This is a genomic window from Vibrio nitrifigilis (genome assembly GCF_015686695.1).
Classification (GTDB): Bacteria; Pseudomonadota; Gammaproteobacteria; order Enterobacterales; family Vibrionaceae; genus Vibrio; species Vibrio nitrifigilis.
The window spans coordinates 1,557,128-1,672,470 of sequence record NZ_JADPMR010000004.1 but is presented as its reverse complement, the minus strand read 5'-3'; the positions used below and the strand labels follow the sequence as shown (position 1 = coordinate 1,672,470).

Sequence of the window (115,343 nt, the reverse complement as noted above, 5' to 3'; positions counted from 1 at the left end):
TCTAAAATCCCTGTTAGGTGATTTACTCATACCAATGATTACGATCATCGTGAGTTTTATGGCCGGGGCTTCACTTTTAGTTAAACTTGTCCAACCTCAAAGTATTGTTAATCGACCTTTCCTTAATGGCCTATTTAACCCATCGTGGATTTGGCTAGTAGTGCGCTTATTTGGCGGCGCTGCTGTCATTATGACGTTTTACCATGTGGGGCCGGAAATGGTATGGGAAGAAAACACCGGTGGGCTGGTTCTTTCCGACCTACTACCGACTCTCTTTTCCGTGTTCATTTTTGCCGGTCTTTTACTTCCATTACTGCTTAATTTTGGTCTTCTTGAACTTTTTGGCAGCTTACTAAGCAAAATCATGCGTCCAGTATTCAACCTACCAGGCCGCAGTGCTATTGACTGTATGGCATCGTGGTTAGGCGATGGCAGTGTGGGCATTTTGCTGACCAGTAAACAGTATGAAGAGAAGTTTTACACCCAACGTGAAGCAGCGGTTGTTGCCACCACCTTCTCTGCTGTTTCTATCACATTCAGCCTAGTGGTGATTGCTCAAGTTGGCTTGGAACAGATGTTCTTGCCTTTCTATGGTTCCATTTGCCTTGCTGGGGTTGTGGCTGCGGTTATCATTCCACGTTTACCTCCTTTACGTTGGAAAAAAGATACCTACATTGATGGCACTCAACCACATCCAGATGCAGATGCCATACCTGTCGGTGAAACCGCGTTTTCTTGGGGTCTAAAACTGGCGTTAAATAAGGCATCGAAAGCCAATTCGCCAAGCAAAATATTTGCAGAAGGTATCCAGAACGCAATTGATATGGTATTTGGCGTTTTGCCCGTGGTGATGGGGCTAGGAACAGCTGCATTGATGATTGCAGAGCACACCTCTGTGTTCTCTATTCTTGGCCAGCCATTTATCCCATATCTTAAACTACTGGGCGTGCCAGAAGCGGTCGAAGCCTCGCGTACGATTGTGGTTGGCTTTGCCGATATGTTTATTCCGGCTATCTTAGCCACATCAATCCATAGTGAAATGACGCGCTTTATTGTGGCTGCAATGTCCGTCACTCAGCTCATTTATATGTCGGAAGTTGGCGCTCTGATGCTCGGAAGTAAGATCCCAGTCAACATCTTCGAGCTGTTCTTTATCTTTATTGTACGCACATTGATTACACTGCCAGTGATTGTGTTAATGGCGCACTTCTTGTTCTAACTGGACATATATACCCAAGTAACCTCAAGATGCTGTTTCAGCGAGAATGTATTCGCTTTTAGGCAAGGCACTGATTTGAAGACATAGTCATTCTACGTTGAAAATCAGTAACACAGCCTAGGAGCGAATAAAACTCGCCCTTTGGGAGCTCATCAACAAACCTATTTCTGCGCTCAATCACGTTGAAAAGGAATGACCATTCCTACCGAGATTGAGCTTGACCTAGGCTCGTTGATGAAGCTCTGAATCCTGCATCTTGAGGTCATTTGGGTATAGTCAGATAAAAACAAAAACCGCCAAATCTATATGATTTGGCGGTTTTTTAATGCTTGTGACCATCTACTAATTCGATGACAACGACATCGATAAAATATGCGATTGGCTAGAAAACCCGAGTTGCTGATAAAACCGTTGCGCGGTTTGATTAAACGCCATCACTTCTAATCTGATTTCACTGGCTCCCTGTTGTTCACACCATTGTTGGCACGCTGCAAATAACGCCTGTCCAATACCACAATGTTGAAATTCATCATCTACGACTATGGTATCGATGCGAGCAACCAAATGTGTAGTTAGAAATGGCACACTTTCGTTACGAGTGAGGCGTGCAATCACATAACCTGCTGCTTGGTTACCTAGTTTTGCTATCCAGATTTCACTATCACTATGATCCAATATATTTTGCATATATTGGGTTATCTGCTCCGAACTAGGTATCACAAATACATTTGGTGCATGTTGAGCATGCTGCTGACAAATTTGCTTATTGAGCAAGCATAACGCCGACAGATCGCCTTGCTGAGCTTTTTCAACCTGAATGTTCATGCTGCGTTGATTCACTTAATCATCCCTATTTTTTGCCACTATGGCACCCAAAAATAAAAGGCCAGCCCGAGGGATGACCTTGTATTCGATTTGCGATTTAGTTTTGCGACGCCTGCTCTAACTCCAAATCATCAAGCTCTTGATGCTTGATAGTCGCTTCAAACGCTTTCAAACGTTTATGAATGGATAACAACTCAACAATCGTCGTCCAAGAATTCACTAAGTATTGGAAAGAGTTTTCAACTTGATGGAACGCATTGAGGATACGCTGCATGATCCCCAAAGAGAATGCGCCAGCAACAATCGAAGGTGCCAATGCAATCAAAGGAATAAACTGGCCGATTTGTAGGTAGCCATAACGAACCACATTAAAGTAAACGTAATGAAGATACAGTTTAAAATAATTGTGGCGAACATTACTAAATAGCTCACCTAACTTAACAGGTTCGGCGCGATTTTCATCATCTTCACCAAAAACCAGCTCTTTACGATAAGCTGCTTCTACACGCTGGTTTTTAAATTCTAATCCCGGCAGTTTGACCCCTGCCACTGCGAGCAGCAAAGTCCCGAAGATCGACCAAATAATGGCTACAAAGACTAACCCTTGCGACACTTCACCAATCAAAGGTAACGTTTTAACGTAACTTGAGAGATTCCATAAAATCGGTAAGAACGCGATTAAGGTCATGATGGAGTTTAAGAAACTCACACCTAAGTTTTCCATAATTGAAGCAAAACGCATGGTATCTTCTTGGATACGCTGTGACGCCCCTTCAATATGACGCACTTTTTGCCATTTAGACGTATAGTATTCCGTCATAGCCGTACGCCAACGGAACACGTAATGACTAACAAAAAAGGCATTACACACAGCAACGGTAATTGCGACCATCAAAATGACAGCCACCGTGACTAACTCACCATAAAATTGCGATAACGTAATGCTGTCTGGTTTTGCTAACGCTTTTTGAATGAGATTATAAAAATCCCCATACCATTCATTAAGCAACACACTCACTTCTACTTGGAACCAAGTAATAAAGACGATGAGCGCCGAACCAAGTACAGACCATTTGGCCCATTTATGATGGCTAAACTTCATCCATACGAATAAAAACAACGCATAACACACTGCCATATACTGGTAAAGCCAAGCCATTCCTGCGTGTTCTAGATTAGTTTTATAAGCGGCTTGAATAGCGGCAGTGGGCTTGTCGCCTAGAGGAGCAGGATAACCATAACCAAATACACTACCAAGGCTTAAGTGCTGACCCAGCCCTTGTACAAACATGTACCAAGCAATAACACACGCTAACGCCCAAAGAGCAAAGCTAGAAAAGAACAGTTTTGGTTTTGGAAAAAAGGATTCAAACACAGTATTTATCTCTTGTCCGTGAACAGTTGTATTCCAGTAAGTTAAAAGAGGGATATCCCCAAACCCATTAAATAATTTGGCTATATCACTTAATTTACCTTGAGTTGACCGTAACTCAATGATTATTTTGACCAGAGTAACAGGTCAAAATTCCATAATGCAAAGAAAAAAGCCCCTCTAAGAGAGGGGCAAATTTACCATCGCTTTATAGTTATAATCTTATATGAATTTGATTCATTCATAACTTAAAATTTGAAAAAAATTATCATTCTCACTAATTATTTATTTCATCTCACCGCGCAATCACCTAAAGCGAGCATCTATTAACCGAAATCGCCATTCACGTAGCCACGGGTACGGTCATCTTTTGGCGCACCAAAAATTTGTTCAGTATCACCATGCTCGACGAGTTCTCCCATTAAGAAAAAGGCCGTGCGATCAGAAATACGGCGTGCTTGCTGCATCGAGTGAGTCACAATGACGATGGTGTAATTTTTCTTTAACTCTTCCATTAAGTCTTCAATTTTATTGGTTGCGATGGGATCGAGCGCCGATGTCGGCTCATCCATCAAAATCACATCAGGCTCCATCGCTATGGTACGCGCAATACAAAGACGCTGCTGCTGACCTCCCGATAATCCAAACGCCGGAGACTTTAAGCGGTCTTTCACTTCATCCCACAAGGCGGCACCTCTAAGCGAGCGCTCAACCACTTGGTTAATATATTTCTTATCTTTAATACCTTGTGCGCGCAGACCATAAGCAACATTTTCATAAATGCTCATTGGAAATGGATTGGCTTTTTGGAACACCATCCCAACTTTAATTCGTAACCCCGCCACGTCGATATCACCATAAATGTCTTCTCCATCCAGTGTGACAGTGCCCTTAATCGTCACCCCTTCAATCAGATCATTCATACGGTTTAAACAACGCAATAACGTTGATTTACCACAACCTGACGGGCCAATAAGGGCCGTCACTTGCTGAGTGGGAATATGGAGATTAATCGACTTTAATGCCTGATTATCACCATAAAATAGATCCAGTTTTTCAATATTAAATTTATTCATAAATGAGTCTCAAAATTCGGTTCTATGTGCTGAAATCAGTAGTTGGCCGTATTAAAGCGGCTAGCAATGAACTTAGTAATAATATTAATGATCAACACAACAACAATCAGTACCGTCGCTGTCCCATAGGCCTGATTCCACTCGTCCACGGTGAATAATTCAGTTGTCAGCTTGTACAAATGCACGGTTAACGTTCGACCAGAGTCCATCAAAGAGTCAGGAATACGAGCCACCATACCTGCCGTTAAAAATACAGGTGCCGATTCACCGACAACACGGCCGATACTCAGAATAACGGACGTCAGAATTCCCGGCATCGCACTCGGTAGAATAAGACGCCAAATAGTATAGATTTTTGATGCACCGAGCCCATAAGAGCCCTCTCGGTAAGTTTGTGGAACAGCCATCAAAGCTTCTTCGGTTGTGCGAATGATCACAGGAAGAATCAGAATACTCAGTGTTAACGCCCCAGACAAAATTGAAAAGCCAAACCCCATAATGACGACAAAAAATGTCATACCAAATAGACCAAAAATGATTGATGGAATACCAGCAAGTGATTCGGTACAAAAACGGATGACCTTAACTAAACGACTGCCAATTTTTGCATATTCTGTTAGATAAATAGCCGTCATGATCCCCAGTGGTGCCGCGACAGCAATCGAGGCGATCACCATGTAAATCGTAGAAACGATCATGGGGAAAATACCATGCTCGTCACCCGTTCTGGTGTAATTATCCGTAATGAAGTGCCAATCCACAAATCGCATGCCATTAGATAATATGTACCAGATAATCCAGAACAAAAACCCGACAGTTAATGCCGCTGACAACCAAATTAAGCCATTAAGCAGGGCATCTTTGTTTTGGCGAGCACGTTTCAGTTTTACACGATCCATAGTTTCTACCTCGCCTTCTCACGATTTAAATACAGTAGCGCGCCGTTCAGCATCATAATAAAGACCAATAGCACCACCCCTGTCGCGTAGAGAGCATTAGCATGAACACCACTGGCATATGACATTTCAATGGCAATATTCGCAGTAAGAGTACGCGCAGAATCTAGAATACCTTGCGGCATGGCTGGCGCGTTGCCCATCACCATTATAATCGCCATCGTTTCACCTAAAGCTCGCCCGATACCCAAAATGACGGCGGTCATAATCCCAGAGCGAGCGGCGGGAACCAATAACTTGAAGATAGTGTAAATTTTTGAGGCACCGAGTGCATATGAACCTTCACGATATGAGGCAGGAACAGCGCGAATAGAGGTTTCAGATACTGTAATTACCGTCGGTAAGATCATGACTCCAAGCACGATAATCCCAGCCAAGATGGTATTACCTGCTGGTACATCGAATACTTGTTGAATCAGGGGAACAATAATAACCAAACCAAAGAAGCCATAAACCACCGACGGAATCCCCGCCAGCAACTCAACCGCAGGGCGAATCAAATCAGCCAAACGCTTAGGCGCAATTTCGGCAATAAAAACAGCGGTTAGCACCCCTATCGGCACTCCAACAATAACCGCCCCCAGCGTTGATGCTACCGATGCGACAATCATAGTAGCCACACCATACAAAGCAGGAGGTAACCACTCTTGACCAAGAACAATGCCAGAGACACCTACGGCCTGAAATGCCGGTAAGCTTTCACGCACAATGAAGTAAGCAATGATCGCTAAAGACACGATCCCAATAACCGCACTGGTAAGAAACAATCCATGAAACAGACGCTCTTTCCAATCAATGCGCTTTTTGGCTTTTAAACCAGGTTGAGATGATTGAGCTTTATCAATACTCATAAACGTTCACTATATTTACGATGGTCAGTCTCATTGAAATGCCTAGTGGCCTTAACCTAATCACACGGGAGAACGTTAAGTGATCATTCAATGAGAATAAAAGGCTCGGCCCAAATGAGGCCGAGCAAAATTTAAATAAAGCACTTAGTGGATATCAATGTATCCATGGTCTTTGACGATAGCTTGGGCTTGATGGCCAAGCATCCAATCGAGAAACTTCTTAGTTTCGGGTGTTGGTTTGTCCTTTTTATAAAGGACTAAGAATGGACGGGCGACCTGATAACTGCCATTTTTCACATTCTCAACGGTAGCGGATACACCATTAACATCCAGTGGGTGCACGGTATTATCCACCGTACCTAATGAAATATAGCCGACAGCATAAGGGTTCGATGCCACCATGGTTTTCAACCCACCATTCCCATTAGCAACCTGTGCTCGTTGAGAAATGGCTGAAACGGTCATACCATTCACTTTACGCTTTAAAGACATAATGTCTTCGAATGCACCTCGAGTCCCAGAAGCCGTATCACGAGTAATCACCACGATCGGTTTACTTTCTCCGCCCACTTGCTTCCAGTTAGTAATTTTGCCTTTATAAATCTCTGTCACCTGCTCTTTAGTCAGCCCATTCACTTTATTACTGGGATGAACGACGACAGCAATACCATCGCGAGCGATGGTCTCTTCTACCAAGGCAGGTTCCTCTTCAGAAGCTTTTAAACTGCGAGAAGACATGCCGATATCCGCACTTTCATTCTTTGCCGCTTTAATACCAGCAGACGAACCAGGCCCTTGGACTTCAATAAACACACCGGGGTTAGTTTTCATATAGGTTTCAGCGAAGTACTCCATTAACGGAGTCACACTGCTTGAGCCCACTACAGAGATAGTTTCATTTGCCGAAGCTGGGTTAAAAGCTAAAGCACCTAACAAAGCAATGGCACCAAATACAGTTTTTTTCATCACATGTTTCCTTTAAGGGGTTATACCGAGTATAGGTCAACGAGGTCAAATTTATGGATGAATTGTGACAGTTATGTTTCAGTTACTTGAACACTATGTGACAGAAAGAAAACTTACCACGTCATGCTCATAACGCTCGTAGTTCTATGAAATTTTCGTAATGACTAGTAAAAGTTTAGGAGAATGATTCACGATGCGCAGGAAAAAAATGACTTTAAATTAATGATTTATATAAAATCACAACCAACTAATTTTATTGCAATTTTTCTTTATAACTAAAAATAAATAAGGATTGAATTCTTATTAGGAATCGTTATTATCTGTCTCAAATAATATAATTCATTCATTTTTGTTACATTTTTTTTCAGCTTTATTTAAAAGGACCATAGTATGCGCCAATTACTCAGTAACTTGTCGATCAAGTTACAGGTTGTGATACCGGTAATAATTACCATGCTGTTATTAATAGCGGGTATTACCTACAGTACATCGACGCTTAAATCAGCATTTGATGAAACCTCTAACTCCACTCAGAAGCTTATTCAACATAAAGAAGAAGTTATAAATATCATCGATAATACTTACGGTATGCGCATTAAAGCCATATACAGTTTGTTCAGACCCGAAGATGTTGCTGAATTAAAAGCTTTATTATTAAGTAAACAAGAAAAGAACAAGCAAGAGCTCGCTCGCTTAAGCGATGTACCAGAACTTCATGATGAAATAACGCAATTAGATCAGGCGATGAATTATTACGTTAATTATTCAATTAACACGATGATTCCACTTTTACATGAGAGGCATCAACAAAATTCAACCTCTACTCAATTTGATCAGAAGTATGATGATGCAAGCGCTGCCTATCGAGACGCCGGAGCAAAGATGGTCGCTGCAATTAATCATCTTTCAAAAACATTAAATACTCTCGCCATTGCTGACATTAAAAAGAATGAAGACATCCACTCTTCAGTGATCAATAACTCAACGATTGGCTTGATCGTCATTCTTGTTTTAGCGGCTATTGCTAGCTGGATTCTCGCTGAAATCATTGTTAAACCGATCCGACATCTACGCGAAGTCATGCGTGATGTAGCATCTGGCGATTTAAAAGTAAAAGCAAAAGTAGATGGTAATAATGAAGTAACAGCTTTAGCGCGTGATATTAATGGCACTGTCGAACAGTTACGCTCAACCGTCGGTGCTTTAGTACGTATTAGTGTCGATGTTGCCTCTGCGTCTACAGAACTTGCTGCTGTAATGACCCAATCGTCTGTCAATTCAGACCAAGAGAAACAAGAAGTTGAACAAGTGGCCTCTGCGGTTAACCAACTAGAAAGTGCGGCCCAAACCGTAACAGATAATGCCCATCATGCAGATCAAGCTGCTCAAGATGCAAAACAGTTAGCCACCAATAGTTTAACTATGTTTGCCACCAGTAGTCGTGCGAATGACAAAATGGTCAGTCAACTAGGTCATGCCGCCGATGTCGTTAGCAGTTTAAAAGCTCAGTCAGAGAAAATTGGCCAAGTCATTGAAGTGATTCAAGGTATTTCGGAACAAACGAATTTGTTAGCGCTCAACGCTGCTATTGAAGCCGCCCGAGCCGGTGAAAGTGGCCGAGGGTTTGCTGTCGTTGCGGATGAAGTACGCATGTTAGCCGCTCGAACCCAAGAATCGACAAAAGAAATTCAAGCTATTATTGAAGAGCTCCAATCACAATCAGGTTCTGCTAATGATCAAGTGCTATCTAGCTTAGAGACACTGCATGAGAACCAAAGTTTAGCCGAACAACTGAGCCAAGCACTGAATAACATTAATCAATCAATTACCCAGCTCAGTGAAATGAATACTCAAGTTGCAAGCGCCTCGGAAGAACAGAATCAAGTAACAAGCGATATCAACAAAAACCTAGCGAATATCTATGAGCTGGTGAGTCAAAACGTTACGGGCATTACTCAGTCAGCCGCGGCAAGCCAAGAGCTATCGAACTTAGCTGAGACACAAAAACAAGAACTCGGTTACTTCAAGGTTTAACAGACTGTAAAGCGAATTTGTTTTAGTTCTTAAAAAATGACAAAAGGCAGCGAGACGCTGCCTTTTGTTTTACTTAAACGAGATGATTATTCGTCATCGACTTTAGGTGCTGTTTTTTTCCGTGGAATAAATACACTATCGCCCACTGCAACATTCTTATAATAACTCTCATCACGTTTAGCTGGTTTCTTCGCAGATTGCTTAACTTTAGGTTTCGCAGGACCTTTGTTCCCTTGATTTCCTTTATTAACGGGTTTGCGTGGCTTCAAGCCTTTGAATTTACCTTCTAAACCCTCTAACACATCAAAGTTAAGATCTTGACGCAAATAACGTTCAACACGTTTAAAGCTATCCCAGTCTTTAGGTCCAACAAAAGAAACCGCATCCCCTTTGTTACCCGCTCGGCCGGTACGCCCTACACGATGCACATACTCTTCTGTATGTTTTGGCATATCAAAGTTGATGACATGCGTCACCGTTGAAATATCTAAGCCGCGTGATGCAACATCGGTCGTGACCAAAATTTTAAATACCGCCCGTTCAAATTGACTCATGATGGTATTACGCTGCGCTTGATTGAGGCTACCGCTTAACGCGACCGCTTTCAGTTTGCGCTCATTCAACTTTTCAGTCAGTCGTTCTGTATCAGCGCGAGTCGCAGTGAAAATAATCACCTGACGATAATCTTCTTGCTCTAGGATACGATCCAATAACGCTTCTTTATGGTCGAGGTGGTCACATAGATAAAAACGTTGCGTAATATCTTTATGTTGCTCATTAGAGACACCAATCGAAATGCTACGTGGTTCATTAAGCATTTCCGCAGCGATATCGTTAACTTGGTCGTGATCTAACGTCGCAGAGAACAACAAGGTTTGACGGCGACGGTGTTTAGCCGCTTTATGAATACGACGTAGCTGAGGCGCAAAACCTAAATCCAGCATACGGTCAGCTTCGTCGAGTACCAACGTTTCTAAACCATCTAAGAATACGGAACGATGATCAAGGTGATCAGCTAGACGACCAGGCGTAGCCACAATGAAACGAGGGTAACGGCGTAATGCTTTCACTTGGTCATTAAAGTTTTCCCCACCAGTAATTAATACCGCATTGTAGGATAAACCACTTAACGTTGAACGCAGTTCGCTATACACCTGCTTGGCCAACTCTCGCGTTGGTACCAAAATAACGCCTCGCGGATCCTTTGCAGAGAACGCTTTTGTTTTGAGCGATTTATGTAACATTGGAAGTAAGAAAGCCAATGTTTTACCAGATCCGGTTTTCGAAGACGCAAGCAAGTCTTTCCCTGCAATCGCATACGGGATAGCTTGTTGTTGGATTTCAGTTGCCTTTTTGAAATCGTAGTGCGCAAGTGTCTTCAATAATCGGTTATCTAAGCCTAAATCTTTAAACTGCAAAGGATTCTCCAAATACAAAATTCCACCAATTTAGGAGGTGGAAAGGGGTTTAACTTTAAAACTGCGTATACTACCGCGAAACGCTAGTTTAAGGATAGTGAAGATAAAAAATATTCGGTAGGAAAAACTCAAGATGATCAATCCAAGCTATTCTCACGATTTGTTACAGATGATGTTAACTTCATCGACAATTCTGCATTTTAGTCTTGAATTTTTTGGGTTATTTTTACTAAATCATTAGAAATACTGATTATACTGAAAAAGCTACTATATTGAGATTTATAAAAATATAGAGCGTCAATTTGATACAAACTATCTATCAAGGAGTTCGATATGAACAAGATTTTACTGGCTGCTGCGGCATCTTCAGTGTTATTACTGGCTGGGTGCGCCTCAGGTCCAGATTCAGCAACGTCAGACAAACTTGATGACTTAAGTAATCAAGTTAGCCAATTGAATGATGAAGTGGCTTCACTTAAAAGTGAAAATGCGGCACTGGCTTCTAAAGCGAACCAAGCAGCTGACGCAGCAACAGCCGCTCAGGAAGAAGCCGCTCGTGCAAATGAACGTATTGATAACATTGCACAGTCTTATACTAAATAAGACATTTGCTATATGACATAAAAAGAGACAGTTTTCTGTCTCTTTTTAGTATCTATTCTAGCTTCCTTCCGCAACTTGAACCGGAACACCATTTTGTGCAGTAATGACGGCCTGCGCTTTTGCTGCTGATATTCCATATTCATCTAGCCACCACTTTAACTCTATTGGCATCGTCAGACGTTTTTTCACACCATCGCTACGCGTTAAAGGTTCATGAGCCTCCATATAAACACTACGATCAGGCTCGAGTGTTGTTTTAATCGGATCATTAATAACTTTTACCTTTAGACCGGTATGCACATGATGAAATAGCCAATCAATATTTTCTGGCTCCATGCGTATACAGCCTGAGCTTACGCGCAAACCAATACCAAAATCTTTATTAGTGCCGTGAATTAGATAATCGCCAGCACCATAAGCCAAACGCAACGCATAATCCCCCAGCGGGTTATCGGGGCCGGCAGGCACCACTTTCGGTAACTCCACCCCTTTTTGGGCATATTCTTCGCGAATGGATTGCGGTGGGGTCCAAGTGGGATGGGGGCGTTTTTGGCTGATCTTTGTCTCCATAACTGGCGTATCTCGCCCAATGCGCCCAATGCCAACAGGGAAGATATGGACTACATGCTTTTTAGGCTCAAAATAATATAGACGTAATTCAGCTAAATTGACGACGATGCCTTGGTAAGGGACATCAGGCAAGATGATTTGCGATGGAATTGTTAATACGTAACCTTCTTGAGGCAAGAACGGGTCAACCCCTTTGTTTGCCGCCATTAGCGCAAGAAAACCGACATCATATTGTTTGGCAATTTGCGCCATGGTTTCGTGTTTTTTCACCTCATGGTACTGAATACTACCAACCATACGGCTACCTTTAACGGGAAACGAATACGTGGCAGCCCACACAGAACTCACGTAAGTACACGCGACAAGACATCCCACTATTAACCAGTTACGCAACATTAAGTCAATTTCCCTTAGCCTGTTTATACAGACTTAAGGTTACTTCTCTTTCCGCTTTATGATCAACTATCGGTTGGGGATAAGATAACGCTTGGTGATTAGGTGCTTTCCAAGGTTGGTGAATAGATTTGTTATCTAACGACGCCAGTTCGGGAATCCATTGACGAATAAACTCTCCATTAGGGTCAAAACGCTCACTCTGACTCACTGGGTTGAAGATGCGAAAGTACGGTTGGCCATCACATCCAGTAGAAGCACACCACTGCCAGCCACCATTATTTGCTGCGTAATCACCATCAATCAGATGTTGCATAAAGTACCGTTCTCCAGCACGCCAATCCAGATGTAGGTCTTTAGTCAAAAAACTGGCAACAACCATTCTTAAACGGTTATGCATCCAACCGGTAGCATTAAGTTGTCGCATCGCAGCGTCAACAATCGGAAATCCAGTCTGACCTTCACACCAAGCCTGAAACGCAGTATCGCTATTATGCCAAACGAGATTGGCTCCCCAATGATGAAAATCTTTTGCTCTCGATAACTTAGGTTCAAAGTGTAAAAGGTGCTGGTAAAATTCACGCCATACCAATTCACTTAACCAGGTTTCAGCTCCATCCGATAAAAATCCAACCTCACTTTCTGCAAAAAGCCGTGCCATACATTGGCGAGCGGAGAGAGCCCCAATGGCGAGATAAGGTGATAGCTGGCTAGTACTATCAAGAGCTGGGAAATCTCGCTCCTGATTATAACGAAAGGCTTTATCACGACAAAAAGCTCGTAATGCTTGGCGAATTGCATCAAAGTGAACAGGCCATTGCTCACTTGATTTTCTTGGATAATCAAAGGGCTGATCTGTAGACCATACGAATCGCTGCCACATACTTTTTTCTTGAGCCACAGAGCATTGAACCGGCAAGATTTTCTCAATCACTGGCCGCGACATCTTTTGCATCCAAGCCCGCTTGAAGGGAGTGAACACTTTAAAATAAGTACCTTGTTTGCTTAAGACACTTCCTGGCTTTTGCACGCACTTATCATCAAACCAAGTGGATTCAATCCCTATTTTTGCCAGTGCAGCTTCTGCGTGCTGGTCACGTAAAACTTCATTGATTTCATAATCTTTATTACCCAGAACATGAGTAGCACCCACACCTTTAGCAAATTCAACCACGGCCTCTATCGACGCTGAAAAATCATCGACTTGTCGATAACACAAAGGAATATTAAGTGCCGATAATTCCTTTTGCAGCTCAGTTAAACGGCGATAAATGAAATCCGCTTGAATAGGGGCCATATCATGGCTTGCCCACTGTTTAGGAGTAGCGATGAACAACGCAAGCACAGGTTCACCGCTTGCAACGGCACAATGTAAGGCTTGATTATCAACCGCACGCAAATCTCTTCTAAACCATACGAGCTTCATGATCAGATCCTTATGGTAATTAATGGTCAGACATTAAGGTTTGTAACACTTCAGAGAACTGTGTTGTGCCATTAAACGTCTCAGCTAAGCGACGCACTGCTGCGTATTGGCTTTCAGGCAGACTATGATTGGAAAACAACGCCATGTGCTGGTAGTTTTTTATACCGGAGTGTTCTTCTAAACCTGAAATATCTTCGACACCTTCTAGATAGGTGACAGACCAACCTTGTTCACTTAGAGCAACCGCCCAAAGCCAAGCGAGAACACTCCCGTTTGGATCGAAACTAATACAAAGGCTCTGACCTTTCGAATTGGATTTATTTTCAGATTCAAGAATCGAAGCCAGACGGCTCACCATTAAGCTCTGAAAGAGCCCTTTTTGTAACGTTTTAAGCGGACCTTTTACTTGCTCTAACGCATGATAAACGGGTAAAACAAATTGCTGCTCAACCAGAGCGAGTGGATACTCTTTGAAAACCGTAGCAATCAACTGTTGGGCCTTGGCACGCTTAAATTGCGCCAAATAGTCAAGTAAACGTTGATTTTCATCCAGTGCCGTCGCGGTAACGTTTTCATCATATTGAGATTCAGATGGCCCAAATAGCAACTGGCTCACTTTCCCGATCGCAACACCTTTTGCAAGCCAGCTCTGAATATCACGAATTAATTCAATATCCTGTTCTGTGTATAAACGATGTCCTTTATCTGTTCTTTGCGGCTGAACTAAGTTATAACGTCGTTGCCATGCACGCAAAGTGACTGGTTTAACACCCGTTAATTCCGCGACTTCACGAATAGCGTATAACTTCACACTGTCTTTAAATGAATCACAACCCATATCTGAGTTTCAACTCCTGAGGATAAGGGTCTAAGTAACGCTGCTGACTTAAATAAGCATCAGGATACATAGACAAATAGTGTTTTAGCAGGGTCATCGGGGCTAGCAATGGCAAGACTCCGCGGCGATAATCATCAATGGTTTGAGCTAACTCCGCTTTTTGCGATTTAGAAAGTGCACGCTTGAAGTACCCCTGCAAATGCATCAATACGTTAGTATTATTTTTTCGGCTCGCTCTGTGTGCAAGTGCTCTCATTAAACCAACTCGGTATTCCTGGAAAAAATCCTCAATATCATATGATGCAATGTCGGCGACTAAACGTCCTAATTCACGGTAAGATTCTGGATGATGAGCCATCAAAGTTAATTTATAACGACTATGAAATTGCACAATTTTCCCTGCCGTAGGCTGTTGCCCCATCGATTGATAGAAATCGTGCAAGCAAAAGATTCGGGTGACAAAATTTTCCCGTAAAACCGGATCGTTGAGCCGACCATCTTCTTCAACAGGTAACCATGGCATCCGCTCCATTAAAATTCGGGTATAAATACCTATCCCCGATTTTTCAGCATTATTCTCTTGATATACTTTGACTTTCTCCATACCGCATGTGGGTGATTTAGCACACACAATATAGCCACACATAGGTTGGTCAGCAAGGTCAGCAACCCTTTGTTCTGAGTATCGAAGCATGGCATCTGTATGATCGTTATTCGGATTTTTGGTTTCCACCAAAGCGATACGATCTTGATCTCTAACCAAGCGAATGGTCGGCCTAGGAACAGGCATTCCCATACCAATTTCCGGACAGATTGGGTGGAAAACTACATGTGGCCCCAGTTCTTGTTGCACAAAAGCATTACTTTTATGTCCCCCATCGAACCGGACTTTATCCCCATAAACACATGAGCTTATGCCTACTAGTATTGCGTTAGATGCCATGCTTCATCCCCAGCTATACAAAAAATTATCTTGTATAAGATATAGCAGTTATTCACAATTGTACAAATATTTTTATTGTATAAGAAAAATGTCGCTAATTAAGTACTACGGCATGACGATATATTCAGCCAATTTATTGACTAACGTTTACACCTCACTTTCTCCATCTCAATATTGTGACGACACGATAAATAAGTGATTACTAAAATTGATTTTTGAAGTAAAGTTGCGTTAACTCAATAAAATATAAGATAAAATTTATTTAGATAACACAAATACAAATAACCTAAGCATGAGAACAACCCATGATTGGCATAAATTGTGCTAATTTTAGACAGTAAATAATTTGTATATAGATTTTTATCTGGTTTCATAACGATCTAGAACACAATCCCTGTAATAAAAGCAACAAGATGTGTATGCTCACGATTGATTAGCTGCTGTTCTATGATGAATCCAAAATACAAATAGCAACAAACTAACTAGCCGAAGAACGATGTAAGCCTAAGGATATCGACGTTTGAGTAACCGAAGTCTCGCTTTAGAGCAAACTATCCAACGACTAACAAACCGCTTAGTTCAAGACCCTGAACAGGTCCTTACTGATGCGCATGACTGTTTGTTGCAAGCCAAAACCTACAACGATAATGCAGCAACATTGCAGTGCTTGCTCCTCATTACCCAAAGCTCATGGCGCCTTAAAGAATTAAAAGCCAGTTTAAAATATATACGCGCAGCACTACGCTTACAGCAATCCCTTGATAATGACGACTATCTTGCTGATATTTATCACTATCATGCGGTTATCTATTGGGAACAAGCGCAGTATTACACCGCGCAACAATATTGGATTCAGTCGCTGGAACAATCTGCTTGGTCTGATAATCCTTGTATTCAAATTGAAGCGCTACTTGGGTTGGGTAATGTATGGCGGGTCACTGAGGAATATAAACTCGCCAAAGCGACTCACGAACTTGCCGTCAGAGCAGCTAACAGTATCCGCCATACAGAGTTAGAAGCTCGAGCCCGAATTTTTCTCTCATGGGATCTCTATTATCTTGAACGCTACCCAGAAATGCTGACGGTATTACAAGGTGCAGACGATCTTCTACAGCACAATCCCGACAAAATTTTGGAAGCTCAAGTATGGGATTTTCGCGCGGTGGCATTACTGGAATTAGGTCAAGTCGATGCCGCTGAAAAAGCCGCTAACCAAGCACACGCCCTTGCTGACACATACCAGTCGGTATGGATGAAGACCTTGGCAATGATGAGCTTAGCCAAAATTGAACTGTTAAAAGGGCAAACGGAACAGGCGTTAAAGTGGTTACGTGAAGCAGAAAGTCACGCGCAGTTTTCGGAAGTAAACAGTGATGAGATCCTTGCTCGCATTTACCAAAAACAATCCGATATTGCCGAACAAATGGGAGATATGCAAAGTGCCTATCTTGCCTTCAAACATTTTCGCTCACACTCACTTGCCTACGTGCGTTCTCAAACTGCTCAACTGGGCTCAGATAAAGCGCGCCTATCAAAACAACAGCTTGAACAGAAAGCGCGTAAACTCATTAATCGTATTCGTGGGTTACACGAATACAACCCTGATAAACGCTACTCTAATATGGTTTCCGAAACCTTTTGGTGGGAGCAGTTAGTTCAATTAAAAACAGAGTTACGTCAGTCCAACTATTCCGTGATCGTTGTTCGTCATAATGACCCGCGCGTCATCGACGTATGTACCGAACTGACGCATACGTTGAGTAGCTCCAATGACTTTTTAACTCGCCTTAGTAGTGAACGGGTGGGCTGGCTAATTGCAGATAAAGGAGCAGAAGCAGAACAACTCTGTAGAACGCTGTCACAAATGCTAACTATCTACCCGTGGCATCGTAAAGGACTGAGCTGCGAGCTCCCTTCCGTGATATTACAGAATATTCTAATATTTCCATTTACCTTGGAACAACTAGAGCAAGAATCCGACAACGAGGAGAATCTAGACCGTGGAAAACCTGCTTAATAAAGTTCAGGAAGCCGGCTACGATGTGACGAGCCTCGTTGGTGAAGAGTCGATTGAGTTTTGGCATAACATGCAAGAAACAGTGGCATCGACCACTGAAGAGCAAGTGCTTTGCTTAATGATATGTGCTGAGCATCAAGCCACATTTGATTATCACAAACAAAGTATTGATACACTAATATCCGCTCTGCAACTACTCAAGAATGCCGACAGCCCTAGAGCAGATCTGATGCTCTCTTTACGCAACAGTTTAAGTGAGCGGTATGTCGCAACAAACCAGTATGATAAAGCGCTAGAGGAATACATTACACTCACTCGGCTTGCGATTGAGTTTGGCGATATTGATTCGTACGCGATAGCTATCTTAGGTATGGGTAAACTGTGCGAACGATTTGGTGATACGTCACGTGCCATCCGGTACTACCATAAAATAGATACGGTTGATCATGCTCTTTCAGGTCGTAGCTTACGTTTGCACTATAAATTGCACAAGTTGAGCTGCTATATCCGCTTAAACAAGCGTAAATTGGCCCAAAAAATCTTAAAGGAATGTGAAGAACTCTCAATTTTAGTCAGTGACAAACTACTGACAGGGCAAATGATGCTGTTTCAAACTCGCCTATATCGCCAACAAGGCGATATTAATCAAGCATTACATGTTTTAGCCACCATTCCTTATGCAGTCGGCAACTTTGAATCGTCTTGGTTTGCCTGTATGAGTCGAGTTGAACAGGCCTATTGTCTACTAGAGAGTAATAAACCTCATGTGGCTATTTATCTGCTCACTCAAGCAGAGAAAAGAGCAGAGAATGCCAAACTGTCGTCTGAAGTCATCATTTCTCTCTACAATGCTTTTAGTGACATCTACCAACAGCAAGGGCTGTATTCTGCGGCTCTCGAATATGAGAAAAAGTCCTTCACCATCGAATCGAAAATGATACAGGGAATCCCTATTGCTGAATTAGGCGCCAACCAGTTAAGACGCTTATCGAGATTTGATTTACAACTAAAACTCATTCTATCGGAAATGGAAAACCGCGAGTTAAAAGAAACTACAGAGAGTCAAAAGCACACTGTAGCTCAACTACAACAAGATGTATTTACCGATCCTCTTACTCAACTGCACAACCGTCGCTGGCTCGATAGCTGTTTAAAGGATTTATTGATTCATGAAGCCGACTTCGCGTTTTTGATTATTGATATCGACCACTTCAAATCGATCAACGATGAACTCAGCCACTTAGTGGGTGACAAAGCCATCATGAACGTATCAGCACAAATTAGACATTTGTTTGCTCAGTCGAATCACCATTGTATCCGTTTTGGTGGGGAGGAATTTCTCGTTATCATAGAAAATGTCGACCTTAAACAGGCGGAAGATGAGGCGGAAAATCTACGTCTCAATATTGCTCAATTTGATTGGCAACCCGTATTGGGTGATCGGCAATTAACGGTGAGTATTGGAGTAACCTTACATCGACTTGGAGAGAATACCCAGCGTACTTTCCATCGAGCAGATAAAGCGCTTTACCGCGCTAAAGCAAATGGCCGTAATCAAGTTTGCTCCGAATAATATCGTTTCAGAGATAATGTATTACGTTTTGATACTCATCACGTTGAAAGGAAATGCCATTCCTGCCGTGATTGAGCTTGACCTAGGCTCGTTGATGAAGCTCTGAATCCTGCATCTTGAGGTCATTTGGGTATAATATGGATGAAAAACTAGTACCGGAAAAATCAGGGAAAGAATCGACAGGAAATGTCCGTCATTGTTAGCATCTTAAGGCTAGTTGAGTATATAATGCGCCCCCTAATTTTACAGTCAGCTTAATTCGATTGTTCTACTGGCCTCAATCGTTCTTTATACAAAGGATCTCGCTATGAATCTTTCAGCGAAAACTGTCGTTGTTGTTGCTATTGGTGCAGCACTTTATGGCATTGGTGGTTTACCTATGTTTGGTATTCCTGTTTTTGCTAATACGACTTTAAAGCCTGCCATGGCAGTGCTTGCTCTATTTTCTGTTATGTTTGGCCCTTTAGTCGGCTTTCTTGTTGGATTCATCGGACACTGGGTGACCGATTTATTCGCAGGTTGGGGGGTATGGCTTACTTGGATTCTTGGTTCAGGTATCGTGGGCTTCATCATGGGTATGTTCCCATCGCTTACGCAACGTAATCTTGAAAAAGGTCTTTTCCCGATTCGCGACTTCGTTCTATTTGTTGGTTTAGCGCTGGCAGGTAATGTGATTGGCTATGGCTGCTCTGCATTTTTAGACAGTATCCTTTATGGCGAGCCAGAAGCAAAAGTTTATACCCAGATGGCTATCGTGTCTGCGGGTAACACCATTTTAATTGCTGTGGTTGGCTACTTTATTCTGAAAGCTTTAGCGAAACGCAACAAACAAAGTAGCAAACTGACCGAGGCATCATAATCGGCCATGACCATTGAGTTTTCTGATTTTTCTTTTCGCTATGAGTCTCTGGATAAGCCAACTCTAAAGCATATTAATCTCACCATTAAACCAGGTGAGAAAGTCGTGATTATCGGCCCTAGCGGCAGCGGTAAATCAACTCTCGGACAATGCCTAAATGGACTTATCCCTCATAGTATCAAAGGGGAAATTAAAGGTACTTTAACAATCAACGGTCAAAGTACCGCTCAAAGCTCAATGGATTGGCTAACCCAACAAGTGGGCACCGTCTTACAAGATACCGACAACCAGTTTGTCGGTCTTTCCGTCGGTGAAGACATTGCGTTTGCATTAGAAAACCAAAATGTAAGCACTGTAGACATGTACCCGCTAGTTAAATCCACTGCGCAAATGATTGACTTGAGTCACTTACTTAATCAATCACCCCATGACTTATCTGGGGGACAAAAGCAGAGAGTTTCACTCGCTGGCGTGTTAGTCAATGATGTCGATGTATTGCTATTTGATGAGCCATTGGCCGCTCTCGATCCTGTAAGTGGCAAACGCACTATCGAAATCATCGACCAATTGCACCAACAATCAAACAAAACCATTATTATTATTGAGCATCGCCTTGAGGATGTACTCCATCGTCCAGTTGATCGCGTTATCTTAATGGATAATGGTGAAATCATTGCAGATTTGACTCCAGATCAAATACTGAGTTCTTCTCTTCTGAGTGAGCATGGTATTCGTGAGCCACTCTATTTATCAGCATTGAAAGCGGCAGGATGCCAAATCAGCGCCACTAATCCCCCCTCTTCTTTGAGCACAATGGCGCTCGATCACTATCGTCAAACCGTTGTGACTTGGTGTCACAATGCACTACGTTATCCAAGTAAAGAAAGCACTTCACCCTTACTGACAGTGCGTAATCTGACGTACTCTTACGATGGAGAACGACCAGCTATTGATGATCTTTCGTTTGATATCCATCAAGGGGAATTCGTTTCCGTACTTGGAAAAAATGGGTCGGGTAAATCAACCATTACGAAATTATTAATGGGTGTACTGACACCAGACCAAGGCTCCATGACTTTTGCTGGTCAACCTCTTGAAGCACTTTCCATTTTTGAGCGTTGCCAACATATTGGCGTTGTCTTACAGAACCCGAATCATATGATTTCCCATCATATGATTTTTGATGAAGTCGCTTTTGGTTTGCGTAACCGTGGCGATAGTGAAGATACGGTAGAAAAAAAAGTACTCGAAACACTAGAACTTTGTGGTTTAAGTAAATATCGTCATTGGCCAGTTGAAGCCCTAAGTTACGGCCAGAAGAAACGTGTCACCATCGCTTCTATACTCGTTCTTGAGCCTAAATTACTGATATTAGATGAGCCAACCGCAGGTCAAGACTATCGAAATTACACCGCAATGCTTAGTTTTATTGAACGCCTTAATCGTGAAATGGGCATGACGGTGATGATCATTTCTCATGATATGCATCTCGTATTGGAATACACCACTCGTTCGATTGTCATCGCTGATAGTCAATTGTTAGCCGATGAATCCATGATAGAGGTATTTACTCAACCTGAGTTATTAGCCCAAGCTAACTTAGCCACAACCAGTTTATATGAGTTGGCACAAAGGCTAGAACTACCAGATCCGCTCGCATTTATGAATCACTTTATCCAGCAAGACAAAGAGTGCGTATGAAAACTGAAAAAATGACGTTTGGTATCAACTATATCGATACTGGCTCAGCGTTACACGCACTTAATGGCATCACCAAGTTTTTGCTATTCATCGGCTGGGTAACCGTGGTGCTCACAACATTTGATTTGCGAATTCTCGTTACGATGATCGCATTGGGAATCGGGCTACTTGTTAGTACGCGAGTTCCAGTTAAAGTCTATCGCTCGCTATTAATTGGTACAGGTACTGTGCTACTGCTAAATGCACTTTTTATGTACTTGCTTTCGCCTTCATTAGGAAGTGATGCTATTGGCACTCGACACGTACTGCTATCTTTACCCGGTGATTATTCCCTCACCGAGGAAACACTGTTTTATCTCATTACGGTGACCATAAAATATTTCAGTATGTTCCCGATCGCTTTGGTATTTGTCTTTACCACACACCCAACGGAATTTGCTGCCAGCCTAAACCGTTTGGGACTGCCCTATAAGATTGCTTATGCAGTCAGCCTCACTTTGCGCTATTTACCAGAGGTAAAAAAAGACTACATCAATATCATGCACGCGCAGCAAGCTCGTGGCGTAGAGCTATCGAACAAAGCTCCGCTCATTACCAGATTAAAAAATCTGGCCAAAATCTTGGGGCCTTTGATCTTTTCAAGTCTCGACCGCGCTGATGATATTTCCAATGCAATGACATTAAGAGGTTTTGGGCGCCACAAAACGAGAAGCTGGTACAGCTTGAAACCACTCAATCGACAAGACAAACTTTGGATAGGGATAATCGTCATTATCGTGGTACTAGCGTTAATAAAACGCTTTACAGCAGCCGAACTATTTTGGTATCCATTGAGTTAAACACGTAAGCCGTTTGAGAAATCAAACGGCTTTTTTGACCGAGGAAGGCAATGATGTCATTGAGCATCGCGACAATAAATTTACTCAATTATCTCGCGCCCCCCGATGCGTTTTATGATTTTCTTAATATATATGATAGCGCCCAGTGGCAAGCCAAAACAGATTGGCTATCGCGCCAGATTAACGACATTAATGCCGACATTATTGGCTTTCAAGAAGTGTTTTCTATTGAGGAGCTACGGCTACAACTCCTAGAACTGGGGTATCCATATTTTGCCTGCGTTGATAAACCAACCATATCCGAAGAATACGTCTACTCATCGCCAGTAGTCGCCTTAGCCAGTCGCTTTCCTATTCATAATGCACAAGCTGTCACTGCTCCAACAAGCTCTGCAGAATTCTCTTTTAGTCGTCAGCCGCTTCGCGCCAGTATCCATCATCCACAACTCGGTTGGTTAGACATCTATGTGGTTCACTTTAAATCTAAACGGCCAATTTTTACTGATAACGACAATCAACTGAATTCCCAAACAACATCTAAAAACGAAAGAAGTCATCAGGACATCGTAGATCAATGGCAACAAGAATGGATGGGTGAATGTCGTTCAACCATGCAACGAGCTTTGGAGTTCCACCAGCTTTATCAGGCGATAGTTCAACGCAAACTCGAAACCCAGTATCCAGTGCTGTTGTTGGGAGACTTTAATCAAGAGCTTAGCCAACAAGAATTCGCACCACTCACTTCAGTGCAATGCTTTCGTCAACCTGAGACTGAGCCTCTTATTCTCCCTTACCGACTGTTTGACTCAGGAACATTTTGGTATCAAGATAGCCCACAACGTCGACCCGCGACCCATTATCATGGTGCTAATGGCTCTATCTTGGACTACATCCTATACTCATGCGAATTTACTCCGCTTGCAGAATTTCCAATCGCATCACTCAGCGAGTATAAAGTTTGGGACCGTCACCTCATTAACCCTCATTACGCTGATGATGCCCAAGCTAGCGATCATGCGATTGTCTCTATTTCTTTGATTCCGTATCTCTGATTGAATCGAAACATTTATTAACATCATAAAACTTTATCTTAACAATCTAGTAACTATACTTCCGACTAGGTTGTGTAGCTCACCGCTGCACACTTTTAGCCACAAGTAATAGCCCTCAGATTGGAGCGACTATGATGAAAGACTTTGTTGAAACGATGAAACTGCGTGGACAAGCGGCTGAGAATATTTACTTCTCCCAAGTCGACAAAGCCCTCATTGAAGAACTTAAACGTAACCCTGACGTACTCACCCATCGCCAGCAGTTGATTAATATGGAACGAGAACTAGCAAAAGAACCTAATATTTTTGAATAGTCCACCATTAATAAGTACAAACAATCAATCAACATAAACAGGTGACAGAGCGCACCTGTTTTTTATTTTAATTCCCTTAGTATTATCCAGAAATACACCTCTCTTTTTATTAAGTATATTGTTAATAAAGGCATAATCTAGATATCTCATTTGTTTATCAAAAAAATTGATGTAGAGTAAACTCTATTAATATTTCGGTTTTCTTTACTTATAAACCCAAATACCCTTACGGTGACAAGTCCAGTGCTTGATTAACGAGCAAAGGGGAGTTTTATTCGCTCTTATAACGTTACTGATTTTCAATATAAAATAAGTATGTATTCATACTTAAGAACGAATACATTCCCAATACAACAGCATATTGAGGTTATTTGGGTATAAACAACGTCATACATAACCTATCTCGTGATTATTTAATACTCACCTATATATAAGGGTGTTGTGTATTGAATAACCAGAGTAGGTAAGAATAACAATACGCTATTATGTCTAGGGAATGGTTAATGAATTCTCAATTACTCTCTCGTCCTAAAAAAAATGCCACGGCATCAGAGCATGATTCATCATCAACAATATTGAACAGTACTGATGCATTAGGATTGATAGAACACGGCAGTGAACTTACTTTAAATATAACAACACCAGTAGGGATGAAATATTCCTGTAAAACACGTTTTATTGGTAGTCACTCTTTGCCATTTATTCTGGTTGAGCCCCCCAAAATATCTGTTGATGATTTTAATGATTTCTTCCAAGAAGGTTTTTGGTTAAATGGCAAGGCAATTGGGCAACGAGGTCACGGCTCAGTCATCAATTTTCGTAGTCAAATTGTCCATAGACAACGCTCACCCATACCGATGATTGCATTGTCGGTACCGAATAATATGCATGTCACTCAACTGCGTAAAGAGCCTCGATACAGTGTTAGTCTTGACGCTAACGTCATTCGTCAGTCAGGGACAACAAACTGTGAGATTCGTGACCTTTCCAAAAATGGCTGTCGCTTCGTCACATCTCCCTTAAGCCGCCCTTTTGATCATGGCAATGAACTTAGCCTAGTACTCCAATCTTCAGCAGCTTCAAACCTCTCCCCATTGACAGGTACCATCTGTAATGTCACTGACTTAATGCATTACACCGTATACGGTCTGAAATTTGATGAACAAGGAAAAAAAGCCGCATCTGAATTGCTTAAGCATATGAAATTTAATGGTTCGATGCTCTCATTATAAAAATGGCTGAGTGTTCATGACTCTTTAGACAAAAAAAAAATGCCAACCGTAAAACTACGATTGGCTTAGATATAGTGTGAACAATTTGTATTCACTAACAACGTCAGTTGGCTAGGTGACCCTTTCGGCTTTAAAAGGGTCACTTAGTATTAAGCAGAAAGCGTGCCAACTTTTAAAACTCCCTATTTTAAAGGAGACTTTTATTGTCCCCTTATCGATTTGGATATTTTGCGACCAAATTTTCGCATATTGCAATTCGCATTATGCAAGAATTGCGTTTTCATGACCATTTGCAAAAGCAAAATCTTTGCAAACCTGAACGAACTCTTCACGCAACGCCAAAAAAGTTAGATATACTGCGTGACATAATTTGACATCTTCAAGGTATTGAATGAATTACTTAAGCACATATTTGAAAGGCATCGCAATGGGTGCTGCTGATGTTGTTCCTGGCGTTTCTGGCGGTACAATCGCATTTATCACTGGGGTTTACGATACCTTGTTAGAGAGTATTCGACGCATCAACCCGAGTCTTTGGGGAATTTGGCGTAAAGAAGGGTTTAAAGCCGTTTGTCAGCATATTAACTTATTCTTTTTAATGTCTTTATTTGCTGGAATTCTTACAAGCATTTTGACACTAGCCAAACTGATATCCTGGTTGCTGGTCAGTCATCCCATTCCTACTTGGTCTTTCTTTTTTGGTTTAATTTTGGTTTCTGTGTACCACATGCTCAAACAAGTTGACCAAAAACAAATACCACAGTGGATCTTTCTCTGTGTAGGTATTGCGATCGCTTATAGCATTACTGTCGTCAAGCCTATATCTATGGAGCCATCGGGTATCAACATACTGATAGCTGGTGCGATTGCTATTTGCGCGATGATATTACCCGGCATTTCAGGTAGTTTCATTTTATTATTGCTGGGGATGTATGCGCCCATTCTTGGCGCGATAAAAGGAATGCAATTAGACGTTATCGGTTTATTTGCCGTTGGCTGCCTTGTCGGTATTTTAAGCTTTTCACATTTACTGTCTTGGTTACTTAAAAAGCACCGAGATACAACGCTCATGTTTCTAACAGGCCTGATGCTCGGCACATTGCCTAAAATTTGGCCATGGAAAGAGACAGTAAGCTGGCGCGTTAACTCACATGGTGAAAAAGTACCGCTGTTGCAAAACAACCTATCACCCTCTCATTTTGAGTCTGTGACATCACAACCTGCTCAACTTCTGTTAGCTGTTATTCTAATGCTCTGCGCCATCGCTGTTGTTCTTGGATTGGAAAAATTTGCCAAGCAAGACGATGACGATATAGCCAAATGACCTAAATTTACTATGCGGGCATCTCACCAATGCCCGCTAGTTACAGGCCACAGATCTTCTAATCCTAACCACTATCACGACCTTCACTTTGCCAATATGGTAGACTGTCGATCATTAGCACATGATTGCTACGTTCTCTCAGCTGCTCACCATTTTAGATTGGAAATAAATGACCGAATGAAATCACTGATAATTTTACTCTCTGGACTATTTATCGCTCAATCAGCCATTGCTAGCGCTGATATTGAAGTGATTCACCCTTATGTTCAAGTATCAAAACCTAACGAACTCAGCGCTCCTGTCTATGCTCAGATCGTCAATAACTCAAATAAAGATCGCGTTTTAGTTAGCGCCACATCAACCGCAGCGACAAAGACAGAGTTATATGACCAAGTTTCTCGTGGCGGCACAGACAGTGATCGCAAAGCACCATTCTTTACTATTCCAGCACAAAACACGTTGCAACTATCTCAAGATACTAGCTATATCCAATTGATTGGCTTAGTCAAACCTCTAGAAAAGAACAAACACATTCAGTTAACACTCAATTTTAAAAATGGAGAACAACTCACTCTTCGAGTTCCTATCACAATTGTGGTTACCGATATCATGCATCAAAAAGCAAAAATGGATCAGTGAGTGTTTATTCACTCACTCTTTTCTCGTTCCTACTAATTTACCCACGCCCCAAATATCCACCTTGTTGCCTAACAAGCCTAGTTCACATGCCACTAGGCTCGCGTATATTAACAACGGATTAGACTACACACTTGCGTCAAATTGATTAAAATCTGTCGCACATCCCCTTATTAAGCAATTTTTTTTGCTGTGAGACAATAAATCCTAGACACATTGTCTGGTAACGTTAATATTGGTCACTTTTAGTGGCAGGCACTAAAAAAACTATACATAAAATTTATTCATTACAGGGATAACTATGCAAAGCAACAATATAATAAGTCGTTTTGCGCGAGGTAATCTGGTTCTACAAATCTTGGCAGGTATCATTCTTGGTATCATAGTCGCCAATGTAGCGCCTGACTTCGCGAAAAGCGTCGGTTTACTTGGGAGTCTATTCGTCGGCGCATTAAAAGCCGTTGCTCCAGTTCTCGTGTTTGTGTTGGTCGCAGCCTCTATTGCGAATCAAAATAAAAACAAAAGCACCTACATGCGACCAATCGTCGTGCTTTACTTAGTTGGCACTTTTGCTGCGGCTTTAACAGCGGTAGTTATGAGCTTCCTTTTCCCAACTGAGCTAGCACTAGTTTCAGGTGCTCAAGGTACAACACCACCTCAGGGCATCACAGAAGTTCTCCAAACCCTATTATTTAAACTGGTTGATAACCCAGTTAGCGCTCTCATGAATGCTAACTATATCGGCATTCTTGCGTGGGCGATTGGTTTAGGTTTAGCGTTAAACCATGCATCGGACAGCACCAAAGGTTTGTTTGAAGATTTAAGCCACGGCGTATCGCAAATTGTTCGCTTCATTATTCGACTTGCACCATTTGGTATTTTCGGTCTTGTATCTTCAACATTTGCCACCACTGGTTTTGAAGCCTTAGTCGGCTATTTACACATTCTCGTAGTGTTACTTGGTTCAATGTTAATTATTGCATTAGTGGTTAACCCATTAATCGTATTCATTAAAACAGGTAGTAACCCATATCCACTGATCTTCAAATGTTTATATCGTAGTGGTGTGACTGCATTCTTTACCCGTTCAAGTGCAGCCAATATCCCAGTTAATATGAACCTTTGTGAAGAATTAGAATTGGATGAAGATACTTATTCAGTTTCAATTCCTCTTGGTGCGACCATTAATATGGGTGGTGCGGCGATCACTATCACCATTTTAACTCTTGCTGCAGTTAATACGCTTGGCATACACGTCGATTTGTTGACGGCTCTACTACTCAGCCTCGTTGCTGCCGTGTCTGCATGTGGCGCATCTGGTGTCGCTGGTGGTTCATTACTACTTATTCCACTAGCATGTAGCCTATTTGGTATTTCTAATGATGTGGCAATGCAAGTCGTTGGCGTTGGTTTCATTATCGGTGTACTACAAGATTCAGCAGAAACGGCGTTGAACAGCTCAACGGATGTCGTCTTCACTGCTGCTGTATGTCAGAGTAAGCAAAAGAAGCAGTATGAATTAGCAGAAGACTAATCGCTGTCATCACTTTGATTTAAAGACAGACGAAAAGGCCCGAGATACATTCTCGGGCCTTTTTCATATACATTGTCAACGTTGAATAACTCTAGCGTCAAATCAGAGCCTTGCTTAAGATCGAATACATTTCCGCTGAAACAATAGAGACTGCTTGGGCATAAGCATTAAAAACGTTTCTGAGTGTAATCAAGCGAGATTTTAGGGGCCGGCTCAAAGTGTTCTTCATAGTGCCCTAAATCTGGAGACGGCGCTGGTGACACTTGAGACTGCGGTTTTGCCTTTTCTGGAACCAATTCTGCTTCATCAGTAGGCTCAAAAGGCACTTCAACATTGTCTTCGAGTTCTTCTATAACATCACGGCTTGGCGCTTCAACAATTTCTCCATCATCAACCTCTTCTCCCTTATGTGGAATGGGAATTGGTCGTTTATAGAGTTTATTTAAGGCACGAATAATGGAATGTTTGTGAACCGAATTGGTCGAGATTTTTTTCTGGAGTGGTTTCGCTAGAGATTGAAGCCCGACGACAGAATCAACACCAATTTTTGTCCCCACATTATCACGTAATACTGCCGCTGGTTCAAACCCAAAGTATGCCGACAAAAAGAGCCATATATAAGAAATAGCGTTCCCATTGACCCCGTAATCCATCCAAGCATCACCAGCGTAATACATCGCTTCAGCATTACCTTGCTCTGCAGAACGCTCTAACCAATAACAGGCTTTACGATGTTCGATAGACACCCCAATTCCATGCAAGTAATTGAGCCCTAGCTTCATCATTCCAACTTTGTCGTCAAGTTTCGCGGCTTTGTAATACCAATAAGTAGAGTCACTAGGAGACTGTGAAATATTGTCTTTGGATGTCGCCCAATCACCTAAGAAAATCATCGCTTCGATAAGGCGATTCTCTGCAGCAGCATGAATTAGCTGCAAACCTTTTGTGACATTAATTTCAGTACCACGGCCATAAACCAATAATTTACCCGCTTCCAATTTTGCATGAGTATCTCCCTCTATCGCTTTTATATAGAGTTCCCAAAATTTGAGTTTCTCACGTAAAATCAAGTCTTCTTGCATACGGCGACAAATACGAACTAAACCATACATACCGTTAAGGTTGTCCATTAGCGCCGCTTTTTCATACCAAAACAAAGCTTCCTTATAATTTTTCCGTTCAGCTTCCTTTGCCAAATGTAGCATGGTAGGCACATGACCAGACTCCGCTTTAAACAAACGCTCTTTATGTTCCTGATCTCGCATGCGTTGCAGTGCTTTTCGATATGCTTCCTCTTTCGCTACTTTTTCAGCTTCCATTCGGCGGCGACGCATTGATAGCGTAATCATCCAAACGAAAATAAGAATGAGCGAAACACCCAGCACACCAATGGCAATCCCAATGGTATTCATCTAATCGTATTCTTTCTTCTCTAGGGGAAATCGTTTATCAGGGCATGAACGTCAGTGTTCTTATCCTTAAACCATTTCACGTATTGCTGTATTGATTCTGGATTGATCGTCAATGCTTTCTGTAAAAGGGTTAAGAATAATCCAGTATCATGATGTCATTTGAGTATATACTACCTTACTATTGTTAAAAGTGGCATCATCGATTCCACTTACCCTAGCAAGAAAACCTATCCGTTAGAAAATCCCCTCAAACTTTAATTGAATCATACACTTCTAGACGTCGTATTTTGAGTCACTATCGTTATACCAACCACCATGTATTAATCAAGCATACTCATTTAAAGAATGATATGACTTCAAATCAGTGCCTTGCCTAAGATCGAGCACACTATCGATGAGACAGAATCATGAGGTTACTTGGGTATAATCATATGGTTATTCCTGTCATTTTTTGTACAAGTTACTTGACCAATCAGTAACAAAGCCTTTTACTGAATGTATGCAACAACGTTAGTTCAGCAACATGGAAGAACGATATCGATAACAATATGAATAACATGGTCTCACGTCCATACCCGCTTGGGGCGACTTTGAATAATAGCGGATGTAACTTTGCAGTGTACGCTCCGGCTAGCCGTGATATTGTGTTAGCCTTGTTTGCCTCTGACGGTAGCTACACAACTCACTCTTTTCCTAGCGACTATGCTGGGATCAAACATATTTTTGTTCCTGATATAAAAGCAGGGCAACACTATGGGTTTATTATTCAATCAAGCGGCCAATCTCATTATATTTCAGATCCTTACGCTAAAGCATTATCAGGCCCATTAACTTACGAACCACCATTTAATAGTGAAGAAAGCTTTACACTCCCTAAATGTATTGTCGTAAATGATCAATTTGATTGGCAGCAAACAACATCACCACACTATGCTCGTGATGAAATGATTCTGTTTGAAACGCACGTAAAAGGAACAACACAGCTTAATCCTGAGTTAACCGAATCACAACGGGGAACATACCTAGGCTTGATTAGCCCATCTATGCTCGAATTTTACCATGAGCAACATATTACCACCCTCCAACTACTGCCCATTGCAGCCTGTATGCATGAACCCCACTTGTTAGAAACCGGCAAAGTGAATTATTGGGGATACAATCCATACGCATTTATGGCTCCAGATCCTCGCTATGCCGATAACGACGCTGTCACTGAATTTAAAACCGTTGTTCGAGAGCTTCATAAAGCGGGCATCGAAGTGATATTAGACGTGGTGTACAACCATACCGCTGAAGGCGGGGAAAACGGGCCGGTATTTAATTTAAAAGCCCTTGATCCAAGATATTACCTGATCCACGGCCCCCACTTTGCCAACTTTACTGGCTGTGGTAATACGGTGAATTTGTCCTATCAAGCTTCACTGAATCTCGTGATGGATACGTTACGGTATTGGGTAGAACATTATCATGTGGATGGGTTTCGGTTTGATCTAGCGGCAACATTAGGTCGCAATGGCGATAACTTTAGCCCTGAAGCGGCTTTTTTCAAAGCCGTGGCTCAAGACCCAATATTGAAAGACATTAAGCTCATTGCAGAACCATGGGACATTGGGCCTAATGGTTATCAGGTCGGTAACTTTCCATTTGGTTGGAATGAAACCAATGATAAATTACGCGATATTGCACGTAGTTTCTGGCGTGGTGATTCCGGCTATTTAAAAGAGTTTGCCACCCGAATCATGGGATCACGCGATCTTTATAGCGCCTCTAACTGGCCGTTTAAATTAACCGTCAACTACATCACCTACCATGATGGATTTACATTACAAGATTTGGTCTCTTATAAGCACAAACATAACAATGCTAATGGAGAACAAAACCGAGATGGCCATGGTGATAACCGTTCTGATAACTATGGTGTAGAAGGTGAAACAACCAATGTCACCATCCGTAGTAAACGAGAAAAACAAAAACGGAACATGATCGCTAGCCTACTATTCGCATTTGGTATTCCACATATTCTCACTGCAGACCTTCTTTCTCATTCCCAAGGAGGAAACAACAACGCCTATTGCCAAGATAATGAAATCAGTTGGTTAGATTGGCAACTGACGCCCACAAAGCAAGCATTTAAGCGGTGGGTTGGTAAGCTGGTCGAGGCAAGACAAACCTATATGGTGCCTTTTATTCGCGCATTTAGCGGCGAAAGCCGTAATCATAACCGAGTATTTTGGCGTCGAGTTGATGGCGAATTAATGGAAATGGATGATTGGGACAAATTATCATGCGTCGCATTACATTTAGGCATTGGTGATAATGGCGACGAGTTACTCTATTTAATAAACCAAACCCGCGCACCAGCACGATTTACACTGCCTCATGATAAAATACAACAGTGGACAATTATTTGCGACACAAATGATATTCACAATCATAAACCGACTACTGCAGAAAAAGAGCGGTTACAGCTCCCCGTTTCCATGTCAATATTGTATTATCACCCATCAAAAAAATGACGTATTTCAAGGGATAGTCCCATGCTATCCCTTCTATTTCGCAAATAAGAACTCAGTTTTATATCCCAATAAAAAGATGCCTTAGTTGTGGCAGATTATTTACATTGCCTTGTTTTTTCCCTGATATAACCTTGTTCAAATACACTGACTAAATAAAACGGTGAATATCAGAAGCACCTAACCTATTCATCAATAAAATAAGCGACTAGAATTTAATCTTACAATAGAAGCAAAGTAAAATAACTCTTTGTTTAAATGAAAGAAAAAGGTTAACTAGTGCCCCACTCATTGTGCAAGTAATGGTTTGAGCCCCATTTTTGGGAAAATGTAGGTAACGAATATGAATAAAACGGTATCGATTGTCGTGCCTTGCTATAACGAAAGCGAGGTGATCGACTACACAGTAGAAGAGTTACTTAACCTAGCAAATAGTATCGATGGATATGACCTAGAACTGCTGTTTGTTAATGACGGCAGCGCCGATGATACAGAAGCAAAATTGTTGAAACACAGTAAACAGCACAGTAATGTTCACCTCATTTCATTTTCTCGAAACTTTGGCCACCAGCCAGCAGTCAGTGCGGGTATTCAAGCAGCCAGTGGAGATGCGGTCGTATTAATTGATGCTGATTTGCAAGATCCACCACACTTAATTAAAGACATGATCGATTTGTGGCAAAAAGGCTACGATGTGGTTTATGGTACGCGTGAATCTCGTGAAGGGGAATCTCCTTTTAAATTGGCTTCAGCCAAATGGTTCTACCGAATTCTGAATTACCTATCAGAGGTGCCGATTCCTCTTGATACTGGTGATTTTCGCTTGATGGACCGCCAAGTCGTTGATCAGCTTAATGCGATGCCAGAAAAAAACCGCTTCATCCGCGGTATGGTAAGTTGGATTGGTTTCAATCAAACCTCAATTCGTTATCAGCGTAACCCGCGCTTTGCTGGTGAAACGAAATACCCATTACGCAAAATGCTAAAATTTGGGTTAGATGGCATTTTATCTTTCTCAGTTAAGCCATTAAAGCTCTCTATTTTCATGGGCTTTACGTCATCGGCTATCGCCATTTTAATGTTGTTCTATACCGTTTACGTGCGTTTGGCGACTGATCATTGGCAATCAGGTTGGGCATCGATGCTCGTGGCAATGCTCTTTATTGGCGGGGTTCAACTGATTTCAATTGGTATTCTTGGTGAATACATTGCACGAATTTACAATGAGTCGAAAAATCGTCCACTGTATATTGTGAAGAAAAATGTAGGTAAAGAGCGCGATGATGAAACGTCTCAGTCAAGTTAATGCGTTAATTTGTACGAACCTACAGCAAAAGATGCGCTTTATTATGGTCGGCGGTTTTAATACCGCCGTCTCTTATCTCTCTTTTGTTGCTATTTACCAACAAATTAATAATTATATTTTGGCTTCCATACTCGCTTACTGTATCGGTGTTTTATGCAGTTTTTTATTAAATCGAGGTTTCGTATTTAATAGTAAAAGTGAGTCTGGCCAATTTATTCCGTTTGTGATTGTCAATTTAGCCTCATTAGGGGCTAGTACACTAAGTCTGTTTTTACTTGTTTCGGAATTGCACCTTAATGCTTACCTAGGTCAATTCTTTAGTATCTTCGTTTCGATGACGATGAATTATCTGGGCTACCAACGAATATTTAAACAAGGGGTGAGTATGAATACTATCGTTGGCTCTGCACTAAATGAAAATAAGCCTTGGAATATCTATACGATTATTCGAGTACTTATTTTGCTTGTATGTGCTGCTGTAACTGTTCATAACGCCTACACCTCGGTGTTGGTCAATATCGCTCATGACGCGCTACCTTATATGGCCGACTACACAGGTAAGTTTACTTCTGAAGGTCGGTGGATAAACTTTGCACTTTTTGAATTTAGCCGTTCGATGAACGCGCAACTGGCCAATGCTATCTGTTATTTATTCATTGGTATTTTTGGTTATAACGTGTCAATGGCGCTGAAAAAAGACAAATGGCTAGCACTGCTTTTTGCCATGACAGTCATGAACATTCCATATTTCACTATGCTGTTCAAATGGCCAATGACGCTCTATCCAGGCTGTATTATGCTGGCACTCTTCAGCTATTACCGAGAACGTATTTCTGTCGCTAAAATGCTGCTTCTGTCTGGTATATTGTTGTTTGCTACCTACCCAGCGTTTTATTTTGTCATGCCTTTGATTTATCTAGCACAGCTAAAACAGAGCAGCTTCAAAGAATGGATAGTCTTCATGCTCTGGTGGGCAGCAGGCTACGTATTAGGGTATGCAGTTGCTAACGGTTTAATTTACCTATATACCGGATTAGTTGAAGGCAACGCGCATTTTATGCAGATGGCAACATGGCGCAAAGAAAATCCAGTACATGGTTTAGCTTCATTAGTCGCTAACTTTGATCGAAGCTTAGATGACTTTGTCCGTAACGCGAAGTTTATTGCAGAACTCAGCGCTTGGTTCTATTTACCAGCGTTGGTGATTGCCCTACTGACGGTGAAAGACAATGTGAAATACTACCTCACTGTAGTCGCCGTCATTATTTCTATATATGCCAGTGTTATCGTGTTAGGGGTTCATGTTCCGCTACGTTCGGGGATCACATTACCTTTAGGTATCGCGATGGTGGTATTTTTGGTCAAAACACCTTGGTTACGCTATGTGAATATTTTGCTATTGCTTATTCCTCTAGCATTCCAAACCTACACCTACAACACTCGCTACAACGCCACTAGGATTGTGATGGCGCAAGTCATCGAATATAACGATGTCCATGATTATATCGATGATACCGCTCAGTATGATCATGTAGTCGCCACTGTTGATAAAGAAAAAATGAGCCAATGGATGACCCAACATACTGGTTCTAAGCAATTTAAAAACTTGGCGAATTTGGAATACCATATGATTCGCCCTTATTTCTATAAAGTGGGGATTCCAGACAAAGATATTGATGTGAAATACATTAAACAATCGGATGCGGTAAAAGGCGAAACCAAAGTCAAAATCAAAGATCGAACGTTATATGTAGATTTCTATTAACCGAAAAAACAGATCAAAAGCGCATTCATGTTAATGAATGCGCTTTTTTATTATTGTGACAATTTCATCATCACTTCAAGCGGGGCTTTATCTTGATTGAATAATGCGTGTATCTGCGCGAGGTACACTTCTGCTGTAGATAATGCATCGACTAATGCATGATGCGCTAAATAAGCGGGTAGCCCATAACGACGCCTCACCACAGCCAATCTCACATCGGGATCGCCTTTGTGAAAATCTTGCCGCTTTTGCTCAATTTTTAAGGTATCTAACCAAATAACTGGCAGTTCAGGAAGTCCAAAACGAGACTGAATATAATGCGCAAGAAAACGTCTTTCTATGACACAACCGTGTGCCACCACTACCTTCCCCGCCATCGCCTCTAGGAGTTGACCAAAAGCCTCATCGATACCGATACCTTCTGAATTGAGCTTTTCTGGAACAATATGATGCACTTTAACCGATTCAACCTTCACCGGAGTATGGTTACGCACAAACAGGTGCCTGGCCGAAGTCAGTTGAATACAACGATGAGACACTTCGACCCACCCCATACTCAACACAGAATCATTCATCGGATCAAATCCTGTGGTTTCAAAGTCCAAAACTAGCAGTTTTAGCTCACGAACATCCTGTTTCCGACTCGGCAATACCTGCTCAAAGTACGGCTTTAATAATGGGTCCTCTTTTTGATCGCTGTATCGCTTAACAAATTCCTTTTTCTGCTTAGCCAAATGATGATAACTATCGAGATTTAGTCCAAACCGCATCGTTACTTACCCGCCAAACCGCATTTTTAGCGCATCTTGAAATCCAGAAATAATTCGGAAAGCGTCTTTGAGATGTTGACGATCAAAACTACTAAAGTGGTCAGGCTGTAAGTAATTACTCACTTCCTCGCTATGCTGTAAACATTCCAAATGATGCCGATAACGCAGTTGGTTAACAAAGTGATAAGTACCCAGTAAATCTTGATAGGAACTTTCGTTGATCACATCACACTGATACGCTTCCTGAAAACGCTCCTCCGTATTAAGAGACTTACCACCTTCATGAAGAACATAAATACGCGCTAAGTCCACCAAACAACTGATCGCCGCCTTTTTAATATTCAAACTGTTTTCATTGTTACCGTCTTTTTCCAACACTAAATTATGGAAAATCCCTAGCGGTGGACGTATCCGTAACGTATTTCGTACCAAAGCCGACATGAGCACAGTATTGCCCGTTACTTGTTGAATCCGCCACTGCTCTAATTGTTCAAATAACGTCTCATCACCATGTAAGAAACGGATATCTAAAAATACAGTCAAATTAAGTAACATGTCGTATTCTGGGTTACTGGCCCATTTTCGATAATACTCTTGCCACACGTGTAGGGTCTGACACCATTTTGGGGTAGCGGCCATGAATCGCCCACTACAAATCGTGTAACCGCATTGGTCTAACCCTTTACACACCGTCATGGCAAGGTGACTAAAATAAACACGATCGCTTTCAGTCGCATGGCTATCTAACACGAGCGCATTATCTTGATCCGAACCGAGATGGATTTCTTCTCGCGCATGAGAACCGGCGGCAATCCACGCATAAGCGCAGGGGGCAGGCCCCAATGCTAATTCTGAGAACTCAATTAAACGACGTGTAAACGCGTCATAAATCATGCTGAGCACTCGCCCAATCAACTTCGCAGGCAAATTGGCTTCAGCCATCGCTTCAAATACTGCTTGCCGCTCGGCTTTCAACGATGCCAGTTCATCCACCGACTCAGCTCGGCTGATTTTTTCGATCAAGAAAACAGCTTGCACACTATGCTGCAAGACCATTTGCTGCGGTGTAATCAGCCCAACGACCTGATGATCATCATCCAGTACGGGTAAGTTCTGGATGTTGTGTTTCATCATAATAGACACGGCAGTAAGCACCAGCTCATCTTGCATGACGGTAAATGGCGTTTGGGTCATTATCGTGGTTATAGGTTGATGAACATCAACGGCTAGAGCGACGACCCGTTTAGTCATATCTTTATCTGTCACCATGCCAACCAAACGATGATCTTCCACGATAACCGCACACGTACAATTTTTCTCATGACGCATCAAATAAGCGACCTGCTGAATCGTCATTTCTGGTGTTGCGACCGCAATATTACGACTCGCGACATCTTTAATCGGCTCAAAAAACAGCCCTTTATCAGTTTGATTCCACTTTACGTTTAAACTTGACTGCAAACGAGAATTAGCATTCAAAGCTAATTGCTCCGCTACCGCAGGAAAATCAGAGATGGCTTGTAACAGATCAGAATAATCTAGTTGATACAATAAGGTATTTTGCAGTGCTGTCGTCTGATAAGCCGGGATGTCGGCATCATTGTTGAGGCTAAAACCAAAAAGGTCATTCTCCCCCAGCCTAGAGCGTAATGAACCATCAGGGAAGCGCTGCTCCACGGCTCCGGTTCGAACAATATAAAGATGTTGATGGGGTTTAGATGGGGTGTTTAATGGCTCTCCTTTACCCAAGAAAACAATTTCGATTTGGGTTGAGATGGTTTCCAGCACTTCAAAAGGCAATTGCTGAAAAGGCGCTAACCCCTTTAGAAAACTGGTGATATTGGGTAGCAAGGTAGATTCCATGCATTTCTCCTTTCGAAACTCGCGATGCTATCGGCGAACCATCATTCAACTATATAAAAAAACCTCAATATCACTATTGAGGTTTTTAATGTCATATAGCGCTACTTAATAGCACGAATATTACCAGAACAGGGTGTACAACACTGCTAGGATAATCATGATTGCGTAAGAAGCTAAATTAAAACTGCGTTCGGTATGGAACATAGAGGCAGTCATCGTAATCGCTTTTGGATCATCATCCATGTCAGACGTACTCAAGCTGGTTAGAGCAATGACAACGATAGTAATAATTAATGTGTACAGCATTTGGTCCATAAATGGCATATGCAGCGGCATAAGTTTTAAGAACAACGCAACTGGGATTGATGCCACAACACCAACGATTGCCCCTTTAGACGTTGTTTTCTTCCAGAACAAACCAAGCATGAACACGGCCAAAATGCCAGGACTCACAATACCTGTATACTCTTGAATATATTGGAATGCTTGACCAATATTACCTAGCAGTGGCGCAACCAGACACGCAATAACAAGCGCAACAATGGCAGCTAAACGACCAACATTAACCAATTTATGATCGCCGGCTTTCGGTGAGATATATTCTTTGTAGATATCCATGGTAAAGATGGTCGCTGTCGAGTTCAGCATAGAAGCCAAAGAAGACACAATCGCTGCCGCAAGAGCCGCGAATACCACACCTTTAACCCCCACAGGTAAGAACTGAGTTAACCATGGGTACGCTTTATCCGCATGAGCAAGACTAGGAATATTTTGCTGAGCAGCATCACCTAACGACGCCATTAAAGACGGATCAGATGTAATCACAAACGCGGCAATCCCTGGTAATACAACAAGGAAAGGAACGATCAATTTCAAGTAAGCAGCAAACATAATCCCTTTTTGTGCTTCAGGAACTGATTTTGCAGCCAATGTACGTTGAATAATGTATTGGTTGAATCCCCAGTAATACAAGTTCGCTACCCATAAACCGCCAATCAATACCGCAATACCAGGTAAGTTCATAAACTGAGGATTACTCTGATCAAGTATCATTTGGAAATGCTCAGGTGCAACATCCATCATTTTGTTAAAGCCAGCAAACCAACCCGCATCACCACCGAGGAAACCGACCGCCATGTAAGTCGTTAGCAAGCCACCAAGAACTAAGAAGAAGACTTGGATTACATCGGTCCAAACGACAGCGGACAAACCACCATAAATCGAATAAACCAAAGCAAATAGAGCAAGACCAATGATGGAATACATCAGTGGAATACCCAAAATAGTTTCAAGAGCCAGACCGCCAAGATAAAGTACAGAGGTGAGGTTTACAAAAACGTAAAGTGCTATCCAAAATACGGCCAAAATGGTTTTTAACTGTTTGTTGAAACGCTTTTCCACAAACTCAGGGATAGTGTAGATACCCTTTTGAATAAAGACGGGCAAAAAGTATTTACCAACGATAACTAGCGTTAACGCTGACATCCACTCATAAGAGGCAATCGCTAAACCAATAGAATAGCCAGAGCCAGACATACCAATAAACTGTTCAGCTGAGATATTAGCAGCAATTAAAGATGCACCAACCGCCCACCAGGGTAGGGATTTACCAGCAAGGAAGTAATCTTCTGTGCTTTTTTGAGATCCTTTCTTATCACGAGAAACCCAAAGGCCAACCCCGATGATAATCGCGACATAAATGGCGAATACCAAAATGTCAATGAATCCCAAACCATGTTCTATGTTCGACATTATTGTGGTCCTGTTTTCGTAATCAAGCATCTAAAAGACAGGCTACCTTTGCCAAATAGGTCTTTGCGATAACGAGATTACATTTGTTTAATAGTTATAAGTAATGGCGAGGATTGTAAACGTTTCCAATAACGTAAAATGTAAGATTAATCACAACAATTAAAAGCCTTATCAACGCCGTTTAAATCAATATAATATGTTGAATTTAATGTATAAATTTTAAATTAAAAACATAAACAATTGGTAATGACTATCTATTTTAGTGATAAAGATCACTTACTAACATTGCTATTTCTATTAACAAACAGAGGATTTACACAATTTATATGTAAACGCTTACACGAAGCGTTTTTGGTGAGAAAACCTGAAGAGAACAGCCGAGTTTAGCGGCCGTCTTAAAGCAGAAAGAAGGGAAAATTGTACGTTAAGGCTATTTTTACTATGGGACATCACAAAATCGACTTTCTACTGTCAAAAATGAATGCCATTTCATATCAAAGTGATATTATCGCCCTGATAAGTTAACAATTTCTCATTATTTGAAAAAACTCGATCTATAAAACATTTTGTCCATTTGATTGAGCTATGATGAATCCTTCACCATCAATGACAGTACAAAATTTCATATAACATAAAGGTTTATAGATAAATTTGCTACATAAATGCGATTAAAATGTTACTTTTAGCGAATTTCTTATCTAAAGATTAGTGAAATGTTTTAAAAATTAACATTTCGCCCTTTTTACTGCTTTTTATCTATCTAGATGGCTAAATGATGAATTAAAGACATAAAAACCATAAAACTCATTTCCCCCACTATATTATGTGATTTCCCCAACACTTAAACCGCCCCATCTTAGACAAAACTTAATTCCACTTATGTTAGTTTAGTGCCGTTATACTCAAGTTGCTTTCATTGCCAATGTTTGCATAGCTCCGCGTCCAAGAGAGTTAAAACATATAAGGTAGCTTGGTTATAAAATCAAAGCAGCCCTATGCCACTCAATACATGATAATGATTCAAACTATCGAGCTGGTGTAGTGAGAATCCTGCAAATAATTAGACAGATCTAAGATCCAGGAGATATTGTGAGTTCTATTACAATCGGAGTTATCGGTAATTACTTTGGCCACCTTTCAAGTGCAGAAAATGTACATGAATCTGAGATCCCTAGTGGTATTTTCATTATCGATCAAAACGCTAGCTCGCTAACGAATGGTGATGCTACTCATTATCCGGAGCGCGGCAGCAAAGTAGATATTGAACCTGAGTTTGTTATTCGTTACACCATCGAATATACAGACAACAAAGTATCAAAACTGATCCCACTTCAACTTACGGTCGGTAATGACGTGACTATCCGTAGCTTAGAAGGTGCAACAAAAATCAGTTCACGTAAATCATGGGGTCAAGCATCAAAAGGGATTCACCCAACTTGGTGGTCAATCAACCAAATTGATAATCTAAATAACCTAAGCTTAGTTTCTTATATTGAACGTGACGGTGAAGCACACCTGACGACTCAACCACTACGAATTGAAGAAATGAAACTCTTTGGTCAAGCATTAGATACTTGGATGGTTGAAGCAATCAATGGTCAACAAGAACACGGTATGTTTGATGAGATTCTACCAACACTAGCTGCTCAAGGTTATCCTGAAGAACTGATTCTTTATACAGGCGCGCCAAACTATACCACTTGGGGCACAGAAAACTTCCTTCAGCCTGGTGATTCTATGCACATCATCGGTTACAAAACCGATAACTTTAGTGATGAGCAAATTGATAACTTATTTAAAGAAAACAAGCTTGTTGGACTAACCAATGTGTTGTACCTAAAACAACAAATGGTTGAGCCAGCACTCGTTGACTAACTGAACATCCAATAACGATCGATTTGATTTGACCGTCGTCGTCCTGTGTCGTTTCTTATCGATCGTTTCCTATATTAACCGTCTCTTTGTGAGGCGGTTATTTTTTCTAATAACGCTACCCGTTCTCGATATTCATCCGATTGACGATATTTAGTCTTGTAATTTTGCTTACTAACTAGAGCATCGCCGATTTCACTGCCAGCATTAGTATGTTCATTACGTGTATGCTTGGCGATACTCCAACATGCTAACGCATCGCCACTTTTGACCACTTCATTAAATAAATAGTGAAAATAAAAATATGGGAATCTACCTTGTTCTTCTAACGCATTAAGAAGTTCTAATCCCGTACCTTCATGGCTAATGCCCGGACAATCTTGATACTCTTTAAAACGAGTAATCGATAAGGTTTGTTGTCGAGGTTTAAAATTATATGCAGCCAAAGCATGTAATAAAGAAACCATCACTGGATTTCCTTTTGCTGATGCCATGAACCAATTTTTAATTTGTCTATCCGGTCTATCCTGTGTTTGTTTGAATAAAAATAAACCGCAGCCTTTGGTTTCATACTGCAACCAACTATCCAAAGGCTTCCAGCAAAACGTTGTACTATCCACCCAAACGCCACCATAGCGGCTTAATAAATACACCCGAATGAAATCTGATTTGTGAGCAGCGCCAGCATCAAGGCTAAAGTTATAAAATAAGGACTGAAAATCAAAATAGCTTTGGATCTTTTTTTCATCTAAAAAGCATACGTCATAGTCGGGATTCATTGTTTGCCAATAGTGGTAGGCGACCTTGACAATATCAGGTGCACTATCGTATCCCTGCGCCCAATAGATCCAAATTTTTTTAGGAATATCATTATCATCACGTACACGGATGTCTGAAAACAGGCTGTTTAAAGTGGATTGAGCGGTAACAAGCTTATTTTTCAAGTCAATGTTGTTAGGATAAATTTTACATAAAAGAGGAATATTCAGAGACTTTCGTTTATCTAACCACACACAGCTTTTATTTAACCACGGGGAGTTAAACGCCCATCGACGCAGTTTTTTTTCTATGGAGTTGCTCAACTTAGACATAACACTCTCTAATCACATGCGAATAGTTTGTTCCATTACCTTAATAGTCAACAGGTTATCATAAAAGTTCTCCACGATAAGTCCCAATAAAGTGCTTTCGTAAGCTTAGTGAGATTAACAGAGTAATAGTAAGATTTTACTTGTTAATGAAACACTGAATCCTATATCAAGAGGTCATTGTGGGTATAAAATATTACTAACAAATTCAACTCTTTCCCCTCGTTCATTTTTCTCTTAAAATCTCTAGCATTTCTTTCCATCACGAACAGAACCTAGAACAATATGAATAAGAGTTTCGTTACTAATATTATCTCTCTGATTTTGCTTGGCGCTGGCTACTACACTCAAAACACCATTGTTATGTATGCAGGCTTATTCGCTTTCTCAGGGGCGATCACTAACTGGTTAGCTATCCACATGCTATTTGAGAAGGTACCTGGATTATACGGCTCAGGTGTTATTCCGGCTCGTTTTGAAGCTTTTAAAGGTGCAATCAAGACACTAATGATGGAGCAGTTTTTTACTGCTGAGAATATTGATCGCTTTTTAAATAAAGAAATGTCTGGCGACAAAGGCATTAACCTAGAACCTGTCATCGCTAAAGTAGACTTTAATCCAACCTTCGATTCTTTGGTTAACGTAATCAGTAACTCTTCATTTGGTGGCATGCTTTCAATGTTCGGTGGCACAGACGCTCTGCAACCGCTTAAACAACCTTTTGTTGAAAAAATGCAAGACGCTATGGTTGATATCAGTCAGAGTGAACCCGTTAAGCAGGCGTTAAAAGAGCAGTTACAATCAGGTTCAATGAAAGACGGTATTAAAGATGATGTAGAAGCCATCATTGAGCAGCGTCTGAACGAACTGACACCTAAAATGGTCAAAGAGATGGTACAAAAAATGATTCGCGAACATCTAGGATGGCTCGTGGTTTGGGGTGGTGTCTTCGGCGGCATAATTGGTGTGATTTCTGCACTAGTGATGTAACACAGATATTTCCTTAACCAGCGGAAAACACCTACAAGGGCCATTAGCCATGGCCCTTTTCTATCCCATCAAATGAAACTTTTGCAACCATGGCATAACCCTTGGATGATTTACCACAGGATAGCGCTTTGGTACTCGCCAATATAATAAGGTAGCTAAAGCCACAGCTCCGTATAAATCTTCCGGACGATGCATGCCTAACCACATACGTGAATAGGCGACACCTAACGCCCATATTAATAGTAAGTTACACGTCGCATAACGTTTTTGATCCATTAATAGTGCACCAAAAAAGACTAAACAAATGGCGGCGAATACTGTGTGTCCTGATGGAAATGAATAGTTCATTTCACTTTGCCAGCTTTTTATACGCCAAGGTGACACTCTATTTTCCATCTTTTTCATTGCACGTATTTTTTGCGCTTCATCGAGCTTATAAAAATGTTGAGGCTCAGGAATAACTAACGCTTCAGTCATTGCTTGAGTATAAGGGCGAGGGCTTTCAGTGACTGATTTGATCCCACTTTTCAACATAAATGCCAACAGCAGTAATACAACAAACTGCAACACAAAATTGAGCTTTTGCTTACGAGAATATTGCGACTTCCAAAAACTCAACATGAAGAGAACAGCAAGTGTCATGATCCCCCCGATTCCCGTGCCGGTCGCAGACAAATAATACCAAAAGCCAGCCAAAGCAGAGTTTGGATCAGAAAGGAGATTAATAGGCGTGGTGATAAAACAAGTCGGTAGTAACAAAGCAGCAAACGCACCAAGCATGACAAAACCGTATTTATTTCTTGTACCGCGCCAATGTAATGACATGAGTTAATCTCCCCATAAAATTATGGGATAAATTTTAAAACGCCTGCCAACAGTTTTGTATCAAGCATAGGTCAAATAATTGTCATATTGATTAATAATGATCCAGAAATCAAAAATATATCATTTAAATTCAAAATCTTAAGTACCCCTACTATTTTAATACCCTCGATATTTACCCTAAAGTAGTGTTCTATTTCGATTTTTGTCAGTTACTCATATCTTGTTCTATATTAAATAGACCCTGAATCATGCGCACGAAAAATAGATGACCTTGGGGGCGAGATCCATACACCGACGTACATGCAGTAAGTGATACTTCACCAGCAGTGAGTGGAATCTTGAATATAGGCCTAATAGATATACAACCATATAGCAATAAGGTTTGCCTGGTTGCCTATGATTGGAGAGAAAAATAATGATTCAAGCCACGATACTCAATCGGTTAAACGAAATTCCAAGATTATCGAAAGTTTTGCAAGACTTACTCGACTTAGTCAATAAAGAAGAGATCGACTTTAAATTATTGGCACAAAAAATGGAGTTGGATCAGTTACTAAGCGCACGTTTACTACGAATGGCTAACTCAGCTTACTTCGGTGGACAGCGAGATGTTTCAACAATTAATGATGCACTGATTCGAGTTGGTATGGAGTCAGTAAGAACCTTAGTCGTTGCTTCAGTACTCTCAAATACGTTCTCAGATCTAGAGACACTTGATCTTGATACTTACTGGACCAATACATTTGAAACAGCCCTCATTACCAAAAAAATCGCAGAACAGATTGGTTTAGATACCAGTGAAGCTTTTACTACAGGTGTTTTGCATGATATCGGTGAACTGATTATTCACTCACTGATACCCGAACAAGCAAAACTCATTAGCGAGCGAGTGAAAGCCGGAGAATCAGCTCTGGCAGTGGAAGAAGAATTACTCGGCGTATCATCACCAAGACTTGGGGCAATGCTAGCTAAAAGCTGGAAATTCCCAGAAAATATGGTCGATGCAATCGAACATTTTGACTGCCCTGACAAAGCAAAGATTTCGTCTAAACTGGCGTTCACTTTGCATTTTTCTCGTGATATCCACCAAAATTGGGATGAGTTGTTGGGAGAAAAACAAAAGGTTATTTATATTGCTGAACACCAAGATGCCAAAGTACTTAATATACCGGCTTCCTTTGAAGAAAAAGTGTCTCGAATCAGAGGGAGTGGCAAGGAATTAGCTCAGCAAATGATCGCTGCCTAATTCTTACCCTTCAAATAGAGAAATCCCTCGCCAAGCGAGGGATTGTTTTCATTCATATCGCCCCGACAACAATACAAACTACGCAACATGCATCACTTCAGTCGATAAGAGACACAGTTCATCGATAAGCGCTTTAGTTTGGCGTGAATAAATTAATTTATCACTCCCACCCACCAATTGAATCAATTTGAGTTTACCCGATGCTACGGCTTGCACGAATACACTTATTACGGTTTGCAAATCGAGCGTTTTAGGGCCGTTAACACCATTACTTGGTACTAAAGAGGCTAGATCCACAGTTAGTACTACATGTTCAGAGCGATCAATGTAATCACTTAATTGGCTTTTAAGTTGGCTACGATATCCAAAGCCACTCTCTTCTGCAGTTAACCAATTGCATCCCATATCTTCTGCGTATTCAAAACGTTGGCTCGGCTCGTGTTCTGGATCGATCCCGATACAAAACAATTGGGTGTTTGAATATCGTGACAATACGAAATGGTATGCGGATCCTAACTGTGGATCTAATGTTTGTTTCATTTCAAAGCTATTACCAATATGTACAAATCCAACCGACTCTTCGTTAGCCGTCAATATTGGCAAAGCATCAAGGATCAATTCATGACAATTAACCAGAGAAACAGGCACTGATTGCATTGTCATGTGTCTTAAAAGTAAATCTTGGTAACGGTAATCAGCTTCGTCGCGAAGAATCAAATGTCCACCATCACAATATTGTGTTGGTGACGTTTGTTGATACAGCCAATCAGACACTGATTCTAAGCTCTGTTGTGCAGATTCAAACTCTAGCAATGACATCGGTTTTACACGTTCACAAGCAGTTAGGAACGTGAACGGAGAAACATGAACTGGATGATGTCGATTCAAGCGATAGCGTTTGAACAAACCTAACATGATGAATATTACCTTTCTGGTGGCAACGCTCGCGCGGCCTGTAATACATGTAAAATGATACGCTGCTTGTGTGCTTCAACACGATGTGCTGGAGCCATCACTGATATTGCACCGATCAATTTACTCCCTTTCATTACTGGAGCACTGATGCCCGAGACCCCGGGATCAATTTCAGACGTGCTCACAGCGTATCCATGCTGACGAATAACTTCGAACTCGGCTTGCCATTTATCTAATCGGCTATCTTCACCGAAATAACGAAGAATTTTTTCACACCTTTGTGAGGGTAAAAATGCCAGCATTACTTTAGAAGAGGCGCCACGAAGCAATGGTTGACTTTGACCCTGGACGTAGCTACAACGAAGCGCCTGCATACTTTCTTTTTGGCTCACACATAAAGCGCGATAACCAACTGGAACCATATAAGCCGCCATTTCTCCCGTTTGTTTTTGCAAACGAGTTAATACAGCATCGACATCTTCAAGACTGTGCTGACTCGTGCCATAACTGCGCATCAGCAATAGTGCAGCAGGCCCAATGATCAACGTTTTGTCATGGGAACTTTCTTCAATTAAGTTCCACTCTTTCAATAACTTTAAATGTCGATAAAGACTACTTAACGGAACTTGCAATTGTTCGCTGAGAACTTTTGCAGGTACGGGCTCGTCATTCACAGCCACTTGCATCAACAACTGCAATGCTTTTTCATTAACGGGACTAGCCGCTGCTTTATTGGTTCCTTTCATGTTTTCTTTTTAGCCTTTATCGTTTTTCATCTCAAATCTATATTCTTATATATCGAGAATTTAATCCCAATTAAAGGATTGCATTATCAAATAGTGAGAATAAGAATAAAATTTTACAAATTTTCCATATATACGGCATTTTATTGGTAAAAAAGCCTTTTTATCGAATAAGATCACTAACAGGTGATGAATGTAGTATTCAGCTTATTGCTGTATAAATCCGAGAAGTGGTTGAGGAAGTGCGGTATAAACTATCGAGGCTTTTATCATTGGATAATAAAAGCCTCGAAAATGATCACTTGAGTGATAGTAGAAAATAACTTAACAAGTGATATCAACTATCCAAGTTTGAACATAGCGACTTTTTCTTTGATTGATTCAGACTGCTGATTCAGCGTATTTGCTTCAGCTAAACTGCCTTGAGCCCCCTCTACCAACAAATCCGTTACATCTTTTATAGAAGTAATGTTTTGAGTAATTTCACTGGTGACATGAGTCTGCTCTTCTGCCGCTGTTGCGATTTGTGTCGCCATATCACTGATGATAGCCACGGCTTGTTTAATCTCTTCTAGAGAACCCGCAGCCTTGTCAGCATCATCAACAGAGCCAAGCGCTAACGTTTCACTGTTTTGCATAATTGCTACTGCTTGTGCAGTGCTCGTTTGTAATGTCGTAATAGTTTTATTAATCACATCAGTGGAGCTATGAGTACGTTGAGAAAGAATTCGTACCTCATCAGCTACCACGGCAAAGCCTCTGCCCTGCTCACCCGCCCGAGCGGCTTCTATCGCGGCATTAAGCGCCAATAAATTGGTTTGTTCCGCAATTTCTTGAATAGAATTTAAAACATTAGAAATCTCTTGTGAGTGCTTATCTAATTCAGCAATAACTCCACTCGCACGTTGTACTTCACTTGCTAACTCAGTAATTGATTGACGAGAATTAGCAACCAGTTCATAACCTTGATGGGTACTTTCTGTCGAATCTTGTGACGCTCGAGCAGTCTGCTCTGCATGTGCGGCAATTTCCTGAGTGGCCGAAGCCATTTCAGTAACAGCAGTAGCAACTAACGTAATCTCTTGCTGTTGCATCGCCAATTCAGAGGCCGTATCGTGAGCACGTTTCGAACCTTGCTCTGCTTGTTCAGATAACTGTTCCGCTTGGTGACGAATATTGCTAATTAGCTGTTGTAGGCTACCCACAAAGTGATTGAAGTTATTGGCTAATTCACCAATTTCATCTTGGTGTTCCACTTTAATGCGTAAAGTGAGGTCACCATTACCCTCTGCAATTTGGGCAAGGGCTTTAGACACATTTTTAAGCGGTTTCAATAACGCATTACATAATAGATTAAACAGCACCGCACAAAGAACCACGACAATAAGGGTCGCGAAAATTTGTTTCCATAAACCAGCGAATAATGGATCGACTAAAGAGTCTCGGTCGACAACAATGACACTATGAAGACGAGTGCCTTTAATGGGTCGAGCGTACAACACCACATCCTCACCATTTACCGTTGTGCGAATATCGCGTTGTGATGTTGCACTATGTTTGATGTCATCATAGCTTAGCCCTAGTTTACTCACGCTCTGATTCAATAATGATGTATCAGAGTGAGCAAACACATTACCTTGCGCATTAGCAATAAACATATAGCCATCACCGGGCAATATGACTTGTTTCATCGTGTTTAAGATGTCAGTAATTTGCATATCCGCGCCTAGTACGACCATCTGCCCATGTAAAGTGATGGCTCGGCCTAAGGATACAACATTTGCCCCCGTTGCAGAGGCTACGGTTGGATTGTCCATATACACTTCACCAGGATTCGCTTTCGCGTTGCGATACCATCCCCAAATACGTGGATCATTATTATCTGGTGCCAATGTTGCATCATTCGCATTTTGTTGCGAACCATCTGGGTAAGCGAGAAAAACGTTATCAAAATCAGCCGATTTTTTAGCTTGAATGAGTTGATTTTTGACTTGATCTGAATCTACATCTGAAGAAATTGAAGTAAGAGAACGCTCTTTTGATTTGAGCCAATCCGTTACATATTGGTTATAAGAAGCCGCTGTACTTTGGAGGTTTTTTTCGACTTGTTGATCTAAATGCACTAACGACGCGCGAAATGATAACACTTCAACAATCACTCCCCCAAGAATGATTGCAAGTCCCGCTGCCAAGGCTAGCTTGGTTCGCAATGAGATTGTAGTAAACATGAGAATCCTATTCTGGAATATCGTTATTATTATACCCAAATGACCTCAAGATGCAGGATTCAGAGCTTCATCAACGAGCCTAGGTCAAGCTCAATCACGGCAGGAATGGTTATTCCCTTTCAACGTGATTGAGCGCAGAAATAGGTTTGTTGATGAGCTCCCAAAGGGCGAGTTGTATTCGCTCCTAGGCGGTGTTACTGATTTTCAACGTAGAATGACTATGTCTTCAAATCAGTGCCTTGCCTAAGAGCGAAACCATTCTCGCTGAAACAGCATCTTGAGGTTACTTGGGTATATTTCCCTTAGTAAGATACGTATGGCAGCATGGACCACTACACCGTGCAATCACGTTGAAAGGGAGTCACCATTCCTTTCGTTATTGAACAGGGCTTGGACTCGTCTATATCACTTCAAATAGCAAAAAATCTTATCTAAGGATGAATTCATCTGGACAAGGATAAGACCCGGTTAACTTTATAGACAACAGAGTTGGGTTATAGCGTTACAGCAATTACGGTGCGGTTTCTCATCAATGAACAGATACAAGGCCGATTAAAAAGACCTATGCACTGTCAATTTTATTGAGCCATACAAAAAATTAATGAGACATAAGCAACAAAACACTGTAAACAAATGTGGATATGAATCAAAAAGGAGAGAGAACCTCTCCTTTTAGGCGGGATACTGTTAGCTAATACCCTATTCTAAATGAGATCATGATTTACGTGGCAGCCAGTTAGGCCAAGAGAGTTCATTCGTCGCGTAATAACTGATGCTACCCAAAGCACAAACCAACCCCATTGCTATATACAGTACCCAATAACCAACTCCAAATTGAGTAATCACATGCCAAACATTTTCCCCACTCAGAATTTTAAACGGAATATTGAAAATACCATTGACGTAATGGCTCAATACCTCTGATTGCAATAATGTCGGAGACAACCATTTAATTGCGTAGGCAATAATCAATAGTACCAGCAAAGGCGAACTAACCAGTTGAGACACTAACAACGTTAAGTACGCTGTGGGAATCAAAAACAAAGCGATAAGTAACATTTGGCCAAGAAACTCAATCCAAAAAGACCCGACTTGAACCAGACCAACTGGATTAACATTTCCCGTCATCATGCTACCGATAATCCACACAGCGAGATCAAAAACCACCACTAAACCTGAGCAAGTCAAGGGAATAACCACTAACCCAAAAATCAATTTGGCGATATGCGTTTGATGGCTAGATACCGGCATACTACGCCAGAACATGAAACTTCCTTCCAATCGCTCCTTACGCAGTGTTTTGGGGAAATACACGGTGGTCATAAGCAGAGATAATCCCCCCACCATCAATGCAACTATCACACTTGGGCCAGAGATATTGAGAAATGATAGATAATCATTCGAGCCATTGTATTGCATTGACCATTGGATATTGCCTGATGCCCCCACCCAAAGAAATAGCGCGATACTGGCGATACCAATCCACAATGGCGTTCTTGCGACTGACCGATTTTCAATCCACTCTCGATACAATAGAGCCATCATTGTTCTCATTTTTCTGCCTCCTTCTGTAAAGCAAGGAAGACATCAGCCAGTTTTACACTGTAAATGTTTCCTAATGATTGTACCTGCTGTTGATACTCAGATTTCAGTAACCAACGATACGTACCTAAACCAGGTTCACTCGCTAATGGATTCATCATTTGGATTTGGTCTGAATATTGATGGGCAGCATCAAGAATAAAGTAATCTTCTGTCACGCTTTCAAGCGAACTAGACATCACTGATCTCCCTTGTTTTAAAATCAGGACATCCGTTAATAAATGTTCTATTTCATCAACTTCATGGCTTGAGATAATAATAGAACGCTTACCGTCTCCAGCTTCAAACCATTCGAGAAGATGACGATAAAATGTATCTCGATACATCAGGTCTAAACCTAATGTTGGTTCATCAAGAATGAGAATTTGGCAGTTGGTTGCCATGACCAATGCGAGATGAAGTTGCACTTTCATCCCTTTTGAAAGCGCACCGATGCGAGTTTTGCTGTTAATGTCGGTCTTTGCTAAACGCTTATACGCGAAATTAGCATTGAAATCAGGGTTCACTCCACGCATATATTTAATGATCTGTGCCACCGTCATCCAGTCAGGCAAACTATTTACATCAGATACATAAGCTAAGTGTCGCATCACTGCTGCATGATCGCGTATAGGCTCAAGGTCCATGACTCTAACTAGTCCTTCGTAGCGCAAAGAACCGAGCAAAGATTGAATAAGTGTCGATTTTCCCGCTCCATTATGCCCAAGTAACCCTAATATTTGACCGGGTTCTAAAGTAAATGAAACGTCTTTTAAAGCCTGTTTAGCAGAGACCTTATGGTACTGCTTTCCTAGGCCTTGAACTTGGATCAATGGCTTCATAACTGACGTGCCTCTAGCGCTTGTTTTAGCTGTTCTATAAATTCAGGTAACCCCATATCAATTTGCTCTAATGTATGGGCGATCTGTGGAAGTTCTTCGCGGATGAAAGCTTCTTTTTTCAATTTCAGCAGCCGTGACTTTGAACCACTAAGTACAAACATTCCCTGTCCACGACGCTTTTCTACTAAACACTCATCCACCAAGAGCTGATAACTTTTCATTACCGTTAGATGGTTAATTTTTAAATCTGTTGCCACTTTTCTTACCGAAGGTAATGCCGCCCCTTCTTGCCAAACATCGTCCACAATTTGTTGACGAATCGTTTCAGCTAACTGACGAAAAATGGGTTCTCTATCATGCCATTCCATTAAGAAATACACCTAGTATAGTGTTATACACATGTATAACACTATACTTCAATGAGGATTTTGGCAAACAAAAAATAATCACAAAAGATCAAAAGGTCTGAAAAAACCAAATCAAGATATACATTCCAATATTTGGCATCCCTGTTGAGATAAAAATAATTTAGTTTTGGTGATAGAAAATATGTATGAAATTTTGATGAAATTCATTCACTGTTTTCTGTTCTAGACTTGCTTATCAAAGCAATAGTCGGCATCCTTTTGAGCTTATACGCGTAAGCGATAAAAAGGATAAAACTAATGAATACATTCAAGGCATTACCATGTCTTTTGGCTATAGCTTTTGCTGCCTCTGCCTCTGCGAAAGTGACTCTTGAAGTTCCTAGTAGCGTTAACGTACTGGTCGTGGATGGTGCGAAACCACATGAATCAGGTAACTTTCTTTCTTCAACTAAAACCATCGAAGTGCCTAACGGAGAACATCAAGTAGTGTTCCGTTATCAAGCGGTTTTTTCTGAAGGGCAGGAACGTGTAAGTACTGAAAGTGATGCGATCATCGCTAAGTTCAAAGCAGATGACACCACACTAAAATTCGATATGCCTAAATACCGTGACGCGACTGAAGCGAAAAAGCATATTGATACGATGAAGTGGTCTTTGGTGGATGCTGATGGGAACGCGGTCAGTGTAAAACAAGACAAATTGATTAAAGAAGGGATGCAGATCGGTCGTAACTACCGTGATGAAATCAACCAATACAACATTCATGGTGGTGTTGCTGCGGTGTATGTTTCTCAACCTGCTCAACCGCGTATTAATTACAATACGACAACGCCAGCACCAGCACCAAAAGCAACGCCTGGCGATAATACTGCTGAGCAAATGCTGCATTTCTGGTATGACAAAGCTGATGCTCAAGCGCGAGCTCGCTTTAAAGAATACCTAAGCAAGCACTAATATTAGTTATACATTGAAATGAAAAGAGAGAGGCAACATCACCTCTCTCTTTTTTAATGCGATCGTTCGTATTACCAAACCAATAAAGCAATACAGGTTAATAGCACGACACAAGCAATATTGAGATACATACCAACCCGCATCATTTCACGCTGTTTAATGTGTCCTGTACCAAAGACAATGGCATTGGGTGGCGTCGCTACTGGCAACATAAAGGCACAAGAAGCCGCCACTGCGATTAATACTGAAAGTAATGCAGGTGATACACCAAAGGCTTCTGCAACCGTTGCAAAAACGGGTATCAGCAGTGCTGCGCTCGCCGTATTACTGGCAAACTCTGTCAGAAAAACAACAAACACAGAGATGATTAACACAATAAAGAAAATCCCCATGTGTGAAATCATGCCACTCAGTTCATTTGCTAAAAACACACTGGTACCAGTCTGCTTTAAAACGTTGCTCAAACAAATACCACCACCGAATAAAATCAGTACTCCCCAATCCGCGGTTTTTTCTATCTCTTTCCAGTGAACAACACGCGCGAAACTGACCAGAATAATCGCGCCAAGCGCAATAACCGTATCAAAACTTTTAATGCCGCCTAACATGCCATTAATAGGTTTGCTGAAAATCCACATAAAAACGGTCAGAGCAAAAATCGCCAGAGTAACAACTTTACCTTTGTCCCATTCGATCGGTTTATGATTTAACTCAAATGTCCCAGATAGATCGGGCTTGGTCAGCCAATATAATATTGCAATTGCAATCGCCATCGGCAACATGAGTACAGCCGTTGGCAGTCCGAACTTCATCCAATCAATAAAAGACATCCCTACTTCAGCGGCCGCAATCGCGTTAGGAGGGCTACCAACCAAAGTGGCGATTCCGCCTATACTGGCACTGTACGCAATACCTAACAGCACAAACACATAAGTTTTATGTCCTTGTTTACCATCAACTTTAGATAACACCCCTAAGACTAAAGGCAACATCATCGCGGCTGTCGCGGTGTTACTGATCCACATAGATAAAAAAGCGGTAACACCAAACAGCATGAGCACCGCCGCTTTTAATTTACCTTTAGCTAGCATTAATACTTTATCAGCAACGATTTGATCTAATCCTTGCTGATGCATCGCTGCGGCTAAAGCAAATCCGCCTAAAAATAAAAAGATGATGGAGTTAGAAAAGTTATTCAGCGCCGTTTGGGTGTTAAAGACATTAAAGGCAATGGCCAGTACTGGAACCAAAATAGCGGTGATAGTGACGTGTAAAGCTTCGGTAAGCCATAACACGGCGATAAACACCAAAATACTTAGTCCAAGTACAACGTTTCTTTCAAACGGTAATACATTGTATAGCAGAGCAAAAAGTAAAATATCGGCAATGACAATTAAGCTATTGCGACTGATTAACCATTCTCGGGTATTGGTAGGTAATGGGACACTGTCGTTTCTATTCATTATTATGCTTCCTTTTAGAGGAGGTTTTCACCTTCAATCGGGTAATAGGCTTTACCCAAATCGACGTTCCGTCACCGACTTTATAGAATAAAAAGCATAAAATTTATGTTATCTTTATCAAATTAACAGCATAGATTTAACATCTAAATAACCATAAAAAGAGCTAACTATCAAATGGTTATTTATAAACGCATCAATAGTTCATTATTGTGTTACATTCATCTTACATAATCATCTAGATGCTTAACCCTCATTTTCTCAGCTAATAAGGTGAAAAGATTCTTTGGAAAGAGTTCTCAGCTCGCAGAATCTATGAAAGAATCACAGCTTCTTTATTTCTCAACTTTTTACCAATCAAAGTCGACTGATGAATGTCAATTGACTGCGAATTTATACATTAGAAAGGATTCTAGATGTCCTCCTTTATAGACCAACTGGCCTTTTCTGTCTCTATCACAGGGCCAATTTGCCTAATGCTAGCGTTAGGCGTATTTTTCAAACGAATAGAGCTAATTAACGAGAACTTTATCGATGTCGCGTCGAAAGTTGTCTTTAAAGTCACCCTTCCCGCTTTACTATTTTTGAGTATTGTTGAAGCCAAACACGATTTTGGTTCAAGCGTGGATTTTATCCTTTACGGTGTGGTAGCCAATATTGTTTTTTTCCTTTTTTCTACCATCACAACAAAACGCTTTTTCAGACGTGCTGAAGATCAAGGGGTCATTATCCAAGGTGGGTTCCGTTCTAACTCAGCCATTGTTGGGCTGGCTTATGTAGCGAATGCCTATGGTAACGAAGGGGTAGCTCTGGCCGCTATCTACGTCGCAGCAACGACCATGTTATATAATGTTCAGGCCGTTATTACCCTAACACCGAAAGGAGAGACAAACGGACTAGCTGCGTTGAAAACGATGCTGAATACCATGCGCAAAAATCCGTTAATTATTGCGATTGTAGCGGGCATGATCTGTTATTTCTTATCCATTCCGATCCCGGGAATTATCTCTCACGCAGGCCAATACTTTGCCAACATGACTTTACCACTAGCATTGTTATGTACTGGTGGCTCACTGGATCTAAAAGCGATGAATGCTGATAAAGGACCAACATGGTTTGCCAGCATGAATAAATTAATCTGGGCACCGATCTTTATTACTGCTGCTGCAATCTTATTCGGCTTTTCTGGCCAACAGTTAGGCATTATTTTCTTGATGAGTGCTTCACCTGCTGCTGCTGCAAGTTATGTGATGGCAAGAGCAATGGGAGCGAATTACACGTTGGCAGCCAACATCATCGCAGTCACAACGGTATTTTCACTACTAAGTTGTACAATTGGCATATTTTTACTCTCAACATTCCATCTATTTTAGGACTAAGTAAAAATATTTATTTGCATAGATTGATATCTATATGAATAAAATGTGTATCCATAAACAGATATGTACATTATTGATGTGCATATCTGTATTTATTTGCACCAAATAGATCCACAAAAAGTACGCAGTGTTTTATTTTAGTGCATGGTCATTTTTGTCGCGGTATATTCTACAGCGGCTGCTACACAGACTCAAATCTGGAACTCATTCATTTTCCAGCTTTTTTTCTTAAAAGCATCGTCAAACTATCTATTTGATGCGCAACTTCAGACATGGCACATCTATTGCAGTTTTAAGTAGGTAACCTGATGAATTTTCTTACTATTAAATTCATCAATTCGGCTCTCAAGCTCAAAATAACAACATTGAGAGCCCGTGTTAGATTAACAGGATCGTAGAAATGCAAGGAAGTGACTCTCATGCCCCTCTAAAGCGGGGGTTAAAAAACCGCCATATCCAATTAATAGCCCTTGGTGGTGCCATCGGGACCGGATTATTCTTAGGTATTGCACAAACCATTAAAACAGCTGGCCCTGCAGTTTTATTAGGCTACGCGATAGCGGGCCTTATCGCCTTTTTTATTATGCGCCAGCTAGGAGAAATGGTGGTAGAAGAGCCAGTAGCAGGCACTTTTAGCCACTTTGCAGGTAAATATTGGCATGATTTTGCAGGGTTCTTATCTGGGTGGAACTACTGGGTTCTCTATATTTTAGTGGGCATGGCTGAACTTACCGCGATAGGTATCTATGTCCAATATTGGTGGCCAGATATCCCAACTTGGGTTTCTGCCCTCGTCTTCTTTGTGGTAATCAATGCCATTAACCTAACTAACGTTAAAATGTTTGGTGAATTGGAATTTTGGTTCTCTATTATCAAAGTCGCTGCAATTGTCGGCATGATTGCTTATGGTGCTTACATTCTTATTGTCGGCGATGGCGGTACATCAACTATTGCTAACTTATGGCAAAATGGCGGTTTCTTCCCAAATGGGATTGATGGCTTAACCATGGCAATGGCTGCGATTATGTTCTCTTTTGGCGGCTTAGAGCTGATCGGTATTACCGCAGCAGAAGCAGAGCATCCAGAACGCAGTATTCCTCGTGCAACCAATCAGGTTATCTATCGTATCCTAATTTTTTATATTGGTTCGTTAGTCGTTCTTCTTTCTCTTTACCCATGGCAAAAAGTCGCAGAAGGTGGCAGCCCGTTTGTAATGATTTTCCATGCATTAAATAGTGATTGGGTTGCTAACGTACTTAACGTCATTATTCTAACTGCTGCACTTTCGGTATATAACAGCTGTGTTTACAGTAACAGCCGCATGATGTATGGCTTAGCGAAACAAGGTAATGCACCAAAAGCGATGCTTAAAGTAAATCGCCGCGGCGTCCCTTTGGCGGCCCTTACTGTGTCTGCACTTTCCACGGGGTGTTGTGTATTGATCAACTACTTTATGCCTTCTCAAGCCTTTGGCTTCTTAATGGCTCTGGTTGTTTCTGCATTAGTACTGAACTGGATCGTTATTACTATTACCCATATGAAGTTTAAACTCGCTAAAATCAAAGCGCGCGAAAAGACTCAATATCCTTCATGGGGTTATCCAATCACTAACTGGTTATGCCTGTTCTTCTTAGCGGGTGTATTAGTGATTATGTATATGACGCCAGGAATGCGTACTTCAGTATACTTACTTCCGGTATGGATTGTGGCCATGGCCGTCGCTTATTACGCCAAACGTAAACGCTCAACCAACAGCGAACCAGCAGAATTAGCTGAGCAGTTGTAATCCAAACAACACCAATGCCAAACGCCGTGGATTTTGATATTCACGGCGTTTTTGTTTGTTAGGCTAACTTGGGCAACCATAATGCTATTTGTGGCGCGAGACAGATAATTAATGCAGCGGTGCACATTAATAGAAAAAAGGGGAAAGAAGCCTTTGCAACATCACCTATCTTTTCTCCCGTTAATCCTTGTAATACAAAGAGATTAAAGCCAACCGGCGGCGTAATTTGTCCAAGTTCCACCATGATAACTAAGAAAACACCGAACCACAGTGGATCAAACCCAGCTTGAACTATGATAGGTAATGTGATGGGTAAGCTCATAACCGTGATAGAGATTCCATCTAAAAATAATCCAAGAACGACATAAAACAGGGCTAGAGCAATTAATAACATGGCGGGAGAGAAATGCTCTTTCGCGATCCAACGGGCCAATTCGGAAGGAAGGTGCAAATAGCCCATCGCAGTAGAAAGCATCGCCGCACTCACCATAATACTGCATACCATGGTAGAACTTTGCAGTGTGGAAATAAGGGAATTGACGAGAACTTCTTTGGTTAATTGCCTTTCTATCGCCAATAAAATTAATGTCGCGAAGACACCAACAGCCGCAGCTTCCGATGGCGTAGCAATGCCCGAATAGATTGCACCTAATACAATGGTAATTAATCCAATGATGGGAAATAGGTAGCGAAAACTTCGAGCAAAAGTGATATCACATTGAGTTTCTTTCGGGGCGCAATGAGGTTTTATCGTCGCGTGAATCATCAGATACCCCGAATAAAGTAATGCGATTAGAACACCAGGTAAGATACCCGCCATAAATAACTTATTAATTGAAACTTCAGCTTGTATCCCATAGACAATCATTACGATCGAGGGAGGAATCAATAAACCTAAACTGCCAGCCCCCGCTAACGATCCAATCGAAAGCTGCCGATCATACCCTCTCTGTTTTAGCTCCGAGGTTGTGATTTTGCCAATAGTCGCGGTTGTCGCAGAACTTGAGCCACTGACTGCGGCAAATAGCGCGCAACCAACCACATTGGTGTGTAAGATTCCGCCAGGCACTATTCGCGTCCATGGCTCTAACCCTTTGAAGAGTCGGTTGGAAATATCTGATCGAAAAATCAGCTCCCCCATCCAAATAAACAATGGGATGGCAGCGAGTTCCCATGAGTTTCCCGCTCGAAATAAGATTCGACTCAAAATTAAACCGACACGCTCAATCGGCATTCCAGCAAACACAACCAACGAGCAGCATGCAACAATAGCGAGCCCAGCAAAGACCCAGATACCGGAAGCTAGCACCACAAACAAAACAGCGATCACTCCCATTGAGGTAAAAAGAATATCCATGTTAGTGAGCTCCAGAGTTGGCGGAGTGATGATAAATAACGAGAGAAAGAGCCCGAGAGATCAAAGTGAGACAAAGAATGGATATGCCAACCAAAACCAATCCTTGTGGTACCCATAATGGGGTTGCTGCTAGAGATTGACTGGTGGTACCTCTTGTAAAGTTACGCGATACGGTTGACCACCAAATAGTATCTATCCAACAAAAGAATACTGTGGCTAGGAATGACGTTATAAAATCTAATATCCAACGATGCGTTTTAGGAAGCAGGTCTAAAACAAAACTCACTCTAATTAATTGCTCATGTTCTAAACTGTAGCCGAGTGCAAGAAACGTCAATGTAGCCACAGCATACCCGACGAACTCATCTAACACATAAGTTGAAGAACCAAATAGACGTAGTGTAATTTCAAGAAGAATATGGCAAAGAATATACACAACCAATAAGCTAGCGATCGCTATGGCTAATCTATTTATTCCCCGTGTAATACGAAGTAATATTTTCATCATAACCACCTATTGTTTGCGTTGATTAAATTCCTCGATGATAGATTTGCCTCTGGAGCCTGATTCTTGTAACCAAGATTCTAACGTTGGCTTAGCGGCTTTTTGCAAATAGGAGATAAAACTTGTCGGCAAATTGGTAAAAATAGCCACTTTATTATGTTTAAGCTGTTGATAGTTAGCCTTAACTCGAGTGCGTACTGTCTTCCAATTATGTTCATCGGTGAGTTTTGCAGCAGTGAGTAACGCTTTTTTGTCTTGCTCGTCTAGACGGTCGAAATCGTCTTTATTCATATGAACCATGTTCAAAGGAATCGCATATTGAATAGCACTGTAATGAGTTAAATGCTCCCAAAATTGGGCGCTAGCGCCAGCATCTGCCGACGTTAATACAGCATCTATTCCACCTGTAGAAAGTTGTGGCACAACATCAGCCCAAGAGAGGTTTACCGGTGCTGCCTGTGCATTTTTAAATGTTAACGTGCCATTTTTATCGTACGTTCTGATTTTTAACCCTTGCAGCGCTTGTATAGTTTTGACGGGTTTTCTTGACCAGATCCCGCTAGCTGGCCAAGGAGAAGCGTAGAGCAGTAGCTCGTTATTATTGGAGAAAACCTTTTGGTAATAGGGCTTTGCAATGTGGTATAGCAGCTCAGCTTGGTCTTCATTGGTGACAAGAAACGGCAGTGAAGACAATAAAAATATTGGATCGATCCCTGCCATACTTCCTGCCAATGTATCCGCTAAAGGTACAGCGCCATCAGAGACAGCGTAAAAATGATCGGCCGATTTAAATCCTAGAGATCCTCCAGTGTGAAGAGTGATATTAACATTACCATTCGTCAGCTTTTTAACTTGCTCAATAAAAAAAGTATCACCCTGAGCATGAATTGATTGGACATTATATTCCGTTGAAAAATCGAGACTTACTGCGGCATAAACGCTAGTCGTAACACTGCAAGCGAGAAGGACTATTGAGATTAATTGTTTAACAAACATCCGTGTTTTCCTTTTATATGTATTTCTCAACAATCATATAAAAGGAATAGACGAGAAGAACTGCCTAATAACGACATACTTTTAATATATAACGACGCAAATGAAACTGATTAATTTAATGTAATGACTAGAATAGTTATTAATATCTATCTTCACGTCAATTATCATTCACCTTCTCTATTTTAAATAGGAAAATTAAATATTAATACATTATATCATTAGTAGTTCACAATATATTGCAAGGAGGCATTATGTCTACTAAAACAGAAGATATATCAAACAATAACATCGCTCGGCCCAGTTTATTTATTGCCCTATTGCCGATTTTATTTACTTTAGGACTTTTGGGAGTTCAACTCTTTTATTTCGATGATTTTACTCCTCATACGCCCATAGCGATTGGTTTAGTATTTACCTGTGTGCTTGCTTGGTTTAGAGGCTATCGTTGGCAACAACTGGAACACGGTCTATTCCATGTGATTAAAGTTGCCATACCTGTTGTACTGATCATCATGATTATCGGCATGATTATTGGAACCTGGATCGCCAGTGGAACGGTTCCGATGCTCATATATTATGGCTTTGATGTACTGACACCACAGATATTTTTAGCGGCGGCTATGGTTCTATGCTCGGTTATCTCAGTCTCTCTTGGAACATCATGGACAACAGCAGCCACTGTCGGGTTAGCACTAATGGAAGTAGGTAATGGATTTGGTATTCCGATGTATTGGACTGCAGGGGCTATTGTTTCTGGTGCATTTTTTGGCGACAAGATGTCGCCACTTTCTGATACCACCAATCTGGCACCAGCCGTTACCGGAACGTCACTCTTCGCCCATATTAAGAACATGTTACCAACGACTGTTCCCGCAATGGTTATCGCATTCTGTGTGTATCTTTTTGTCGGTTTTCACCTCATTGATGGGCAACATGTTGATTTAATCAAAATACATGCGTTAAGCACGACACTCGCCAGCCATTTTAGCTTTAACCCTATCGTACTTTCTCCAGTCTTGATTGTGCTTGTTCTCGCTTTAAAGAAAATGCCAGCGATCCCAACACTGATGCTTTCTGTTTTAGTCAGTATGCTGATTGCAATGGTCGTTCAAGGAGCGAGCTTCCATGATGTGATGAGTTATTTGCAAAGTGGATTCAGTATCAATTCTGGACAAGCCAGTACTGATGCCTTACTTAATCGTGGTGGCATCCAATCGATGACGTGGATTTTAACCCTTATTCTTATCACTTTAGCTTTTGGTGGTGTATTAGAGCAAACCCGCTGTTTGGAAACGATTATTTTATCTATTTTAACGAAAGTTCGTTCGATCTTTGGCTTGCAAGTAGCATCAACGTGCACCGCATTAGGCACCAATATCATTGCTGGCGATCCTTACCTTTCGATTGCATTACCAGGACGAATGTATAGCCAAGCGTATCGAGGAATGGGTTACTCTACTTTGTGTTTATCACGGTCGATTGAAGAAGGGGGAACCTTGCTTTCTCCCTTAATTCCTTGGAATGCAGGGGGAGCGTTTGTTATACATGCTCTAGGGTTAGGGATAGCGGCAGGACACACTGAGAACCTACTTTATATTGTATGTAGCATCTCTTGTTGGTTATCCCCGCTGCTCGGTTTTGCTTATGCCGCATTAGGAAAATTCGTACCGAAAGCAACCAGCGAGGAAAGGAAACAATGGCAAGATAACAACGAAATTGTATTACGCGCTGAACATACAAGACCTTTCCATCAAGTCACATCTAACTAGGGCTTTGTTTTTCAGTGCGACCATTCCTTTTTATGCCTGTAGACATAAAAAACCCCAATAATTGGCACATCCAATTATTGGGGTGAAGTCTAAATTGTCTCGAGATCAAAGCGGTAATGAATCCATTGATAATAATCTCTCATCTGTTTGTTAAAAGGACAGTGGAACTTTTACCCTAAAGTTTGCGACACAATCTTTAAAGGTGTTTGTCCCACTACCTTTTACTAGTTAACTAGTAGTAGTTAGATTACATTCGGAAGTTAGATTACATTCGGATCATAATTAAACTCATCTATATATATTAAGGGTTTAAAATTATTTGAAATTTTAATTGATTCCGATTTTATATCTTTAATCTCTTGTTGTTTTATTGTATCTAAACCTAACTCGTCAAGATCACTATTAAAAGATTTTACTATTTCTTTATATTTAACACTATCTGGGTTAATATTTCCTTCTGAATCAGAACTCTTAATCAAATCAATAATAAAAGTACCTTTGACAACATTTAAAGCATAAATTCTTTTTTTATATTTATCGAACAACTTGCTATTTATATTATAATTTGAATACCAGAAATCACTATTAAACTTAAGTTTTATAAAAGCTTTAGAATAAAATTCATAAGATAAATTATCCATTGAAAAATTCAAGTTCATCAGTTGTCCAACTGGAGTAAAGTTTTTATCAATCATTAAATTATATAATTCTTTCCTTGTATCAACACTTAAATAACGACTATATTCTATATATTTATACAAAGGGTAATAATAATTATTTTTAGCATTTTTCAATGCTAATTTTAATGTATCCCGATAGTTTACACCATTTATAATAGCAAGTTGATATTCTGATTTTATATCACCTTTTTTAGCTCTAGATTCTAATATTTTTCTAGCTTTTTTCCCCCATTTTTTACTACAGTATCCTCGCAAATAGGAATCACAATCCTTAGCACCAGAATCCAACCTCAATGCAGCATAGGGGTTACCGAGATTTGCTGATCTTTCAAAGAGCATTGCCATTTTCTTCCCGGATAAAACACTACCTCCCGAGATAGATGCTAACCAATACATAGCATCTGCATTATTTTCTTGAACCAACTCCTTTAATAAAGGAATAGCCAAATCCCATCGTTCTCTTTGTATATATAATACAGGCTTATACAGCTTATCTCTGGGTTTATACGTACTTGTTATATAGTAATCGTCAATTTCACTATTATTTAAATCTTCATGGATAAATGAAATTATTTCTTTATTTATATCAAAACTAACAGTCTTTGGATTGTTATCATCACATGCTGTTATTAACATAACAAAAAATAAAAACATACATTTAAATATTTTCATTTTATAACCCACCTTTTATTAACCCAATCAGATTTATTAACTTTAGAATATAATGTTTTTTTAGTTTCGGTATATTCTTTGTTACCTGATACATTTTCTTTAATAACAATTACACCGTTATAATTTATAAGATAATCTATATTATATTCTTTAATAAAAAATGAAATAAAACTTTTATCATCACTATTTATAAACAATTTTATATTCTTAGATAGAAGCTCGAACGTGTCATTTAGTGATTTCATTTGTTCAATAATTGTAATCGAACCAATTATAGATCGAATTTTTATTAAATTATCATATGTATCATCGCTAATACTTTTATTATTTTTTAAAATATTATCTATTAATTCTCTTTGGTATCTTATTAATAAAATCAATTTTGATATAATTACCCAACCCTTATAAATATTAAACCATCTGATATAAGTTACATTACTTAATTTACCTTCACCACCAATTAAGCTCATTGTAATCTCATACTGATTATAAGTATTTTCCACATTTGAACCAGACTTTTCCTTAATCCAACCGAATACTTTAACTAATGCGTCAAGTTTCTCTACTAATATTTTAGCATTATCAACAGTCAAAGAGCTAAGATCATCAATATCAGATAAGCATCCGAGTAATTTTGCTAATACTTCAGGTGGTAATTGGCTAACCCATTCCTGAGTGCTTTTCTGGTTTTCTTTCGCTATGATATTTTTTGCTAAAATATGGCCATAGTCATCTTTTAAATTTTTATAACTATAGCTTTCCCACATTTTAGCTGGTAATAATAATACTTCACCAACGTTTAACCCTAAAAACAACCCCCAAGTGATAATGTAATTCATGACTTTATAATCGGCAGGTAAGTTATTTTCATCATAGATTTTTTGATAATCATCATTATCCCCCCCCACGCCAACAATATGATCAAAACCGTTCTGATAATAAATATTTAATATATGCTTAAACAGCTTATCAATATTTAAATAATCCACTTCAATTGCTACTTTACCTGATGCCCCAGGTCCAGTTACAAGCCTCGCTGCTACTATCCAATATATAGCACCGTTATGTATGGTAATACGGAACTCTCCAGCTAAACCGACACCATAACTAACGGAAGCTTGAAGTGATAATTTACCAAGTCGCATTATGTCATCTTGAAATTCGTAACCATCGTGCTTTTCTTTAGGTGGAAGCCAATAAATCTCACCATCAATAATTCCACCAGCTTCAACACCAGCAAACATATCCATTTTTACGTTTGCATCCGCCGCATATTTGCTCGTTCTCGCTAAAGCGCGATTTGTCGCTTCACTTGTTGAATATGTCTCTCTACGGTAAGTGCTATTACTATTTTCCTCACTTACATTATCACTGTCGCTATCAGAATTCGCAGGAAGGTATGTTTTATCATAATCTTCTACTAAGGAGTATTCACTCCCCCTAACTCCTATTTTCCCATCCTCTTGAGTGCTTAAACCAAACTGAACGTTACTAGATACACAAATACTTGCAGCAGCTGAAGCATATACTGTGGCAGTCAGGTGGAAAAAGAATCCCCCTAATAAATAATCCTGAAGCTTTTCAGTATTGTTATCATAATAGAAGTAAACTTGTTGCCCCGTTTTTTTAACTTTATTATCAGAATTTTCTGATAGTGGATACCAAGCTTCATACCTTAACTGTCCTTTAAACAGTTCAAACGACATATTATATTGCCCAGTAAATTTAGCATCAGTATTTGCCTTTAACCCACTGTATTCGCTCAATGGCGCATTAATATTAGCCTGTGCACTTGCGGTAAAACGCACTAATTGTACAGCTGCATCTACTACATATTGAGGCTGAGTATTGTTCGGACCAAGCCCATCTTCCCAATGGTAGCTATCACTCCAAAATGTAGCGTCTTCTAAATCGGCTTTTTTGGAAATACTTGTAAGATCAAGTAATAATTTTCCGCCAAGTATTTTACTCTTGATCCCATCTATTGTAGATTTTTTGAAGCCTCCGCTTATTGCGGTCATCGCTTCTTCTAAGCTCTTACAGGTTTGCTTTCCCGTAATTGCAGTCCCCACTTTTTGTGCACTCACCATTGCAACTTTTTTTGTAATGTCCAGCAGGTGTCCTTTAGCATCTAAACGCTCACATTTCTCTTTTGGTAAATACCAGGCAGGGCCTCTTACCCACCCTAAATTCCCTTCAGATATTAAGACACATTCGATAACTCGAATACAATCATCATCGGTTCTAATAACCTTTTTCTGCTTTTTCTTGGCATTATATTTTTCATCCTCCCAAATAACCTTAAAGGATTTTACAAATTTTACAGTATCCTCATCTATATAACTCAAGTTTTGGCTTAGATTTGCTCTGGATTCTGCTATCTTTTTGATACTGTCTATACGAGCTTTTGCTAATTTTTTAATCCAGAGTATTCCTGAAAATATCTTGGGCAAAGGAAATGCTTTATAGGAATATTTTTTTCCTTCATAGTTACTTTTTGATGAATCAGAAAAATTACTATTAACTCCAAGCAATTTATTTATATCTGAATTCCACTTGATAAGCGTAGCATCTATAATACTAATTAATGCTAAACAGGGGAAATAAGCCCAATTTTCTGCCCCCGTTTCTTTCAGCATTTTTTTAATAGCTTTCTCATCTGTTATGTTTATTTTACCGTTAATATCCCTCTTACCTATAGAGCTAAAATCTAAATTTATATCCTTGTACAATTTATCTATAAGATCTTCAGCTTTATCTATTTCTATAGGTAAACCTTTTCCTGAACTAGCATGCTCTCTCCAGTCAGAAAAATTTTTTTTGAATTGTTTAGGGCCTCTTTCGTCTTCATTATCCCCTTCTAACTCACTATAAGAAAGACATTGTTCCTTAATAACATAACCATATCTATTTATAGATTTTAATGCTTTTATGTATTTCCTTCTTCTCCAGTCTGGTGGATAGTTAACTTCTAAAACATCATGAAATTCTCTTATATAAGTATCTGCAGTCTCATGAGAATTTAAAGCTAATATGCTGTCATTATAAATATTTAACTTCTTTTGTACAAAAGAAATATTTTCTTCCAATTCTTTTTCTGTCTTACTTGTATAATATTTTCTTACCTCATCATAAACATATGAACTTCCATCATCTGATTTAGTTATAGTTGCTTTGCTTTTAGCTTTTTTTTCTAAGGAATTTATTTTTTTTTCTAAATCTTTTTCTATATCTAACTTTATTTTTTTTATAGCTTTTTTTTCATTTTCTTCGTTTATTGCTATTTTTTCTATGTAATCAATCGCCCTTTTATCACCGCCAACAGACCAATACTTAGGTTTTGTCATCTCAATTTGAATTTCATAATTTTTCAATTTTTTATCATATAAATATTCATATTGGTCATTACTAAGTTCTTGTTCAGCTAAATTTTTTAAAAAACCATCCTTACCTTTGTATGCACCGGTTTGCAATGTTTTCAAAGTGATAACTAAAAAATCATATCTTTCTCGATCTTTTTGATCTAAAAACATACCATGTGGTGATGTATAAAAACTTGAAAATACGCCAAGATCATTTAGATTCTTTATTGTTTTTTCTTTGTCGTTTACATCTAAAGCACCACTTAAAATTTCCTGTTCTTTTTTTATTGCTTTCTGTGCTTCTTCTGTTATTGCATAATAACGTTTTTCCCCATTCGTTGGGTCTGCTGGCACATACAATATGTCGACATACTCCCCTCCTGAGCATAAGTCGTTATTAGACGCATTTTTTTCTGGTGATTTTGTAAGATCTATTTTTATATCACTTTTAATAGGCGTATCTATTTCGTTTCCAGCATAAATTAAATCAATATCTTTTATTTGCTCAGAATTTAGAGTTTGCAATTCTTCTACTGTAGTATTGAATTTCTCTGCTAATAGAGATAAACAATCACCTTTTTTAATAGTGTATTTTTTGTAATCTTTAGCCATGATTTATACCAACATTTTAAATATTTCTGACGTTAACTTATACGGAAATTTCATTTCTTTATTTTTATTATTTAGTTTTCTTTTTATTGTATTAACGATTAAACCTTCCCCGATCCAACTTAATGAATCAAATGGTCCTAATACAGTATTGATATCATTTTCAGTTAGTTGATCTATAGTTAAACCATCCCAAGTAGGAACTGAATAGAATCGAAAAAACATAGGGCTGTCATCTACAATTACATAATGTAATGCCTGTAAATGCTGGATGAGCATTTCTTGATCTTTTTCTTCTGCCACAGAAAATAATACGCTGCTGGTTCTAATGTCATTTTCCTTACTCAACAACATTTCAAACTCTTTCACTGCGGTGTACTTAAATGCAACAGGGCCTATTTCATTTAGATGTTCATAAGGTGTGCCAAGAAATAATTGCGTTAATTCTAAGTCCGGTAAATATCGGTAAGCCAATTCTTCAATATCTGGGACTCGAATTTTATCAACGACCATCCACTGCTGACCTTGTGGGGCTTTCACACTACTGAATAGGCTCATGCATCCTCCCCTTCAATACAAGTACAATCAGTTCTTAAGCATGTGCCATCAGCTTGTCTTTGACACATTTTGGCCAACGGTGTGTTATCCATAGCAATTTGTTCTAACGCTTCAACACTAATTAGCGCAGGATTAGCCAACGCATAAAGAGCTGGATCGGCAGGAGTCAACGATGCTGCGACACTCTGTGCAGCCACTTCAGCCAATGCCTCTACATCTTCTAAGGAGGTTGGTAATGCAGCCACTAAGCCGCCGTAGCCTGAACCTGCGCCCGCGCTACCGCCGGAGTTCAGATTAATGGCTGACCCCACGACAGTGACGCCTGATGCGTCTAATTTAATAAAACTTCCTGATGCGCTGATGGTAAGTTCATCACCAGCATCTAGTACAATCTTGTTACCAGCTTTTAGATGCACTTCACTACCTGAGTCGATAATGGTTTTATCTGTCACCTTTTGATGGAGCGAGCCTGTCACATCAATGGTTTTATCTTTGGTAATGTTATTACGGCTTTCACCTTTCACCGTCAGGTGTTGGTTATTTTTGACTTGGGTGTAACTGTGACGGTCAACGGTAAGATGTTTATCGTTATGAATCACTTGGGTGTGATCATTTTCAACCAAAGCTTCATAGTCTTTTTGCGCATGAACAAAAATCTTTTCGCTATCAGCTTGGTCTTCAAAGCTTAATTCGTTATAGCCTTCCCCTTGGTGGGTCTCGGTACGCAACACGGTTTTAGTTTTGTTATCCGGCAAAACATAGGGTTGGGTATTGGTCGCATGATAGGTACGGCCAGTAATAATTGGCTGATCAGGGTCACCATTTAAAAATGACACGATGACTTCATGGCCGATGCGAGGAATCGCCATTGTGCCGTATTGAGGGCCTGCCCAGCCTTGAGAAACCCTAACCCAACACGAGCTTTGTTCATCGGCATTAGAATAACGATCCCAAGGGAAATGAACTTTCACGCGACCATATTTATCACAAAAAATTTCTTCACCTTCAGGACCAACAACACGCGCAATCATAGGACCATCAACTTGTGGTTTCGTCTGTGGTGTTGCTTGCCAGTTTACGGTTGAAGGGATTGCTTTAAATTGGTTAGAGTAAGTCGTCGCGCCACTGCCAGACTCTTCTTCAAGTGCTTGAGGCTGCTCACCTTGATGACTAACAGCCACCAGCAAATACGAACTATTCATCTCATCATTAAGATGTTCTTCCAGCGTAAATTGGTAACCCGCCCTCATTAATGGTTGGTTGCCTTTACCGGTAAACGTTTTTGCATTACGACGCAGGAATTCTAGGCGAATACTATTAAATGCTTTGCCTGATGTATCATCTTTAAAGCGCCCAGGAGCATCAAAATGTTCGTAATTATCAGTGAGCTGATAATCCATATTGGCACCTTCAGCACTTTGAGCGAACTGATAGCTAGGTTTTTTGAAACTATAGTCTTGTAGCGCTGTACGGCTGACATCACTTTGTGTATGCGCGTTAAAGTGCGATACATAAGGCGTATCGTTGGTACCGCCAGATAACGCATTGTAAGGAATGGCATTGGTGATGGATGGTAAGCTTGATGTTCCATCAGTGAAGAGCAACGTATGTTTGCCCTCTTCATGTACAAAGCTATACACCAAGCCTTCTTCAGCTGCGAGTCGGTGGATTAATTCAAGATCTGTTTCACGATACTGAACACAAAACTCACGCTGCGCACACTCACGCTGTACGTTAAATGCGTAATCAGTCACTCCCATTTCTTGCAGCAGAATAGAAATGATTTCAGGCACTGTTTTGAGTTGAAACAGGCGGCTGTTTTGACGCAGTGACAAACGCTCAAGCGCAGGCACTAATGTTAATGAATAAAATGTGTAGTTGTGTCCAATATCGCCCTGAGTAAAGTTGCGAACCACGCCATTGACGCGTTGTACGACTTCATCATCACGATATAGAGTCAGTTCTGCCATTTTATCAACAACTTGATCGGGGGTGAGATCCGTTTGCCGAGTTGCTAATTCGATAAAATATTTAAAGCCGTAACAGGGTTGACCTTTGAACAAACTGTCTGACAGGGATTCGTGCCCTTCAAAGCGTCGAACGACTAACGTATCGTCTTCCACTCCGTCTATTTTTATTGAATAACCTAGCCTTGCCATCCTGTTTTTTCCTTTATTCTTTATAAACAGTAAAACCTTAAGCTCAAAACACCACTATGATGCCTTGGGCTTAAGGTTCGATTTATCGCTCACCTCTTGGGTGAGCGATGAGTGCTTCAAGCGTGATGGATTACGCTTCGACAGGTGTGCGCCAGTCATCTGAACCCGAAGTACCCGCATTAACGTGGTCCCAAGTGATCTTACGGTAAGTCAATGAAACAGTGAGATTTTGGGTAAAGTCCGATTTAGTCGGATCTTGGCAGTGTGGCATTTCACAACGAATATCTACGATGGATGCGTTTTCTAGCTTAGTGGTAAAGAAGTTCTCTTGTTTACCTTCGATAGAAGTACGGTACCATTTCAGTTCAACTGTCGACATTTTTTCGCCAGATGCCAATGCGTTGTATAGCAGTGGAACCGCTTTGTTTAGCGATACAGTAAACTTAAATGCTTTATGAACACGCTGGCCTGCAGGTTGACCTGATTGAGGATCCGTTGGAACAGTCACGTTGTGATCGAACTCTTGAACCAGCATTTCGTCTTCATGACCTTCTACATAAGAATCACCGATTGAATCTGCTGTGCATGCGCCAGCAGTGATAAGACCCTGAGTTTGACCTTCGATAGAGATATAACATGGAGTTGGCATTGCAAATTCCTTTCTAATATTGATGATTGCGCCTAGCGCGTTGTCAATATAAAGAGAGCAAGGTCAATGCCAACAATCGCCCTTATAAAAATCATATAGTTATAATCAATCATCACCTTTTAAAGCAATAACCTGCCTAGCTCTGAGCAAGATCTTGCTTGCTGGGCAAACTTCGTACAAACGACGCTTTTTGAAACTGTGATCCTGCTTCAGATCAGATTTATACTAGCAAAACTTACCGACAAAAAAGCCCAATTCACAGTGTAAATTGGGCAAAACAAAGCAAGACAATTAACAAGAACTAACGTAAGAATTTGTAGTACACCGTAGCCAGGGGCGGTAAGCGTAAATTTAAGGATTGGGGTAAACCTTCACTGTCTATTTTTTCGGTTTGTACTTGCGAACGCACCATAAAATCACTGCCATCATAACGGCGATCATCAGTATTTAGGATGAGTTGATAACTGCCCGCACATGGCATTCCCAAGCGAAAGTTTTCGTGAGGAACTGGAGTAAAATTAGTTATCACCAGAATCCGCTCGCCATGCTCACTCATTCTCTCATGAGCGAGTACGCTGATATCTGCAGCATCCGTTAAACGCCACTCAAATCCTTTCGGTTCATTATCTAATTCGTATAATGCAGGCTCATTACGGTAAAGGTGGTTCAGGTCATGAATCAATTTGTGAATGCCTTTATGGCGAGCAAAATCAAGTAAGAACCATTGCAACTGATCGTCATGATTCCATTCACTGGTTTGCCCAAATTCAGCCCCCATAAAGTTTAGCTTTTTACCCGGTTGGCCATACATATACCCAAAGAAAGCGCGTAAGTTTGCGGTTTGTTGCCATTCATCGCCTGGCATTTTATAGATCAGCGACTGTTTTCCATACACGACTTCATCATGAGACAGCGACAATATATAGTTTTCGCTATAGGCATAAATCAGCGGGAAAGTGATCGTATTATGGTGATATTTTCGATTAATAGGGTCTTCTTTCATGTATTCTAGGCTGTCGTGCATCCAACCCATATTCCATTTAAAGCCAAACCCCAAACCGCCGAGAAAGGTTGGACTAGAAACCCCTGGATAGGCGGTCGATTCCTCGGCGATGGTCATCGCATTAGGGAAATGCTTATACACTTCCTCATTCATCCATTTCAACATCGCAATCGCTTCATAGTTCTCCCGGCCGCCATCAATATTCGGAATCCATTGATCGTGGCTGCGGGAGTAATCTAAATAGAGCAACGAAGCCACCGCATCGACTCGAATACCGTCAATATGGAACTGTTCAAACCAATATAAAGCGTTAGACACCAAGAAACGACGCACATGCTCTTTACCCATATCATAGATATAAGAGTTCCAATCTTGATGCCATCCACGCCGCGGGTCAGGATCATGATACAAAGGTGTACCATCGAAATTCGCCAACCCATGACTGTCTGAAGGGAAATGCGCAGGCACCCAATCTAGTACAACACCGATATTGGCTTGGTGACACTTATCGACAAAATATTTGAAATCATCTGGGTTACCAAAACGGCTGGTTGGTGCAAACAAACCTACGGGTTGATAGCCCCAAGAACCGTAAAATGGATATTCAGCGACGGGCATTAACTCCACATGGGTGTAGCCCATTCCCATCAAATATGGCACCAATTGATCAGCTAATTCACGGTAATTGAGAAAACGATTATTTTCTCCTCTGCGCCATGAGCCAACATGTATCTCGTAAAATGATAATGCTTGTTTACGTTTTTCCGTTACTGGGCGCTGCAACCACTGTTGATCTCGCCATTGATAACGATTGTGATCATAAGTGACAGAAGCAAAAGATGGATATTGTTCGGCATAAAAGCCCCAAGGGTCAGCGCGATGCGGTAACCCTTCACCATTTGGACCTTTTAATTCAAATTTGTATGGTGTGCCTTCTGGGAGATCTGGCATAAAGATTCCCCATATGCCGTAATCTAAACGCTGCATTGGTGTACGGCGTCCATCCCACTCATTGAAACTACCAATCAGGCTACAAGATGATGCGTTGGGTGCAAAAACTAAAAAACGCGTACCGTTAATGATCTTGCCATCACGCTCAATAGAGACTAGCTGTGCCCCCATATGGTGATACATGGTTTTTGGTGTGTGCAGATCTTCATATTCTGCATACACTTCATGATATTGATAAGGGTCATCAAGAATTTGCTCATTTCCTTCCCAATCGATCGCTAATTGGTAATGCGTAAAACGTAGGTCACGTGAAGAAGGTAAAATAAATCCGCCATCCCATTCGGGCTCCAAGGCGATTCTCTCTTCACCTTCCACCAGCAATTCGACGCCACTCGCCCCAGGCATCCATACCCGTAGAGCAATATGTTTATCGGCCACAAAAGGGCCTAAACAACCAAATGGATCAGAGAAATGAGCGTTATCTAACGCTTGATAAGCGAGCTGTAACTTCGAAGGTTTTTTCATTATATTCAATATAGAACGACTCCTAACCTAACTGTATCTATCACGATCAATCTGTTGATCGTGATATGTTTCTCTTCCATGAATACTGAGCAAGCCATTCAGATCTACTCAGTAACAACATTTAAGGGTCAATCTATTACCAATAGTTGATATCTGGTAATGACTTAGAGTACCACCCTCTTCAAAGAATAGTCACCTAAAGTCATATTAACGAACCCTAATTTTAGATAGAGTGAGCTAAGATCCACTTCTGCTATTCATTACTAACAAATCACCAGAGTCAGAGTCTAAGCTGAGTGAATCATGCCACAGTAGCGATGCCACTCTTTTGGCTAAGATCGTGACACTTGCTGGCGTATTTCACTTAAATGAGCCGCCATACGATTCACTTCTTCTTTGGCAAACATTTGCTCCAAGTTGCAAGATAACTTACGTCGCCAGTTAGGGTACTCATCAACGGTGCCAGGAATATTCACTGGCTGATCCATTTCCAACCAATCTTCTAGTTGTACGCTTAGCAGAGCAGAAGAACCGGCAGCAACATGTAATTGCAATGCTTCACTCAAATAGGAATCCATCGGCACATACATGGCATCATGGCCAATCCCTTCAGGCAAACGGCCATGACCAGCGACAGAATCCAAAATACCTTGTTTGCTGCGTAAACGGTCATCAAATAAACGCTGCAGTTGTTCTTTATCTGGATATAGACCGATTTCACCACCCAGTTTTAAATCTTCACAGTGCCAAAATCCTCGTAGCGTCGGCATGTCATGAGTGCACAGTGTCGCCATCGATTGAATCGGATAATGCTTAGGTGATATGTAGCCTCCATCTGTCTTGGAGGTTTCAAAGAAGAAAACTTTGTAGGAGTGAACACCAGCATCACGCAACAAATCTGCCATTTCATCGGGAACGGTTCCCAAATCTTCGCCAATAACACTGCATTGTTGGCGATGGGATTCAAGCGCAAGAATCGCTAGCATGTCTTTAACGGGATAATACATATATGCACCATTGGTAGCAGACTCACCACGCGGAATCCACCATAAACGCAGTAATCCCATCACGTGATCAATACGTAAAGCACCACAATGCTGCATGTTACGCCTCAATAATTGGATAAACAGTTCATACCCTGTTTCCTGCAATTTTTGAGGATTTAGAGGAGGCAGTCCCCAATTTTGTCCTAGCGGTCCAAGTATATCTGGCGGAGCGCCAACGCTGGCTTGTAGCACCAAATTGCCATTATCAGACCAAGTTTCAGAGCCAGAATCAGCCACACCAACGGCAAGATCACGATATAACCCGACAGTCATTCCTTTTTGTAACGCGAGTTGCTGCGCTTCGTGAATTTGTGTATCGGCAACCCACTGTAAATACAGATACAGTTGCACTTTATCCTGATGCTCTTGAGCAAACTGCTGCACTTCACTATTTTCGTAACGGCGATATTGCTCAGGAAAGGCTGGCCAACCCCACAAATTATGCTGTTCGTTTTGTAGGTGAGCATGAAGAGCATCAAATGTGGCCTGCTGTAGTAAGCTACTTCCCCCCTCTTCTACGAACTGCTTAAATAACTGGGCACGCTCACTATTACTCGATAAATGACGCTGTTTAAATTCATCATAAAGCAGCGGCAATACACTCATTTTAAGTTCAGCAACGTCGGTATAGTTGACCCAATGGGTATCACGTACTTTCTGCAAACGAGATTGAAACTCAGGCCCTCCCACCACTTGCTGCGCCGTGGCACTTAATGAAAACTCAGGAACTGAACTGACATCAATGTAGAGGATGTTTAACCAACGTCGAGAAGATGGACTATAAGGGCTAGCCGCTTCAGGGTTAGCAGGAAATAAGGCATGAATCGGGTTAAGACCGACGAAATCCCCACCCCGAGAGGCAATATCTGAAACCAATTGTTTTAAATCGCCAAAATCTCCCATTCCCCAATTGTGTTGGGTTTTAAGCGTATATAACTGCACGCTTGGACCCCATAACTTTTTACCTTGTTCTATCTCTGGCTGCTTATAACATGCGCGCGGAGCAATAATTAAGCGCATCTGATAAGGTGCCTTGCGCCGTTTTCGGGTCAACGTAAATTGGTGATACCCCATTTCAAGCTGAACCGGTAAATGCAAAATGAGAGTACCAGTGTGTTCGCGGTCATCACGAGCAATCACCTCACTCACGTCCCCCTGAAACGTATTTCCTTGTTCAGTAGTCAGTGACCAATGGAAATCAGAAGCTCGACTACCTATGGACACCCGTAATGGTATTTCTAACGCTTCATCTTGGTGTAATACCAATACAGGCTCGAGTAATTCCGCTTTGTGCTTTTTTTCTGCACTGGCTAATAACAAATCATCACTACTGATATCGTAACCCAGATCAGCCAATAGTTGCTCTATCACACCCGCTGCAACAGGAGTAAATTCTCCTCGAGCGCTGATGTAACTGTCTGAAATATTCGCCTGCTCAGCCACTTTTTTTAGTACATTACTATCAATCATTCCCAACTCCGAAAAGCGTCCATGCTTTTCAATCACAATCCTTGGAACCATCTTACGTACCGTTATGGCACGACTAGCGCTTGACTGGTGTTAGTTTCCAAATCTGCTTCACATAATCTTGAATACTACGATCCGAACTGAATTTACCCATTAGTGCTGTATTCAGAATGGCCTTTTTAGCCCAACCAGATTGATCGCCGTAATCAAGATCAAGTTGGGTTTGAGCTTCAACATAAGAAGCAAAATCCGCCAGTACTAGGTAAGGATCCCCACCATTAAGCAAGCTGTCATACGTTGTGCGTAATTTTCCTGGTTCACCGGGAGTAAATTCTTCACCAACTAAAAGATCTAAAGATGCTTTAAGTAACGGATCAGCCTGGTAGAAGTCATAAGGGTTATACCCACTCGCTCGCAATTCATTGACACCATCGATATCGAGGCCAAAGATGTAAATATTGTCATCGCCAACCTCTTCACGAATTTCCACGTTAGCACCATCCATCGTACCGATAGTCAAAGCGCCATTGAGTGCAAGTTTCATGTTACCGGTGCCCGATGCCTCTTTACCTGCTGTAGAAATTTGTTCTGAAACATCGGCTGCTGGAATAATAATTTCTGCAATACTGACGCGATAATCAGGAATGAAAACGACTTTCAACTTGTCATTGACTCGCGGATCCACATTAATTTTTTCGGCGATTTTGTTGATCGCATAAATGATCTCTTTGGCAAGGTGATAGCCTGGCGCAGCTTTGGCAGCAAAGAACACCACTCTCGGTTGCATATCAAAATCTGGATCCGTTGTTAAGCGATGATACAGCGACAATATGTGCAGCATGTTTAAATGCTGACGTTTGTATTCATGTAACCGCTTTATTTGCACATCAAAAATGGCATCGGTATTAAGATCAATATCCATATGATCTTTCACCCAAGCGGCCAACCGTTCTTTATTCTCTTTCTTCACCGCCATAAAACGTTGCTGGAAGGTTTTATCATCGGCATATTTAGCAATGGCTTGTAGCTGATCTAAATGTGAGGTCCATTTATCGCCAATTTTTTCTGTGATGAGATCAGAAAGACCAGGGTTACAAAACTTCAGCCAACGACGAGGGGTAATCCCGTTGGTCACGTTTTGCAAACGTCCAGGATAAAGTTCGTTGAACTCAGGGAAAAGGTGCTGTTTTACTAATTGAGAGTGCATTGCCGCGACACCATTCACCGCATAAGAGCCAACGACACAAAGATTGGCCATTCGTACCATACGATGGAAGCCTTCTTGAATCACTGATAGCGTTTGCTGCTTCGATACATCACCGGGCCACTTAGCACTCACTTCCAACAAGAAGCGGCGGTTAATTTCGTAGATGATCTCCATATGACGAGGCAATAACCGTTGGATTAATCCTTCATCCCACGTTTCCAGCGCTTCAGGCAACAAAGTGTGGTTAGTGTAAGCAAACGTCTTACTACAAATTCCCCATGCTTTTTCCCAAGACATCTCTTTTTCATCAATGAAAATCCGCATCAACTCAGGAATAGCGATTGTTGGGTGAGTATCATTTAACTGGATAGTTTCGTGCTCAGGTAACTCTTCTAGTGAAAATCCGGCATTTAAGTGACGACGCAAAATATCACGAACAGATGCAGCACTATGAAAATATTGCTGCATTAAACGCAGTGTTTTGCCCTTTTCATGGTTATCGTTTGGATACAGCACCTTGGTAATGTTGTCAGCATCAATCAAAGCGTGCTGCGCTTCAAAATAGTTACCATTGTTAAAGCTTTCTAGGGAGAAAGGAGCAATCGCTCGGGCTTCCCATAAACGCAGCGGATAAACCGTGTCATTTTCAAATCCGACAATGGGTAAATCCCATGGCATCGCTTGTACGATCATCCCAGGCACCCAGTGGCGCTTTTCCTTTCCATCCACATGTGTAACTTCAACATGGCCGTAAAAGCCGATGTCTTGCTTTAATTCCGGACGTGGAACTTCCCATGGATAGCCTTCAATCCCCTGCCATGCATCTGGAGATTCTTTCTGATGACAATGATCAAATGATTGTTTAAATAGACCATATTCATAGTGCAAACCATAACCCACTGTGGGGTATTCTAGTGCTGCACAGGAATCCATATAACATGCGGCCAAACGACCAAGACCACCATTTCCCAATGATGGGTCACGCTCTTCTTCAAGCAAATCGGTAACATTCTGTCCTAATTCCGACATTGCATCGGCAACGGAATCGAACAATCCTAAACTGATTAAGTTATTACCAGTCAGCCTACCAATCAAAAATTCTAGAGAAAGATAGTTGAGGCTTTTCGCTTTAACGATCCGTTCGTCTTGCTCTGTTTCTAGCAAGTTCAACATGGTTAATTCAGCCAGTGCACGCGCCATTGCTAAGTACCAAGCATGGGTTGAAGCATGCTCAACGGTCGTTGCATAAGTCGCATTTAAATGACGTTTAACATTACCTTTAAATAACTCTTTATCGAACGGGTATTTTTGCGTAGGTTTCATTGCGAAATCTCACCTGTTATTTCATCCATTTGAGACATATCGTGCATCCCTTTTTATTGAGACACCTCATCCTCCCACTCAACTGAGTGGGCGTAGTTTGTGAGGCGTAGAGAATGCCGTACCTAAGGTTGTGACTCGTTCTGTAACGTTTTTTCGATCATGTTGAGTAAACACGTTTCATCTGAGCGACCCACCCGGACCCCAAGCCAACTATGACGACATAGGTATCCTACTTGTATTAACAGTAGTTCTGCTTTTGATTGCATAGCGAATAACCATTCAGAATAGAGATCAAAAATGTTCTCTAGATCACACTAACTTGGTATTAAACGACTAAATTTCATTCTATCTGGTACAGAAGATAAGCTAAGAGAAGAGATTAAGACTTTATTTTGTGATAAAAATCTCATTATTAGGGCGTAGGTAAGGGATTTCTTGTCCAGATAGTGAAATATCGTTAATGATCAAAACATGGTGAAAATATATTCAGGTAGCGTTAATCACACAGATCAAATAACACAGCGCATGACTCTTTATCGATCCTCGATCGCTCCATGCATTGTGATCTTCTACCTATAAAGAGAACGACATAAAACATGTGGATCCCATCAAAGCTGGTTCGTCCTGACAGACAGAACCACCGCATAATTCGGCCAAGGATTTTGGCCATGCTTAAACAGGCGCAACAAGCCAAGCTGGTCTTGTTTCGCACTCCTGCGGGTTATGGTAAGACAACGATGGTGCTGGAATGGTTGGATAATGAACCTCATGTCGGGTGGTTCAATATTGACCCTAGCGATAATGACAGTTATCGCTTCACAAATTATTTAATTCAAGCACTTAATCAAGCATTAGATGGTCAATGCGAAAACAGTCAAACATTGGCTCAACATCATCAATATACGTCACTGCACGCACTATTTACGATTTTACTGGGAGAGTTAACCGCAATATCCCATCATACCTATCTTGTTCTCGATGATTATCACCATATCCATAGCGAGGACATCCACGATGCGATGCGCTTTTTCTTAAAGCATTTACCAACAACGATCACGCTGGTTTTAACTTCTCGATCTGTCCCACCACTGGGCACGGCAAATCTAAGAGTAAGAGAACAGTTAGTCGAAATCGACCACCAGCAGTTAGCGTTTGATAATGATGAAACCGCACGTTTTATGGCCAAAAGAACCGGGAAATTACTCGATGATGTCACGGTTAAACACCTACGCCAATATGTAGAAGGTTGGCCTTCTGCGTTGCAATTGATCGCCATGCAATCCCACCCAGAATCCAGCGATTGGGATCCCAACACAACCCCGCCAGATCATACCCACTTGTGGGAATATTTGATCGAAGAAGTTTTTTCTCAACTCGATCCCGATACGCAAATATTTTTGATGCAATGTTCCATCGTTGAAGATTTTAATGCAGAGATGGCGTGCATTATTACCGGTAATGATGACGCGTTGCGCCGACTAGAGCAGCTATCGCGTTTAGGGCTATTCATTTGGCCAGTCAGAACGGTATCTTCTGCGGCGAATAGACGACTATTTTCTCATTACGAATCAGGTCATTGGTTTCGCTTTCACAACCTTTTTGCGGAATTTCTTACTCATCAGAGACAAAGTCGCTTGCCTGATCAAGAAGCTCAGTTGCATTCTTTAGCTGCCCAAGCTTGGCTCAACGAAAACAATGCCAACCTCGCCCTACATCATGCTAGTTTAGGGCATAACATGGCATTACAAGTGGATATACTGCTCACTCATGGTTGGCCTTTATTTAACCAAGGTGCGTTAGAAGCGCTAGATATTGCAATTGATAGCCTGGACGATGAAGCGCTCTATAGCCATCCAAGTTTGTGCCTAATGCAAGCGTGGTTAGCACAAAGTCAGCATCGATACGAAGAGGTGGCCAGCCTATTAGATTATGCCGATCAGCAGATGGCTTTGCGAAAAATAACACCCAGCACTCGCGAACAGGCCGAATTTAACGCGCTCAAAGCACAAGTCGCGATTAATCAAAATCAGCCCAATGAGGCACTCGAGTTAGCAGAGCAAGCATTAAGTTTCCTTGATAATACAACCTATCAAAGCCGTATCGTCGCCACTTCAGTCGTGGGCGAAGTTAATCACGTTCTCGGCGATCTAAGCCGTGCATTATCAATGATGCAGCAAACCGAAAAACTCGCTCGCCAATATCAAATCTATCCTCAAGCACTTTGGGCTATGTTACAACAAAGCGAAATTTTGCTTGCTCAAGGGTATGCTCAAGCCGCTTATGAAGTACAAGATAACGCCTTTCAGTTCATTAAAGAACATCACTTACAGCAACTTCCCTTACATGAATTTTTACTTCGTATAAGAGGTCAATTACTGTGGTGCTGGAATCAATTAGAAGAGAGTGAAACTAACGCTTTTCTGGGATTAGAGGTGCTAGGCGAAGGGATGCGCAGTAAGCACTTACATTGCTATTCATTACTCGCAATCATTGCGATAAGTCGCGGAGAGATAGATAAAGCAAGTCGTTATATCAGTGAAATTCAGCAGCGCATCAATACATCCACATTTCACGTTGATTGGACAGCACATGCATCTGCCGCTTTGATTCTCTATTGGCAAGTCAGTGGAGATACCGACGCTGTTGAGCAGTGGTTAGCCAATACCTCCAAACCCGAGGAGGCCCGAAATCATTTTACCCAACTGCAATGGCGAAATATTGTTCGCGCTAATATGATTATCGGCCAAGAAAAACTCGCCTTACAAAGTTTAAACTTCCTTATCAAAGAAGCAACCACTTACCAACTGGTTACCGATCTTAATCGTGCTCAAGTGTTACAAGCCTACTTATACGAGCACCAGAATCAGCATGATAAAGCGGATAAATGTATGCAACGAGCCCTTAAGCTTTCATCTCAAACCGGTATGGTGGGTAATTATCTGTTAGGAGGAGAGTTAATATTGCCCGTTATTAAGAGAGTCGCCAATCAGGCGGCACTATCAGATGCAGAAAAATTCCGCGCAGCAAACATCATTAAAGCCATTGAAAGTGTCCAAAATAGTCGCTCAGCACACTTTGACGAAGAGTTTATTAAAAAGTTAACGACCAGTACCCATGCACCAGAACTTATTCGTACCAGCCCACTGACGTCGCGAGAATGGCAAGTCTTGGGATTAATCTATTCAGGATTGAGCAACGAGCAAATTGCACAAGAATTAGATGTTGCAGGAACAACCATTAAAACCCATATTCGCAATCTGTATCAAAAGTTGAATATCGCTAACCGTAAAGAAGCCATTGCCACAGCAGAGCATTGGCTCAATATGCTGGGCTATTAACGACATGTCTTTTTAAGATTAAACGGCGAGACGAGTGAGGCAGTAAAACACCACTCCCCCACTCTACGGTATGATTTAGAAAGGACGAGGAGCAAAGCCTGTCATGACTTCTAGTTGTAATAATTTGCCTTCTTTAGTCATCGGGTGAACCACCACCAGACCTTTCACTGATTTTTTTAGCTTACCAAGATCAGCCTGTTCAGCTTTCGTCAGTTCACGAGAGAACGGCATTTGGTTTAGTTCTCGACGCTTTTTATTTACCTCATAATCTTGCTTGTGCTTGATTTGTGAGATTTTTTTGGTTAATTCGTCAATTTCATTGGTGAAGCGAGTAATTAGCTCTTGATCGCCACGCTGACGAGCCGTGTCTAATTTGCGGCGACGAGTATCTAAACGGTTGTTTAGGTTTTGCAGTTCGGTTTTTAAGCTCATGGATTCGGCTCTATTAAGGTAGTAAAGAAACAAGTGCCAGTATAACAGCTTCAAATAAAAAAGGCGCTCAATTCAGATGAGCGCCTTTGGATAACTATTCTACTGCTTTCATCAGATGAAAGCGGATGTCATTAATTCTAGCCCAAGAACAGAACTTAACCCCATAACGACGACCAAAGACACTTTGAACACCGATTTAGACCAAGCCACATAATTCTCTTGTGTCACAGGACGAAATGTCACGCGAGTCCACATAAAACACACGGCGCTAGCCACTAACAAATACTCATAACCCGCTTCACCAAGAAGGAACAAAGCAAACGCCACAATATTGAAAGCAACAACGTATGCCATCATATGTTTTCGTGCTTTTTCAATCCCAGCAACAACAGGCAGTACCGGTATATTGGCCTTGCGGTAGTCATCCATACGAAACATTGCAATTGCGTACGAATGCGGCATTTGCCAAAGACAGAACAATGCAAAAAGCAAAATAGCTTCGATATTGATGTAGTTTGTTACCGCTAGGTAGCCGACCAAAGGTGGCACCGCACCTGAAATACTTCCCACCAGCGTGCCATAAACCGATGAGCGCTTGTACCACATGGTGTAGAAGAATACATAAAACACATATCCTAACAACACCACTACGGCAGACAGTGGATTAGCCGCGCGATAAACCAAGGCTGTACCGGTTAGCAACAGCAGCAAAGAAAAAATAAACGCATGATCCGCATTCACCTCTCCTTTTGCTAATTTACGGTTGCAAGTTCGAGCCATTTTCAAATCGATATCACGATCAAAAATGTTGTTAACGACACATCCAGATGCAATCACCATTCCGACACCTAACATGGTATACAGCAGTAATGACGCACTGGCTGATTCTGACTGAGCAGCAAGGAAAAACCCTGCTGCTACAGAAATCAGATTACCAACGATGATTCCGGGTTTGGTGATAGAAAGGTAACCTTTAAGCATAATGCTGCCTACATCGCCATGTTGATATTAAGATTCCACATGATCCAGATAGAACCACCAATCACAATTAACACCACAATGGCTGAGAAGAACAGTGAAATAAAATTCCAGCGCCCCTCTTCTGTTTTCACTTCCATATGCAAGAAATAGATAAAATGAACGATAACTTGCACAATCGCGCAACCAAACAATATTGAGTAGGTTGCTGCTTGTGACAAGCTCTGCGTGCTTGCATAGTAGAAAGGAACAATGGTCAGAATCAGTGAAGCAATAAAACCAACGACATAGCCTTTCACACTGGATTCGGCGTGTTGATTACTCATGAAATCACCCCTACTAGATAAACAAATGTGAAGACACAGATCCAAACAATATCAAGGAAGTGCCAGAACAAGCTTAAACAACCAAAACGTGTTTCCATGGTTTCTGTTAAGCCTTTGGTATTAAGTTGCACTAGGCCAACGGCTAACCAAATCAAACCGAAGGTTACGTGCAAGCCATGGGTCCCCACTAAAGTGAAGAAGGCAGACAGAAATGCGCTGTGATCTGGGCCGTAGCCAGCATGAATCAGATGATGGAATTCGTAGATTTCCATTCCAATGAAACCCGCGCCTAGGATGAATGTCACTACCATCCATAGTTTAAGAGCACCAATTTGCTTGCGTTTCATCGCGATCATACCAAAACCAAAGGTAATACTACTTAGTAGAAGTAACATGGTTTCGACAAATACAAACGGTAACTCAAAAATATCACGGCCAGAGACACCACCAGCGGTGGCATCTCTCAGTACTGCAAATGTTGCAAACAAGCTTGCAAACAAAATACAGTCACTCATTAGGTAGATCCAAAAACCAAACAGTTTGTTTCCACCTGCGTTATGGTGATCGTGCGCGTGAGCATCAGCGTGCATATTTCACCTCCACATCATCTTTATTGCTTTCATTGAGTTCTGCTTGCTTTGCTTGTGCAACACGTTCACGGTGTGCCTGTTCAATCGCTTTAATTTCATCTACTTCAACGTAGTAATCTACGTCATCGTTAAAGCTGTGAATGATAGAAGTGATCACAATACCTGCAAAACCAATGATGGCTAACCACCAGATGTACCAGATCATACCGACACCGAATAATAGCGACCAGAAGGATACATAAATCCCCGTTGGTGTATTCTTAGGCATATGAATGCGCTCGTATTCTACTTCTTTGTTGATGTCGTGTTCGCCACGTTCTTTCTGATACCAGAAAGCATCAAGCTCATCCCCTTTAGGAATAACAGCAAAGTTGTAGAATGGTGGTGGTGATGAAACAGACCATTCAAGCGTACGTCCATCCCATGCATCGCCCGTCACGTCTTCGTTTAGTTTGCGATCACGAATACTGACGATGAACTGCATAACTTGGCAAAGCACACCGACAGCCACTAGCGCAGTACCAAAGGCAGCAACGGCTAAGAATGGGAAATATTCAGGGTTAAGGTCTTGACTTAAACGACGAGTCATTCCCATAAATCCAAGCGCATACAGTGGTAAGAAGGCTAAAATAAAGCCAATTAGCCAGAACCAAAATGCACGTTTACCCCAAGTTTCGTTCAACTTGAATCCCGTTGCTTTAGGGAACCAGTAAGTTATACCAGCAAAACAACCGAATACGACCCCACCGATGATCACGTTATGGAAGTGAGCAATCAAGAACACACTGTTGTGCAGAACAAAGTCAGCACCAGGAACGGCCATCAATACCCCGGTCATCCCACCGATACTGAATGAGATCAAGAAACCGATTGTCCACATCATTGGTGTTGTAAAGGTAATACGCCCTTTGTACATGGTAAACAACCAGTTGAATATCTTAACCCCTGTCGGTATCGAGATGATCATGGTTGCGATGCCGAAGAACGCGTTCACATTCGCGCCACTGCCCATGGTAAAGAAGTGGTGCAGCCAAACAACGAAAGCAAGGATGGTAATAACAATAGTTGCCCATACTAGTGAGGTATAACCGAACAATTTTTTGCGCGAGAATGTCGCAGTGACTTCGGAGAAAACACCAAATACTGGCAGAACCAAGATATACACTTCAGGGTGACCCCAAGCCCATATCAAGTTGATATACATCATCATGTTCCCACCCATATCATTGGTGAAGAAGTGGAAACCTAAGTAACGGTCCAACGTTAACAGAGCAATAGTTACTGTCAAAATTGGGAATGAAATGATGATTAGGATATTGGCACACAGAGAAGCCCATGTGAACACAGGCATTTTCATCAGTGGCATACTAGGCGTACGCATACGCAAGATAGTCACGAAGAAGTTAACACCCGTTAATGTCGTACCGACACCCGATATCTGCAGCGCCCATATCCAATAATCGACCCCAACTCCCGGACTCGCCTTAATTCCAGATAATGGTGGATAAGCTAACCATCCGGTACGAGCAAATTCACCTAGCCCTAGCGACATGTTTGTTAGAATTACACCAACAACAAATAGCCAAAAGCTCAAGTTATTAAGGTATGGGAAAGCAACATCGCGTGCACCTATTTGCAACGGAACAACAATGTTCATTAAGCCGATAACCAATGGCATCGCTACAAAGAAAATCATAATCACGCCGTGCGCGGAAAAGATTTGATCATAGTGATGTGGTGGTAAATAGCCCGCTTCCCCAGCCGCGGAAAGAGCCTGCTGACTACGCATCATGACGGCGTCAGAAAAGCCACGAATTAACATGATCATTGCGACTGCAATGTACATGAAACCTAATTTTTTATGGTCTACGGACGTAAACCACTCATTCCATAAATATTGCCATTTCCCCATCCGAGTGATTAAAGCCAACACTGCAATACCAATAATCGCAATGACGGATAGGGTTACCATAATAATTGGCTCATGGTATGGAATGGATTCTAATGTCAATCTTCCAAACATCTCGATTACCCTTTCTGTTCAGTCATTGATGAATGACTTTTATCAGTGTCCATTGTCATTGGAGACGAATGTTCACCAGATTCAGCGTGTTCAACAGGCTTAACCGGCATATGACCCATGCTATTCATCTCACTACCTGGATGCTGTAAAACAACATCATCAAACAGATGATCAGGAACGGATGAGAAGTATTGAACAGGCGCATCAATGCTTGGTTTCGCCAGTACCTGGTAATCTGAGAAGCTACGAATTGAATCGCTGGAGGCTTTCACTTCAGTCACCCACTGTTTAAAGCTCGCTTCATCAGGCAATGCTGTTGCTTTGAACTTCATGTGAGAGAAACCATCCCCACTAAAACTCGCTCCAATACCACGATAATCCCCGGCATGATTGGCAATCAGATGCAAACGAGTGACCATTCCAGGCATGGCGTATAATTGACTACCCAACTGAGGAATAAAGAAAGAGTTCATAATGTTGTCAGCAACGAGCTTGAACTTAACCGGTGTTTCTTTTGGAAACGCAACGTAGTTAATGGTTGCTATTTTCTCTTCGGGGTAGATGAACAGCCATTTCCAGTCCATCGCCACCACTTCAATGGTCATCGTTTTTTGACCATCTTTTGCTATGGGTTTCGAAGGCTCTAAATGGTGAGTTGATCGCCAAGTTATCGTTGCCAAAATAGCAATAATAATAATAGGAATAGCCCACACTATAACTTCTATCTTGTTAGAGTGAGACCATTCAGGCGAGTATTCTTCATGGTTGGTGTTACTTGCACGATACTTGTAGGCGAAATAAATCGTCATCAATATCACAGGAATGACGACAATCAGCATTAGGACCAGAGCAGTAAGGATCAACTCTTTTTCCTGAACACCAATGTCGCCTTTCGGGTCAAGTAGCACAAACTTACATCCCGAAAGAGCAAGGGCTAACATAAGTATCCCTGCCTTCGATATGATGCTTTTATATCTTGAGGCTTCCATTGACTTTCTCGACTGTATTATTTGCAGATTCCAAAAAAAAGTGAGCACTTTAGGAGTCTGCGGTGGATTTACATATAGTTTTTTATAATGTGTTGAGCTTGTAACAACGACCTAAAGAGTAACTCTCACCGTTGAGCGAATTAGAAATGTCGACATAAAAACAACAAACCAACCCACACATAGTAAACAAAACAGTTACAATCGAAATCAAATTGTTACATGCGGCGCATTATGCTTACAAAACAGAACAAATCCCAGCAGATCAAAATGCAATCTTAACTTTCACAAATGAAAACATAAGCGAAACATACACATGCATATTTCGCGGTTTTCCTTTCTGAACGCTAGTAATTATAGGTACTCATGCTTGATTAAGATCAAAATTGATTCCATTTTTGTGGTATCACACAAATTATTGAATTAGTTGATTTGCACGTAAAATATCGCTATTTACAGCGTTCAGAGCTTGTATGTGTAGAACATATTTAGCATTTACAACGGAACAAAAGTCACATTTCTTTAACAAACTGGGTAAATAATCAAATTGAACATCGACAATTTGATTCATATAACAGTCATGAAGCACGTTAAATCATAAAGATAAGAAATAATTTAGCGTCCAGTAAGAAAAAACGAAGTTGTAAAAGTGTTATGTTGCGCACATAAATTCACCAAACGTATTTGGCTATTTACACTGTAAAAATCAACAATAAATTACGAATAGTTGCTAGAAACGGTATGAAGCAACGTGTTTAGAGAAAATTGAAATGAGATTTTGGGAAAGAAAAACGCCAAACGAAAATGTCTGGCGTTTAAAAATTTACATCAACACATTATTGTGTGAATTATTCTGCGATTTCCGCATTGTGATAAACCTGTTGAACGTCATCACAATCATCTAGCAAATCTAAGAATTTTTGGAATTTCTCAGCATCTTCACCTGATACTTCAGTACTTGTTTGAGGTACAAAAGTGATCTCTTCAACATCAATAGTCAATTCAGGGAATGCGTCGTTTAACGCTGTTTTTGCTTTGAAGAATTCAGTATGAGGAGCAAATACAGTCACAATGCCATCTTCAACTTCAATATCAGTAACGTCTACGTCTTCCATCATCAAAGCTTCCAATACAGGTTCATCATCTTCACCTTTAAATTGGAAAACCGCTTGATGTTCAAACATATGAGAAACGGTTCCTGGGTTACCGATTTTCGCACCTGTTTTCACAAAGCACTGACGTACGTCTTGGAAAGTACGGTTACCGTTGTCTGTCAGACAGTCAACAATCACGCTTGCACCACCAGGGCCAAAGCCTTCGTAACGAGCTGGTTGGTAATCTTCACCAGAACCACCTGTGGCCTTATCAATCGCTTTATCGATAACGTGGCCAGGTACTTGGTCTTTTTTCGCTTTCGCGATCAATGCGCGAAGAGAAAGGTTTGCATCAGGGTCAGCACCGCCGTTTTTTGCACAAACGTAAATTTCTTTACCGTATTTGGAATAAACTTTAATTTTTGCGCCTTGAGTTTTCGCCATTGAGGCTTTGCGCACTTCAAAACTTCTTCCCATCGGGATGTTCTCTCTGGTTCTATTTATTGCGGAGGATTTTAGCAGAAGAAAGTCTCAATTCAATTCCCCCTGCAAAGACACAAGCGTTTACTTATAAAACGCCCATAACTCGTTTGTATTTGTCGACTGAGCTCTGAAACCATTCACGTTCTTCTTCTGAACGAATAGTTTTGAGCTGCGAAGAGATAGCTTCAGGTCCTGCTTTTGCCTGCTTCATTTTCCAAACGATAAACGACGCTTGCTTATCAAGCTCGATTTTATTTTTCTCTTTGGCATCTAACAGTGCAAGATTAAACGACATGAAATAACTCTTAGTCAAAAACTTTGATGCGCAATATATCATACGCGTGACAAAATTTAAGAGTCAAAATGTCAGTTTACAATGGATAAATCAAGAATAGCTCTAAAAAAGCGAAGGGTGACGACTGTCACCCTTCAAGGAATGATGATTTGAATTAATGAAGGAGACCGAGTTCTTTCGCTTCTTCAATGGTTAATCCGCTTTCTCGAATCTCACGTAGCATTTCTATGCGACGACGAGCTTCAGCAGATTTCAAATCTTTACCAGGGCGTAGCTGAGTAGTTGTATTTTCCGCTTCTTCCGTGAAGTCCCATTTACTCGCCATATTCGCCATATCATCATGGTCTATTGAATTGATTGACATAAGCACCTCCGAATAAAAACCATGCTTGGGACAAGGTATTCTTTAGCAAACGTCAAACGTCCTGTTAAGATATTTTGATAAGGAATGTGACTAAATCGATAGTTCGAACAACTAGTCCTATGTTACGTGAAGAAAGCTTTGCTAACGCTAATTCTTAGAAGTACCTTTAAGGGATTCGTGCCAAAGAATTCTATTTTGATCCAAGTCGCATTTCAGTAGAGCTGACCCCCACGTTTCAATACCAACCGCTTCAAACGACTATTTCTTTTTTTAATGTCCCATGCCGACTCATAACCCGACGAAAGCATGATCAAGGCAGTCTTATGCGTTATGCGAGTTTTAATCTCTTTTACATTGATCATGAGAGACTTAACGGAACGATGATCAAGATAACTCAGTTATGATCATCAAAAATACGAAAGCATGATCATGGGAAGCATCGTCATTAAGTGAAGTGATATCCCAAGTCACCTCGAAATACGTTTCATTAAGAATGTATTTGCTCTTAGGTTAGGTAAGGCAAGGCACTAACTAGTGCAATTTAGACGTTGAGAGAGTGGATGTGTTAGTAAAAGATTTAAAGCAAAAAAAAGCGAGTTCTTGGGGAGAACTCGCAAACTATTCAGAATGAATGTAACAATATGAGCCAATCTATTAATTCATCAGATAGGACAAAAGGTTGTCTATTCGGGATAAATAATAGCGAGCAGGCCGCACCAAAATGTCAGGAGTAAGTCAGGCTTATGTCTGATGTTTGTAGTTTATCCACCTATCGTTAATTCATCTAAAACACGAAAGACGGAGTCATCAAGATGACCTTCAAAAATCTGTTTACAGACCTTACGGCGCACAGCTAGACCCGAGATCAAACGTTCAATTGATAAATGTCGATGATTCGTTTGGCTATTATACAGCTCTATTAACTTACTTAACGTTTCATACGGAACAGCACTTTCTCCAACTTTTAGGTATTCGAGCTTATCTAAGAGCTCTAGACACTCATTTCTGATGGAGGTAGGTGAATGTCCGGTCATAGCCGCTAAAGCCGTTATACTGCGTTCTAAAGCCTCTGAAGAGGTATATTTAGAAAGAGTAATAGTGATTTCATCGGCATTAATCTCTACAAGGTGCTTACGTAACTTAACTCGACGGCCTAAGTTACCCCGAGGTGATGCCGTTTTCCGCTGAATAGGTTCGAATTCCCCATCAATAATTTCGGATAATTCATCAAGTTTCTGCTTTGAAACCATTTCGTGACGTAATGGGTTTGGCAGTGTCGGTGCCATATTACGTTTACCGGCATTGGTTGTTTTTGCACGTGAATAACGTAAGACTTCCTCAACGTCACACTTAATATCAACTTGGTAATCATGGATCTTATTCTTTTCGATCATTGATGTGATCGTGAGATGGTACCCCCACAGATTCACCACAAACATTTGATCATCACCTTTGCCTTCAGACAAACGTTTTAGTTCGCGGATCAGATCCATAGAAAAACGGCGCCATTCAATATTTCTTGCAAGCTTTTGATTTAATTCACTTAGCAACATAACGTCGGTATGGCGACGTGACATACGACTACGAAAATAGGAATAAAGCTGGAACACCAATGTGTGTTGACGCAGTATTTCAGGTGGAAACAAGAAAAAGTAATCGCGAGTTAATAACTCTTCAAAAAACGAAGGTTCCCAAACCAGAATGTATAAATTGGGTTTGATCCGGATCTCACCATCGCTGTTTTCTGTTGGCGCTTCTTCTGATGCGGTGATCGTTCTGGCCAAAAACCGAAAACGATCACTTTTGAAGCCTTCAGGCATGTTTTCACTCAGCCAACGTCCTGTTAACTCATGAAGCTGGAAGTCTGTAAATTCAATACGATCAATACTATCACGGATCGAATCACGTGCTGGGCCACTGTCTTTTTTACCCCTTAATTGAAGGATATCAGTGATATACAGAGGTGTTTTGTTTGGTACCTGTTTCGCGTTTAAATGATAATCTTCTTGATGATAATCATGATATTGAACTGTTAAAGTGAATAGAGCAAACAGAGTCATTAGATCATCGACAGTCATGATGTTTTTTGATGATCGAGTTTCGATCACAGCGCGAGTTCCTGAAATGGAAACCATCGATTTTTGGTAGCTTTTACGTGTTCGTGGTGGTGCTAATGCTTGATCTATGATCCCAGCCCAATTAGTAGGTGACACTACAAATTGTTCTGATTCATCTTTCATCGCTGGTGGCGTATTCAAGCCATGCTCATGTAACAATTTTTGGTTAACTTGTGTTTGAGCTAATGCTTTCGAGCGTTTGCGTTTTTCGGTTTGTTTAGCCGATTCCGTAATCAGGCTTGTCGCTCCTAATACAGAAATTAACTGGTTAGGATTAACAAACTTGTGCAGCATTGTTTTACCGGCTAATCCTTCTTCAAAACGAACAGGGATTTGTTTAAACAAGCCAATTGCAACAGCGGCTCTTAAACGCTGCTGTATCGCTGCTCGGGTCAATTTCCCTTCCGTTGCTTCGATCAATTCTGTTGTTGAAACTAGGCCATCTTTGCTACGGAACCCCTGAAGAGATATAAGATTCAGTAATTCAACGATGCTTTTAGTCACACCTTTAAAGTGTTGATATTGCTCTATCCAATCAACTGCTGCTTCGGAAACTTCAAATAGGTGGCCATCCTTATGATTCCTTGGCGCTTTGATCAATAATTTTTCTTCAGAGGTCATTTGTTTGTTAAATCCGTATCACATGAACCGTAATATCGCTATGGTTCCAAAAGAATAAAGAAAAATAGATCATAAATAAAGAAAAATTTGTTGCTTTTAAATAACTGATCTTTTTGATTAATCTGATTAATAATGATTAAGGTGATCATATGATCTGTCGGAGAATTTGCTTTTAACTGACTGTTATAAAAGGATTTATTTTTTTATCTTTCTGAAGCATGATCATGATGTTTCCGAAACCATGATCATTATAGTAACGAAAGCATGATCATATCTTATCTGAACAATGATCATCAGCAATGCGAAAAGATGATCAATGAATATTCAAAAGCATGATCATCAGTCAGTCACAACTTATCCACAAGTGATCGTTGGTGTGGATTGTAATTTAGCTGTCTCGTGTCTCTTTCTCTCGGTTTTTGTTCGGAAACATGATCAAGTGTATATGGAAATATTATCTAAAATCGCATGTTTGGTGACTTTTTAAACAAGATATAAGTCGATATGACAATAAAACGTAAACTCAACATATCATGTATGAATTTCAGCTTTGTTCGAAAGCATGATCAAGATATCTAATGTGACTTTGGATATATTTTTATTGGTTGATTGTGAGTATTTACATTGGTTCATCTTAGTTCAAGTCCCAGTACATCTGACGTCTACCGTAGTTGAGTGACTTTTTTTCATGCTTCCGGAGAAATATCCCTCTTGATCATCGATCCGTAAAAGGATCAATTCCAATGGCGGTATTATGGATCAAAATTGGCCTCAATACTGCCTTGATCATCGTTCCTTTAAACTCTTTTTTGTTCGGAAAGATGATCACCAGAGGCTCCTTGATCATCCTTCCGAAAGTTACTCTGATCACAGTAGTGCTATTTATTGGCGCATTCATTAACTTTTTTACCTTTTTTCTACACAAAAAAACTTTTCATTTGGTAAATTCTCAGTCGAAACCACAGCATCCGTAAAATAGCAGGATTTTATAATCGTTCCGCATATATTTTTGTAGTGACAAGTATTTTTTATTATTTCAGTTTACATTGTAAATAAGTGATGCTGTAACATTTCAAATGTAATGATAAAATAGGGTAATTATCTTTAGAAATTAAGAACGCTAACAACAGCTTTTTTTTGATTTTTGCATTTAATAGCTTTGTTAGTTTCTCTTTAATGTGATTTATATCTAAAAGTGTTTGTGCACCTTTTTATTGTAAAGTGTTTAATATGCTGTACAATTCAAAGATAAATACCTATTAACGGAATTTGGCAATGAAAAGAGAACAAACAATAGAAAATCTCTACCAGCTAGCAGAACAGACTCAACAAGTTCAAGCTGACCGTATAGAGATTGTTTTAGAAGAGCGTCGTGAAGAACATTTTCCACCAATGTCTAAAGCATTAATGGAAACCCGCTCTGGATTAACTCGTCGTAAATTAGATGATGCCATTGCCAAAATGGAAGCTGCTGGCCATCAATTTACTAAGAATAATGCGAATCACTATTCTATCTCGTTAGCTGAAGCACACATGCTTATGGACGCTGCTGGTATTCCTAAATTTCATGAAAGAAAGAAAAGTGCAGATAATAAGCCTTGGATTATTAACGTGCAGAACCAAAAAGGGGGGACGGGTAAATCGATGACAGCGGTTCATTTGGCTGCTTGTCTCGCGCTTAATTTAGATAAACGCTACCGTATCTGTCTGATCGACTTAGACCCTCAAGGTTCACTGCGTCTTTTCTTAAATCCACAAATTAGTTTAGGCGAAAACGCCAATATCTATTCAGCGGTCGACGTAATGCTCGATAATGTGCCTGAAGGTGTGAATGTTGATAAAGAGTTTTTAGAAAAGAATGTACTGCTGCCGACTCAATATCCAAACTTACGTACCATATCGGCATTCCCTGAAGATGCGATGTTTAACGCAGAAGCGTGGCAGTATTTATCAAAAAATCAGTCACTAGATATAGTTCGTTTGCTGAAAGAAAAGCTAATAGACAAAATAGCGGATGATTTTGACGTTATCATGATTGATACCGGTCCACACGTCGATCCGCTCGTCTGGAACGCTATGTTTGCATCTAATGCTTTGTTAATTCCATGCGCTGCGAAGCGACTTGATTGGGCATCTACCGTTAACTTTTTTCAGCATCTACCTACCGTGTATGAGATGTTTCCTGAAGATTGGAAAGGATTGGAATTTGTTCGCCTTATGCCGACTATGTTTGAAGATGACAATAAAAAACAGGTATCGGTTTTAACTGAAATGAATTATCTGTTAGGTGATCAAGTAATGATGGCCACAATTCCTCGTAGCCGTGCTTTTGAAACATGTGCGGATACTTACAGTACTGTATTTGACTTAACGACCGGCGATTTCGAAGGTGGTAAGAAAACCTTGGCTACAGCTCAAGATGCAGTACAAAAAAGCTCACTTGAACTCGAACGAGTGTTGCATTCTAATTGGTCTTCTTTAAATCAGGGGTAATAAAAAATGGCATTAAAAACGTCTGAGCTAAATGCAAAATTGTTTGGTAAAGCAGATAAACGTCGAGCGACGACCCCGCAAGAAGCTCAATCCGCAGTAAAAGCCCAAGCACACGTTATCGAATTAGCTGTCGCCGGAGAAGAGCTAGTTACATTTGAACTTGTTCGTATCCCGGCCGATAAAGTGCAGACCGAAACGGTTGTTTTTGCTGAAAACGCACGTGAACAAGCTTTCTTGAATGAGCATGCTTTGTCTGATGTGCTAACGACATTAAAAGAACGTGGCCAGCAATACCCAGCTGTTGGTCGCCGTACTGAGGACGGCAAAATTGAGGTTCTCGATGGTAGTCGCCGTCGTATGTCTTGTATCCTCGCTAATAGGGAATTTTTAATTTACGTCGGTGAAAACATTAATACCGACCACGCTAAATTCTTATCTGATGTTGCAAACGCTCATAAGCCGCTTTCTCTGTATGAAAAAGGGAAAGAGATGCAGGCAAAATTAGATAGTGGTGAAGCGGAAGATCAGAAAGCGTTAGCGCGTATTTTCCAGTGTAGCGAAGCATTGGTGAGTGGGGCATTAAAGGCTGCGTCGTTACCGCTTGATTTACTAAAAGCGTATCCGAATGTTGTTGAACTGGGGCGCCCAACGATTGTTAAGTTACATAAACAATTTAATGAGTTGGATGTTCAACAACAAAAATCGTTGATTGAAAAATGTCACCAAGATGACACCTATGTATGGCAGCGTTGTGATTCGCAAGGTGTGACTCGTATTACCAAAGAAGTGACTGAAACACTGGAGAATTGGATTCAGGAGTTAGCGCCACCGAAGCGTAAAGAGAATCCCAAAATTGAGTTGGTTAAAGGTCGTGCTAACTATACCCGCAAGGGCGCTAATCTGTCGTTGAATCTGAAAAAAGTCGACGACGCGCTTATGCAAGAGATATTGGATTTTGTATCCGAAAAGCTAAAGTAAAAGTTATCTAGTTGTTCAAAGCCCGCTTCTGCGGGTTTTTTATTGTTCATGGTTGTTGGTTTTGACCTCTAGCACTTTGTGATCCAGACTCACTCGGTATGTTGTATCTGTCTTTTCATATCAATGCTAAAATTTAAAGATTCCTTCCTGTATCACTGACCGCATTTTTAATCGTAATCTTTGGGTGTGGTATCATGTTTTTAATCGTATTTAATGAATCATATCTATGACCAATTCTGTCTTGTATTTAAAAAATATCTCTGAGTATGCGCAGCAACAAAATTTCCGCTTTGGTATACGTTTATCTGGTTCGCAAACCTGGCTTAAGAAAACATGTCGAGAGTGGATCGATATTGTAGGTGAAGCAAATTCAGTCTTAGTTGGATGCGGTTTTGGGCAATATCATCAGACTATTAATACTAAGCAGGGTCATCAGTTATTGGGCCAGGAATGTGAACTCGTTATTTGGGATTTGAGTCAGGATTGGGACGCGAATAGTTTCAGCGCTGTATTGGGTACTTTAAAGGGGGGCGGTTTATTATTGTTGGTGGGGGAGCGGCCATCTCACAGTTTCGCTGATCAGTGGTTAAATAAACAATTGGCATTACTGCCCGTATTATCGCCGAATGAGAGTACTGACAGTGGAATCAAAATGCCAATGTCGAATATGTCGAGTTATTCGGAATCTCGGCCTGAGTTTGCAGTCCACCAGCAAGATGCGATTGAAGCGATCAAAAAAGTGGTGACAGGGCATAGAAAGCGACCTTTAGTATTAACGGCTGATCGTGGTAGAGGAAAAACCAGTGCGTTAGGTTTAGCTAGTGCTGAGCTTATGGCAAGTAAAGCTATGTCCATTGTTGTTACGGCTCCGAGTTCAAAAGCGGTATTACCTCTTTATGAGCACCTATGTGCGATGATACCTCAAGCAATCAGAGTTAAAGATAAAGTCGTTTGGGAAAATTCGACGCTACAGTTTTACTCGCCTGATCGGCTACTGAAAGAGATGCCTGACTGTGATTTATTGTTGGTTGATGAAGCGGCCGCAATTCCTATTCCCATGCTTCAAACCATGGTTGAATATTATCACCGCGCGGTGTTTTCATCGACGATATACGGTTATGAAGGATGTGGCCGAGGATTTACGCTTAAATTTATCCAATGGCTAAAACGCCATAGACCAAACTATGTGCCAGTCCATTTGTATAAACCTGTTCGTTGGCAAATGAATGACCCACTAGAACTTTGGCATAAGAAAGCCTTCCTACTTGATGACGCGTTGGATTCGCAATGTGTAAGCGAATCAAATCTTGAATTTGCATTGATTAATAAAGCGGATTTAATGGCTAATGAAGTCCTTTTACGTACCATTTTTTCATTACTTGTTAATGCTCATTATCAGACGACACCCAATGATTTATTTCAAATGCTTTCAGACGACGCGATAGAAATTTGGGCTGCGAGTAATTCTAATACGATCGTTGGATGCTTGCTCTCTGTCCAAGAGGGTGGGTTAGACGATGAATTAATCGAAGATATCTGTTCTGGTGTTAGGCGTCCTAAAGGTCACCTTGTTCCAGTTTCTATTGCTAATCAGCTTGGAATTCGATTAGCCGCAAAACAGTCAAGCAAGCGAATAATGCGTATAGCCGTACATCCTGAATTGCAACGTCAAAGAATTGGAAGTCGATTGTTATCATTCTTTTGTAATGCTCAATCAGAGTCATTTATATCTACGAGTTTTGGTGCGACTGATGAGTTAACCCATTTTTGGCAAAGTAATCATTTCTATCCCGTTAAGCTGGGTTCAAAAAGAGATCAAGCGAGTGGATGTCATTCTTTAATCATGGTTAGAAATATTCAGATTGATTGGGACCGTCATGCTCACATGATGTTTAACAATCACTTTCGCTTTAGTCTAAATGGGATATTTTCTGACTTGTCACCATCGCTTATTCGGACTCTTTTATCATTTGGCTCTAAAGACAAGGCGCTCCAAAATTCGCTAGATATGTGGGTTCCGGTACTTCAAAATTACGCGCATGGTGGCGCCAATTATGAAAGTGTCGCGGTGGCGATTGAGGAACTTATATTTTCCTTGTCGAAAGGTCGTATCGAGAAATGCAGTGATTTGCTGCTAGCCAAAGTGTTGCAACATCACGACTGGAATGAATGTTGCTCAAGTTTTTCCTTATCTGGCCGCAAACAGTTAGAGGGGCACATTAGACAGGAAATCTTATCATTACTAGCCGATTTACACTGTAAAATGTAAAAGCGAACTCTCATAGTATTTTATGTTTGAATTTACAGTGTAAACTAGGGAGCTTGTTAGTTATTGTTAATATTCAATTTACACTGTAAATGGTTAATGGATTTAGCTCTCCTTATTAAAAGACAAATAAAAGAGTTTTTTCATTGCATTTAAAGTAGAGATCCGTCAGGAAAATGAAATTAGATAGATATAGCCAAGTTACTTTATGATGTTGTGTAAGCGGAAATGTGCAGGATCTGATTTAAAGACCGAGGTACTATATCTAGACAGTAAGTCACATATTATAGGTGCGAATAAAACTCGACTTTTGGTAGTTAATCAGCAAGCTAATAATGTTAAAGGAAATACTCACTCTATCCGTCTCTGAGTTTGACTCTTGCTTGTTAACGAATCTCTGAATTCTGCATCTCAAGATCATTTGGCTATTATGTCCAACATGTGAGTAGTAAGCTTAATCACTATTCGAATTATTTTGTTATTTGAGTCCGTTGGTTGACTCATTCTTAAAACAGTCTGTTAGGTTGAATCTAGTATGTGGAAGGATTTCGTTGTACTCAACAGCGACAAGTCGCAAGTTATTGCGAAAATAAGTGAAGGTCAAAAGTTTGATGCAAATGCAGATGTTGCATTATTGCCGACTGTTTTGGCCGAAATCGGCGCGAAGGATTTTAAAGTGCTCGATAAAGAGCTTAGTCGCTTTATTGAAAAAGCAAAGTTGAGCAACAGTGAAGCAGCAACGGGAATTGTCATTGCAGAAAAGCACGATGCTGCGGTAACCATATCGGTGGATTCAAAAGGTATGGTTGCAACCATGGTTGTGACTGGCGCATTTGGGGGAAGCGGTTTACACGCTAACCAAATCGTACAAGAACTTAGCCATGCGAATATTAAAAAGGGAATTAATAAACAAGCACTAAAAAAAGTATTAGTGGCGAGCGAATCGTTAACACCTGGACAAACATTTTCTCAAGTAGTCGCACATGGAAAACCTGCAGAGAATGGTGAAAATTCAAAACTGGTTCCGTTAGTTGCAGATGTCATGAAACGGGTTCTCGCACCTAAAGATAACGATGCTATAAAAATTGATATGCGAGATTTTGGGCAAACTGTCACGGTGAGTGAGAATGATCCGGTCATGAAACGTGAACCTGCTACTAAAGGCAAATCTGGCTTTACAGTGTTTGGTGAAATACTCAAGCCTAAACCTGGTCAAGTACAAGCTTTGAAAGCTGGAAAGGGGACGCACCTTTCCGATGAAAATCCTAATCTGTTATTAGCGAGCCAGCCTGGAATGCCAATTATACGTGGTCAAACAGTAGATGTTGAAACCGCAATGTGTTTGAACAGTGTGAGCGTTGCAACTGGGCATGTAAAATTCAAAGGTTCTGTTGTCGTTGCTGGTGATGTAGAACCCGGTATGATTATTCGCGCTACAGGTAATGTTATTGTCGGTGGGTTTATAGAATCAGCAGATGTCCAAGCCCAAGGTGACATTGAAGTGGGCAAAGGCATCATTGGTCATACGGTCTCTGAAGATGAACCTAAAAGCTGTATTGTTAAATCGGGCGGTAACATCAAAGCAAATTATGCGCAGTTTTCTGAAATCCAAGCCAGTCACAATATTTCATTAGTTGTGCATAGTATGAGTAATCATATACGTTGTGGTGGGGATCTGCTTGTTATTGATGAAAATGAAACGCAAGGTACTTTAAGCGGCGGTAAAGCAAAAGTTGGTGGAAAAGTACTGTGTTTTAATCTCGGAGTTGAGGGCGATACCGCAACGTATGTCGAAGGGTTTGCTCGTTACAGTCATCAAAAAGAGCGGATCTTAAAACACAAAGCCTTATATAAAGAAGCGCAAGAAAAAACGATGGATGCTGTGCGCCGAGAAATATCGGTGAAGAAAAAAGATAAGTCTCAACGCACAAAAGAAGACGTCATGCGTGTAGAAAAAATGAAACAATCTGCACAAGCTAAAATGGAAAAGGCAAAATTAGCTGTAGAACTGGCACAAAAAGATTTTGAAGAAATACTGAATATCAATACGATTGAAGCAAAAGGAAAAGTATTTACTCACGTTACTGTTATGTTTGCAGATGCAAGAGTGACGACGAAACGAGTTCATGGTCCCTCAACGTTTCACTTCAATCAATATGAGATCCTCTGTGCTGCTAAGTTGGATGATGAGTCTGTTAAAGATGTTGAGATTTAAGTTAAGGCTCTCATAGCACATAACTTTATAGTAACTTAGGATAGCGACATTATAAGATAAGGTAGCTATTTTAAACAAAGCAAACAGCTTTACATTAAGCTGATAAGAGTTTTATTTAGTCGCTATTCATTCATTTGAGCGTTATACCCAAATGTGAACTTAAGATGCAGGATTCAGAGCTTTATCGGCGAGTATCGGTCAAGCTCTATGAAGTAGGGAACAATTATTCCCTTTCTGCGTGATTGTATAACCCTCCCTGTATTGAGTTCCATCGCGTATCGGAGCAAAATTAAGAATTAAAAAGGAGTCGAAATGGAACTTTCAGATATACGCCGCGAATATATTCGAGGTGGTTTGAGACGCAAAGATTTGCTTGATGACCCGATCGAACAATTTAACTTATGGTTACAACAAGCAATTGATGCAAAATTAACTGACCCAACAGCAATGACAGTGGCGACTGTTGATGAAACCGGTCAACCATATCAACGTATCGTGTTGTTAAAGAATGTTGATCAACATGGCTTTGTTTTTTATACCAACTTGGGTAGTCGTAAAGCAAAACATTTAGAGAATAACTCTAAAATAAGTTTGCATTTCCCTTGGCACCCATTAGAAAGACAAGTTCATATTACTGGTACGGTAGAAAAATTATCTGCAATGGAGAATATGAAGTATTTTACTTCTCGACCAAAGGATAGTCAGATTGCTGCGATTGCGAGCCATCAAAGTAGTCGAATTTCCGCGCGTGGTATTTTGGAAGGTAAATTCTTAGAGCTAAAACAGAAGTTTGCAAAAGGTGAAATTCCTATGCCGAGTTTTTGGGGCGGGTTTAGAATTGTTCCAAATAGCGTCGAGTTTTGGCAAGGTGGAGAACATCGCTTACATGACCGTTTTATTTACACGCATGATAAAGATGAACGTTGGGACATTGATCGTTTAGCGCCGTAAGCATTAATCCACCTAATTTAGCGAAAAGAGCGGCTTATTTATAAAAGGCCGCTTTTTTTGTGTCTCTGTAATTAAATTTAAGCATGATATAAGTCGCCTTTTGATGTCTGGCTATGCTTTTGCTTAAAGTCCCTTAGCGCGTCATTTAGAGTGGTATATGAAGGGGGGCGAAGATAAAGTAAAACCCTAACCTTGATTAAGAGCTGGAAATAAAAAAGGAAGCATTTGCTTCCTTTTTACATTGGGTCTATTTAATGAAGTTCACGCACCACTCTAAAACCTAAATAGTTTGCTGCGGTACCGGGATCAATAAATAATTCGCTGGATGCTTTTGCCATTGTTGGTGAAAAGCTCCATGCTCCACCTTTGGCCATTCCTCTTGGATCGCTTGTCCATTCCCAGACGTTACCTACAACGTCATAAAAGCCAAGATGATTTGGTGTGAATGAACCAACAGGGGAGGTACTCTTATTCGACCATTGGCTTCCACCCCAACCTGTGTTTGCTTTATCTGCACCAAAGTCGTCTCCCCACCAATAATCTGACTGACTACCGGAGCGTGCAGCAATTTCCCACTCAATTTCAGTAGGTAGGCGGTAATCAAACCCTGTCTGTTTCGAAAGCCACTTCGCATAAGCACGGGCGTCATTTTGACTTACACATACCACTGGATTTTGACTGGTTTGTTTAAAGCCAGGATTACGCCAATAACTATCTGATACAGGAGTCACTTCAGAGTTATTGACCGAGATACATAAGTGTTTCAATTCAGCATCGGTTTGGTAGCTAGTTTGATTAACAAATGTCTCGAACTGACCGACGGTAATCGGTGTTGCGCTTAATGCGAAAGCATGATCAAGGCTTACTTTACGAGAAGCGTCTTCTCCTATGAGGTATTCACCACGAATCAGGGTGATCATCTCCGGCGTTTTTATGTTACCTTTCAATGAGTCAGCAAATTTATGACCGGGTTTTAGAATATTGGCCTGCTCTCTTAATACCGCTCTAAGAGTTTGGTCCGCGCCAACTTTCATTTCTTGAGAAAATGGATGGTAACCTTCTTTTTGCACTGTTATCAGATGGTTACCTACCGGAAGCATGATTTCAACTGGCGTACTTCCGTAATTTACCCCGTCAACTTGAACGTTGTCGTTATATTGGTTGGAACGCACATTTAAACTCACCCAAGCCACTTCTTTTTGTGGTTTGCCGTTTTCGCCATCCGCTGATTTATCAAAACAATAGTCGGTTTTTATCCCCAATAATTCACACGCGGTGCTTTCTTTAGGGCGAGATTCTAACTGGGCGTTCACTACCGTATAGTATTTGTTGCTACCCTTAAATCCTGCCTGCTTAGTCGAATGTTTTAACAAGTGAATATTTAAGGACACTTTATCTAAGTGTTGCTTAATTAGACTACTTTCTGAAGCATTTGATACGAGAGAATCTTGATATTGGTTTACGGCCTTTTGCAGAGCCAACTCGGTGGTTTGACTTGCACACTGAGCTAACGTCATTTTCACATCACACTTATTTGTGAAACTAACGGTTTCTTCACCAGGATGGTTTAACTCTTGTTTAAGACGATCGGCTCTGGCTCGGAGTTTGTCTTCTCCTAAAGCTGCAATCTTCTGTTCTAATGTGCGCTGACTTGATTTTTCTTGCGCCAGTTTTGCTTCAAGTTCTTGAAGATTTTGTTGCGCTTCCAGACGGGCTTTTTGATTTTTTTTGACGTCAGACCAAGCGGATTGATATGTCGCTTTAGCCGACGTGATATCGGTTTTAGGATCATCAATCATTTTTCCATATGCTTCGTGTAACTTAGCTTTAGCAGCGTTAAGCGCTTTATCAAGCGTTTTGGCTTGCTGTTCTAAGTCTTTTAGTTCAGCTTGCTGCTTATCATAAGCGGCTTGCTGAGACTGTGTCGTCTTCTTTGCATCCTGCAACTCTGTATTTTTACTAAATAGTGCATCATCAATGGCGCTGACTGAAGAAGGCGCTTCTTCTGCCAACGTCGACGTAACCATAAAGCAAGGTGAGAGTGCTAATAACAGAGCGGGTAAACCTTGTCTCATTATTATCTACTTCAGTTAGCTAATGAAAATGTTCTCGCTATTGTAAACGAAAACGCCACTTTGTCAGAAGTCATCTTTCAATAACTTAGTAACAAAATGACGTTTTAGCGAGCATAAATGATCGGTGAGTGAACTGTACTCACTTTTCTCGTCTATTTAATCTTCTTTATTGGGACGTAATTTTACCCAAACAGTATCGTTACCGTTAATTGTTATAACACGGTTATAAGTTTCATAACCTTCTTTTGCTACAGTGACTTGATGACGGCCAGTTGGTAGTACAATTTCAACAGGAGTACTACCATAATTAATGCCGTTGATCGTCACTGCATCATTGTATTGATCTGAACGAACCGTCACTGTCGCCCAAGTTTTATCGGTGCGTTTTTGTTTGGTATTTGAACCTTGTAAACAATAACGCGCTGATACATTGAGCAATTTACATGCAGCTACTGGTTCTGGTTTTGCTTGAAGCTGGGCTTTCATTTGAGTGTAGTAATCGCTACTACCTTCAAACCCGCTACGCAAAATTTGAGTTTCTTGCACGGTAATATTGAGCTCAACGCCATTGACGTTTTGTTGCGCAATAGACGATTCAGTTAAGCCATTAAGTAATTGTTCACGGAACGTTTTGACTGCTTTTTGTTTTGTCAAATGACGTCCCTGACTAGCACATTCACCCAATGTCATCGTGGTAGAGCAAGTGGTTTTATAGCTTGTTTCTATCGCACTGGTTTGACGTAGCTCAGTTTCAAGACGTTTAACTCGAGCTTCAATACGACTTTCCTGAAGATTGGCATATTCAGTCTTAAGTCTCGCCCGTTTTTGTTTCAGCTGAGCTAGCTCCATTTCACTTTCAGTTATCTCTTGTTTCTTATTAAGCTGATCCGTTTGGTTCTGCTTTACTGCGGCCCAAGCTTCTTGATAGGTTTTTTGAAAGCTAACTAAGTCAGTCTCTGGATCATCTAAAAGGTGACTATATTGTTTGTCCAAAGCCGATTTAGCACGTTTTTGTTTAGCGACAAGTTCCTCGCCTTCTCTTTCTAAGGTTGCTTGCTCATTCTTCAATTTTTGAAGCTTAGCTGCTTCAGTGTCGTAGTCAGAAGAGATCGCGTCAATGTCACTCTGTTTCGTTGTTAATTTCGTGTCGATAGAGGCAACCGGGTCAACTGATTTGACGTCGTTTGCATACACCGACGCAGATACCCAAATAGGGCTTAGCGCAAGTAGTAGCGCTGGGATGCGATGTTTGATCATAGGTCCCTGCAACAATTTTACGTTTAACCACTGACCATCAGTGGGAAAGACAAACTTTTGACAGCATTAATAAATGACGCTGACTCTTTAAATGCAAATTTTATTCCGATAGCGACTTATATTTACGGATTAGCGTTACTAGGTAACTGATTTTGTAAATTTTATAAGTGTGCACCCTCCATTTTGGGCTGTTAAATAAAATATGCAAGCTTCTATTAACGATCTAACAAGTCATTTGTTAATTGAACACACATTGACCGTAATTTATGTGCACTTGATCATTGTTCCAAGCCAATCAAAGGGGATGATGCCTTTACTATAGCAGCAGCTAATATGACATTAGTTGATCATGGTTGCGTAAGTGTTAGTTTGCTTGAAATTCTATTGATATGTATTTTGTCCATCGATAAATCTGTTATACCATGCCTGAGTAGCCACATGAGTGAAGACTAAAATGAGTCAAATTAATGCACCAATATCGACCATTATAGATGAAACAGCCAAACTTTTGTCGCCTCGACCTGCGGAGTTGGTCACTTTACCATCATATATGAACAGTCATGATCATAATTACACGCAAATTGTTATTGGACTGAAAGGCCAAGTCGATTTTGATGTGAATGGTAGAGGTAATTTGATGGGGCCTGGCCAGGGGTGTGTAGTAACTTGTGGTTCTGGTCATGCCTTTGGTGGTGTTATTGAGCAGTCGGATATTTTAGTGCTGAATATGCCGTTACCATCTAATGATGATCCTTTATTACTGCAAAAAATTAATGAATTGGCCAGTCAGGATATCTATTTTCAGCTCGATGATCAGATCCAAAAGTTAATTCACATGTTAGTGATAGAGATGAAAACGAATCCTGAGGATCTCTTACTCAGTCGTGCTTGCAACGATACGTTGATCTCTCTGCTACAACGGCATATTTCAACATTTCAACTGACACGTAAAGATTGTCGTTTCGATCTTGACGCTATCGATCGTTATATTGATAACCATATGATGAATAAGATCTCTGTGGCTCAATTAGCGGGAAGTGTTTTTCTTGGAGAAAGCCAATTTCACATGCTGTTTAAAGACAAATTAGGCATGACTCCCCATCAATACGTTTTGCAAAAAAGAGTTGAGATGGCAAAAACATTGATTACGCAAGGACAATTTACATTGGGTCAAGTTGCTGACTTAACGGGTTTTTCAAACCAAAGCTCTTTCACTCACACTTTCTCGCGCATCGCGGGGGTCTCGCCTTCGGTTTTTAAAAAACGGATAAAGAATTAAATTTTTATCGAGAATTATCCATTATTGAGAAATCTTTAATTAAGGTAATTTTTAGCGATGTATCAATTGTGTACATTTGTGTTACAAAGATAAGTCATACATTTCATTTTCTTCTCTTTATGTAGTCAATACCTCTGAAAAGTATCTTTTCCCTGTCTCTCTTATGCTAAATCTGTTAAGTAAACGGTATTATATTTTGATAGATTTGCTGAATTGGAGTAATTTTTTTGTTAAAAAAGCGAGTTTTTCGCAAAAAGCTCGGAGTTTTTGACAAGTATTCTCTCGGCACTCAAAATACACTGCCAGCTATTGAAGGAAATTCGGTAAGGAATACCGAATATTGAGACTGAGGAAAACGCATGTTTACAGCAACAGACGTGTTAAAGCCCGAGTTCGTTGAGCAACCTCTAAACGTTCTTTGGCAGCAGATCTCGCCACTTTACATAGTGGACGAATCACAATGGCTAAAACAATTACTACCAATGGCATCACCAAGTGATCAAGAAAAGGATCAGATCAAAGCGAAAACGACGGATCTGATTAACGCGATCCGAGCAGACAAACGTTCGGTGCAAATGATCGATGCGCTGCTGTTGGAATATAGCCTAGACACTCAAGAAGGGATCCTTTTGATGTGTTTAGCTGAAGCATTAATGCGAATTCCAGACAAGGAAACCGCTGATGCATTTATAAAAGATCGTTTGGGTGTTGCTGATTGGAAATCACACCTGAAAAATTCAGATTCTGTCTTTGTGAATGCATCGACATGGGGTTTGATGTTAACAGGTAAAGTGATTGGTTTGGCCGATGCTGAGCAGACAAGTCCGGTTCAAGCGGTCAACCGATTAGTGAATAAACTCTCGGAGCCTGTTATTCGCAAAGCGATGCATCAGGCGATGAAAGTAATGGGGCACCAATTTGTACTTGGCAGAAATATGCTAGAAGCACAAAAGAACGGTCGTTCCATGCGTGATAAAGGGTTTACTTACTCGTTTGATATGTTGGGCGAGGCGGCGTTAACGACGGCCGATTCAGATAAGTATTTTGATGATTATTTGATGGCAATTAAAGCTGTGGGTGAGGATAAATATGGCCTAAGCACCAGTCCTGCCGCATCGGTTTCCATCAAGTTATCGGCAATTCATCCGCGTTATGAGGTTGCGAATAAAGAACGAGTGATGACTGAGCTGTACGAACGCTTGGTTACACTACTTGAACATGCTGTGAAATATGATGTCGCAATTACTATCGATGCGGAAGAAGCGGACCGTTTAGAGCTCTCTCTTGAATTGTTCGAGAAAGTGTATCGCAATGATGTTGTGAAAGGTTGGGGTAAGTTTGGTCTTGTGATTCAAGCTTATTCAAAACGAGCATTACCAGTGTTGGTTTGGTTGACGGCGTTAGCAAAGGAACGAGGAGATTTGATTCCCGTTCGTTTAGTGAAAGGTGCCTACTGGGACAGTGAAATAAAATGGTCTCAGCAAAGTGGTTATGCGGGCTATCCGGTATACACGCGCAAAGAAGCGACGGATGTCTCATACCTGGCTTGTGCTCGGTTTTTACTCAGTGAAGCTGTGCGAGGACATTTGTTCCCACAGTTTGCCAGCCATAATGCACAGACGGTGACTTCAATTTCAGTGATGGCATCGCATCGTGATTTCGAATTCCAACGTTTGCATGGCATGGGTGATGCACTATTTAACTATGCAATCAAAGAATATGGGCAATCTGTACGCATATACGCTCCAGTGGGGAGTCATAAAGACTTGCTGCCTTATTTGGTGCGTCGATTGTTAGAAAATGGCGCAAACAGCTCGTTTGTGCATCGCTTAGTAGATGCTCGTTGCCCTGTGGACATGTTAACTCAACATCCCGTGGAGAGTTTGTTGGCATGTGACTCGCTGAATAATACGAAAATTCCGTTACCGCCTAGTATTTATCCAAATCGTGGTAACTCTCGAGGTGTGAACATTGATATTGAGAGTGAAGCCACTCCTTTTGAACACCAGGTGGAACAATGGATGCAAGCGACTTGGAATGGTTCACCGATCATTGCAGGCGAATCGATTCTTGAAAGCATGATCAAGGGGGATCATGTTTTCGATGAAGTGACTGCACCTTATGATCGACGTGTTAACGTAGGGCGGATCTATTATTCAACCCTTGATCATGTTTCCGTCGCCATCGAGAGTGCTCAGAGCGCATTTAGTGCGTGGAATGATTTAAGTGCGAGTGATAGAGCCGAAAAGTTACAGGTTTTGGCTGACCTTCTTGAAGATAATTTGCCAGAGTTCGTTGCGCTTTGTCATAAAGAAGCAGGCAAAACCATTCACGATAGCATTGATGAAGTGCGTGAGGCAGTTGATTTTTGTCGTTATTACGCCGTTAAAGGCCAAGAATTTGCATCATTGAAAGTAGCAGGGTTTTCTGGACAAGAGTTAAATTATTCGCGTTCTGGCCGTGGAGTAATGGTATGTATTAGCCCTTGGAACTTTCCTTTGGCGATTTTTCTTGGGCAGATTACGGCGGCTTTGGTGTGTGGTAATACCGTCATTGCAAAACCTGCGGAGCAAACATCCTTGATCGCCTACAGAGCGGTAGAGTTGATGTTAGCAGCAGGCTTTCCAAAAGGTGTGATTCAGTTGCTGCCTGGTATTGGTGGTGAAGTTGGTCAGGCTCTGACTTCTCACCCTGCCATTGCTGGTGTTGCATTCACTGGCTCGACAGCAACAGCGCAGCGAATCAATCAAACACTTGCTTTACGAGATACTGCACCGGTCCCTTTTATTGCTGAAACCGGTGGGCAAAATGCGATGATTGTCGATAGTACGGCACTTCCTGAGCAGGTGGTACGTGATGTGCTTCGTTCTGCTTTTGCTTCAGCAGGGCAGCGCTGTTCTGCACTCAGAGTGTTATATGTGCAACATGATATTGCTGATCGTATTGTCGAGTTGATCAATGGCGCAATGCATGAGTTAAAAGTGGGCTTGCCATATTTACATGAAACCGATGTTGGGCCTGTGATTGATGAAAAAGCGAAGAGCAAGTTGCAACAGCACATTGCAGCGATGAAACAATCACAAACATTGGTAACAGAATTAACCTTACCTGCAGAGTGTCAACACGGTGATTTTGTTGCACCGTGTGCGTTCGAAATTGATGATATTTCCACGCTCAAAGAAGAACAGTTTGGCCCTATTTTGCATATTGTGCGATTTAAGGCGAGTCAATTAGCTGAAGTAGTATCGGCCATTAACCAAACAGGTTATGGCTTAACGATGGGGATTCATAGCCGTAACGAAACGACCTATCGCTGGATAGAGCAGCATGCTCGAGTCGGTAACTGTTATATCAACCGCGATCAGGTTGGGGCAGTTGTAGGTGTCCAACCGTTTGGTGGGCAGGGGCTTTCTGGTACAGGCCCTAAAGCCGGTGGACCACACTACTTATACCGTTTTACTCAAGCGCAATACCAGTAGGGATAGGAGAATCGTTATGATGCATCATGTTACTCGAATTACAGATTCCCAAATTGCTTGGGAAAACTGGAATCTAACCGGATTTGAATACAAAAAAGAGTGTTTAACATCTTTGGTTAAAAATATTGAAAGTCAGGCGCCTAATTTGGCGAATGTACTTTCTTATCAGCTTCAACGGGCATGTGATTCTCTTTCTCAATCGTATGAGATGGTGGGTCCAACCGGAGAGACTAATGAGCTTTACACTGCAGGACGAGGGGTCGCTCTTCTTGTTCAGCAAGAGACAGGCGAAAAGGCGCAACAAGCGATAGTGGCGTTTTTAGGGGCAGCGCTTGCTGCTGGTAACAGCGTCATTGTTTGTAGCGATGACAGTGAGTTATTTACCATCCTAAATTCAGCGTTTGAACAGTCTTTACTACCTGCCAACTTGCTGTTAACTGCACCGTTAGACACGTATCAGTCTTTATTAGAAGATGATGTGAGAAGTGTAGGGCTAGTAGGAACATCGTCGATGGAGTTGACGCTCAATCGACGGTTATCTGAGCGAACTGGCGCGATTGTCAGCTTAGTATCTGAAACGGATTTGCAGGCATTACCTATTGCCCATGATCCATTTTTGGTTTTACGTTTTATTACTGAGCGGACTCGTACAATTAATATCACCGCTGTGGGTGGTAATGCGACCTTGCTAGAGCTTGGTCATGAAACCCACTAATTGAAGTTGCGTTATCCCCCTCAGTAGCGAGGGGGACAGGGAAGGCGATCTCAAATAAGAGGAATTATTTTATGGATTCGAATAGCTTTGCTATTACTTCAACCTTTATTGTCTACCTCATTTTGATGTTGGCAATTGGGGTTTATGCTTATCAACGAACGAAGAACTCTTCAGATTATTTTTTGGGGGGCCGATCTTTAGGGCCTTGGCCAGCTGCCCTTTCAGCTGGTGCTTCTGATATGAGTGGCTGGTTGCTATTAGGTTTACCTGGTTACGCTTATGCTTCTGGTTTTGAAGCATTTTGGTTGGCGGGTGGTCTACTTGTTGGTACATGGCTAAACTGGCTTTTAGCCGCAAAACGTTTGAGAACGTATAGTATTACCACTGATTCATTGACTCTACCTGATTACTTTGCCCGTCGTTTTGACGATAATTCAAAGCTTATTCAAACCATTTCAGCATTTTTCATTTTGTTGTTTTTCCTTTTTTACACAAGCTCCGGTTTAGTCGCTGGTGGTAAATTGTTTGAAACAGTATTTGGTCTTGATTATCGGATTGCTGTTGTCATCGGTACACTATGTGTTGTTTCCTATACATTATTTGGTGGTTTCTTAGCTGTAGCCTGGACTGACTTGGTGCAAGGATTGTTGATGTCAGCAGCCTTGGTTGTAGTCCCTATTATTGCTTTAGAGGGGGGCTTCAATGAGCTCTCGACACAGATGAACAACATTAATCCACAATTGTTGGATATGTGGCATTCAATGGATGGCAAACCAATGACTTGGATGGCTATCGTGTCTCTGGTTGCATGGGGCTTAGGTTACTTTGGTCAACCTCATATTTTGGCTCGATTTAAGGCGACTCGTTCAAATAAAGATATTACGACAGCACGCCGTATTGCGGTAATTTGGACGGCAATTTCAATGGTTGGCGCACTATTGATTGGTATGGTAGGTCTAGTCTATGTAACGAATCACCCATCAGTGACGTTAGAAGATGGTGAAAAAGTATTCATGTTACTGGTTAACGTACTTTTCCATCCAGTGGTAGCGGGTATCCTATTAGCCGCCATTCTTGCTGCAATTATGAGTACTGCTGATTCCCAGTTATTGGTATCTTCTTCAGCACTTGCAGAAGATTTGTATAAGCAAGTGATTAATAAAGACGCAACGTCGAACCAAATCGTTAACATGGGACGTATTGGTGTTATCGTTATTTCTGTTATCGCTTTGATCCTAGCAATGAATCCAGATAGCTCTGTGCTTGGTCTTGTTTCCTACGCTTGGGGGGGCTTTGGTGCTGCATTCGGTCCAGCACTGTTGCTGAGCCTATATTGGTCTAAGATGAACCGTAATGGTGCTTTAGCAGGTATTGTTGTCGGTGGTGTTACCATTGTGGTTTGGAAACAGTTGTCAGGTGGTATTTTTGATTTGTACGAGCTGGTACCTGGTTTTATCTTCTCTACCATTGCTATTATTGTGGTGAGCTTACTTAGCAGTGAGCCGGAAGAAATGGTTCAGGCGCAACATAAAACTTACTTGAATCATTTAGAAGAACTTGACTAACTTCTGACGCAATTTATACAGAAGCTCCGCATTAGCGGGGCTTTTTTTGTGTCTACTTACGTCTCACAAAATTATCTATATTGTTGCTAAATTAACCATATTTTTTGTGAGGAATGTCACTCTAATATCTTCATATTTTGAGAGAATATGGCGTCATGCTTATAAGTTCACCAATTGTTAATGTTACAAGGAGATAACCATGCCTGAGGCATACTGTCACTGCTGCGGTAAAGTAACGGCACATAAAGTCGTTATGGAGCGTTCTCGAAATCGCCAAATTTCAGGTTGGCAAACACTGCAACAGTTAGTGTCTCTTATTTTAAAAGGTGAGCATTACTACCAATTAGAGCAGCAATATTATTGTCGTGTGTGTAATCATCGTTCAGAAACAAATTTCTCTATTCAACCAGGAGAAGAGCAATCTGATTATCATGATGTTAATTCTGATGTGAGAATTATTTAATCATTATTTATTATGTGGTTACTGTGATGTTTTTTCTTATATAAGCTAAAAGTGATATAAATTATTTTCTAAAGCCAAGTCGTTTATGGTAACTATTCGGTTGCCATCACATTTTTCATTTCTTGCTCTCAATAGAAGGCGAATGACGCCGATATAAGTCGTATATTATCCAAATTATCAGCTAATCTTTAGCGAAGTAAGACTAATTATAATATACGTCTATCATTTAGTGGGGAGCATTATCCATGCAGTTGAGCCTAAAGAGAAAGATGGTTATCTCTGTTATCATTGGGATAGCATTGACTACCGCTGCCCTGTTGACCGCGGGTTATCAGGCATTTAAGCAAGAAACGTGGAGATCCATCGAGAGTGAAAGTGTGAATACCTTAAAAGCACATGCAAAAGGTATTGGCGATTGGATTTATACGAAACAGCAAACAATTGAAGGTCTCAAAGATGAAGTTCAGGCCAACCCTGAACTCGATATTGTGCCCCATCTGCGCCAAGCATTTACTTCTGGCTCTTTCGGTTTGACTTATTATGGAAATGAGAATGGTGATATGTATCGCCAAGATCCTTCCCTCAATAAAGCAGGATATGATCCCCGAGTTCGCGGCTGGTATAAGTTAGCCAAAGAACAAGGTAAAGCGGTCACAACTCCCCCTTACATTAGTGTGACCATGAAAACACTCGTGGTCACTTTAGCCGATCCTGTTTTTGTGAATGGTCAATTTACTGGTGTGGCTGCGTCTAACTTAGCATTGGACAAAATCATTCGTGATGTATTAGCGATCAAAGTTCCTGGTGATGGTTATGCCATCCTTGTTAATCGTGAGGGGACGATAGTCGCTCACCCTAATAAAGATCTGATACTGAAAAAAATCAGTGAAATTTCTCCAGATTTAAACACCCAAGCATTGATTCAAGCTTCAGATAACAGCTCCCAGTTAGCAATCTCATTGAATGGTAAAGCGCAAATTATGATGGCGCAAAACATTGAAAATACCGACTGGATGTTGGTCATGGTGATGAACAAGGCTGTGTTAGAGCAACCTCTGCACAAAATGCTGATTTCTCAGTTAACGATAGGATTAATCATTCTTGTCATCATCGCGTTGATTACCTCGTGGTTTGTTGCGCGTCAGTTACGCGGTTTAACCAATATCACCAATGCTTTGACTGATATTGCTGAGGGGGATGGTGATCTTACTCGTCGCCTAGATGTATCTAGCCAAGATGAAGTAGGAATATTGGCCGATAAGTTCAACAAGTTTGTTAACCGTCTACACCACATGGTTAAAGAGGTGCACAATGTGACGGTTAAATTGAATGCGGGTGCCAATGAGGCGGCACGCTCTGCGACTCAACGTAGTGAACGAGTACAGCGTCAGCAAGATGAAATTACCATGGTGGCGACTGCTGTCACCGAAATGGCATCTGCAACGGCTGAAATCGCAGGTAATGCGGAGAATACGGCGAAGAACTCTAACCAATCGGTAGAACTTGGTGCGCAAGGCTTCCAACAAATGCAGCAAAGCAAGCAGTCTATTGATCAATTAGCGAAAGAACTGACTAACGCGGTTTCGATCATTAGTGAATTGGAAGTGAATGCGAATGAGATTTCAACGATCCTTTCTACGATTCGTGGTATTGCAGAGCAAACTAACTTGCTAGCCTTGAACGCTGCAATTGAAGCGGCTCGAGCTGGTGAGCAAGGTCGTGGGTTTGCGGTGGTTGCAGACGAAGTTCGTGTATTGTCACAACGCACTCATGCTTCAACCGAAGAGATTCAAACCAAAATTGCAGGCCTCCAAAAAGTGACATCAAACGCTGTTGCGGTAATGACAGAAAGTCATAATTTAGTTGAAACCAGCGTTAATGATGTGAATCAAACTGGAGAAAGCTTACATCAAATCAGTGAAGCGATTCAGTTAATTAGTGATATGGCTACACAAATTGCCTCTGCTGCTGAAGAACAATCTCTCGTGACTTCCGATATCAACACTAATACGGAATCCGTTCGTGAGGTGAGTGATCAGCTAGCATCTGATGCGCATGAAGCTGTGGAACAGGCGAAAGAGCTTCATGGATTAGCTAACCAGCTAAATAATGAGATCTCTCGTTTTAAACTTTAGCTATCGCGCAATATTCAAAAGGGTATCTTCGGATACCCTTTTTCATTTCAGAAACCCATAAAATAGTCAATACAGGCAGTTATATTTGTCATTGCTTGTTATCGTTTTTGCGTTTTTCCCCTGATAAGATCAAACAAAAGTCATTATTGCCATGTGGTTAGTGGTTTTCTCTTTTCAAGTTGTAGGTAAAGGCATACCATTACTGCAGTTATCCCACGATGAATAAGTGGGGGTAACATACATGTTAGAATTTGTATTTATTCTCAGGGCGGGGTGCAATTCCCCACCGGTGGTATACCTTATAGGTGAGCCCACGAGCGCTCAATAGTGTTCTATTGAGGTCAAGCAGATCTGGTGAGAAGCCAGAGCCGACGGTTATAGTCCGGATGAGAGAGAATGATAGACACATCAGCATTGTGGTGTTCACTTGTGTCATAAACGAGTGAGTATTACGCATTGCTAAGTTTTTGATCTTTATCCCTCATAAGCCCTGATTCTGGTATTCGTTAGGAGTATAACCATGAATCAGTCTTCTTTACTTGCCGAATTTGGCGATCCTATTAGCCGTGTTGAAAATGCTCTTGAAGCATTGCGTGAAGGTCGCGGTGTATTGTTACTTGATGATGAGAGCCGTGAAAATGAAGGTGACCTTATCTATTCTGTTGAGCATTTAACTGACGCTCAAATGGCCCTGATGATTCGCGAATGTAGCGGAATTGTCTGCTTGTGTATGAGTGATGCCCACGCAACTAAACTCA

General features: G+C 41.0%; 84 protein-coding genes and 1 riboswitch (2 of these 85 running past the window's edge). Of the genes, 37 read left to right on the top strand and 47 right to left on the bottom strand.

From position 1 onward, the window contains the following. On the top strand, positions 1-1,219 hold the 3' portion of the coding sequence (locus I1A42_RS23730) for a YjiH family protein (RefSeq protein ID WP_196125433.1). Its footprint begins 161 nt before the window's first position; 1,219 of the gene's 1,380 nt are visible here — the last part of the coding sequence; the start codon falls outside the window, past its left edge; its stop codon occupies positions 1,217-1,219. A 342-nt stretch (positions 1,220-1,561) separates the two neighbouring features. On the opposite strand, the gene I1A42_RS23725 is transcribed toward I1A42_RS23730, so the two are convergent. The 6 genes from I1A42_RS23725 to I1A42_RS23700 all read right to left on the bottom strand — a co-directional run bounded on the left by I1A42_RS23725 (position 1,562) and on the right by I1A42_RS23700 (position 7,265). Then, positions 1,562-2,059 carry a GNAT family N-acetyltransferase gene (locus I1A42_RS23725; RefSeq protein WP_161157933.1) on the bottom strand — a complete coding sequence of 166 codons (498 nt, stop codon included), beginning with the start codon at positions 2,057-2,059 and terminating at the stop codon, positions 1,562-1,564. Positions 2,060-2,141: 82 nt separating this feature from the next. Continuing rightward, complete coding sequence (gene sbmA, locus I1A42_RS23720) at positions 2,142-3,419, bottom strand: peptide antibiotic transporter SbmA (protein WP_161157934.1); 1,278 nt, start codon at positions 3,417-3,419, stop codon at positions 2,142-2,144. A gap of 323 nt (positions 3,420-3,742) precedes the next feature. Continuing rightward, positions 3,743-4,492, bottom strand: coding sequence for a phosphate ABC transporter ATP-binding protein PstB (gene pstB, locus I1A42_RS23715; RefSeq protein ID WP_161157935.1), 750 nt, complete (start codon positions 4,490-4,492; stop codon positions 3,743-3,745). 35 nt (positions 4,493-4,527) lie between these two features. Further along, positions 4,528-5,391 carry a phosphate ABC transporter permease PstA gene (pstA, locus tag I1A42_RS23710; protein WP_196125431.1) on the bottom strand — a complete coding sequence of 288 codons (864 nt, stop codon included), beginning with the start codon at positions 5,389-5,391 and terminating at the stop codon, positions 4,528-4,530. A 5-nt stretch (positions 5,392-5,396) separates the two neighbouring features. Further along, positions 5,397-6,299: a phosphate ABC transporter permease subunit PstC gene (gene pstC / locus I1A42_RS23705; RefSeq protein WP_196125429.1), complete on the bottom strand. Its 903-nt coding sequence runs from the start codon at positions 6,297-6,299 to the stop codon at positions 5,397-5,399. Between the two features lie 144 nt (positions 6,300-6,443). Further along, entirely contained in the window at positions 6,444-7,265 is an 822-nt protein-coding gene (locus I1A42_RS23700) for a phosphate ABC transporter substrate-binding protein (protein WP_196125426.1), read from the bottom strand. A gap of 390 nt (positions 7,266-7,655) precedes the next feature. Here I1A42_RS23700 and I1A42_RS23695 point away from each other — a divergent pair, with 390 nt between their 5' ends. Beyond that, complete coding sequence (locus I1A42_RS23695; RefSeq protein ID WP_196125424.1) at positions 7,656-9,299, top strand: methyl-accepting chemotaxis protein; 1,644 nt, start codon at positions 7,656-7,658, stop codon at positions 9,297-9,299. An 86-nt stretch (positions 9,300-9,385) separates the two neighbouring features. Here I1A42_RS23695 and I1A42_RS23690 read toward each other — a convergent pair whose 3' ends face one another. Beyond that, positions 9,386-10,729 (bottom strand): DEAD/DEAH box helicase, encoded by a 1,344-nt coding sequence (locus I1A42_RS23690; RefSeq protein WP_196125422.1) that lies wholly within the window; start codon positions 10,727-10,729, stop codon positions 9,386-9,388. Positions 10,730-11,050: 321 nt separating this feature from the next. Between I1A42_RS23690 and I1A42_RS23685 the strand changes: the two genes are divergently transcribed. Next, complete coding sequence (locus I1A42_RS23685) at positions 11,051-11,320, top strand: Lpp/OprI family alanine-zipper lipoprotein (protein ID WP_161157084.1); 270 nt, start codon at positions 11,051-11,053, stop codon at positions 11,318-11,320. 57 nt (positions 11,321-11,377) lie between these two features. Here the strand turns inward: I1A42_RS23685 and I1A42_RS23680 are convergent, their stop codons facing one another. Genes I1A42_RS23680 through I1A42_RS23665 form a run of 4 tightly spaced genes read right to left on the bottom strand, consistent with a single transcriptional unit; the run spans position 11,378 to position 15,490 of the window. Then, the gene (locus tag I1A42_RS23680) at positions 11,378-12,286 is read right to left on the bottom strand and encodes a L,D-transpeptidase family protein (RefSeq protein ID WP_196125420.1); all 909 of its coding nucleotides are present in this window, start codon (positions 12,284-12,286) and stop codon (positions 11,378-11,380) included. A gap of 4 nt (positions 12,287-12,290) precedes the next feature. After that, positions 12,291-13,709 (bottom strand): deoxyribodipyrimidine photo-lyase, encoded by a 1,419-nt coding sequence (gene phrB, locus I1A42_RS23675; protein ID WP_196125418.1) that lies wholly within the window; start codon positions 13,707-13,709, stop codon positions 12,291-12,293. Positions 13,710-13,728: 19 nt separating this feature from the next. Further along, a complete protein-coding gene (locus I1A42_RS23670) occupies positions 13,729-14,547 on the bottom strand; it encodes a MerR family transcriptional regulator (protein WP_196125416.1) in 819 nt (272 codons plus the stop codon). Then, entirely contained in the window at positions 14,537-15,490 is a 954-nt protein-coding gene (locus tag I1A42_RS23665; protein WP_196125414.1) for a YbgA family protein, read from the bottom strand. The genes I1A42_RS23670 and I1A42_RS23665 overlap by 11 nt, the downstream gene beginning before the upstream one ends. A gap of 520 nt (positions 15,491-16,010) precedes the next feature. On the opposite strand from I1A42_RS23665, the gene I1A42_RS23660 reads away from it, so the two are divergent. The 11 genes from I1A42_RS23660 (at position 16,011) to sstT (ending at position 28,571) form a co-directional block, all read left to right on the top strand. Further along, positions 16,011-17,507, top strand: coding sequence for a tetratricopeptide repeat protein (locus I1A42_RS23660; RefSeq protein WP_196125412.1), 1,497 nt, complete (start codon positions 16,011-16,013; stop codon positions 17,505-17,507). Next, positions 17,491-19,080, top strand: coding sequence for a diguanylate cyclase (locus I1A42_RS23655; protein WP_161157078.1), 1,590 nt, complete (start codon positions 17,491-17,493; stop codon positions 19,078-19,080). The genes I1A42_RS23660 and I1A42_RS23655 overlap by 17 nt, the downstream gene beginning before the upstream one ends. A gap of 307 nt (positions 19,081-19,387) precedes the next feature. Next, positions 19,388-19,939: an ECF-type riboflavin transporter substrate-binding protein gene (locus I1A42_RS23650; RefSeq protein ID WP_161157077.1), complete on the top strand. Its 552-nt coding sequence runs from the start codon at positions 19,388-19,390 to the stop codon at positions 19,937-19,939. A 6-nt stretch (positions 19,940-19,945) separates the two neighbouring features. Further along, a complete protein-coding gene (locus I1A42_RS23645) occupies positions 19,946-21,640 on the top strand; it encodes an ABC transporter ATP-binding protein (protein WP_196125410.1) in 1,695 nt (564 codons plus the stop codon). Beyond that, positions 21,637-22,479: an energy-coupling factor transporter transmembrane component T family protein gene (locus I1A42_RS23640; protein ID WP_196125408.1), complete on the top strand. Its 843-nt coding sequence runs from the start codon at positions 21,637-21,639 to the stop codon at positions 22,477-22,479. Before I1A42_RS23645 ends, I1A42_RS23640 begins: the two co-directional genes overlap by 4 nt. Positions 22,480-22,529: 50 nt before the next feature. Continuing rightward, a complete protein-coding gene (locus I1A42_RS23635) occupies positions 22,530-23,531 on the top strand; it encodes an endonuclease/exonuclease/phosphatase family protein (protein WP_230389741.1) in 1,002 nt (333 codons plus the stop codon). 131 nt (positions 23,532-23,662) lie between these two features. Then, positions 23,663-23,845 carry a hypothetical protein gene (locus I1A42_RS23630; RefSeq protein WP_230389740.1) on the top strand — a complete coding sequence of 61 codons (183 nt, stop codon included), beginning with the start codon at positions 23,663-23,665 and terminating at the stop codon, positions 23,843-23,845. A 503-nt stretch (positions 23,846-24,348) separates the two neighbouring features. Next, the gene (locus I1A42_RS23625) at positions 24,349-25,077 is read left to right on the top strand and encodes a PilZ domain-containing protein (protein WP_196125406.1); all 729 of its coding nucleotides are present in this window, start codon (positions 24,349-24,351) and stop codon (positions 25,075-25,077) included. Positions 25,078-25,468: 391 nt separating this feature from the next. Further along, a complete protein-coding gene (locus I1A42_RS23620; RefSeq protein WP_161157072.1) occupies positions 25,469-26,401 on the top strand; it encodes a DUF368 domain-containing protein in 933 nt (310 codons plus the stop codon). A gap of 177 nt (positions 26,402-26,578) precedes the next feature. Next, positions 26,579-27,040 carry a copper chaperone PCu(A)C gene (locus I1A42_RS23615; protein WP_196125404.1) on the top strand — a complete coding sequence of 154 codons (462 nt, stop codon included), beginning with the start codon at positions 26,579-26,581 and terminating at the stop codon, positions 27,038-27,040. Positions 27,041-27,338: 298 nt separating this feature from the next. Further along, positions 27,339-28,571, top strand: a complete 1,233-nt coding sequence (gene sstT / locus I1A42_RS23610; protein WP_161157070.1) for a serine/threonine transporter SstT — start codon at positions 27,339-27,341, stop codon at positions 28,569-28,571. Between the two features lie 167 nt (positions 28,572-28,738). Here the strand turns inward: sstT and I1A42_RS23605 are convergent, their stop codons facing one another. Then, complete coding sequence (locus I1A42_RS23605) at positions 28,739-29,983, bottom strand: tetratricopeptide repeat protein (RefSeq protein WP_196125403.1); 1,245 nt, start codon at positions 29,981-29,983, stop codon at positions 28,739-28,741. Between the two features lie 548 nt (positions 29,984-30,531). Here I1A42_RS23605 and glgX point away from each other — a divergent pair. The 3 genes from glgX (at position 30,532) to I1A42_RS23590 (ending at position 35,567) form a co-directional block, all read left to right on the top strand. Then, on the top strand, positions 30,532-32,499 hold the full coding sequence (gene glgX / locus I1A42_RS23600) for a glycogen debranching protein GlgX (RefSeq protein ID WP_161157068.1): 1,968 nt from the start codon (positions 30,532-30,534) through the stop codon (positions 32,497-32,499). A 340-nt stretch (positions 32,500-32,839) separates the two neighbouring features. Then, positions 32,840-33,802, top strand: a complete 963-nt coding sequence (locus I1A42_RS23595; RefSeq protein ID WP_161157067.1) for a glycosyltransferase family 2 protein — start codon at positions 32,840-32,842, stop codon at positions 33,800-33,802. Next, positions 33,777-35,567, top strand: a complete 1,791-nt coding sequence (locus I1A42_RS23590; RefSeq protein ID WP_196125400.1) for a GtrA family protein — start codon at positions 33,777-33,779, stop codon at positions 35,565-35,567. The genes I1A42_RS23595 and I1A42_RS23590 overlap by 26 nt, the downstream gene beginning before the upstream one ends. Positions 35,568-35,617: 50 nt before the next feature. On the opposite strand, the gene I1A42_RS23585 is transcribed toward I1A42_RS23590, so the two are convergent. From I1A42_RS23585 to I1A42_RS23575, 3 genes are all read right to left on the bottom strand, one after another. Further along, positions 35,618-36,337 carry an exonuclease domain-containing protein gene (locus I1A42_RS23585; protein ID WP_196125398.1) on the bottom strand — a complete coding sequence of 240 codons (720 nt, stop codon included), beginning with the start codon at positions 36,335-36,337 and terminating at the stop codon, positions 35,618-35,620. 6 nt (positions 36,338-36,343) lie between these two features. Beyond that, the gene (locus I1A42_RS23580; RefSeq protein ID WP_161157064.1) at positions 36,344-38,200 is read right to left on the bottom strand and encodes a DUF294 nucleotidyltransferase-like domain-containing protein; all 1,857 of its coding nucleotides are present in this window, start codon (positions 38,198-38,200) and stop codon (positions 36,344-36,346) included. Between the two features lie 120 nt (positions 38,201-38,320). Next, a complete protein-coding gene (locus tag I1A42_RS23575; RefSeq protein WP_161157063.1) occupies positions 38,321-39,952 on the bottom strand; it encodes a sodium/sugar symporter in 1,632 nt (543 codons plus the stop codon). Positions 39,953-41,041: 1,089 nt separating this feature from the next. Between I1A42_RS23575 and I1A42_RS23570 the strand changes: the two genes are divergently transcribed. Next, positions 41,042-41,827 carry a DUF5718 family protein gene (locus I1A42_RS23570; protein ID WP_196125396.1) on the top strand — a complete coding sequence of 262 codons (786 nt, stop codon included), beginning with the start codon at positions 41,042-41,044 and terminating at the stop codon, positions 41,825-41,827. Positions 41,828-41,901: 74 nt separating this feature from the next. On the opposite strand, the gene I1A42_RS23565 is transcribed toward I1A42_RS23570, so the two are convergent. Then, positions 41,902-42,915, bottom strand: coding sequence for a capsular polysaccharide synthesis protein (locus tag I1A42_RS23565; protein WP_196125394.1), 1,014 nt, complete (start codon positions 42,913-42,915; stop codon positions 41,902-41,904). A 282-nt stretch (positions 42,916-43,197) separates the two neighbouring features. Here I1A42_RS23565 and I1A42_RS23560 point away from each other — a divergent pair, with 282 nt between their 5' ends. Further along, positions 43,198-43,902, top strand: a complete 705-nt coding sequence (locus I1A42_RS23560; RefSeq protein WP_161157061.1) for a DUF445 family protein — start codon at positions 43,198-43,200, stop codon at positions 43,900-43,902. Positions 43,903-43,962: 60 nt separating this feature from the next. On the opposite strand, the gene I1A42_RS23555 is transcribed toward I1A42_RS23560, so the two are convergent. Beyond that, complete coding sequence (locus tag I1A42_RS23555; RefSeq protein WP_196125392.1) at positions 43,963-44,727, bottom strand: phosphatase PAP2 family protein; 765 nt, start codon at positions 44,725-44,727, stop codon at positions 43,963-43,965. Between the two features lie 415 nt (positions 44,728-45,142). Between I1A42_RS23555 and I1A42_RS23550 the strand changes: the two genes are divergently transcribed. Next, a complete protein-coding gene (locus I1A42_RS23550; RefSeq protein WP_196125390.1) occupies positions 45,143-45,973 on the top strand; it encodes an HDOD domain-containing protein in 831 nt (276 codons plus the stop codon). A 78-nt stretch (positions 45,974-46,051) separates the two neighbouring features. Here the strand turns inward: I1A42_RS23550 and I1A42_RS23545 are convergent, their stop codons facing one another. From I1A42_RS23545 to I1A42_RS23520, 6 genes are all read right to left on the bottom strand, one after another. Further along, entirely contained in the window at positions 46,052-46,888 is an 837-nt protein-coding gene (locus I1A42_RS23545) for an arginase (RefSeq protein WP_196125388.1), read from the bottom strand. Between the two features lie 8 nt (positions 46,889-46,896). Further along, the gene (locus tag I1A42_RS23540; protein ID WP_161157057.1) at positions 46,897-47,634 is read right to left on the bottom strand and encodes an IclR family transcriptional regulator; all 738 of its coding nucleotides are present in this window, start codon (positions 47,632-47,634) and stop codon (positions 46,897-46,899) included. A 338-nt stretch (positions 47,635-47,972) separates the two neighbouring features. Next, positions 47,973-49,859 carry a methyl-accepting chemotaxis protein gene (locus I1A42_RS23535; protein WP_196125386.1) on the bottom strand — a complete coding sequence of 629 codons (1,887 nt, stop codon included), beginning with the start codon at positions 49,857-49,859 and terminating at the stop codon, positions 47,973-47,975. A gap of 714 nt (positions 49,860-50,573) precedes the next feature. Continuing rightward, positions 50,574-51,413: a hypothetical protein gene (locus tag I1A42_RS23530; protein WP_161157055.1), complete on the bottom strand. Its 840-nt coding sequence runs from the start codon at positions 51,411-51,413 to the stop codon at positions 50,574-50,576. Beyond that, complete coding sequence (locus I1A42_RS23525; RefSeq protein ID WP_196125384.1) at positions 51,410-52,282, bottom strand: ABC transporter ATP-binding protein; 873 nt, start codon at positions 52,280-52,282, stop codon at positions 51,410-51,412. Before I1A42_RS23525 ends, I1A42_RS23530 begins: the two co-directional genes overlap by 4 nt. Further along, positions 52,279-52,650 carry a GntR family transcriptional regulator gene (locus tag I1A42_RS23520; protein ID WP_196125382.1) on the bottom strand — a complete coding sequence of 124 codons (372 nt, stop codon included), beginning with the start codon at positions 52,648-52,650 and terminating at the stop codon, positions 52,279-52,281. Before I1A42_RS23520 ends, I1A42_RS23525 begins: the two co-directional genes overlap by 4 nt. Before the next feature lie 297 nt (positions 52,651-52,947). On the opposite strand from I1A42_RS23520, the gene I1A42_RS23515 reads away from it, so the two are divergent. Next, on the top strand, positions 52,948-53,604 hold the full coding sequence (locus tag I1A42_RS23515) for a DUF2057 family protein (protein WP_161157052.1): 657 nt from the start codon (positions 52,948-52,950) through the stop codon (positions 53,602-53,604). A gap of 71 nt (positions 53,605-53,675) precedes the next feature. Here I1A42_RS23515 and I1A42_RS23510 read toward each other — a convergent pair whose 3' ends face one another. Next, the gene (locus I1A42_RS23510) at positions 53,676-55,067 is read right to left on the bottom strand and encodes an SLC13 family permease (RefSeq protein WP_196125380.1); all 1,392 of its coding nucleotides are present in this window, start codon (positions 55,065-55,067) and stop codon (positions 53,676-53,678) included. Positions 55,068-55,480: 413 nt separating this feature from the next. Here I1A42_RS23510 and I1A42_RS23505 point away from each other — a divergent pair, with 413 nt between their 5' ends. Together I1A42_RS23505 and I1A42_RS23500 are read left to right on the top strand one after the other, a co-directional pair. Beyond that, positions 55,481-56,437, top strand: a complete 957-nt coding sequence (locus I1A42_RS23505; RefSeq protein ID WP_196125378.1) for an AEC family transporter — start codon at positions 55,481-55,483, stop codon at positions 56,435-56,437. Between the two features lie 406 nt (positions 56,438-56,843). Continuing rightward, positions 56,844-58,229: an amino acid permease gene (locus I1A42_RS23500; protein WP_196125376.1), complete on the top strand. Its 1,386-nt coding sequence runs from the start codon at positions 56,844-56,846 to the stop codon at positions 58,227-58,229. A 58-nt stretch (positions 58,230-58,287) separates the two neighbouring features. Here the strand turns inward: I1A42_RS23500 and I1A42_RS23495 are convergent, their stop codons facing one another. The 3 genes from I1A42_RS23495 to I1A42_RS23485 are packed head-to-tail and all read right to left on the bottom strand — an operon-like array spanning position 58,288 to position 61,087. Next, a complete protein-coding gene (locus tag I1A42_RS23495; RefSeq protein WP_196125374.1) occupies positions 58,288-59,586 on the bottom strand; it encodes a TRAP transporter large permease in 1,299 nt (432 codons plus the stop codon). Between the two features lies 1 nt (position 59,587). Further along, the gene (locus tag I1A42_RS23490; RefSeq protein WP_230389737.1) at positions 59,588-60,094 is read right to left on the bottom strand and encodes a TRAP transporter small permease subunit; all 507 of its coding nucleotides are present in this window, start codon (positions 60,092-60,094) and stop codon (positions 59,588-59,590) included. Positions 60,095-60,100: 6 nt separating this feature from the next. Then, positions 60,101-61,087 carry a TRAP transporter substrate-binding protein gene (locus I1A42_RS23485; RefSeq protein WP_196125372.1) on the bottom strand — a complete coding sequence of 329 codons (987 nt, stop codon included), beginning with the start codon at positions 61,085-61,087 and terminating at the stop codon, positions 60,101-60,103. A gap of 251 nt (positions 61,088-61,338) precedes the next feature. Here I1A42_RS23485 and nhaC point away from each other — a divergent pair, with 251 nt between their 5' ends. Further along, entirely contained in the window at positions 61,339-62,856 is a 1,518-nt protein-coding gene (gene nhaC, locus I1A42_RS23480; protein WP_196125370.1) for a Na+/H+ antiporter NhaC, read from the top strand. Between the two features lie 260 nt (positions 62,857-63,116). Here the strand turns inward: nhaC and I1A42_RS23475 are convergent, their stop codons facing one another. The 8 genes from I1A42_RS23475 to I1A42_RS23440 all read right to left on the bottom strand — a co-directional run bounded on the left by I1A42_RS23475 (position 63,117) and on the right by I1A42_RS23440 (position 79,067). After that, positions 63,117-64,208 carry an SEL1-like repeat protein gene (locus I1A42_RS23475; protein WP_196125368.1) on the bottom strand — a complete coding sequence of 364 codons (1,092 nt, stop codon included), beginning with the start codon at positions 64,206-64,208 and terminating at the stop codon, positions 63,117-63,119. Next, complete coding sequence (locus I1A42_RS23470) at positions 64,205-68,182, bottom strand: LysM peptidoglycan-binding domain-containing protein (protein ID WP_196125366.1); 3,978 nt, start codon at positions 68,180-68,182, stop codon at positions 64,205-64,207. The genes I1A42_RS23475 and I1A42_RS23470 overlap by 4 nt, the downstream gene beginning before the upstream one ends. A 3-nt stretch (positions 68,183-68,185) precedes the next feature. Beyond that, positions 68,186-68,737 (bottom strand): DUF4123 domain-containing protein, encoded by a 552-nt coding sequence (locus I1A42_RS23465; RefSeq protein ID WP_196125363.1) that lies wholly within the window; start codon positions 68,735-68,737, stop codon positions 68,186-68,188. Next, positions 68,734-70,896: a type VI secretion system Vgr family protein gene (locus I1A42_RS23460; RefSeq protein WP_196125361.1), complete on the bottom strand. Its 2,163-nt coding sequence runs from the start codon at positions 70,894-70,896 to the stop codon at positions 68,734-68,736. The genes I1A42_RS23465 and I1A42_RS23460 overlap by 4 nt, the downstream gene beginning before the upstream one ends. Before the next feature lie 130 nt (positions 70,897-71,026). After that, positions 71,027-71,545 (bottom strand): Hcp family type VI secretion system effector, encoded by a 519-nt coding sequence (locus I1A42_RS23455; RefSeq protein ID WP_161157768.1) that lies wholly within the window; start codon positions 71,543-71,545, stop codon positions 71,027-71,029. Positions 71,546-71,846: 301 nt separating this feature from the next. Next, entirely contained in the window at positions 71,847-74,033 is a 2,187-nt protein-coding gene (glgB, locus tag I1A42_RS23450; protein ID WP_230389735.1) for a 1,4-alpha-glucan branching protein GlgB, read from the bottom strand. A gap of 323 nt (positions 74,034-74,356) precedes the next feature. Next, positions 74,357-76,540 (bottom strand): 4-alpha-glucanotransferase, encoded by a 2,184-nt coding sequence (gene malQ / locus I1A42_RS23445; protein WP_196125357.1) that lies wholly within the window; start codon positions 76,538-76,540, stop codon positions 74,357-74,359. 73 nt (positions 76,541-76,613) lie between these two features. Further along, positions 76,614-79,067: a glycogen/starch/alpha-glucan phosphorylase gene (locus I1A42_RS23440; RefSeq protein WP_196125355.1), complete on the bottom strand. Its 2,454-nt coding sequence runs from the start codon at positions 79,065-79,067 to the stop codon at positions 76,614-76,616. A 596-nt stretch (positions 79,068-79,663) separates the two neighbouring features. Here I1A42_RS23440 and malT point away from each other — a divergent pair. Next, positions 79,664-82,405: an HTH-type transcriptional regulator MalT gene (gene malT / locus I1A42_RS23435; protein ID WP_196125353.1), complete on the top strand. Its 2,742-nt coding sequence runs from the start codon at positions 79,664-79,666 to the stop codon at positions 82,403-82,405. A gap of 75 nt (positions 82,406-82,480) precedes the next feature. On the opposite strand, the gene I1A42_RS23430 is transcribed toward malT, so the two are convergent. The 10 genes from I1A42_RS23430 to I1A42_RS23385 all read right to left on the bottom strand — a co-directional run bounded on the left by I1A42_RS23430 (position 82,481) and on the right by I1A42_RS23385 (position 92,714). Next, the gene (locus I1A42_RS23430; RefSeq protein WP_161157763.1) at positions 82,481-82,837 is read right to left on the bottom strand and encodes a YibL family ribosome-associated protein; all 357 of its coding nucleotides are present in this window, start codon (positions 82,835-82,837) and stop codon (positions 82,481-82,483) included. A 111-nt stretch (positions 82,838-82,948) separates the two neighbouring features. Continuing rightward, positions 82,949-83,818 carry a heme o synthase gene (gene cyoE / locus I1A42_RS23425; RefSeq protein WP_196125351.1) on the bottom strand — a complete coding sequence of 290 codons (870 nt, stop codon included), beginning with the start codon at positions 83,816-83,818 and terminating at the stop codon, positions 82,949-82,951. 8 nt (positions 83,819-83,826) lie between these two features. Then, complete coding sequence (gene cyoD, locus I1A42_RS23420) at positions 83,827-84,141, bottom strand: cytochrome o ubiquinol oxidase subunit IV (RefSeq protein ID WP_161157761.1); 315 nt, start codon at positions 84,139-84,141, stop codon at positions 83,827-83,829. Continuing rightward, the gene (gene cyoC / locus I1A42_RS23415; protein ID WP_161157760.1) at positions 84,138-84,731 is read right to left on the bottom strand and encodes a cytochrome o ubiquinol oxidase subunit III; all 594 of its coding nucleotides are present in this window, start codon (positions 84,729-84,731) and stop codon (positions 84,138-84,140) included. Before cyoC ends, cyoD begins: the two co-directional genes overlap by 4 nt. Beyond that, entirely contained in the window at positions 84,721-86,754 is a 2,034-nt protein-coding gene (gene cyoB / locus I1A42_RS23410) for a cytochrome o ubiquinol oxidase subunit I (RefSeq protein ID WP_161157759.1), read from the bottom strand. Before cyoB ends, cyoC begins: the two co-directional genes overlap by 11 nt. A gap of 5 nt (positions 86,755-86,759) precedes the next feature. After that, positions 86,760-87,743, bottom strand: coding sequence for a ubiquinol oxidase subunit II (gene cyoA / locus I1A42_RS23405; protein ID WP_161157758.1), 984 nt, complete (start codon positions 87,741-87,743; stop codon positions 86,760-86,762). An 845-nt stretch (positions 87,744-88,588) separates the two neighbouring features. After that, entirely contained in the window at positions 88,589-89,311 is a 723-nt protein-coding gene (locus I1A42_RS23400; RefSeq protein WP_161157757.1) for a YebC/PmpR family DNA-binding transcriptional regulator, read from the bottom strand. A 91-nt stretch (positions 89,312-89,402) separates the two neighbouring features. After that, positions 89,403-89,612 (bottom strand): DUF3283 family protein, encoded by a 210-nt coding sequence (locus I1A42_RS23395; protein WP_161157756.1) that lies wholly within the window; start codon positions 89,610-89,612, stop codon positions 89,403-89,405. Positions 89,613-89,766: 154 nt separating this feature from the next. Further along, the gene (locus I1A42_RS23390; protein WP_161157755.1) at positions 89,767-89,976 is read right to left on the bottom strand and encodes a hypothetical protein; all 210 of its coding nucleotides are present in this window, start codon (positions 89,974-89,976) and stop codon (positions 89,767-89,769) included. A gap of 761 nt (positions 89,977-90,737) precedes the next feature. After that, the gene (locus I1A42_RS23385; RefSeq protein ID WP_161157754.1) at positions 90,738-92,714 is read right to left on the bottom strand and encodes a replication initiator protein RctB domain-containing protein; all 1,977 of its coding nucleotides are present in this window, start codon (positions 92,712-92,714) and stop codon (positions 90,738-90,740) included. Positions 92,715-93,989: 1,275 nt separating this feature from the next. Here I1A42_RS23385 and I1A42_RS23380 point away from each other — a divergent pair. The 5 genes from I1A42_RS23380 to pdxH all read left to right on the top strand — a co-directional run bounded on the left by I1A42_RS23380 (position 93,990) and on the right by pdxH (position 101,617). Further along, complete coding sequence (locus I1A42_RS23380) at positions 93,990-95,207, top strand: AAA family ATPase (protein WP_161157753.1); 1,218 nt, start codon at positions 93,990-93,992, stop codon at positions 95,205-95,207. A gap of 6 nt (positions 95,208-95,213) precedes the next feature. Then, positions 95,214-96,185 (top strand): ParB/RepB/Spo0J family partition protein, encoded by a 972-nt coding sequence (locus I1A42_RS23375; RefSeq protein ID WP_196125349.1) that lies wholly within the window; start codon positions 95,214-95,216, stop codon positions 96,183-96,185. Between the two features lie 226 nt (positions 96,186-96,411). After that, complete coding sequence (locus tag I1A42_RS23370; protein ID WP_196125347.1) at positions 96,412-98,454, top strand: GNAT family N-acetyltransferase; 2,043 nt, start codon at positions 96,412-96,414, stop codon at positions 98,452-98,454. Between the two features lie 532 nt (positions 98,455-98,986). Then, positions 98,987-100,666, top strand: a complete 1,680-nt coding sequence (locus I1A42_RS23365) for a DUF342 domain-containing protein (protein ID WP_196125345.1) — start codon at positions 98,987-98,989, stop codon at positions 100,664-100,666. A 312-nt stretch (positions 100,667-100,978) separates the two neighbouring features. Further along, the gene (gene pdxH / locus I1A42_RS23360) at positions 100,979-101,617 is read left to right on the top strand and encodes a pyridoxamine 5'-phosphate oxidase (protein ID WP_161157749.1); all 639 of its coding nucleotides are present in this window, start codon (positions 100,979-100,981) and stop codon (positions 101,615-101,617) included. Between the two features lie 251 nt (positions 101,618-101,868). Here pdxH and I1A42_RS23355 read toward each other — a convergent pair whose 3' ends face one another. Together I1A42_RS23355 and I1A42_RS23350 are read right to left on the bottom strand one after the other, a co-directional pair. Further along, positions 101,869-103,692, bottom strand: coding sequence for an SUMF1/EgtB/PvdO family nonheme iron enzyme (locus I1A42_RS23355; RefSeq protein ID WP_196125343.1), 1,824 nt, complete (start codon positions 103,690-103,692; stop codon positions 101,869-101,871). A gap of 156 nt (positions 103,693-103,848) precedes the next feature. After that, positions 103,849-104,949, bottom strand: a complete 1,101-nt coding sequence (locus tag I1A42_RS23350; RefSeq protein ID WP_196125341.1) for a PEGA domain-containing protein — start codon at positions 104,947-104,949, stop codon at positions 103,849-103,851. 454 nt (positions 104,950-105,403) lie between these two features. Between I1A42_RS23350 and I1A42_RS23345 the strand changes: the two genes are divergently transcribed. The 7 genes from I1A42_RS23345 to ribB all read left to right on the top strand — a co-directional run. Beyond that, positions 105,404-106,228 (top strand): helix-turn-helix domain-containing protein, encoded by an 825-nt coding sequence (locus tag I1A42_RS23345; RefSeq protein WP_161157746.1) that lies wholly within the window; start codon positions 105,404-105,406, stop codon positions 106,226-106,228. Between the two features lie 359 nt (positions 106,229-106,587). Then, a complete protein-coding gene (gene putA / locus I1A42_RS23340) occupies positions 106,588-109,707 on the top strand; it encodes a bifunctional proline dehydrogenase/L-glutamate gamma-semialdehyde dehydrogenase PutA (RefSeq protein WP_196125339.1) in 3,120 nt (1,039 codons plus the stop codon). Between the two features lie 16 nt (positions 109,708-109,723). Then, a complete protein-coding gene (locus I1A42_RS23335; protein WP_161154476.1) occupies positions 109,724-110,422 on the top strand; it encodes a 1-pyrroline-5-carboxylate dehydrogenase in 699 nt (232 codons plus the stop codon). A gap of 71 nt (positions 110,423-110,493) precedes the next feature. Further along, complete coding sequence (gene putP / locus I1A42_RS23330; RefSeq protein WP_196125337.1) at positions 110,494-111,987, top strand: sodium/proline symporter PutP; 1,494 nt, start codon at positions 110,494-110,496, stop codon at positions 111,985-111,987. Between the two features lie 199 nt (positions 111,988-112,186). Then, the gene (locus I1A42_RS23325; RefSeq protein ID WP_230389733.1) at positions 112,187-112,450 is read left to right on the top strand and encodes a hypothetical protein; all 264 of its coding nucleotides are present in this window, start codon (positions 112,187-112,189) and stop codon (positions 112,448-112,450) included. Between the two features lie 245 nt (positions 112,451-112,695). Next, a complete protein-coding gene (locus tag I1A42_RS23320; protein WP_196125335.1) occupies positions 112,696-114,585 on the top strand; it encodes a methyl-accepting chemotaxis protein in 1,890 nt (629 codons plus the stop codon). Positions 114,586-114,840: 255 nt separating this feature from the next. Continuing rightward, positions 114,841-114,987: riboswitch (FMN riboswitch) on the top strand. 118 nt (positions 114,988-115,105) lie between these two features. Then, positions 115,106-115,343, top strand: the 5' end (the start) of a protein-coding gene (gene ribB, locus I1A42_RS23315; RefSeq protein WP_161154473.1) for a 3,4-dihydroxy-2-butanone-4-phosphate synthase. 419 nt of this gene lie beyond the right edge of the window; the window shows 238 of its 657 coding nt (coding positions 1-238); the start codon lies at positions 115,106-115,108; the stop codon falls past the right edge of the window.

What these genes read in the sequence shown, in the direction of transcription:
- pstB (WP_161157935.1), bottom strand. Translation starts at nt 4,492, where the DNA reads ATGAATAAATTTAATATTGAAAAACTGGATCTATTTTATGGTGATAAT.
- pstA (WP_196125431.1), bottom strand. Translation starts at nt 5,391, where the DNA reads ATGGATCGTGTAAAACTGAAACGTGCTCGCCAAAACAAAGATGCCCTG.
- pstC (WP_196125429.1), bottom strand. Translation starts at nt 6,299, where the DNA reads ATGAGTATTGATAAAGCTCAATCATCTCAACCTGGTTTAAAAGCCAAA.
- I1A42_RS23700 (WP_196125426.1), bottom strand. Translation starts at nt 7,265, where the DNA reads ATGAAAAAAACTGTATTTGGTGCCATTGCTTTGTTAGGTGCTTTAGCT.
- I1A42_RS23695 (WP_196125424.1), top strand. Translation starts at nt 7,656, where the DNA reads ATGCGCCAATTACTCAGTAACTTGTCGATCAAGTTACAGGTTGTGATA.
- I1A42_RS23685 (WP_161157084.1), top strand. Translation starts at nt 11,051, where the DNA reads ATGAACAAGATTTTACTGGCTGCTGCGGCATCTTCAGTGTTATTACTG.
- I1A42_RS23680 (WP_196125420.1), bottom strand. Translation starts at nt 12,286, where the DNA reads ATGTTGCGTAACTGGTTAATAGTGGGATGTCTTGTCGCGTGTACTTAC.
- phrB (WP_196125418.1), bottom strand. Translation starts at nt 13,709, where the DNA reads ATGAAGCTCGTATGGTTTAGAAGAGATTTGCGTGCGGTTGATAATCAA.
- I1A42_RS23670 (WP_196125416.1), bottom strand. Translation starts at nt 14,547, where the DNA reads ATGGGTTGTGATTCATTTAAAGACAGTGTGAAGTTATACGCTATTCGT.
- I1A42_RS23665 (WP_196125414.1), bottom strand. Translation starts at nt 15,490, where the DNA reads ATGGCATCTAACGCAATACTAGTAGGCATAAGCTCATGTGTTTATGGG.
- I1A42_RS23650 (WP_161157077.1), top strand. Translation starts at nt 19,388, where the DNA reads ATGAATCTTTCAGCGAAAACTGTCGTTGTTGTTGCTATTGGTGCAGCA.
- I1A42_RS23645 (WP_196125410.1), top strand. Translation starts at nt 19,946, where the DNA reads ATGACCATTGAGTTTTCTGATTTTTCTTTTCGCTATGAGTCTCTGGAT.
- I1A42_RS23640 (WP_196125408.1), top strand. Translation starts at nt 21,637, where the DNA reads ATGAAAACTGAAAAAATGACGTTTGGTATCAACTATATCGATACTGGC.
- I1A42_RS23635 (WP_230389741.1), top strand. Translation starts at nt 22,530, where the DNA reads ATGATGTCATTGAGCATCGCGACAATAAATTTACTCAATTATCTCGCG.
- I1A42_RS23630 (WP_230389740.1), top strand. Translation starts at nt 23,663, where the DNA reads ATGATGAAAGACTTTGTTGAAACGATGAAACTGCGTGGACAAGCGGCT.
- I1A42_RS23625 (WP_196125406.1), top strand. Translation starts at nt 24,349, where the DNA reads ATGAATTCTCAATTACTCTCTCGTCCTAAAAAAAATGCCACGGCATCA.
- I1A42_RS23620 (WP_161157072.1), top strand. Translation starts at nt 25,469, where the DNA reads ATGAATTACTTAAGCACATATTTGAAAGGCATCGCAATGGGTGCTGCT.
- I1A42_RS23615 (WP_196125404.1), top strand. Translation starts at nt 26,579, where the DNA reads ATGAAATCACTGATAATTTTACTCTCTGGACTATTTATCGCTCAATCA.
- sstT (WP_161157070.1), top strand. Translation starts at nt 27,339, where the DNA reads ATGCAAAGCAACAATATAATAAGTCGTTTTGCGCGAGGTAATCTGGTT.
- I1A42_RS23605 (WP_196125403.1), bottom strand. Translation starts at nt 29,983, where the DNA reads ATGAATACCATTGGGATTGCCATTGGTGTGCTGGGTGTTTCGCTCATT.
- glgX (WP_161157068.1), top strand. Translation starts at nt 30,532, where the DNA reads ATGAATAACATGGTCTCACGTCCATACCCGCTTGGGGCGACTTTGAAT.
- I1A42_RS23595 (WP_161157067.1), top strand. Translation starts at nt 32,840, where the DNA reads ATGAATAAAACGGTATCGATTGTCGTGCCTTGCTATAACGAAAGCGAG.
- I1A42_RS23590 (WP_196125400.1), top strand. Translation starts at nt 33,777, where the DNA reads ATGATGAAACGTCTCAGTCAAGTTAATGCGTTAATTTGTACGAACCTA.
- I1A42_RS23585 (WP_196125398.1), bottom strand. Translation starts at nt 36,337, where the DNA reads ATGCGGTTTGGACTAAATCTCGATAGTTATCATCATTTGGCTAAGCAG.
- I1A42_RS23580 (WP_161157064.1), bottom strand. Translation starts at nt 38,200, where the DNA reads ATGGAATCTACCTTGCTACCCAATATCACCAGTTTTCTAAAGGGGTTA.
- I1A42_RS23575 (WP_161157063.1), bottom strand. Translation starts at nt 39,952, where the DNA reads ATGTCGAACATAGAACATGGTTTGGGATTCATTGACATTTTGGTATTC.
- I1A42_RS23565 (WP_196125394.1), bottom strand. Translation starts at nt 42,915, where the DNA reads ATGTCTAAGTTGAGCAACTCCATAGAAAAAAAACTGCGTCGATGGGCG.
- I1A42_RS23560 (WP_161157061.1), top strand. Translation starts at nt 43,198, where the DNA reads ATGAATAAGAGTTTCGTTACTAATATTATCTCTCTGATTTTGCTTGGC.
- I1A42_RS23555 (WP_196125392.1), bottom strand. Translation starts at nt 44,727, where the DNA reads ATGTCATTACATTGGCGCGGTACAAGAAATAAATACGGTTTTGTCATG.
- I1A42_RS23550 (WP_196125390.1), top strand. Translation starts at nt 45,143, where the DNA reads ATGATTCAAGCCACGATACTCAATCGGTTAAACGAAATTCCAAGATTA.
- I1A42_RS23545 (WP_196125388.1), bottom strand. Translation starts at nt 46,888, where the DNA reads ATGTTAGGTTTGTTCAAACGCTATCGCTTGAATCGACATCATCCAGTT.
- I1A42_RS23540 (WP_161157057.1), bottom strand. Translation starts at nt 47,634, where the DNA reads ATGAAAGGAACCAATAAAGCAGCGGCTAGTCCCGTTAATGAAAAAGCA.
- I1A42_RS23535 (WP_196125386.1), bottom strand. Translation starts at nt 49,859, where the DNA reads ATGTTTACTACAATCTCATTGCGAACCAAGCTAGCCTTGGCAGCGGGA.
- I1A42_RS23530 (WP_161157055.1), bottom strand. Translation starts at nt 51,413, where the DNA reads ATGAGAACAATGATGGCTCTATTGTATCGAGAGTGGATTGAAAATCGG.
- I1A42_RS23525 (WP_196125384.1), bottom strand. Translation starts at nt 52,282, where the DNA reads ATGAAGCCATTGATCCAAGTTCAAGGCCTAGGAAAGCAGTACCATAAG.
- I1A42_RS23520 (WP_196125382.1), bottom strand. Translation starts at nt 52,650, where the DNA reads ATGGAATGGCATGATAGAGAACCCATTTTTCGTCAGTTAGCTGAAACG.
- I1A42_RS23515 (WP_161157052.1), top strand. Translation starts at nt 52,948, where the DNA reads ATGAATACATTCAAGGCATTACCATGTCTTTTGGCTATAGCTTTTGCT.
- I1A42_RS23510 (WP_196125380.1), bottom strand. Translation starts at nt 55,067, where the DNA reads ATGAATAGAAACGACAGTGTCCCATTACCTACCAATACCCGAGAATGG.
- I1A42_RS23505 (WP_196125378.1), top strand. Translation starts at nt 55,481, where the DNA reads ATGTCCTCCTTTATAGACCAACTGGCCTTTTCTGTCTCTATCACAGGG.
- I1A42_RS23500 (WP_196125376.1), top strand. Translation starts at nt 56,844, where the DNA reads ATGCAAGGAAGTGACTCTCATGCCCCTCTAAAGCGGGGGTTAAAAAAC.
- I1A42_RS23495 (WP_196125374.1), bottom strand. Translation starts at nt 59,586, where the DNA reads ATGGATATTCTTTTTACCTCAATGGGAGTGATCGCTGTTTTGTTTGTG.
- I1A42_RS23490 (WP_230389737.1), bottom strand. Translation starts at nt 60,094, where the DNA reads ATGATGAAAATATTACTTCGTATTACACGGGGAATAAATAGATTAGCC.
- I1A42_RS23485 (WP_196125372.1), bottom strand. Translation starts at nt 61,087, where the DNA reads ATGTTTGTTAAACAATTAATCTCAATAGTCCTTCTCGCTTGCAGTGTT.
- nhaC (WP_196125370.1), top strand. Translation starts at nt 61,339, where the DNA reads ATGTCTACTAAAACAGAAGATATATCAAACAATAACATCGCTCGGCCC.
- I1A42_RS23475 (WP_196125368.1), bottom strand. Translation starts at nt 64,208, where the DNA reads ATGAAAATATTTAAATGTATGTTTTTATTTTTTGTTATGTTAATAACA.
- I1A42_RS23470 (WP_196125366.1), bottom strand. Translation starts at nt 68,182, where the DNA reads ATGGCTAAAGATTACAAAAAATACACTATTAAAAAAGGTGATTGTTTA.
- I1A42_RS23465 (WP_196125363.1), bottom strand. Translation starts at nt 68,737, where the DNA reads ATGAGCCTATTCAGTAGTGTGAAAGCCCCACAAGGTCAGCAGTGGATG.
- I1A42_RS23460 (WP_196125361.1), bottom strand. Translation starts at nt 70,896, where the DNA reads ATGGCAAGGCTAGGTTATTCAATAAAAATAGACGGAGTGGAAGACGAT.
- I1A42_RS23455 (WP_161157768.1), bottom strand. Translation starts at nt 71,545, where the DNA reads ATGCCAACTCCATGTTATATCTCTATCGAAGGTCAAACTCAGGGTCTT.
- malQ (WP_196125357.1), bottom strand. Translation starts at nt 76,540, where the DNA reads ATGATTGATAGTAATGTACTAAAAAAAGTGGCTGAGCAGGCGAATATT.
- I1A42_RS23440 (WP_196125355.1), bottom strand. Translation starts at nt 79,067, where the DNA reads ATGAAACCTACGCAAAAATACCCGTTCGATAAAGAGTTATTTAAAGGT.
- malT (WP_196125353.1), top strand. Translation starts at nt 79,664, where the DNA reads ATGTGGATCCCATCAAAGCTGGTTCGTCCTGACAGACAGAACCACCGC.
- I1A42_RS23430 (WP_161157763.1), bottom strand. Translation starts at nt 82,837, where the DNA reads ATGAGCTTAAAAACCGAACTGCAAAACCTAAACAACCGTTTAGATACT.
- cyoE (WP_196125351.1), bottom strand. Translation starts at nt 83,818, where the DNA reads ATGCTTAAAGGTTACCTTTCTATCACCAAACCCGGAATCATCGTTGGT.
- cyoD (WP_161157761.1), bottom strand. Translation starts at nt 84,141, where the DNA reads ATGAGTAATCAACACGCCGAATCCAGTGTGAAAGGCTATGTCGTTGGT.
- cyoC (WP_161157760.1), bottom strand. Translation starts at nt 84,731, where the DNA reads ATGCACGCTGATGCTCACGCGCACGATCACCATAACGCAGGTGGAAAC.
- cyoB (WP_161157759.1), bottom strand. Translation starts at nt 86,754, where the DNA reads ATGTTTGGAAGATTGACATTAGAATCCATTCCATACCATGAGCCAATT.
- cyoA (WP_161157758.1), bottom strand. Translation starts at nt 87,743, where the DNA reads ATGGAAGCCTCAAGATATAAAAGCATCATATCGAAGGCAGGGATACTT.
- I1A42_RS23400 (WP_161157757.1), bottom strand. Translation starts at nt 89,311, where the DNA reads ATGGGAAGAAGTTTTGAAGTGCGCAAAGCCTCAATGGCGAAAACTCAA.
- I1A42_RS23395 (WP_161157756.1), bottom strand. Translation starts at nt 89,612, where the DNA reads ATGTCGTTTAATCTTGCACTGTTAGATGCCAAAGAGAAAAATAAAATC.
- I1A42_RS23390 (WP_161157755.1), bottom strand. Translation starts at nt 89,976, where the DNA reads ATGTCAATCAATTCAATAGACCATGATGATATGGCGAATATGGCGAGT.
- I1A42_RS23385 (WP_161157754.1), bottom strand. Translation starts at nt 92,714, where the DNA reads ATGACCTCTGAAGAAAAATTATTGATCAAAGCGCCAAGGAATCATAAG.
- I1A42_RS23380 (WP_161157753.1), top strand. Translation starts at nt 93,990, where the DNA reads ATGAAAAGAGAACAAACAATAGAAAATCTCTACCAGCTAGCAGAACAG.
- I1A42_RS23375 (WP_196125349.1), top strand. Translation starts at nt 95,214, where the DNA reads ATGGCATTAAAAACGTCTGAGCTAAATGCAAAATTGTTTGGTAAAGCA.
- I1A42_RS23370 (WP_196125347.1), top strand. Translation starts at nt 96,412, where the DNA reads ATGACCAATTCTGTCTTGTATTTAAAAAATATCTCTGAGTATGCGCAG.
- I1A42_RS23365 (WP_196125345.1), top strand. Translation starts at nt 98,987, where the DNA reads ATGTGGAAGGATTTCGTTGTACTCAACAGCGACAAGTCGCAAGTTATT.
- pdxH (WP_161157749.1), top strand. Translation starts at nt 100,979, where the DNA reads ATGGAACTTTCAGATATACGCCGCGAATATATTCGAGGTGGTTTGAGA.
- I1A42_RS23355 (WP_196125343.1), bottom strand. Translation starts at nt 103,692, where the DNA reads ATGAGACAAGGTTTACCCGCTCTGTTATTAGCACTCTCACCTTGCTTT.
- I1A42_RS23350 (WP_196125341.1), bottom strand. Translation starts at nt 104,949, where the DNA reads ATGATCAAACATCGCATCCCAGCGCTACTACTTGCGCTAAGCCCTATT.
- I1A42_RS23345 (WP_161157746.1), top strand. Translation starts at nt 105,404, where the DNA reads ATGAGTCAAATTAATGCACCAATATCGACCATTATAGATGAAACAGCC.
- putA (WP_196125339.1), top strand. Translation starts at nt 106,588, where the DNA reads ATGTTTACAGCAACAGACGTGTTAAAGCCCGAGTTCGTTGAGCAACCT.
- I1A42_RS23335 (WP_161154476.1), top strand. Translation starts at nt 109,724, where the DNA reads ATGATGCATCATGTTACTCGAATTACAGATTCCCAAATTGCTTGGGAA.
- putP (WP_196125337.1), top strand. Translation starts at nt 110,494, where the DNA reads ATGGATTCGAATAGCTTTGCTATTACTTCAACCTTTATTGTCTACCTC.
- I1A42_RS23325 (WP_230389733.1), top strand. Translation starts at nt 112,187, where the DNA reads ATGCCTGAGGCATACTGTCACTGCTGCGGTAAAGTAACGGCACATAAA.
- I1A42_RS23320 (WP_196125335.1), top strand. Translation starts at nt 112,696, where the DNA reads ATGCAGTTGAGCCTAAAGAGAAAGATGGTTATCTCTGTTATCATTGGG.